Below are 115,343 nucleotides of genomic sequence, written 5' to 3'. Positions count from 1 at the left end.
TGACGATCTCATTGCTATAATTCGAGATAATATTTAAGTATGCATCGATCTCACGCGATATTCGAATTTTTTCTACTGAAGTTGAGCTTCTACTCCACGCTGAGACTGCATCTAATATCATGTGGTCATTCACAATAGCGATTGTAGCAATTGTAAGTGAGGCTCGTTTCAGCTCAGAGTTCATATTGTTAGATGCTAGATCCAATTGCTGAACAACTTGATCAACTGACCTTTGAATTAATGATGTTGAATAATATTTATAAAATATTGTGATAAATAAGATAAATGGAACAATGATAATCAACACAAAGGTTCCGATAAAATGCTTAGTAATCCCTTTATCTCTATGTCTGAACATGGATACCCTCCATAATGTATATGTCACTTATTATCGGGTCCGGTTATGACAAAGAAGACCACCTTCAATAGCTTACTAGAGCAAGCGATCTACTTTGTTAAAAGACTCCTATTCCATCAAGGTAACTTATCATTCCATTATCTACCACATGACATAACTTAACTACAGTTTACAGATTGAAAAAGATATTTTTAATGATATTTCTTGTTATTACATGATATTTTTTCTGTATTAACTCTAATTCCCCTTCCCAATCCGTACCCAGTATAAAAACAGGATATTCTTCTTAACACAGTCATAGGAGACATCCCTAGTGTAGAAAAAATCTACTTGAGCGATGTCTCCAGTAGGGAAGCTCTTGGATCATCCTATCCAATTCAAGCCGTATAAGGATCCACACTCATCGTTTTGGGCAAATTCAAATCTTATAAAATACTAGCAAATAAAATATGTTATTTTCATTATAGGTCAGGATAAAGACCTCATCTAGTATAATTTCGTGACCTCATTGTCCTATGTTTACTTCAGCGACGATGGCACAAAAAAACGCAAGCGGTCAGATGAAAAATTCAGAATTTTTTCTCAAGAATGCAGCAAAAACACCTGCCATTATAAATTATAGCAGGTGTCTATTTTTTCTATTTTTCAAAAATATATTATCTCGTCAACCACCCATCAATGCTCTAATTCTCAGCACCCTTCAGCCATTTCAGCTTGAACATATAGATGGGCAGATATGCCGCTAATATCATGGGGATGATTAGCTTGACTGGGAAGATCATCATCAAAATAAGCACAACAGCGATTGGCTTTTTGAGTACGGCACTGGTAAGTGCAGTCGTTATAATGCTAATGGATGTTACAGGATCGATGGGAAATAACATTGCAACTCCATATCCTATACTAACCCCTGCGAAAATAATAGGAAAAATATGTCCCCCACGCCAGCCCGTAGATAAACAAAATTCGGTCAAGAATAACTTTACAATACCTAATAACAATAATAAAAAAATGGACATCTGGGTCCAATCAGCTGCTAATTCTGTAAGCTCATGCTCCCCAGAAAATAAGGTCAGAGGAAGAACTGTTCCTATTAATCCAAGTACTAATCCACCAATAGCAGCTTTGACGATTTTATAATTATCAAGCGGTTTGAGTACCTTATGAAAAAAAGATCCAAAAAACTCGTATAATTTGGCCAGCAATACCCCGATAAGGATAAGCGGGATGATCGCCATGATTTCTTTTACACCGATGGATGCCGGACCAAAATCAGCTATAGTAAATTTTCTGTTATCGATTTTGGATAAAAATACAAATACACCAAAACCTGCAGCCGTCGTTATGGAATACACGAGTGTCTTGATCAGTTTTATAAATTTTGGATCTTTCCGATCTTCAAAGAATGTAGTCACTCCATATAGCGGTGATCTAAAAATCATGCCAATTGTAGTCTCAACACTGTACTCGATAATGATATCTTCGTATTCGTTGACAACAGGTTTTTTCTTAACTCTAGACTTCAAAGCATCTCCTGCCCATGTAGAAAGACCTCCTACAATGCCAACTAAAGCCGCCTCAGGACCAAGACTAGCTCCAAAAGAAAGAACACAAAGCGCAGTGATCGCGCTCTTAATTCCTGAACTATAATCAATTCTTTTGGTTTCCTTAAATTCTCCTAATACAGCCTCCATATTACGAGGATAATCACCAAAGTACTTCTGACATAATCCTACCAAGATCCCTCCGACTAAACACACGATGATGGTCCAATATTGAACATCAATCACACTCGGTAAAGAATCCCATAAAAAATGAGTCGTTAACGAAGTAACCGCTAAAAAGCTCCATGTCAGAAGCCCTGCAACTCCTCCGATGATGATGCTATATAAAACAAAACGACTTAATCCTAAAAATTTCCTCATCTTGTACTTATCCTCCTTCCGTCAAAACTCAACCTTGATTGCTGGATTTATTGGTTTTGAATTGAATAAGAACTTGAGTATACCATAAAATTACTGATCATCATCATGCATGGCGCACCAAAATGGCTCTCCCGGTGATACTAACGGAGCATCCCAAGTCGTCAACTGCACATGCCCGTCAGGTCTTTGATATCTTCCCCCTTCGTTTACAGCATGCATATTGCGGTTACCATTCTTCATGACGAACAGCGGAGATACCCATTGCCCCATCTTCCCAAGCTCCCAACGGTTTGGATTATCTACAACCAAGTTGATCGACATCCAACCCGCTTCCGGTAATCTGAAAGCTTGTTTGTCCTTCCACAGCAGGGTGACATCCATCAGGTCGCATGATGTCCAATTGAGAAAGTGTTAAACAGCCAATTAAATATTTCGTCCCCATTTCGTCCCCAACGCATTTTTTTCCAATCAACTTAATAACAATTGAAGTAACGATAAAAGCCAACTATAAGGGTATTTCTGACGTTTAAGTTGGCTTTTATCCACTTCATTTATCAATTCAGTATTTGATTCCAAAATCATCGGGAAACTGATCAAAAGTCGCATAAACAGCAAAAAAAACGGCATTTCTGCCGTTTCTTTAGGATGGACTCTCAGGGGCTCGAACCCTGGACAAATAGATTAAGAGTCTACTGCTCTACCAACTGAGCTAAGAGTCCATATGAAGTTTGGTGGAGCCAAGGGGGATCGAACCCCTGACCTCATCGCTGCCAGCGATGCGCTCTCCCAGCTGAGCTATGGCCCCAAACTTAAATTTTCAGATGTATGTAATCACACATTCTAAAATTTAGTTCGGTGTATTTAAATGATTCTGAAAAACTCAAGCGCCGTAGGCGACTCCTATATAATATAAAAAATCGCCTTCGCTGTCAACACTTTTTTTCAGTCATTAGACTAGCCACAACCCTACAATCTGTCCAGATCCCCAGTGCTCTTAGATAACAGACCCTTCAGTTCCTTCATAAACATGTTAATGTCCTTGAACTGGCGGTATACGGACGCAAAGCGAACGTAGGCGACTTCATCTACTGGATAGAGCTGTTCCATAACCAATTCACCGATCTGTTGGCTCTCTACCTCAGCTACGGCGATGCCGCGTAAGGATTTCTCCACCTCAGAGACGATCTTCTCTAGACGTTCTACAGAGACGGGGCGTTTCTCGCAAGCACGAATAAGACCACGCAGAATTTTATCACGGCTGAATTCCTCACGGCTGCCGTCTTTTTTGATCACGATTAACGGTGTTTCCTCGATCATTTCAAAGGTTGTAAACCGTTTGCTGCAACGCTCACATTCACGCCTGCGGCGGATGGACTTATTCTCATTCGCTGGTCGCGAGTCGAGTACTTTAGTATTTGTGTGATCGCAGTAAGGGCATTTCATAAGCTTCATCACTTCCTATTACATAATGTTTTTTGTCCCGGTATGTTAAACATCCGGCTTTTAAAAGGCTATTTCATTTTTTCCAGAAATCACCGTTTTTTTATTGTAATGATTATGGCAAGTCCGGCACATAATACAGTTACCAACAGAGGAGGTGAACAGCAATGAGCCAAAACAACAGCTCCAATAACCTTGTAGCTCCAAATTCCCGCGGTGCTTTGGAACAACTTAAATATGAAGTTGCCCAAGAACTCGGAATCACGCTTTCCCCAGATGGTTACAATGGCAATAAAACTTCTTATGAAAATGGTTCGATCGGTGGTTACATCACTAAACGTCTTGTAACCCTGGCAGAACAACAATTGGCAGGTCAATTCAAATAACCTGTCCACATAAGCTTACTGAAAGAAGTATTAAACGACTCACAGGTCGTTTAATGCTTCTTTTTATTCATAACACGGTTTTAGAATTCATTGTAAATATCCGTGTACTGATCATAGTAATAGTTGACGCGCTGTACATAATGACGGGTTTCACCAAATGGAATATCCTTAATCGTGGCATCCGTTCCATCCCAGATCCCCTCATCCAGCCATTTTTGAACTTTACCCGGTCCAGCATTATATGCAGCGATAATCGCTGTACGTTTACCTTCGAATTGACGGGATAATGTTGAAAGATACCAGGTACCTAGTTCAATATTTGCTGATGGTTCATGCTTTAGCTCCTCCATAGATACATCAGGAAGCTTGGCCTTTTCAAGGGCCCATTTGGCGGTATCCGGCATAAGCTGCATTAAACCTATAGCACCTTTTTTGGATTCTCGTCCAGTTTTGAAGTTCGTTTCCACTCGGATAATCGAAGCAACTAGAAATGGGTCCATATCGTACGTAATGCTGTGCTTACGGATCTCATCTTTATAATGGATCGGATAAAACCAGGACATCCAGTTCGTACTCAGAAACAATATCGCAGTAAAACCAATGAATAACAGAAGAAGGACTCTTTTTTTACGTAACCATTTCATGATAAGCCCAGCCTGTCCCAAAGAACAGCAACCTGTTGCTCAGTGTGCGCAAGTTCGCCACTGTTGTCAATGATATAGTCCGCTTTGTTACGCTTCGCTTCAATATCCATCTGTGCATTTAAGCGTGCTTCTGCTTGTTCTAAAGAAAGTCCGTTACGTTCCATTAATCGAGCGATTTGCACTTCACGAGGCACGTAGACCACCAGTATTTCATGGAACATGTTCTCGAGTCCTGATTCGAAAAGAAGAGGGATATCCACAATTGTTAACTTCTTTGGATCTTCTTCCTCCATGCTGTTCATACGTTCTTTAATCTCCCGCCGGATTGCGGGATGCGTCAGATTGTTCAGGGCTTGCAGGGCCGCCGGGTCTTGAAATACAATGTCCCCCAGCTTGCCCCTATTCAGTGTGCCATCCGAAGAGAGGATCTCGCTTCCGAATTGTTTCACAGCCGCAGCCAGCACCTCATGACCGGGGAGCATAACTTCTCTGGCGATCACATCCGCGTCAACCAGTCTCGCTCCCTTGCTCACAAGCAGTGCGGACACTGTGCTTTTTCCGGATGCAATGCCTCCGGTTAAGCCAATAATCATGTACTCACCTCATAATAGCTTCAGTATTCCCATTGTAATTAATAATAACGCGGGTAGTGCAGCAGCATGCTTCATCCAGTAGTTCCCGGCGAACCTTAATCCAGTCTTCATGCCCAGCAATAAAAATGTACCACTAAACAGAGCAATTGTAAGTGATGTCCATATCGGATTGAACCCAAGTAGTGCCGCGCCAAGTCCAGCTCCAAAAGCATCTAGAGAGAGGGCAATCCCGAGCAGCATAGCCTCCATCGAAGAAATACTCCCGGAATCATCCATATCTGCAGATGACGGAGTACGTAAGATCTGTACAACAATCCCCAACCGTCGTAACTCAAGGGAAAAGACAGCCGACTTTACCTGCTCAGGAGCCATGGCAACCTGTTCTGCAACATCTTCAGTATTAACAGCTACCTCTGCCCAAGCTTCTGTGGATAGCGCATTTTCTTCACTACCTACTTTACGCTCACCTGTCTGTTCCTTCTCTTTCTGCATTAGCATCTGGACGAGCGACCAGCACCCCATGAGCACGAGTATAACAGCACCAACCTCAGAAGCTGCATGTGTAGACACTACCTTGGCAAGCAGAACACCCACTTGCATAGATACACAGATAACTACCCCCGAACAAAGCGAGATAATCAGAATGGAGAGCAATGGTATTTTCATTTTACGCAGTCCATATGTAATACCAACGCCAAAACCATCCAAACTCAAAGCAAAAGCTAGTAATATTAGTGAAAAAAATGGGCTGAGCACCCGCAATCCCTCCTGTGAAGAACCGGAACACTGAAGAATACACTTCATTCAGCTTCCGTTCTCTATTAAGCATTCTTCACACAGTATATGGGCGGGACAAGTAGTGGGTGCCAACCTAATTACTTCTTCAGTTTTCGACCTTACGCTGACAGCTTGGACAATAATGCGTGCCGCGGCCACCTACAACCGTTTTCTCAATCATCGTTCCACAGTGGTTACACGGCTGATCTTTACGACCGTAAATCAACAGCTGTTGCTGATAAGTGCCGCTCTCACCTTGACCGTTCACATATGATTTTACAGACGAACCACCAGCGTTTACCGCTTCCGTCAGCGTACTGACAATAGCGTGATGCAGCTGATCAAGTTGCTCATCCGAAAGATCTTTGGCGCTGACTTCAGGATGTATCCCTGCACGATGTAACGACTCATCTACATAAATATTACCTATGCCAACGATATATTCCTGATTCAGCAGCAGCGATTTAATTTTTGTGCTTTTGCCTGATACAATCTGCTTAAACCTCTCCGGCGTAAAGGATGGCTCCAGCGGCTCCTGTCCTAGCTTATTAAGAGGAGGCAGCTGGAGGTCTTCACCAATCTGAAAAAGATGCATTGTACCAAACTGACGAACATCCGTGTAACGCAGCTCAGTGCCATCGGTAAAATGGAATATCACATGCGTATGCTTGTCCAGTGGATCTTCGTTCGAAAAAAGTCCATAACGGCCCTCCATCCGTAAATGAGATACCAGCACCAGACCGTCTAACACGATGCGCAAAAATTTCCCTCTTCGTTCAACATTAACAATGCTATGACCTGCGAGCAGGTTGGCAAAAGCCTGAATATCATCCGGCCGCTGAATAATCCGGGCCAACCGGACGGTTACACTCTCTATCTGCTTTCCATTAACTAAATCATTCAGTGTTCTCTTGACTGTCTCTACTTCCGGTAATTCCGGCATGATGTCTTCACCTCAACTACATTATAGCTGATATGCACACCTTAAAGGGAGCCTATTTCGCTTCGTACCAGTTGCTGCCAAAACTTACCTCTGCTTTAAGCGGCACCGATAACTGCAATGCTCCACCCATTACTTCCGGCAAAAGCGTCTTCATGAGCTCCATTTCATCCTCTGGCACCTCGAATACAAGCTCATCGTGTACCTGAAGCAACATACGGCTCTTTAGCCCACGCTCAAATAGCGCCTTGTCCATATGCACCATCGCCAGCTTAATAATATCAGCGGCAGTTCCTTGTATAGGTGTGTTCATTGCTGTACGTTCCGCAAAAGAACGTAGATTAAAGTTCTTCGCATTAATCTCAGGCAAGTAACGACGGCGTTCCAGCAGCGTGGTTACATAACCATGTTTCCTTGCATCAACTACGATATCATCCATATATCGACGTACACCTTGGTATACCTCGAAATACTGCTCAATAAATTGAGCGGCTTCTTTGCGAGGAATATTCAAGTTCTGCGACAGACCATAATCACTGATTCCGTACACGATACCAAAGTTAACGGCTTTTGCAGCACGACGCATATTGCTATCAACCTGATCGGCGGTAACTCCAAATACATCCATCGCTGTCTTCGTGTGAATATCCATATCATGGAGAAAAGCTTCCTTCATCCGCTCATCACCGGAGATGTGCGCAAGTACCCGTAGTTCAATCTGCGAATAGTCCGCCGCCAGAATGGACCAGCCCGGTTCGGATGGAACAAACACTTTACGGATTTTACGTCCTTCTTCTAAGCGGATTGGAATGTTCTGCAGGTTCGGAAATTGGCTGCTAAGACGTCCTGTCGCAGCAATCGTCTGCCGATAGAAGGTATGCACCTTTCCTGTTTTCGGAGAGATTTCTTTAAGAAGTCCTTCTACGTATGTAGACTGGAGCTTCGCAATCGTGCGATATTGCAAAATCAAACGTACCACGTCATGATAAGGCGCTAGTTTCTCAAGCACCTCAGCATCGGTGGAATAGCCTGTCTTCGTCTTCTTAACAACAGGCAAACCTAGCTTAACGAATAAAATTTCACCCAACTGCTTAGGTGAATTCAAATTAAACTCTGTGCCACAAATTTCATAAATTTCGGTGACCAGCTTGGAAATCTGAGCTTCGAATTCTTTTCCTAATTCTTTAAGATCCCCTTCGTTGACTGCAATCCCCTGTTTCTCCATATCCGCAAGAATACGTGATAATGGCATTTCGAGATCCTCGAACAGTCCGGTCATCGCCGTTTCGATCAATTCCTGCTGTTGTTTCTGGGCGATACCAAGTACCGCAGCACTCTTACGTGCGACGTGATTTCCTAAGATTTCAAGCTCAGGAATCTTATATTTGGCGCCTTTACCAAATACATCTTCATCAGGTGACAATCTTGGCAAGCCGTATTTCGTAGCGAGATCGTTTAGGTTCTGATTAGCTTCCGTCGGATCCAGCAAATAAGCCGCCAGCTGCACATCATGGGCTGCACCTGCAAAAGCAATCCCCTGCCAATGCAGTGCCAAATCAGCACGGTGAAGATCATATCCGCTCTTCGGAGCCTTCTCATCTCCTAACCAGTCGCGTAGCTTCGCAGCCGCTGGTTTCTGTAGTAATTCAAACGGCACATAATAATGTCGCTCCAGAGTAGATAGCCCTACCCCGATCACCTCGGCACGATGCGGATTATCCCCATTGGATTCCACATGCAGCGCCGAAATACTAGGGAGCGCTTCATTCAGCGCCTCAAGTTCATCTTCACTCACGATCGAAATATCAAGTGTAGCAGCTTCTACTTCCGCTGCACCCTCTTCTCCATCAGCTACTGGAGCATAGGCACTAAGTGACAACCTTTCCAGAAGTGATTTGAATTCTAATTTTGCGAGAGCGGGTCCTGCTGTATCCGCAGAAATTCCGTTAAAGATCATATCTTCCCACGAATGTTCAAGAGGCACTTCACGATAGATGGTTGCCAGTTTCTTACTCATGACAGCGTCTTCCGCGTGAGCTTCCAGCTTTTCTTTCATTTTACCTTTAAGCTCACCGGTTCCTGCTAATACACCTTCAACCGATCCAAATTGATGCAACAGCTTGAGCGCTGTTTTCTCACCAACACCCGGAACGCCCGGAATGTTATCACTCGCATCACCCATCAGTCCCTTAAGGTCGATGATCTGCTCGGGTGTTAAATCATATTTCTCACGAATTTGTTCTGGTCCATAAAGCTCAACCTCAGTAACTCCTTTGCGGATCAACGCAACGGTCGTATGTTCGGAAGCTAATTGAAGCATATCCTTATCTCCCGACACGATCATAACCTGCCGGCCAGCTTCATCTGCTTGACGAGAAATGGTTCCAATAATATCATCGGCCTCATAATTGCCAATTTCAAACTGCGGTACACCCAGATTTCTGAGCAAATCTTTCAACAGTGGAAACTGCTCGGAGAGCTCGGGAGGTGTCTTTTGCCGACCGCCTTTATAATCCTCATAACCTTCATGCCGAAATGTGACTTTCCCTGCATCGAAAGCAACAATCATATGTGTCGGCTTGTGTTCTTCAATTAAACGGAGCAGCATCGTTGTGAAACCGTACACCGCGTTCGTCTGTTGCCCTGCTGTATTCGTTAGCGGAGGCATCGCGAAGAATGCGCGGTAAATAATATTATTTCCATCTATAAGTATCAACTTGTCCATAGTGCACCTCGCCTTTTTCATGCTTACTTCTTACATCTTAACATATGGCCTGTCCAAGTAGAAACGGCTATACCAACTTAAACAATGGGATTAGCTGAAATGTTAGTAACATTTAGAGCTAATATGGGGTAATACAACAAGTAGCCGCCCTTATAAAAGGACGGCTACTTTCATTTTACTATGATAAAACAAAAGCACTATTCATTCAAATCTGGACGACTACCGGTAACCAGGTAAACTACGCTTTCACCAATGTTAGTAGCGTGATCGCCAATCCGTTCGATATAACGGCCTACCAGTGTCAATAACATAGCTTGGGATACTGTCTCCGGCTTTGTTACCATATAAGAATACAACTCATTGATCATCGCACCATACAATTGATCGACCTGATCATCATCCTGTGCCATTTTATAAGCTAGATCAGTGTTCTCATCCAGGTAAGACTGGATCGCCTCATCGATCATAATTGTCACGATTTCAGCCATACGAGGAATGTCTACAAGGGGCTTAATCAGCTGTTGGCCTTGAAGACGCATGGTCGCCTTAGCTACATCAATCGCCAGATCCCCCATGCGTTCCAAATCGCTTGATATTTTGAAGGCAACGATAATGCGGCGCAAATCCTTAGCTACAGGCTGCTGCGTAATAATTAAGCGTGAGCCAATTTCCATGATTTTATCTTCCATGGCATTCAGCTGTAAATCCGCTTCAACGACTTCCTGTGCGAGCGTTGTATCTAGATTTTGTAATGCATTAATTGCACCTTCAAGAGCATCCTTAACATGCTCACCCATCTGCTGCAGCAGACTGCGCAACTCTTCCAAGTCTTTATCAAATTCTTTTCTGCGAATCATAATAAGAGCGATCCTCCTCATTAACGTATGGTCAGCTTGCCATTTCCAGGGACGAACACCCTTTTAAATCTGATCAGCCGAAACGTCCGGAAATATAATCTTCAGTGCGGGAATCTTTAGGGTTCGAGAAAAGCACCTCTGTGTCCGCCGCCTCTACAATTACACCATTTAAGAAAAACACGGTTCGACCGGATACACGTGCGGCCTGATGCATGTTATGAGTTACCATAACAATGGTATACTCACTTCTTAGTTCCTGAACAAGCTCTTCTATCTTGAGAGTGGATACAGGGTCGAGCGCAGAGGTTGCCTCATCCATTAGCAGAATATCAGGCTGTACCGCTAACGCTCTAGCAATACAAAGCCGCTGCTGCTGTCCACCAGACAAGCTAAGGGCAGATTTCTTCAGAAAATCTTTCACTTCCTCCCATAGGGCGGAGTGACGCAAGCTTTTTTCTACGATCTCATCCAGTTCACTTTTGGAACGGATGCCGTGTAAACGGGGACCGTAAGCTACATTGTCGTAAATCGACTTAGGAAAAGGATTCGGCTGTTGAAACACCATACCGACCTGCTTACGCAGGCTTTCCACCTCTACCTCATCACTATAAATATTTTTGCCACCGATGTTTACAGTTCCTTCTATACGTGTGCCAGGAATCATATCATTCATACGATTCAATGTGCGAAGCAACGTGGATTTCCCGCAACCGGAAGGTCCAATAAAAGCGGTAACCTGTTTCTCCGGGATTTGCAGATTCACATTCTTCAGTGCGTGGAACGACTCATAGTAGAGATCAAGATTCTCTATGTCAATGATGGATTTCATTAGTGTTTACGTCTCCTTCTCATCATCTTCGATCTCCATGATAAGCTTTTAGTGTAAATACAGTTGGAGAGAAATGTTAACGCAATGTAAAATCAGTAAGATGAATGGGTCCACATCACAGTATTTCCCCAGAAGCCAACTAGTACTCCGAGCATTTCTTATTTATGAAAAGTATAGAAAAAATAGAACTCCAGTCACTCTAAATGACCGGAGCTCTTTTTTTATTAACCACTAATTTATAGCCTACGCCTCGAATCGAATCGATATGAACGGATTCTGGATCCAGCTCAAGCTTTTTACGAAGTGAACTCACATGCACGTCCACCGTACGCTGCCCACCAATATAATCAAAGCCCCATACAGCATTCATGAGATCATCTCTCGTCAACACAACCCCTGGCTTACGAGCCAAATATAATAGCACTTCGAACTCTTTAGGCCGTAAATTAATACTATGACCACCGAGGGAGACTTCATATCTCTCAGGGTAAATCTCTAATTGACCTAAAATAATGGTAGAAGCAGAGATAGGTGTTTCTGTAGGTGCTTCCTCAGCAAGTCCAGAAATCCTCCGAAGTACAGCACTTACTCTAGCGAGCAGTTCAGAGACGCCGAATGGTTTGGTTATATAATCATCAGCACCTGATTTCAGCCCTCTAACAACATCTTCTTCCGCATTTTTGGCGGTCAACACAATAATAGGTGTTCGGATACCTTGTCCACGCAATTTATCAAGGATGTCAATGCCATTCATACCTGGCAACATCAGATCTAATACGATCAAGTCAAAAGGTTCCCTCGTCGCACGATCATATCCTGCCGTACCATGATCCTCTACTGTTACCTCGTAACCTTCCTGCGTTAAGTTATAGGACAGCAGCCGGGCCAGTGTCGGTTCGTCTTCAATGACAAGCAATCGTTGAGCCATAGGTTCCCCCGTCTTCCATATAGTTTGATTTTTACAAAGCAACAACAAAACAATCATATCACCACAATGTTAACTTGGTGTAAAATCAATAAGATGAATTTACAAAAATCTAATCCACCTTTTCTTCCTGCAAGAGCGGCAACTCAATAATAAATGAACTTCCGATCCCCAGATCACTTTTAACCGAAATCACACCATGGTGCAGATCTATCAAGTGCTTCACAATAGACAGTCCCAACCCCGTTCCACCGGAACTTCTTGATCTTGCTTTATCCACTCGATAAAAACGTTCGAAAATGCGCGGCAGATCCTTTTTGGGAATTCCCATCCCTGTATCGGTAACGGTAAATTGGACATTCTCTGAACCATCTGGCTTCAGTATATTCTTAACATAGACTTTTACGCTACCCCCTTCATGCGTGTAATTAATCGCATTGGAGAGCAAATTCATAAAAATTTGACGTAGTTTATCTTCATCGGCCTCAATGAACAGCTCCTCAGGAACCTCTACGTTAAGACTAATACTTTTCTTCTCAGCCACTTTGCTAATGGTTCCCAGCACGGAATCAAAGAATTCAATGATATGAACAGGTGAGCAATCGAGCTGCACACGTTTAGATTCGATTTTAGATAATTCCAGAATATCTCCAATCAATCGATTTAAGCGTTCGTTCTCATCATAAATAATTTGCAAGAAGGAACGGGCTGTCTTCTCATCCTTAACCCCACCACCCAGCAAGGTCTCGGCAAATCCTTTTACAGCGGCAACCGGCGTCTTCAATTCATGGGATACGTTAGCGACAAATTCACTTCGCATCCGCTCCAGGCGACGAATCTCTGTTACTTCCTGCAGCAGGAAGAGCATGCCTCTATACGTCCCGTCCTGGATCATAGGTACTGCGTCCATACGTACAATCCGCTCTCTCGGATTGTAAATACTTCGTTCTTCATGGAGCGGTTCTTTATTCGATACCCCTTCTTCAAGCAGACGTGTTAACTCATAATGACGCTTTAGCTCTTTGTACGAATGACCCGCCATTTCACTGTTGCTGACATCCAGCATCCGCTCTGAAGCTCGGTTCAGCAGGGCAATTTCTTCGTCCGCATTGATCATTATGATGCCGCCAGTCATATTGTCCAGTACGCTTTGCAGCAGATCCTCATTATCACGAATGGTCTTAAGCTGAGCTTGAAGACTGTCCGCCATGGCATTTATCGCTGTCGCCAGCTGCCCAACCTCATCTTTACGCTTCAAATGGACTCTTGCATCATAATCAAGATCTGTAATACGCCGCGCGACTCTCGTGATTTGTTCAAGCGGTGAAGTCATGCTCGATGCCACTTTGTAGCTGACAATAGTTGCTGCCAGGAACAAAACAACTAACCCCCCAGCCATAATCATCCAAGCACGGTTAAGCCCCTCCGTTACTGCATCCAGTCCCATCGAGACCCGAATATAACCGTCAAAACCATGATCTGAGGTCACCCGCTCAGCTACATATAACATCTCGCGATCTAAAGTTTCGCTGTAACGAATGGCTCGTCCAGTCCCCTCTTTAGCCGCAACAATCTCCTCTTCACGATTGGCGTGATTGTCCATCTCCAGAGGATTTTTCTCTGAATCACCTAAAACTTCACCTGACTTACTGATAAAAGTAATCCGGGAATCCAGAAGCTCGGCGACATGCTCTGCCTGCTCCGTGTAATACGGAATGGCACTGGTGGCGTTCATATCTACAAATTCCAATGTGCCTGCGAGCAGATTTATTTCCCGGGACATGTTCTCTTCGAGAGCAGCTATATGGGAGCTCTTAAACAGATGAGCCATCGTAAATCCAGTACCAATCATGGAAATACCGATTAAGGCCATAAGTATAAACGTAAGCCGAGCGCGAAACGGTTTCATCTGAAGTGTGCCTCTCCCTTTTTCATTGTATCTTTTATCCTAACTTCATTTTCATCAAAAAACCAGTGCTACTATTTTCGTGACATAAATCCCTACTATAATAGATTATATAAAAATAACAGCCCAAGTTGATTATCTCTGGACTGTTACTTTGTATTACTTTTGTAAAATATCATGATTTCATTCTATACAGGTTGCAAGAAACCACTGATTACCCTGAGTATCTCTAATACCCGCTCCTCTTTCTCCATAAGGCTTATCCAATGGTTCTTCAATGATGGATGCCCCGGCATCCAAGCACTTACGAAAGGTCTCATCCACATTTCTTACATATAGATGAATAGCGAGCTGTACTGGTGAATATTTCTCATTAGCTTCGGAAACCTCGATGATCGAATCTCCTATTCTAAGTTCTGCATGTCTAATCTTGCCTTCATCATTCCGCAGCATATCATTAATTCTTGCATCAAAGCAGTTCACAACAAAATCAATCAATTGATCTGCACCAGCCACGATAAAATACGGAGTAACGTTAAGAAGACCATTTCTAATATAATGTGGTACCATTCGTAAACCTCCTTTAGACAGGCATAAACATCTTCGGCATCCCTATCTATATGGACGCTAAGTGATTATACGAGGAATATAAGGATGAATTATAGCGTGGAACATATAAATTCTTATATTTTTGATAAAACCGGAGAAAAAGCCATAGCAGCGGATGTCCCCACTTTATGACTATTTCACCGGACTGTACCCGACTTATTTAAATACAGGTTCTTTAAACTGAGTTAATTTTGCTGCGGAATCTTTCTCTACATCTGCGTGCAGACTGTTGCCATGGGCATCCATCGTTACAATAGCAGCAAAACCATCCACATCCAAATGCCACATTGCTTCAGGAATGCCAAATTCCATAAAATCAACAGCATTTACCTTCTTGATGCATTCCGCGTAATACTGTGCAGCGCCACCAATCGCATTGAGATATACGCCCCCGTGCTCCTGAAGAGCTTTTAACGTTTTAGGACCCATTCCACCTTTTCCGATGACGGCACGAATTCCAAATTTTTTGATAATATCGCCTTGATAGGGCTCTTCACGGATACTAGTAGTCGGACCCGCTGCTTTAACATGCCAGCCTTCCTCGTCCTTCATCATTACAGGACCACAGTGATAGATAACTGCACCGTTCAAATCCACCGGAGCCTCATGATCCATTAGATATTTATGAAGTGCGTCGCGGCCCGTATGCATTTCGCCGGATAAAATAACTACATCCCCAACTCGTAAACTACGGATATCCTCTTCACTTATCGGTGTGGTCAGGCGGACTTCGCGAGATCCAGTAGCTGCATTGTCTTCACCTGCATCTGCCACTTCCGTTTCCGACGCCTGGTCCCGTCCATCATCAACCGAAATCCCTGTACCACTCTCGTACAACCAGTCCTCTATATTGCCTGTTGACGGATCAACCAGCACACCTTGGCGACGGAAAGCCCAACAGTTGTAGGCAACAGATACGAAAAAGCTGGCTGGCAAACGATTCATAACGCCGACCTTACAACCAAGCAGCGAAACTTCCCCACCAAAGCCCATCGTTCCAATACCCAACTTATTGGCATTCTCCATGATGTAGTCTTCCAGTTTGCTGAGATCCTCTATTGGATTAACATCCTCCACTTTGCGGAACAGCTGCTTCTTAGCCAGCTCATAGCCAGTTGTGCGGTCGCCGCCGATACCAACACCAATAAAACCAGCGCTACAGCCTTGCCCTTGTGCCTGATAAACAGCATGTAAAATACATTTACGAATTCCGTCCAGATCACGGCCTGCCTTGCCCAATCCTTCTAATTCTGCTGGAAGGCTGTATTGAATATTCTTATTCTCGCAGCCGCCACCCTTCAGAATCAGTCTGACATCTATTTTTTCCTCTTCCCATTGTTCAAAATGAATGACCGGTGTACCTGCTCCCAAATTATCTCCGCTGTTCTCACCTGTCAATGAATCTACAGAATTTGGACGAAGCTTACCATTCTTGGTCGCCCGTACAATGGCGTTGTGAATATCTTTTTTCATCTCAATCTGATTGATTCCCACAGGTGTGTGAATGATAAATGTAGGCATTCCCGTATCCTGACAGATTGGTGATACTTGCTGCTCAGCCATTCCGATATTTTGAGCAATCGTAGTTAACGCAAGACCTGACCGGGTAGCTCTGTCCTCTAGTGCGCGACCCTTGGCGACCGCCCGGCGTACATCACCCGGCAAGTTCGTGGACGTTTCAACAATTAGATTATAAATGCTGTCTTCAAAATGCTGCATATTCATTCAAGCTCCTCTCAGCAGATCCAGATTATCAAAAGTCTGATACAATTAGTATAATAATATCATACCTAGCAGCTCATGAAAGGGGTTACTTTAAAATTGAACTACCATTTTTCCGCCTATTTATATCGGCTTCAATATATTCAGCGCTGGAGCCTAATGCGCAGCACCGCACCTGAGAACGTTGCCGAGCATTCTTTCCATGTAGCTCTGCTCACACATATGCTCTGTTCCATTGGTAATATTCATTATGGACGTTCATTAAACGCTGAAAGAGCAGCAACTATGGCCCTGTTCCATGATGCCAGCGAAGTGTTCACGGGTGACATTGCCACACCAGTGAAATACAATAATCCTCGGCTACTTACCAGCTTCCGCGAAATGGAAAGAATTGCTGCGGAACGCTTGACCGGTATGATTCCTCCCGAGCTTCAGGGCATTTACACGCAGCTCATGCAGCCAGAAGACAGTTCTCCCGATTCGGAGGACGTTCTCCTGCACAGCTACGTTAAGGCAGCCGATCGACTGGATGCTTACCTAAAATGTGTCTGGGAGGTTGCTGCGGGCAACCGTGAATTCGCAGCGGCGAAAGAGCAAACAGGTGCGAAGCTACGCGGACTCGGCTTACAGGAAGTAGATTATTTCCTCACTCATATGGCTCCGAGCTTTGAAATGTCGCTCGATGAGCTGTCTGCTGGAAACTAAATCCCAAGATCAATACAAAAAGCTCTAATTCGGCTAACCCTGAATTAGAGCTTTTTAAATAAGTATCTAGGTTTGGTTGGCTGAGCGTCTACCCGTTTACGACCTCGCCACCATTTACATGGATAACCTGTCCGGTCACATAACTCGAATCGTCGGAGGCTAGATATACATAAGCTGGGGCCAGCTCCTCCGGTTGTCCCGGTCGCTTCATAGGCTGCGTACCGCCGAACTCACTAACCTGTTTTGCATCAAAAGTAGATGGAATAAGCGGTGTCCAAATTGGACCCGGAGCAACGCCATTTACCCGAATGCCTTTCTCTGCCAGATTCGTAGATAAGGAACGCGTGAAGCTCAGAATGGCTCCTTTCGTTGAAGAGTAGTCCAGTAATTGTGGACTACCACGATAAGCGGTAATCGAAGTCGTATTAATGATAGCTGATCCTGCTTTTAGATGAGGCATAGCCGCTTTGGTCAAATAAAACATTGCAAAAATATTCGTACGGAATGTACGCTCTAGCTGCTCGGACGTAATATCCTCGATCTTAGCTTGTGGATGTTGCTCCGCCGCGTTATTGATGAGAATATCCAGTTTCCCGAGGCCCTCTACCGTCTGTTTAATGAGATCTTTACAGAAGGTTTCCACACCAATATCTCCTGGAATCAGAATGCATTTGCGACCTTCCTGCTCCACCTGGCGTTTCGTTTCCTCTGCATCAGAGTGTTCATTCAGATATGATATAACTACATCGGCGCCTTCTTTTGCAAAAAGAACAGCCACTGCCCGTCCGATCCCGCTGTCTCCTCCAGTAATAAGTGCCGCCTTGCCCTGCAATTTACCTGCCGCCTTATAATTAGCCGGTTCATATTTCGGCAACGGCTTCATTTCGCTCTCAATTCCTGGCTGATGATGCTGTTCTTGCGGGGGTAAGGTTTTCGTAGCTTGCTTGTCGTTTGACATAATCCTAGCTCCTCTCGTTAAGTAATTGATAGTTAACTGATCGTCTTAGGATGGCTCAAGCGTATACGTTTATACGCCGGCTTTATCATTTTTTTTAAAATTGCTGTATGAAAAGTTACTTACCACAATGCAGGTAGAATCAAACAATCCGAAGTTTTTTTGAACACAAAAAAACCCGCTCTCCTTTACGGAAGCGGGCTCATAGTGCTACAGATTAAATAATATCGTTAAATACCATGAAGAATACCATCAGCAGCAATGACACGGACAGTAGCGCACTAAGCGTACGCAATTTGCCTGTTTCTGCTTTGACATCACGGTTCTCACGAATTCCAGCAGCAGCAAGACGCAAAGGCTTGCTCATAATACCACCAAGCGCAAACATTGCTAGCAACAATACAACGATAATGATCATCCATGCTACAGAATAATCACCCTTGGTCATCATGTAACCACCTGTAAGTAGTTGAATCACTAAACCGTACTGTGCAAAGCGGTTAAATCCAGTAACTGCACTTAACGTACCTTCTTTTGCTGCAGGCGACAATTTTTCAGCACGACCGATGATGAAAGGCAGTACAAGGTAAAATCCTAGTGCCAGCGTCCCGATCATATGTAAGAAAAACAAAACGTTCCAATCCATATCATATCTCCTCCAATTTAACTGTGATAATAGTTACATATAATTATACCCATAATATTAGAATAAGAAAAGCAACTTAGGTGTCCATTCTTTGAAGTTGTTGATATAAAAAAAGAGAGCGCCCTTAAGCCATTTCACAGCCTTAAGGACCCTCCCCTTTCATTTGGCACAATCTACACAGATAATATTGCTGTTACACTACGTACGGACTCTGCGGACTTATCTAAAGCCGCTTTCTCCTCAGCCGTAAGCTCCAGTTCAAAGATCTTCTCAATCCCATTCGCACCAAGAAGAGCTGGAACACCCAGAAACAGATTGTCATAACCATATTCGCCTTCAAGCAAGGCAATAACCGGAATGATCCGTTTCTTATCCTTCAAGATCGCTTCCGTCATCTGAACTAAAGAGGCTGCAGGAGCATAATACGCACTACCATTTCCTAAAAGGTCAACGATTTCCCCGCCACCCACACGTGTACGCTTCACAATCTCCTCAATACGATCCGTAGGAATCAATGTATCGATTGGAATGCCTCCAACACTAGAATAACGAACGAGCGGTACCATATCATTGCCGTGTCCGCCTATTACGAAACCACGTACATCTTCAACGGATACGTTCAGCTCTTGTGCAATAAAAGTGCAGTAACGCGCTGTATCCAGCACACCGGATTGTCCAATTACGCGGTTTTTCGGAAAGCCTAACGCTTCAAATGCAGCATAAGTCATCGCATCTACCGGATTACTCAAAATAATTACGATGGATTCCGGTGCTACATCTCTTACGTTCTCGCATACCGACTTTACAATCCCTGCATTGATATTCACAAGATCGTCGCGGCTCATCCCAGGTTTACGGGCAATCCCTGCAGTGATAATTACAATATCAGAATCTACAGCATCTTCATAACTTGAGGTTCCAATAATATGACTGTCGAATCTCTGCACAGGACCTGCTTCTTGCATGTCAAGCGCCTTACCCTTGGTTGGGTTCTCCATTTGTGGAATATCGAGCAGCACAACGTCTCCAAGTTCCTTTTGAGCTAACATAAGAGCTGTAGTAGCGCCGGTAAAACCGGCACCTACCACTGTAATTTTATAACGCTTGATCGCCACAGATTCGCCTCCTAGAAATGATAAAGGTAAGGCTAATGTTATCTGGCTAATCTAACCTATAGGTGGTTAATAATTTCGTCTGCAAATGCGGAGCATTTCAGCTCAGTTGCACCTTCCATCAGACGGGCAAAGTCATAAGTCACGGTCTTATTGTTGATAGCAGTTTCCATACCTTTATAAATCAGGTCCGCTGCTTCCTGCCAGCCCAAGTGCTCCAAGAGCATTACACCGGACAGAATAACAGAACCAGGATTCACAACGTCTTTGTCTGCATATTTAGGAGCTGTACCATGGGTAGCCTCAAAAATGGCGTGGCCAGTAATGTAGTTAATGTTCGCTCCAGGAGCGATGCCGATGCCGCCGATTTGTGCAGCCAGTGCGTCGGACAGGTAATCCCCGTTCAGGTTCAACGTAGCAATAACATCGAAATCAGTTGGACGAGTCAGAACTTGTTGCAGCGCGATATCCGCAATTGCATCCTTGATAATGATTTTGCCAGCAGCTTCAGCATCCTTCTGAGCAGCATTAGCGGCAGCCTCACCGTCACGTTCCTTAATCACATCATATTGACTCCAAGTGAAGACCTTATCTCCGAACTCTTGCTCAGCTACTTCATAACCCCAGTTTTTGAAGGCACCTTCAGTGAACTTCATGATGTTTCCTTTGTGAACAAGCGTTACGCTCTTACGTCCGTGCTTGATCGCATATTCAATTGCAGCGCGCACCAAGCGCTTCGAACCTTCGGAGGATACCGGTTTGATACCAATACCAGAAGTTTCAGGGAAACGGATTTTGTTAACTCCCATCTCTTTTTGCAGGAATTCAATGACTTTCTTCACTTCAGCAGAGCCTTCTTGATATTCAATCCCTGCATAGATATCCTCTGTATTCTCACGGAAAATAACCATATCCACCAGCTCAGGACGTTTAACAGGAGAAGGAACTCCTTGGAAATAACGAACTGGACGCAGACATACGTACAAATCCAATTCTTGACGCAAAGCTACATTCAATGAACGAATACCGCCTCCGATTGGAGTAGTAAGTGGTCCCTTAATAGCTACAAAATATTCGCGGATTGCTTCCAACGTATCATTTGGCAACCATTCACCATATGTATTGAAAGCTTTTTCGCCAGCAAATACTTCGTACCAAGCGATTTGCTTAGTGCCACCATAAGCTTTAGTTACTGCTGCATCAAGTACGCGCTTGGAAGCTTTCCAAATATCACGGCCTGTGCCGTCACCCTCGATAAAAGGAATGATTGGATTATTCGGAACTTGTAGTTTTCCTTCTTTAATCGTGATTTGTTCGCCTTCTGTAGGTAGATCGAATTTTTCTAGTTTCAACATTTGAGTGTATTCCTCCTAAAGTTTTGTGGGATTTAAATAGCATTGACAAGCATCGAACAAAACTCTCATCATCATTAAAATCAAAAATTTAAAACACTATTGCTAGGGTTCATTCTACTAAACTTTAGGAGCAGCCCGCAAGGCTGCTCTTCTATCTTTCGTCTACTGGAACGTATTTCTGTTCAACCATACCCGTGTATTCTGCACGTGGACGAATAATGCGGTTATCTGTATATTGCTCCAGAATATGCGCAGTCCAACCTGAAGTCCGGCTAATTGCAAAAATAGGAGTGAACAGTTCACGATCTATGCCTAGCTGTGTATAAACAGAAGCCGAATAGAAATCAACATTCGGTCTTAATCCCTTTTGCCCGGTAATCAATTGTTCAATATTTACGGACATGTCGTAAAGGGTGGTGTCATTTTTCATCGTGCCAAGCTCCAGCGACATTTTCATCAAATGTTTTGCACGTGGATCACCATTCTTATATACTCGATGACCGAAGCCCATGATTTTCTCACGGTTATCCAGTTTCTTACGGATAAACGGTTCAACCGCTTCCAAACTTCCGATCTCCTCTAGCATCTTCATAACTGCTTCATTCGCCCCACCGTGAAGCGGGCCTTTGAGCGCACCAATAGCGGAGGTGACCCCAGAATAAATATCGGATAATGTCGCAACTGTAACCCGGCCAGCAAAAGTTGAAGCATTCAGCTCATGGTCCGCATGAAGAACAAGTGCGGTATCAAGTGCTTTGACAGATACGCTGTCCGGCTCTTTTCCCCACAGCATATACAGGAAGTTCTCAGCAATAGAAACGCCTTCTTTCGGAGCCACTGGTTCAAGCCCCTTGCGAATACGCGACAGTGCCGCCACAATTGTTGGGAGTTGTGCCTGTAGTTTTACCGCCTTAATCTCGTTCGCTTCTCTGCTCATATCGTCAGCCGCTTCATCATAGAGAGCAAGGCTTGATACAGCCGACCGCAATGCTGCCATGGTGTTGGCGTCTTTTGGATAGAGCTTCATTTGCTCGATTACCTGTTCAGGAATCTGTGCGAAGGCACTAAGATCCCGCTTGAGCGCTTCCAGCTCTGGCACCGTCGGCAGACTGCCGAACCATAACAAATAAGCTGTTTCTTCGAAGGTAGCATGTTCTGCAAGTTCATCAATATCATAACCGCGGTAAGTGAGTACACCATCCACAATAGAACTAATGGATGAAGTTGTTGCAACGATACCTTCCAAGCCTTTGGTAGCTGTCATAGCATATCTCTCCTTTGCCAACAAGGTATAAAAACAATCTTAGTTCCATGAAAACATTTCCAATTCAAAGCATTAAAAAATCTAATAAGTGCGTGTAAGAACATTTCCGTCAGGAATGCTGTATGACCAACATGCTTCGTATCTTTATTCATCATACTGGATTTTGTCGGTTATGTGAACAATGTGGAAGCTTTGGAGCGCATCAAATGATTTTATCAGAGAGATAGAAAAAAACTTCTAATCCCCTGATTCAATTTTTTCATTTCAGTTTAGAGATTCCAGCCCATTCTAATATTTATCCCGCATTCTAGTCTTTAAATCGATCCTATGAATATATATGAAGACGAGCTCTTATTCCCCTGTCTATGCAGGAATGAAGAAGGTGTGGTCTCGGTATGGATCGTTTGGTATTAAAAAGACTGCTGCGCGGCCTGTGGGTCGTTCTGGCAACTTCCATCCTCCTGCTCGCAATCTATTTATTACTTCCGCTGTTATACCCCCTGTTGCTCGCTTGGCTGCTCGCATATATCATGCATCCATTAGTACTTATTCTTAAAGGCTTTAAATTACCCAGCTGGCTTGCGGTATCACTTGCACTGCTATTTTATATAGGCGGAATCACACTAGTCTTAACCGCGATGATTACAAGACTCGTAAAAGAATTAATCGTCTTGCTGCAAACCTTTAATCTCCACACCGACCAATGGAAGGATCTTCTGATGTCCTTAAGCCAGAATGCAAGCATTCAGAACATCATCAACCAGATTAATCAATTCTACCGAGACAATCCTGACTATCATGCTACGATTGACAGCAATATCAGCAGAACAACGGAAACTGTAGGTTACGCAGTCACGCAAGTGGTCACGGGATTTTTTAATGTAATATTGAAACTGATCTCCGCACTTCCTAGTATGGGTACGATTCTTATCGTGGTTGTCCTTGCTGCCTTTTTCATTAGTACGAGTTGGGAGCGTCATAATGATAAACTTACAGGCTGGCTGCCGACAGTATTCCTGAAGCCTGTGTCAGATATCTGGAGAGATTTACGCAGAGCGCTCTTCGGTTACCTTCGCGCCCAGGTCATCCTGATCTCCATCACAGCGATCATTGTAGTAATCGGGCTTTTGCTACTGGGTGTGAAGTCTGCATTTGCTATCGGCTTAATGATTGGCTTTGTGGATCTATTGCCTTATCTCGGTGTGGGAATTGTGATGCTGCCTTGGGCGTTATATTCTTATATGACGGACAATCTGGCACTAGGGATAGGACTATCCATACTTTACGCTGTTATTCTTATTACCCGGCAGGTGCTTGAGCCAAAAGTGCTCGCCAGCAGCATCGGACTTGATCCCCTTGCCATGTTGATTGGCATGTTCGCCGGTCTGCAGTTGTTCGGTATGCTAGGGCTGATCATCGGACCCGTTGTCCTAGTAGTCCTTGTTGCCTTTAACCGAGCGGGCGTATTCCGAGCTTTGCACAGCTACATTGTTAGCGGCAGATTAAGATAGGAACCGATAATCATCAATTCGTAAAATAGCAAACAGAGCGGTCCCTTCAGCAATGACAGGGGTCCGCTCTGTTATTGTTGTAAACAGGATACTAACGACGGTAAAAGGTGAAGGTGCCATTCTTCATCTTCTTCTCAATCCACTTCAGCAAAAATATACGGTACAAAGGCCGAGTTAATGGAAATACTAACGTGAAACCGACAATATCGGTTACGAAACCCGGCAATATCAGTAGCAATCCTCCGAAAAAAATACATAAACCATCCAGCATCGTCCGACCAGGAACGCGGCCCTCCTGCATATGTGTTCTGCTGTCCTGCAGCACTTTCTTACCCTCAAATCGCATCATTAGTAGACCGATTACTGAAGTGGTCAGCATAAGCAGCAACGTTTTAAATGCTCCAAGTTGATCTGCTACGTAGATAAAACCGAATAATTCCACAGCAGGAATAATAAATAGTCCAGCCCATAACCATTTGCTTCTAATCATACTGAACCCCCTTCTTCCCGCAGCGCCTCTTTTATTGCGTGAAAGAGCTCTGGAAGGGCTCTATCCAGCCTAGCAGGCCTCCATTCCCGGTTCACCCAAACATGACTTGTCGTGCCGGTAACCAGCAGCTCCCCAGGTGGATCCATCGACCGCAACTCCCCTAGAGTAGCCAATAAATCCTCTGAAGTTCCACCTTCTTCTTCCGAAAGCCTCCGCACTTGATACTCAAATACGACTCGTAACGCTGAGAAGGTAGTCATTCGCGCATACACGGAGATAAGATCATCATATCGCGCCGGACTTTTAAATTGCAAATCTGCTGAGGTGACAGGAAGTAAGACGCCTTGTTTCTCAAGTTCACGATAAGTAAAACCAACCTGACGAAACATCTCCGTACGACCAGACTCAAACCAGTTCAAATAATTCGCATGATACACGACACCCATCTGATCACTTTCCTGATAGCGAACACGCAGGGTCGACTTATACCATCGGCTGGGCAAGCCAGCTCGTTCTAATTCCATCTATAAATACTCCTTTCAGCATAGCAGCAGGGAAGCGTTTAAGCCTGGGCCCCGCCTGAAGATAGCATCGTCGTCGATAATTTACGCCGAGAGTTTCTGGCAACATAGAACAGCAGCATTGCTCCTGCGATAGAGCTCAACATACAAGACAGATTCATTACTTCTACCCCGCCTTGATTGAGCAAGAATCCATTCAGTAAATTACCGACAATGCCAGAAAAACCTGCAAACACCATATTAAATACACTTTGGCCAGTGGCCTGCATCTCGTTAGATGTGATCTGAGATACATATTCGACTGCAGCAATATAAAAGAACCCAAATGAAAGACCATGCAGCACTTGCACTCCGATCATTACCGATGGATAAGGAAAAGCAACCTGAATACCCCACCGCAAAACATAAATAAGAGCCCCAAGGAGCAAGGTCCGCTCACGACCCAACCTCTTAATCACCTTAGAAGCAAACAGCATGGAAGGCACATTCGTCACCGATGCGAGAAAGAGCGCAATCCCTGCATAGCGCGTAGACCCTCCTACCGATTGAAAAGCGATTACAAAGTATGTACCAAAAGCAGCCATCGTCTGGTTCACAAGAAAGCTGCCACCCAAAAACGCAAGGAAGACCCGATTCCCCAGCAGTTGTCTTACCCCCTGAGTAAACGATTGCCTCATCATATGATTCTCTTCCGCCTGCTTTGGCAATGTAAACGCAATAAGGACTGCAATCAGATTAAAAAAGAGAAAAGGTAGCCATATCGTGGATACAGAGAAGGTAGATACGTACACCCCTCCTGCATAAGCTCCCAGAGCCGCTCCAATGCTCATCATAAGCCGGATGCTACCGTAAGTGGCTCCAGCTCTATTCGCCGCCGAGATCGCGTAAGAATCGGCTATAGGAGCCTGTGTAGAGGAGAAGATCGTTGAGCACGTATACACCAGAAGAAGTACAATGAAATATTCCGAACGATAAAAGACGGCTAGTAAGGCCGGAACCGCCACACTTAGGATTAGTACTAAACGCGTCTGATTATACCGATCAGAGATAATCCCCCACATCGGCTGAATGGTGATTGCAACTAGTGTGCCTGTTGCCATTAGTATACCTATCTGTCCACTATTAAGTCCATTATGGACCAGCAGCAGCGAAAGATAAGAGCCAAATGAACCGCCGGCCAATCCTAAAAATAGATAAAAGCCGCGCAGCTTCGATAATTTTTCCATTTGTACTATGAATCCTCCAACTTTATATTTTTATATTTTAACAGAACACCCGTACTTCATATGTAATCATCGCATTTAATATAGCAGTACTATAAAGGCGGTGGACAAGTTGAGCATAAAATATAACTCTCTCATGGTAAATCATCCTTGTCTAACAGACAAATCTAATGCGAGCAATAGACAAAGCTCTGCCTTTGGCTGGTCATCTAAGAACTGGAGTGGCTACACTGTTACTGGTAGAAAAGGCGCCTTCAATCGCATTTCCGGCGAATGGACCGTCCCATACGTAAGACCAACCCACAAATCCACCTATTCCTCCGCATGGATTGGCATCGACGGCTTCAAGAACAGCAGCCTTATTCAGACGGGAACAGGTCATGAATTCGTAAATGGGATTGCCCGTTATTACGCCTGGTGGGAAATACTACCTGACGTCGAGACCGTAATCCCTTTTCCAGTATACCCCGGAGATCATATGAAGGGTACTATCACAAAAATAAACCACACGAAGTGGTCTATCACACTCCGGAATTTAAGCCGAAATTGGACCTTCCGAACGCTTCAGCGATATACTGGTCCGCAGACCTCCGGCGAATGGATTATGGAGGCTCCTGAGGTCGATGGTTCCATCGCAAAGCTGGCCCGCGTTGGTACTACCTATTTCAACTGTTGTCGAATCAATGGAAAACGACCTAGGTTAACTCTTTCTAATGGAGGGATAATGGTCCAGAATAACACCACCGTTGCGGTTCCTTCCAGTCCAAGCCCTCGAGGGGACTCTTTTAGCGTCAAACGTATATACTAACAGCATATATGGATTCAGTACAAAAAAAAGAGCTGTCTCATTTGTAGATTTTCACTACATCTGAGACAGCTCTTATATTTCTCGCATAAACGCTAGCGTCCTTTAGGGAAGCCAACCGCGTTTTGGCTTGGCTAAGTAAAAACTATGAATCAGGCAAAGCACAGTCGAGTACTACTCGATTGTGCTTACTTTTACCAAGTTAGTGGAACCGGAACGTCCAAGTGGAATTCCTGCAGTAATCACAACTAGGTCGCCAGCTTGAACCAGACCGGAATCCTTACCACCTTGGATTGCTGTTTCAAGCAATTCATCTGTGGAAGTAGCTACTTTACCGAATACTGGCGTTACGCCCCAAACGAGGGACAATTGACGCATAGTTCTTTCTTGTGTCGTAACAGCAATGATTGGTGCTTTAGGACGGTATTTGGAAACAACGCGTGCAGTATGACCTGTAACAGTCGAAGAAAGAATAGCCTTAGCGTTCAGATCCAAAGCGGAAATTGCAACGGATTGGCTGATAGCTTCTGTAACTGTAGTTTCTTGTAAAGTTTGTTGTTTCGAGAAAATTTCACGGTGGTCCAGAGCGGACTCCGCTTTCTCAGCAATACGGGACATTGTAAGAACGGATTCTACTGGATATTTACCAGCAGCAGTTTCTCCGGAAAGCATGATTGCATCTGTTCCGTCGAAAATAGCGTTTGCTACGTCACTTGCTTCAGCGCGAGTAGGACGTGGGTTACGTTGCATAGAATCCAGCATTTGTGTAGCTGTGATTACTGGTTTGCCAGCAACGTTACATTTTTGAATCATCAATTTTTGAGCCAAAGGTACATCTTCAGCTGGAATTTCAACACCAAGGTCACCACGAGCAACCATCAGGCCATCGGAAGCTTCTAAAATTTCATCAAGGTTGTCAACACCTTGTTGGTTTTCGATTTTGGAAATGATTTGAATGTGAGAAGCGTTGTTTTTCGAAAGCAGCTCACGAATTTCCTGAACGTCGCTAGCTTTGCGAACGAAGGAAGCGGCGATAAAATCGATGTCCTGTTCGATACCAAAAAGAATATCGTTGGTGTCTTTTTCCGTAATACCCGGCAAGGAGATGTTTACTCCTGGTACGTTAACGCCCTTCTTGCTCTTGATCGTACCACCGTTTACAATACGGGTCTTGATTTCAGTTCCTTGAATGTCGACAACTGTCAAACCAATCAGACCGTCATCAATAAGGATGGTGGAGCCTACTTGAACATCATTAGGAAGCTCGCTGTACGTGATGGAAATACGTTCTTGGGTGCCAAGGATTTCTTCCGTAGTTAGTGTCAGGTACTCGTCCTGAACTAGTTCAATCGGTTCTACTTCCAACTTGCCTGTGCGAATCTCCGGTCCTTTTGTATCGAGCAGGATAGCAACAGTTTTGTTCAGTTCCTTAGATGCTTGACGGATCGTTTTAATCCGAGCACCATGCTCTTCAAAATCGCCGTGGGAGAAATTCAAACGGGCCACATTCATACCAGCCAAAATCAATTTTTTGATATTCTCCAACGATTCACTCGCAGGTCCGATCGTACATACAATTTTACTTTTCCGCATTAGGTTTTCCTCCGTTTTTTCGTTCTCTCTGTCTCACTTTTTCCAACTACAAAATCTACTACAAGGCTAACTAATTAAATAGGAACTTTGTCACATGTGCCTTTAACTACGCCCTTATGAATATTACTGCAACTTAGACACAAAATCAATGTTGTAGGCTCTTTTAGATGTAATTTGAGCTCGAATTATCTGAACGCACAAAAAAAATTAAAATAATCCCGGCATTGCGTCGAGATTATTTTAATTCCAATAAAATGTATAATTTACACTTAATTCAATATGGTCCACTAAGTATGGTTATATGTCTTAAAGTGCAAATGGAAAGGCACTATTCACACTTCAGATTCCACTTCTTCTTCAAGGAAAATCTGCTCCTGCTGGACTTCAGCAAACTCACCAATTTTACGGAATTTACGATAACGATCTTCTTTCAATTCCGCTCTATCCAGAGGAATTAGCTCCTGCAAGTGACGCCATAATGCATCCTTAATTGCAGCTGCCGTAGCTTCGTAATCACGATGTGCGCCGCCTTTTGGCTCAGGAACAATCTCTTCGATGACTTCCATTTCAAGCAGATCAGATGCCGTTATCTTCATGGCTTCTGCCGCTTGATCAGCCTTCGAAGCATCCTTCCATAGAATTGATGCAGCACCGTTAGGAGATATCGCCGAATAAATGGCATGTTCCAGCATAAGCACTCTATTACCAACTGCCAGTGCTAATGCGCCCCCACTTCCGCCTTCACCGATAACCACACAGATTACAGGAACACCAAACTGAGACATCTCGCGTAAATTACGGGCAATTGCTTCGGATTGTCCTCTTTCCTCAGCTGTATTGCCTGGATATGCACCTTTCGTATCTACAAAGGTTATAATGGGACGATTGAACTTGTCCGCTTGCTGCATCAGACGCAGTGACTTACGGAAGCCCTCAGGGTGTGCACTGCCGAAAAAGCGTAAAATATTCTCCTTCGTATCTTTACCGCGCTGCTGGCCAATGACCGTAACCGGGACACCGTTAAGTTTGGCGATACCGCCTACAATTGCAAGATCATCCCCAAACATTCGATCCCCGTGAAGCTCGATAAAATCTGTGAAGATCTGCCCCATAAGATCAAGAGAAGTCGGACGTCCTTGATGTCTAGCTAGATGCATTTTTTGGGAAGGGGAGATATTAGAATAAACTTCCTCCTCAAGCACACGGTACCGTTCTTCCAGTCTTGCTACCTCATCCGTAAAATCAATACTTTTCTCTTCGCCAAACTGCTTTAGCTCGGCAATTTTCTTGCGCATTTCAACCAGAGGCATTTCAAAAGGCAACTCTCCTGCCAACCTAAAATCCCCCTTTCACATCATGCAATTCCAAAATTTTGGTCAGTGTGGCGCGCATTTCTTTACGGTGCACAACCATATCAATCAAGCCATGCTGCAGATTAAATTCAGCCGTCTGGAAATCATCCGGAAGCTTCTGGCGAATTGTCTGTTCAATGACTATACGTCCTGCGAAACCGAATACCGCCCCAGGCTCAGCAATAATAATATCGCCAAGACTAGCAAAACTCGCAGATACTCCGCCAGTTGTGGGATCCGTAATTATAGAAATATAAAGGCCGCCCACTTCGTTGAAACGAGCAAGCGCTGCACTGGTCTTCGCCATTTGCATAAGACTTAGAATACTCTCCTGCATTCTCGCTCCGCCAGAAGTAGAGAAAATAAGGAGTGGAAGCTGCTTCTCCGTGGCTTCTTCAATCGCCCGGGTAATCTTCTCACCAACTACAGATCCCATACTGCCGGAGAAAAATTCGAAATTCATCACAGCTACGATCACTGGATGTCCGCCAATAGATCCCTGACCCGTAATCACGGCATCAGTTTGTCCCGATTTTAGTTGCTGTTGCTCCAGTTTAGAGGCATAACCCGGGAATTTCAGCGGATCTATAGAATACATTTCACTATCAAACTCAATAAAGCCCTCTGGGTCTAACGTCATAGCAATACGCTCTACGGCGTTCAAGCGCAAATGATGACCACAAGTAGGACATACTTTTAGGTTCTTTTCCAATTCCTTGCTATACTGGATCGTTCCGCATTTATTACATTTACTCATTAATCCTTCTGGAATTTCCCGTTTGGGGCGTTCGCCTTCTGCAGGCACGCCGCTTCGCTCCAGACGTTCTGAAGGAATAGTCGCGTACTTCCGTTTCTTCTGAAATAAATCTTTGAACACACCCGCACCTCTTCAGCCGTTTATTTGCGTTATGCAGCTTGCCGCTGTCATGACTTTTCTCTTGATAGAAATTCAGGGATGCAGAATAAGATTAAGGACTTCCTGTACTTCCTCCAGTTCACCCGAAGGAACCAATATCTCAAACTGCTGCTTGGACATATTGATTGGACGGCATTTTACTAAAAAACCTTCTTCAGTCAGCTTACTCTTAATCATATCCGCCACTTTGGCGGTCGGCGCGATATATATTACCGTCCACATGCCTTGCAAGGCCTCCCCAATCTTAATTCCCAGCCGTATCCCGTATAATGGAATTATGATAACACAGTTTTCTTTTTTCCCGCAACAGGCGTAGGGCAAAGGAAGCAAGACTGAGGAACTCGTTCAAACGAAATGAATCGGGTCATTTATTCCGTGTCCGTGACCAGAGGATATACTTTTGCCCCTTCCTGCCGATGTGCGATTCTAGCAGAAGCAGCTGCAGCGATACCCGCTACTAAGTCATCCAGGAACACGTGAATCCTCCCCTTATCATCGTTCAATTCACCAATGATTCCAAGCTTTATTTTGTCCAAGTACCCAAATCCTGTAAGTCCGATCATCCCATATACCCCTGTGATACCAAGGGCTAGAGTCTCGTCCGCTCCATAAAGTGATTCATCCGCTTCCATTACTGCCTGGAGCGGCTGCGGAAGCAGTCTTTTCTCTGCCAGTTCATCAAGTGCGATCCCCGTCATTAACGTGTACTGCACTTCTCTTTTTCCCAATACAGATTTCACACTGGAAAGGCATTCTTCCTTGGATAAACCGGGATAATAGACCGATTGTAAAATATATACGATTTCAGCAATGGAAGAAAGTGTTACGCCTCTACGTTCCAACAGATCAACTGCCATTTGATAGGACATGATGTGATTCCCCTTTCCGCCCAGGGATTCGCCCTGTGGTTTCCTAATGTATGCGGAAAAGGGTGGAATTGTTCTTATTTTATTCTTACGGTACCTGCCCCCAGCATAGACTCGATAGCCGCAATTAGCTCCTCCGTAGGCTTAATCCGATAATTATCGCTAAGGGCCAGGAGCTTCTGATCCCGTTCGTAGAACAGAATCGTCGCTACTGGGCCTGGATGATTCTGCAGCAGCTCCTTCAGGCGCGACAGCTGCGCAGCATTCTCGGCGGCCGGCGTGATCTTGATAAAGACACGCTGGCCTGAGCCCGGCGCTGGCGCAGCGGCCGGTGCAGGTGTTGCAGGCGCAGCTGCGCCGCCTGCAGGTCTGCCAGCGGGGCCAGTGGCGGCCCCGCTAGCCCGCGAAGCAGGAGCCGCGCCACGCGGCGGCGCTCCTGCTGAGGCCGAGCGTCCCGCGCTATACGGGCGGGATGCGGCGGCACTACGGCGCTGCAGCAGGCCGCGGAGTGTCTCCGCGGATAGCAGCGCCACTTCCTCGGCCAGCAGCTTGAAGCCTTCGTCCTCCTGCTGCACCTTGGCGCGCAAGGCCAGCAGCGCGCCCTTGGCAATCAAGCTGCGGCTTCGCTTCCACACCTCGGGGAAGAGCACGACTTCGCAGCGCTCGATCTGATCTTCCCATTCGATGAAGGCCATCGATTTCCCTTGCTTCGTCGTAATTTCCTTAACGGATACGACCATGCCGGCCGTAACCGTCTGGCTCTCATCTGCGGCTTCACCGAGATCCATCAGCCGCTGTATACCCGGCTCCTCAAGCAGCTCAACACTATCGTCGAGCGGATGACCGGATAGATACAGCCCCAGCAGCTCACGTTCCATCTCCAGCTGCTGTCCTACTGTGAACTTAGGGATATCCGGATAGCGAATCTCCCAATTCGGCGTCTCCACCAAATCGTCGAACAACTGAATTTGCAGTTCATCCCGCTCCTTGCGCCATTTCGTCGCGGCGTCAACGGTCTCGTCCAGCATAGCTAGCAGCTGGGCCCTATGACCCGGCAGACAGTCAAAGGCTCCTGCCTGCAGCAAAGACTCCACTACCCGCTTGTTGCAGACCCGCAGATCCACACGTCGACAGAAATCGAGCAGGCTGTCGAACGGTCGCTCCTTGCGAACCGACATAATATTCTCCACTGCTAACGTGCCGACGTTCTTAATCGCTGCGAGCCCAAATCGGATATGCCCTGTTCCCGTTTCCTCTCCTGGAACAGGAGTAAACAGTACGCCGCTCTCATTCACATCCGGCGGTAATACGCCGATGCCCGTGCGGCGACAGTCCAGTACATATTCCGCCACCTTACGGTGGGTTCCCATCACGGCGGTCAACATAGAAGCCATAAATTGTACCGGATAATGCGCTTTAAGATATGCCGTCTGAAAAGCCAACACGCCATAAGCCGCCGCATGCGCACGCGGGAAGCCATAATCCGCAAACCGTACGATCATATCATAAACGGCATTCGCATCCGTTTCGTTATATCCTTGCTGCAAGCTCCCCTGTACAAAATGACTGCGCTCCTTATCCAACGTCTCGCGCTTCTTCTTAGAGACCGCTCGACGGAGCAGATCCGCTTCACCAAGCGAGAATCCAGCCATTAGCGAAGCAATCTGCATGATCTGTTCCTGATACACAATTATCCCATAGGTATCCGCTAATATAGATTTCAAATCAGGATGCGGATACTCTACTTCGATCTGACCGTGCTTACCTGCTATATATTTCGGGATAAACTCCATCGGACCCGGACGATACAAGGCTAGAACCGATACGATATCTTCAAAACCATTAGGCTTCAAATCCTTAAGCACACGTCTTACACCCGCCGACTCCAGCTGGAAGACCCCAGTCGTCTCACCAGCACCTAGCATTTCATACGTGAGCCGATCATGATCTGGTATGATTTTAAAATCTGGAACACTGCCACTCATTTCTTTAATCGAATTCATGCAGCGTTCGATAATCGACAAAGTACGCAGGCCCAGAAAATCCATCTTCAGCAGCCCAACACTTTCCAAATGCTCCATAGAGTACTGAGTTAACGCTGTACTTTCGTTGCCCTCTTGAAGGGGTACAGCATCAGTCAGCGGACCTTTGGAAATAACAACCCCGGCAGCATGTGTCGAAGCATGACGAGGCATACCTTCCACTTTCATTGCCATATCCAGCAAGCCTTTGATCTTCGGATTACTGTCATACAGCGCTTTTAGGTCTGGAGTAGTCTCCAGCGCTCTAGCAAGGCTGATGCCTAGTTGTCCTGGGATGAGCTTGGCAGCCTTATCTACCTCGTTATAAGGTAAATTCAGTACCCTGCCCACATCACGAACTGCAGCCCGTGCAGCCATGGTTCCGAACGTAATGATCTGTGCCACATGTTCTTTGCCGTATTTCTCCACCACATAAGCGATAACCTCATCACGACGCTCATCACTAAAATCGATATCAATATCCGGCATCGTGATCCGTTCTGGATTTAAGAAACGTTCAAAGAGCAAGTTATACTTAAGCGGATCTACATCCGTGATTCGTAGGGAATAAGCGGTAAGACTCCCCGCGGAAGAACCCCGGCCCGGACCAGTAGCAATCCCCTGACGATGACAATAAGCGATAAAATCCCACACAATTAGAAAATAATCGCTAAAACCCATATTCTCGATGACGCCAAGCTCATAGGCAAGACGCTTTTCAGCGGTTTCTCTTTGCTCAGTTGATGCCCAAAGCGGTGTGTCTATATACCGTTCTTCAAGCCCTTTAAAGCACAACTCTCGCAAATATGCAGCGGAGTCCTTACCTTCTGGAATTGGTGAATAGGCAGGCAGAATATGTTGACCGAAGGTAAGCTCCAAATTACATTTTTCTGCGATCAATAGCGTGTTACTGATAGCTTCAGGCACATGCGGGAACAACGCCGCCATCTGATCACTGCTTTTGAGAAACAGCTGATCTGTTCCGATCTTGAGCCGTTCCTCATCATCCACAGTTTTACCTGTTCCAATACAGATCAGAACATCCTGTACCTCTGCATCTTCCTTGGCCAAATAATGGACGTCATTCGTAGCTACAAGTGGGATCTCACAGGCCTTGGCAAGTGCGATCAGCTTCGGATTTACTCGTTTCTGCTCGGAAATTCCGTGATCTTGAAGCTCCAGGTAGAAGTCTTCGCCAAAAATCTCCTTATATCGCAGCGCAGCTTTTCGCGCCTCGTCATCTCTTCCATGCAATAGATGCTGCGGCACTTCGCCGCCTAGACATGCACTGAGGCATATGATCCCCTCCGAATGAGCGGCCAGAACCTCCATATCAATACGAGGTTTATAATGATGACCTTCCAGATGGCCGATAGAGATCAGCTTCATCAGGTTCTTGTAGCCGGTTTCATTCTTGACGAGCAGAATCAGGTGATAAATCGGTTGATCTTTACGACTGCCTCGCTCACGGCGAGAGCCAGCGGTTAAATAAGCTTCACAGCCGATAATCGGCTTGATTCCATTCTCTTTACACGCTTTATAAAAGGGGATCGCCCCATACATCACTCCATGATCCGTAAGCGCCAGCGACTTCATGCCGTATTCGCCGGCCCGGCGCACGAGATCGGTAATGCGCGCCGCCCCGTCCAGTAAACTGTATTCGCTGTGCACATGCAAATGCACGAAAGGGCTCATCATCCCACTTCCTTCCTACTACATAAATCAAACATAAATAGTTGTTCAAAAAAGTCCGTTTTTATCACGAAGTAACCCAAGAAGCTTACTCGACATCGAAGATTGAATTCAGGCGAAACTTCCGGTGCTCACGTAGCTTCCACTACGCTCCACTCCTCATTTTCTACCTTCTTTCAATCTTCTCGGTGCTGAAAACCGTACTTTTTGAACTCGCACTATAAGATGAAACTATTTTATCATATTAAAGGGGGACCCGCCCATAGAATGGATTAAGAGCACATGGACAGGCAACGATTAGAGATGCCTCGTCCGGGAAGGGGCCTTTATGAGCATTTTTATGAGCAAAGCCATCCTCGATTTCTTTATCGCCTTCGGCATCGTACTTGGCGGAGCTATGGTCGGCGGAATCGGCGCCGTAGTATCCCTGCAACCACCGACGCAAACGATGCTAGATGTAGCAGACCGGATTAAAATATGGGCACTTGCCGCCGCTGTAGGGGGTACTATGGACCCTTTACGGGTCATTGAAAGCAATGTGATTGGAGGTAACCTCTCCCCCGCCATCAAGCAAATCATGTATATTGCCTTCGCTTTTCTCGGAGCTCATATGGGCAGCGAGCTAGTAAAATGGGTGTGCGGCAGGGGGTAACGCCAGTGAGAGTTCCACCATTCAGTCGTTTTCGTAGATTCACCCAAATTTCCGCTATATTCATGCTGGGGATCGTCGTAGGAGCCGTCATATACAACGGTATATACCATGTTGGATATAACGTGTTATGGCTGAATAATGCAGACCTGCGTGTACAGATCGAGCAATATCAAGAGGATATTAAAACACTCAAAAAATACAATAATACCTCTACGGTAATCAGAGAAATAAAAATTCGATCAGAGGAAAGCAAAGCCCAAGCAGAAGGCTCAACCTCAGTTGACCCCGTAACTTTAAAATTAATACTTAGTGAAATACGATCAGATCTGGAGCCCATGCGTGGCCGCAGCATGTTCGATATTGACACAGACAGTAAACTGGTTAGGCTGCTGCTGGATGGCAAGCTTTACATTGTGCGTGATAAGGAATACTCTGTCAAAATCCGGACGATGCTCGTCATGGAAGGTGTTCTGCAAATCTGGGTGGAAATCAGTCCTTTTAAGCGCAACTGACAACAATCGTGTGATACAATAATGGACAGACAAAAGTGGAAATCACTTCAAGGCTTTTGCACGACATGATAAAGGAGCTGGCTGTCCATGGTTTTATTTATCAAGTACTTATTGTTTATCCTGCTGGTGATCTTTGTAATCGGCGCCGCTGTGTACAGCTTATCCTCTCGCCGTGCCTTAAATCCCCAAGATAAGGGGCTAAAACGCTCCGTCATGAATGTGATGCTGGGCGCTATGCTCGTAACGCTTTCCCTGATTTCCATGTTTCTATTTCGCGGCTCCACCGTTAATATCATTGTTGAAGCTGCCTTTCTTCTAATCGGTGTGTTTAACATCTTCTCAGGAATACGCAGCTATAGTTATTACAGCCGTAGCCGTAGCCAGGAACAACACCAGTCGAAAGCCTAGACTATCCCTCTGATAGGATTACAAGAATAAAATAGACTACCCTCACTATCATCGTTGAGGGCAGTCTATTTAAGCATGTTTGTGATTCATTATCTATTAGCCGTGATCAATGGATTGCAGCATCAGAACAGCTTTCGCTACCAGGGTATCCGAATAGCTGATCTCTATTTCAAGCTTACATGTACGGCGACTAATCTCGAGCAGTCTCGGCATTACAATAATCGCGTGTTCGATCTGTACCGGCCGGATAAAATAGGTGGACATATTATCTAATACATAGTCATTTCCTGTAATATCCTTAGCTGCCTTAAACGCAGAGAGCGTCATTAGCGTAGACAATACACCTTCAGAAATGGTACCAAGGTCTGTGGCCATCTGAGGCGTAATAAAGCCGTGAAAAAACAATCGTCCCTCTTCATCCCGCTCATCCGCAAAACCGTTCCAAATGAGATGATCGAAGGTCTCCCCAAGCTGTGGAGTGTTACGGACATCACGCAGACTTTGCAGCACTTCTTTACGGGTTAGGGAGCCCACCAATTTGCGGTTACGGTCTACAATGGGGAGGAAATCGACACCTTCCCACATCATGATCTGCGCAGCTGAAGCTAGTGAGGTATGCAGCGCAGCGGTAACCGGACTCCGAACCATAGCCTTTTCAATACTTTGCCCTTCTGCCAGGTCCTCTACTTCGCGTCGGCCGATAATCCCAATCACTCGGTTCCATTCATCTGTAACGGGAAAACGTTGCTCTCCAGTTTCCTCAGAAATCTGTCGTAGCTCACCTACAGTGCTTGAAATTTTTAACGTAATCATACGCGGTTTGCTGTCGACAATATCTTCTACCAGCATAATTTTTTTCTTAATCAATCTATCAAAAATTGCTCGGTTAATCATTGATGCCACGGTAAACGTGTCATGTCTTGATGAAATGATGGGGAGATCCAGTTCGTCGGCTAATGCCTTCACTTCACGACTCGTCCCGAAGCCACCTGTAACCAGAACTCCGGCACCCTGCTCTAGCGCCAAGGAGTGAACATCATCGCGGTTACCCACAATAAGCAGACTGTCTGCGTCTATATAACGAATCATCGCGTCGACCTTCATCGCACCGATTACATATTTATGTAGATGTTTACTCAGACCGCTAGCCCCGCCGAGAACATGACCTTCCACAATATCAACCACGTCACCAAACGTCAGCTGTTCAGAAATGTTACGAGGCTTCTTTTCTACACGTACTGTACCAATCCGTTCCTTCGTAATGACAATTCCAAGATTCTCAGCTTCCTTAACGGCACGATAAGCCGTTCCCTCACTGACCAACATTTCTTTTGCAAGCTTACGAACAGATATTTTGGAGCCTACCTTAAGACTTTCAATATGCTGCAGCAGTTGCTCGTGTTTAGTAATTGCATCGCCTTGACCTTCCAACTGTTACACCCCCGTACTCCGATCTGTACTATACTGTACTCATTATACACGGAGAGAATGACACAGTACAACCGATTCATATGCATCGAATTCGAATTTAATTGCCCGTTATTTAGCAACCTTTTCCTCTTTTTTATAGTCTGAGAGTTAAAGAAAGAGGAAAGGAGCATTGTGGATATGAACAAGACCACGTTAATAATATTTACCATTACTTTGCTTTTCATAGGACTGATCGGCTGTGGAACTACGAGAACCGAAGTAAAACAATCAAGCCAAATAGAGCTGGATGCACAAAATATAGTTTCTATTAACTTAATAGAAAAAGACCAGCCGGTGACGACTATTTCTGAAGCATCATCCTTGGAACGTTTTGTTCAAGCCATAACTGCTACTGAATATGATAAAGGACAACTAGATATTGCTCCAAGCGATTACAGAACCACCGTAAACATGAAAGACGGCATAAGTTATGAGTTCTCTTTTTGGATCGTCGGAAGCAACAGTGGGTTACTCATTAAATCGGGTCAAACGGGTCACTATCGTCTTTCAGATATCAGCAAAAAAGATCTGTTGGACTTATTCCAATCGACTGTTAAAGAAGATAAGATTTCTCCAGCAGACACTACTAACCCACAGCCCCCTAACGTTCAAGTTACTGTTGGTGGTGAACAGTTTGATGCCATTCAAGGCTCTTATTGCTGGAATGACAATGGCAAAGGCGTCTGTGTAGATATGGCTACTTACGATCAATTAGTTACCAAACAGAAGGTACATCCCAAAGCTATCAGCCGTGATCAGGTAGAACTCAAATTCTCATCTGCACCCAAGGAGTTAGAGGTTGTGGCTTCATTTCCTGGTGAGGAACATCCGGACGAAGCTCTTTCCGTAGAAAATAACAGTTTTCAACTCGCAGCAGGTAGCGGAAAACATCTGTATATAATCCAAGCAAGATGGCCTCAGGGGAGCGCCAGTTATGTATTTGAAGTAGAATGCTCTGTCAGTAAAGAGTAACCCGTTTGTTAGACAAACTGGGTAGTGGGTAGGCGAATAGAGAATAGTCCCTTAAGAAAAAAAGGAAAAATATGTTATGATGGAGAGGTGAAAGGGGATGACTTTATGCAATTTCTTTTTATACTCGCGATTCTCGTTCCTGCGGTGTGGTACTACGCGGCTCTAGGTAAACGGATATCTGCAGAAGAAAAGAAAGCTGGAAAAGATCTCTCGGATGAGATCAATCCTTTTACAGGTGCAAGATAACTTTAATCCCCCTGCTTTGCGGGGCAATTTTAAAGCCCACTGGCTTAAGCTAGTGGGCTTTTCTGTGAATCTAGGGGATTTATACCCCTCTTTCAGCTAATTCGGCGCTTTTCACGATAATCTAGGGGATTTATACCCCTCTTTCAGCTAATTCGGCGCTTTTCACGGCAATCTAGGGGATTTATACCCCTCTTTTAGCTAATTCGGTGCTTTTTACGGGAATCTTGGGGATTTATACCCCTCTTTTCGCCATTTCAGCGTTTTTCACGGGAATATTTAAATCTAGTTACTTAAGGAAGCTACCCCAATCCTATGATCTTTGTGTAACTCTAGTTTCTTCTTTCCATTTGGACTGCCATTGCTCCAATTTTGCTTTTCGCACAGCTTCCAAACGCTTGGTCTTCTCCTCATCAACACCGATAATAAAATGCAGATGTGCCGCAATGACCATAAAGGCAAAAAGTGACCAGACCACCCCAAAACCAAATACCCAGCTAGGCCCATTCGCAAGCGATAACTTCGGCAGAGCATACAAAAGCATGGCCAACGCCAGCAACAGATAGACACCATGTTTAAACTTGTTTCTTTTTCTCATAACCAACAGCTCCTCGTAGACAAGATATTCGATTGAATCTATATCTCTACTCTATGAACATGAAGCCCGTAATATGAGACAAGTCCATAAAAATATACTTCTATTCAAAAAATTATATAAAATAATACGCATTTATATAGCTAGCAAAGCTTATATATGAGATGATAATTTCATTTAGGGGGCGATTTAGAATTGAATGCAACTTATACTCATACCGAATACATAATTCGAAAAAAGGTATTTTCGATCATGGGTGCGAAGCTTCATATTTATGATAACGCCGAGCAGCTTGTACTCTATTCACAAATGAAAGCATTCAAGTTGAAAGAGGATATTGCACTGTACACGGATGAGTCTATGCAAAAGGAGCTTCTGCGTATAAAAGCCCGCAATGCCATCGACTTTAGTGCCGTTTATGATGTGCATGATTCGGAGACTGGCGAGCACGTTGGTGCTCTTCGGCGTAAGGGACTCAAATCGATTTTGAAAGATGAATGGACGATTCTCGATCGTCATGATCAGGAAATCGGAAAAATCAAGGAAGATAGCACCGCAATGGCTATACTCCGCCGCTTTATCTCTATTATCCCTCAAAAATATAATATCGAGATGAATGATGCAACGATCCCGACTTTCAAACAAAATTTTAATCCATTCGTTACAAAAATCATCGCTGACTTCTCTGAGGATCCCAAGGGAATGCTTGATCGCCGCCTAGGTTTGGCTGCTGGTATTCTTCTCTGCGCAATCGAAGGAAAACAAGATTAGCGAGTTTACTCATGTGCTAGTCACAAGAATAAATAGGGTGTTCCCAATGCCAAACGGCTTCGGGAACACCCTATTTAGATTGCACTGATCAAACTTTTCAGGTGAATACCCGCTTACTAAAAGCGTTTATTCGCCATACAATTGCGACAAGCTCTCGGTAATGATCTTGTTTACATCCTCGATTACAACACTCAGACGGCGTTCTGCATCGAACAGACGGCGAATCCCAAGATTCATGTTAAGCACCTCGAATAATTTCTCCATCTTCTCCATTTCTTCCTGTGGAGGCATATCTCCGCTCATCATCCGTTGTTGAAGCTCCAATTGGCCATTACGGAAGTTGTCGAGCATCGCCTTGGCTTCAGGATCTGTTTCTACCAGTTTCATCGCGTTGGTGATATCCGTTACCTCAGTGCTTTCTTTAATGGCTTTCGCCAGTTCATGTGCTTTGTCGTGAATACTCATTATGATTCCTCCTAAAAGTTTTGTTAGCGTTCGCTTCCTAGAGTTACTTCGTACAAAACTCGCACCGGAAGCATACGCTTAAGTTTCCAAATATTGATTCATCCCATGCTTGTTTCGCTTCTTGGGTCAGACTTATGAAATGATGCGGCAAGGTTTTTAAAGAGTAGGTCAATCACCAAGGGTCATATGTCTCCATATGATGAATGATATGTAACCCTTAGCTACCAAATTGCCGGCATCATGCTGCCTACCGGAAGGAGATCCACGATGTCCCAATTCAAGATCCCGGTCCATACGGTCCACACGGGCATCCTGCAGGAAAACGCTATAATGCTTGGCGAACGATCCATGAAAAGACTCAAAATCCCGGCTCACGGAACGCTCCAGCTGGCTTTCGGCTCTTTCCGGCAGGAGGTTACCATTATCCCGGCTCCCAAATCCGAAAGCCTGCGTGTAAGCGAAGGACTGGCGCGGCGGACCGGATGGAAACATCGGCAAACCCTCAACGCCTCTTACAGCTCCGTAAGTCGTACCTTGCGACTTGGACCGTTGATCGGTGTACTCGTCAGCCGTGACCATCCAGATAATCTCGACAGGCTGTTTGGACCCATTACCATGTTCTGTCGAGAATTAACAAATGCCTGCCACTCACAAGGCGCCTATGTATATTTCTTTACCCCGGAAGCGCTGGAAACAAGCAGCTCTTCCATCCAGGGCTGGGTATACAACGAGGGTTGGAGGAAAATGAGTCTGCCCATCGCCGATGTAATCAACAATCGGCTAACGACGCGAAAGGTGGAGAATAAACCTAGCGTACAGCATTTTTTGGCGGATGTAAAATCACGGTATGGAACGCATTTCTTCAACGAAAAATTTCTTGACAAGACAGAAGTATTTGAAGCTTTAGCGCAAGACCCTTCATTGAAGCGGTATTTACCTGAATCGCATGCTTTAAACGGTTTTGCCGTTGTAAAGAAGATGTGCAGCCAATATCCAAGCGTGTTTCTAAAGCCTGTACGAGGCAGTCTCGGCAAAGGCATTCTCCGAATCTCCAAAGATGAAGGCGGAGGATACCGTTTGTTATCTACTACCTCAATAGGTACACGCAAGCAAAGCTACCCAACTTTAGCTAAACTGTACCAGTCCATTGCTCCCAAGATGAAGACAACGCGCTACCAGATTCAACAAGGATTGCCCTTAATGGAGCTCGGTAAGCGTCCTGTAGATTTCCGAGCACTTGTACAGAAGAATGGTACCGGAAAATGGGGCGTTACCTCCATTGTCGCTCGCACCGCTGGAAGCAATCATTTCGTCTCCAATCTAGCAAGAGGTGGCAGTCTCAGTACTGTCCGTGAAGCCGTAAGCAAGAGCAGCCTTCCTCCAGGTACCAAGGATAGCGTACAGCTTCAGCTTCCAAGAGCAGCACTAGCCATTGCAAGAGGAGTAGAAACCTTTATCCCTGCTCATTTCGGAGAGCTCGGAATCGATCTGGCACTGGATCAATCCGGACGAATATGGCTCTTGGAGGTTAACTCCAAACCTTCCAAGAACGATAATACACCGCTAAACGATCAAAAAATCAGACCGTCCGTCAAGCAAATGATTCTGTATTGCCGCTATTTGGCCGGTTTATAAGGAGGACACAATGACTGAAACAGCTATGGGGTTCCTCGGCATTATGACGGGCCGTCGCCATGGGAATCCTCCGATTGCCGAGCCAGAATTTTGCAGTCATTTATGCCGTGCAGCTCCGCGATACAACCTTAAAGTCCTCGTGTTTCATCCGGACGGAGTAGCGGCAGACGGGTCATCTATAACCGGTTATACATGGAAAGACGGAAGCTGGCACAATACGACCTCTACACCACCAGATATCATTTATAATCGTTGTTTTTACAATAGTCCAAAAGAAAGAAAAGAAGCCTCGTCTGCACTCTCTTTCCTTCACCGCTCACTACCTTGGTCAAGAGGTTTACCTGATAAATGGGGCGTATACGAGATCTTGAAGCGCAACCGAAGAGCCGCTATTTTACTGCCGGAAACTGTTCTCTATACCGGTACACGCAAGTTAAGCAATATGCTCGCTGAAAGAGAATACGGGGTCTTCCTAAAACCCAAAGCAGGCTCTCATGGCAAACGTACATTGCATGCCATACTGCAGAACAGACGCTCTGGAGGAGGCATAAGAGTACGAGGGCGTGATGGGACAAATACACCCTTTCAATATGTATTCAGCTCGCAGGATGAAGGACTGAACTGGATTCATGAATTTATCGGCACACGCCGCTATATTATACAGCCTTATCTGCACCTAACTAATCGTAAGGGGCAACCGTTCGATGTGCGTGTATTGATGCAAAAGAATGGCCTCGGTCGCTGGGATCTTACTGGCATGGCCGTTCGGCTGGGTAATCATGGTTCACTGACTTCGAACCTGCATGGCGGTGGAACTGCGGTTCCTCCTTTGCCCTTTTTGCTTGCAGAATATGGTCAGGACGGAAAAGACATCATGCAGGAGCTTGCTGCAGAAGCTGCATACTTGCCTCCTCTTCTGGAGGCCGCATGCGGTAGGCTTGGAGAACTCGGCCTAGATTTCGGTATTGATTCGAGCGGTCGGATTCATTTACTTGAAGCAAATTCCAAGCCAGGGCGCACGGTATTCCGGCTGACGGGCGACCGCCGGGCTGCTAAGCTCGCCGCCGAGAATCCACTGTCTTATGCGCGCCATCTGCTACTCACACAGCGACGGATACCATCCCTATCTACGGACAGCTCCGTTATAAACGGGAGAATGATAACAATGGTTCCTAAGGAGGATTCATAAATGAGTCTCACTTTTTGCAATGTGCATTTTACTAAGCAGCCCCAAAGAGTTGTATATGTATCAGGTGCACTGATGAAAAGCTTGAAATTAACCGGGAAGAAGAACATTCGCCTTAGACTCGGTAAAGATGCCATCCCGACCATGATCAAGCCCATCAAGCGCGCCGGAAATCATCTATTCCTCGCCACTGGTGTAAAGAGTGCTATCAAGGTTCCGAAATCTGGTGGTATCTATTTACGCAATCTGCAAAACGACGAGGTACAGCTTGGACCTTTGGTCGGTGTTTTGACCGATGGACCAGCATCTTCAAATCAACCCTTCGGTTCTCGCACTGGCTTTATAAAGCAATTACTGCGGGAAGGCAGTAATAAATGTTATATATTTGCCTTTATGCCGCGTGATATCAACTGGCAACAGGAGCAGGTCTATGGTTATTTCTTAACCGCAGGCGGCAAATTCGAACGTAAAATGGTTCCTCTGCCTGATGTCGTCTACAATCGGCTACCCAGTCGGAGAGCGGAGACTTCACCTTATATCAACCAGCTTCGCGAACGCTTTATGCGCAAGAAAATCCCTTACTTCAACTGGAGCTTCTTCAATAAGTCCGATATTTATCGGTTGCTAGAGAATGACGGAGCTGCAAACCGTTACGTACCTGAGACACACAGCAATCCCTCCTCCGAAAAAATGAGAGAAATGCTGGATCACCACCATTTTGTATATTACAAACCTTCCGCAGGCAGCCTGGGTCACGGGATTTACCGACTTACCTATCTGCCGAAAAAAGGATATTTTGCCCGCTACCGCAAAGGTGGAAAAAACGTACTTCTGCGCTTCACTACCTTTGAAAGCCTCATGCGTATGCTTCGGTCACGACACGGTCAAGGCCTGCAAAATTATATCGTCCAACAAGGAATACGTTTGATTGAAATTGATGGCTGCCCCATTGACTTCCGATTCCATATGCATAAAAACGGCAGTAATCAATGGATTGTAGTCGGTATTGGCGCTAAGAAAGCCGGCCGGGGCAGTGTCACCACTCACCTCAAAAACGGGGGGGCATTGCTTACACCTGGGCAGGCGCTCGGGCGTGTATTCGGCAGCCGAGCAGATGAAGTATTACAGCGTGCGAAGAGTACAGCCATTAAGCTGGCAGAATCCTTAGAAATCCAGCATCGTCATTTGCTCGGTGAAATTGGCTTTGATCTCGGCATTGATCAGGATGAAGACATCTGGATGTTCGAGGCCAACGCCAAACCAGGACGTTCCATCTTCCGTCATCCTTCCCTGCGCGCTGAGGGCAAAGCTTCCATCGAGCACATTCTGGAGCATTGTCTATACCTCAGCAAATTCCGCAGGAGGGATGAGATGTGAACACCCATATTCCGGATGAAACAAAACCCGTTATTGCCATACTGACAACCAGCGATAAAGTAAGGCATTTTAATGGCAACCGTAATAATTTCCGGGACATCATTCGCACAGGCAAGGAACTGGGATTTCTTGTCTACGTCGTCACTGTCCGTGACTTGAAGCTTGAGGAACGGATGGTGAACGGTTATGTCCCATCATCCAGCGGAAGAATATGGTACAGCATTCCGGTACCTCTTCCACAAATCATATATAACCGAATTCCTACCCGTGAGGATGAGGAAAAACCTGCTGTCGTACGCAAAATAGCTCAATGCCTGGAACATCCAGGCATTAAGCTATATAATCCATATTTTTTCAATAAATGGAGTCTATTTGAATGGTTGAAAGGCTCGTATGCTACCTCGAAGCATGTTCCAAAAACCAGACGTTTACGCAGTGCAAACACGCTTATTGCCATGCTAAATAATCATACCAGTCTCTATCTTAAACCTGAGAATGGCAAAGCAGGTAAAGGAATTATGCGTTTAAAATACCGTGCAGATACCACCTTACCCTATCGGCTGCAAATTCAAAGCGGCAAAAAAAATGTGACCTACAAAGCTGCCTCAGTAGAACGCCTCTGGGCACGGATAGGCAAAGAAAAGGGAAGCTCACGCTATATCGTACAGCAAGCTATTGAACTAGCAACTCACCGAGGACGACCATTTGATCTACGTGTACTTCTGCAGAAAAACGGCAGAGGCGGCTGGGCAATGACCGGCATAGGTGCGCGTCTAGCTGGTGCCCGCAGCATCACTACGCATGTACCTCGTGGCGGAAGTATCGAGGAGCCCTCCACCATGCTGGAAAGCACATTTGGAACCGAAAGAGCAGCCTCTATCTTAAAAAGTGTACCTACAACTGCTCTGTTAATTGCCAGACAAATTGAAAGAGCCTCTGATTCTATGCTCGGGGAGATGTCGATGGATCTCGGTGTCGATGAGAACGGCGGACTCTGGTTCTTTGAGGCAAACTCCCGGCCGATGAAATTTGATGAGCCTGCGATTCGCAAGCTTTCTTTGGAGCGAATCTTTCAATATGGCCAGCACTTAGCACGCCATATCAAATAGAATCCATTAAAGGATGTGACACAGCATGCAGATATCCTCTATCTACGACACTGATGCTAAAAAGTGGAAATCGCGGCTAACCGGACTGCTTGAGTTTATAAGAGAGCATGGGGAGCGTCGGATTACAAATCAAGCTTGCAAGGTAATGGCCCGATTAACTCCAGAACAGTTGTCAGAGCCGGGTGTCTCGCTGCTTGTCGCCACCGTACGCGGTCAGAATGGGCGCCAGCTAGCAGGAGTAAGCTTCGTATCCGGTTTCGGTGAAGAAGCCTGTCTCGTTGCCGTGCATCCCTTATACCGAAATAGGCATACCGGCACCGCCCTTATGGCCGCCCAGTTAAAGCGTTTAGGCCGTCTGGAATGCAGTGTTGCCAGCGATAATACAGCCAGTCTGAAAATGTGTTTCAATGTTGGTCTTGCCGCAGTGGCGCTTACTAGTGGCCCTACTGGCAAGCCAACTTTATTGATCCGGTCACCACAGAATACCGTCAGTACTACAAACTCTCCACAAGAAGGTGAACTCCTGTGCCAGAGCCCGTCTTAGGCATTCTTACTTTGTATATAAATGAAGCCAAGCAGCTTGAAGAAAAGGCCGTGTACCGGAGAATGATCATTGAGGGCAATCGAATGGGCTTGGATGTTTTTGTGTTTACCCCCATGGATGTCCATCCCAGCAAAGAGCAGATCCATGCCCTTGTCTTTGATTCAAAGAGCGGGAAATGGTCACGCAAATGGCGTTCCTTCCCGAACATGATTTATGACCGTTGCCGTATCCAGCGCAGCACGCGCTTTCAACAATTGCTTCGTTTCCGTGAACGCTATAAACATCTGCTGTTTCTGAATCGTCCACTGCGCAACAAATGGACCATACACCAAACGTTCTCACAAAAGAGTCGCTTCCGGCAGCATATGCCAGAAACATTACTGTATCATTCCTCTGCCGATCTGCACCGAATGTTGAAGCAGAGCCCGGTACTCTATATCAAGCCAGCAAACGGCACAGGTGGACGCGGTATCCTTAGAATTGAGCGGGTAAAGGACCGTAAAGGGGGATTTGATATTCAAGGCCGTCGCCAAGATCGCCGGATTATTCCACCCCGAAAGGTCTCTGCCTCCCGATTGGATTCCATCGTTCGACAATGGTGTATTGGTGGACGTTTCCTCGTCCAACAGGGGATTCCACTACGTCTGCCTGGTGGACGTTTCCATGATTATCGCATGCTCGTTCAAAAGAATGGGCAAGGCGTCTGGGAGCTGACAGGTATGGCAGCAAGGGTCGGTGCGGCCCGAAGCGTAACCTCCAATCTTCATGGCGGTGGGCACGCCGTTCGAGCTGAAACGCTGCTGAAGGAATGGCTGGGTAGTCAAGATAAGACCGATAAGGTTATGAAAACTGCCGAAAGGTTAGGTCTTGATGCCGCTGCCTTCTTGGAAGAAAGTTTCGGGGCCTTATGTGAACTTGCACTGGATCTTGCCATTGATCGAGAAGGAAAAATCTATGTGCTGGAGGTTAATCCAAAGCCTGCACGTGAAGTATTTGCCAGATCAGGGGACGGCAACACCTATCGCAAAGCACTAGTGCGACCTTTAGAATACGCGTTATGGCTATATAATAACAAAGGTGCCCCAACCACAGCTAAGACTACTGAGGAATAAAATGATACTCAACAACAAAACGACCGCCTCTCTGCAATATGCAGAAAGTGCGGTTGTTGTATGACTTCTGATGTTCTGAGGAACTTATATTAGAAAAACTCGTTGTATTGAAGATTTTGATTAGCTGAGCCAAGGCGTTAGAAAAATGAAGAGTATAGTGGTACCCACACAAATATGGAGCAAGAGCTGTAAGTCCTTCTCTAATAGATGTTTTATAAACAAAAGATAGCTCACGATACACAACAAAAAAACAGCAATATAAAAAAATAAGGAATCATAATGAGTAACTATAAATAAGTCTCCGCCACCAATAGAAAAGACTATACCTATTACTAAAAATCACATGCCCACTCCAAGTGCAGCGCTTAAAGCAATAAAAAGGAAGCTCATTATCATTTTTTATACTCCTTTAACATGCTTCTCGATTCCTTATCATCACATAGGAATAACCCCGTTCCATGATCTATCGGATCATCCCCTTTGTTTATGTATATCTTTTTAGCTTTGAGCTATTCCTGCATCTGCATTTAGAACCTTAACATTAAAAAAGGCAACCCTCTGCTTAGATGAGGTTTGCCTTTTATTCGTTTACCAAATATAAATCGCGATATTCCTATTCGCTAACCAATGCGTTGTCGTACAAGTCTATCAACTCATCGAAGGAAGTGATAATTACATCGGAGCCCTTCAGCTCATCCTGACGGCCAAAACCTGCATACGCACAGCCGATGACGGTTTGAGCATTTCCCTTACCTGCCTCCACATCGGACGAGCGATCGCCTACCATCCAGGCACTCTTGATTCCATGATTGTCCAGCAAAATGCGTAGCAATTCTGTCTTCGTCGCAGTGCCTTGACCACCCGCACTATACAATCCTTCAAATAACTCTTTAAGCTCATGCACCACAACTATACTGTGAATGTATTCCTCCAGCCCATTACTAGCCACAAACAATCGTACTCCACGCTCTTTTAGGGCAGTCAGTGTTTCGACCACCTGAGGATACAGTAACGTCCCACCTGCTTCAAGTCCTTCGACCTCTAGCTGCAATAGCAGCTCATCTGCACGGCGGTGCACCGCCTCATCGGCATCAGGCATAACCTTCTTCCAAATATCTGCCAGCAGCATCCCTAAGCCGCTTAGAATAAGCTCTTCCGGCGGTGTTGGTCCTGAGTATAATCCCTCTTCCCGCAAAATATCGAACATTTTATGATATGCAGGTAATAAAAGACTTTCAGTCTGGAACAGTGTTCCATCCATATCAAAAACAATCGCTTCCGGCTTGTTCAACTCCGAGTGAACCGCGTTCAGTTCTGTTCCTTGTACCTCTTTACTCATCTGTTGTTCCTCCCCATTCTCTTTTGCTTCAGGTAAGCACATTCATCTGCACGAAATTTCCAGTACAAGCCCTATGATATATGATATCACTTCGGAATGTCCATGCTCTCCACTTTTCTTGTTGCAGTTTATATTTCAACATGTTATATTACAAACTGTAATATAACATGTTGAAATATAAAGGAGAGATAACCATGTCACGTCCATTAATCATGCGCTTCCTCAAGCAGCCTGCTACCATCGTCGGGATTATAACTGCACTGTTGTTCCAAGTCTTTTTCAGCTTAATCTGGATTACAGGGTATGACCATGTAACTGATCGGGTAGATCGGTTGCCCATTGCTATTGTGAATGAGGATGGTGCGAATGCTCAGCCTGTAGTCGATGGTATTACCCAGTCCCTTCAGTTCGTAACCAGACAGGACCTTCCACTAAAAGCTGCCAAGGAAGCCCTTGAGCATAGAGAAATCCGCATGATTATCAATATTCCACAAGGGTTCACCGGAGCGATTAGCAATCCTTCCGCAAAGGCTGAACTCCGGTACCTCGTAAATGAATCCAATCCGCAAATGGTTAGCAATGTTATGCAGACTGTAGCCCTTAAAGTCACGGCTGCCATGAACACTCAAAGCAGTGATACAGCACTAAACCAAACCCTTGAAGCTATGAAGCTGCCGAAGGCACAAGCAGAGATCATCAAAAGTGCGGCAAGCAGCCGAATCTCCGCAAACGTTGAAGTCATCCATCCCACAACTAATTTTGCACAAACTATGGTTCCGTTAATGATTGTTACCGCCTCCTTTACCGGAGCTATGTTACTCGCCATGAATCTCCAAAAAGCATCTTCCAATTTATCGGGTCAATTTGGTAAATGGGATCGCCTTGCAGCCCGTTTTGCCATTATGAGTGCAACGGCTGTATTAACCTCTCTAGTGGGGACTATCATGGTTAACTCGCTCGGGATCCACTCCAGCCATGGCTTTCTGCTCATGTGGCTGTTCGAGTTCACTGTGATTCTCTCCTGCATGATTCTTGCACAGTTCAGTCTGCTGCTACTCGGCGACGCTGGCGCCTGGCTAAATATCGCACTTCTCTCCATACAAATGTTGGCTTCCGGAGCAACGATTCCTCGTGATGTGCTTTCTCCTTTTTATAGCTGGATCGGTCCCTTCTCACCTGCTTACTACGCGGTAAATGGTATGCTCGACCTAGTTATCGGAGGCAATGGTGTATGGAAAGATATGTTCTATCTACTCTGCATTGGTGCAGCAATAGCTGGATTAAGCATTATCCTAACCTTCATTCGCAAGGAAACTCAGTTATCACAAGAACAAGAGCCCGTACCAGCAAATGCGTAATTATTTAGTTTGCCTCCTTGGTTATGCCTTTTCAAATTGAGAGCGAAATGCAGTTGTGATATGGTAGGAGGTGAAAGAGAGGAGCGACAATGATTCATGAATATACAAGATGTCATTCTAGGGATATTAAGTGAAAAACCTCATTCGGGTTATGAGATAAAACGGCATTTCGAGGAATACTTTTCTTTTTTCTTTGATGCCAGCTACGGCACCATCTACCCAACCCTAAGCAAGATGGAGAAGCTGGACCTAATCACCAAAGAATCCATACGGCAGGAAGGCAAACCTGACAAAAATGTATTTACCATTACCCGTGCTGGCTTGGATCAGTTCCATGCTTACTTGCAAACACCGGCTGAAAAGGAAGTTCTGCGTTCAGACTTTTTTATGCATCTGTATTTCGGAGATAAGACCGATAAAGAGAACATAGATAATCTACTTCGGCAAGCATTGATAGAAAAGCAGGCAATGTACGATGATCTTGATCAGAAATTAAAGCAACTAGATTGCAAACTGTCCCCTTACCAAAAGCTGTGTATGGAATTGGGCCTTGTGCAATATGAAGCCTTTATCAAAAAAATTCAAAGTGTGCTGGAGTCTGAATAAGGATCATGTGGGCAGTAGGTTTCCTATTATTCTAGGGGATTTGCTGCTTTTTTTTGTTGTGCTATCATAAAAAAGAACCGGCAGCATGCACAAATTGTGCTTGCTGTACCGGTTCTTTTTTAGCAAAAATGTGTAACCTATCGATTATACTCTGTCAAAGCTAGAAATCAGCTCATCGAGAACATCTTTGCTTACCATTTTACCTTTGAAATTGATGAGGTTCTCTGCGCTTCCGGAGAAGATACAAGTTGGCTCATATTTTCTAAGAATAATTTTCTCTCCATCTACAAAAATCTCGAGCGGGTCTTTTATGTCAATTCCCATCGTTCTACGTAGTTCAATAGGAATTACGATACGTCCCAATTCATCTACTTTTCTTACTATGCCTGTCGCTTTCATCATCGTACATCCTCCCTTAAATTCACATTAATAATCATTTTTGCTAAAAGCTATGTAGGCTTCTATATGATAGTAATGATTACGCTATACTCTAATATTAAAGTGCTATTCATTCCCTGTCAATTTTATTTCTACAAAATATGATATTTATCGACAATTATTCGACAAAAATATGTACAGTTTCGACAAAATGCTGTAAAGCGACCCAATTTATTCGTCTTGAAATTAATAAATATCCAACATTGCGATTACAAATCAGCTTGCAGAGTATCCCAATTGATACCATCATTTACCCAATACATCAAGTCTGGAAACACTCCGACGTATATCAGAGCAAAGAAACGTTTAGTAGAATTAATACAGACTATTTATGCTTTATGCATCTACTTTTTTCGACAATCCAGCTTTCTACTATGTACTGATTTAATATAAGTATTACATATTATTAATAGAAAGATCAAATATTGGATAAACTTAGCATAATTAATTGAATTTAATTACAAAAAAAACCGACCAGTGATCTCTGGTCGATCTATTCTATCGTTATAATGCCTTCTCCGTAACCCTGCCATTCGCATCAATAATTGCATTATAAGAAAGGTTATTCATTAGCTTGATCGTCTTCCTATTGTAAGAATCATCCATAAAGTTGGGCTGTCCCCCAATAATCTTGACTGGCGTAATCTTACTCGTCACCTGGGCATCATTAATCTCAAAATTCACTAGCATCGAGTGAAGGGTTTTTTCCCCACCACGTGTTGAACGATTAAACACAAAGTTTCCAAGTGAATAATAAATCGGTTTATTTTTGTAGTATTCGATGCCCATCAAGCAATGGCTGTGTGCGCCGAGTATGATATCTGCTCCACTATCAATCATCTGTTTGGCTAGCGTGCGGGCGTATTGTTCAGGATAATCCTTAAACTCTTCATTCCAGTGAATGTACACAATCGTGTAATCATTCTCCTTAGACATCTTCTGAATAGCCGTAAGCATTGGCTGCGAGGTGTACGCTGAGGCAGCTCCCGGTTTATTGTTGCCGGCATACCAAGAAGGCCCTGAAAGCACTCGACTTACACCTAAGATAGCGATCTTCTTCCCCTTTACCGTCCTTGTATACGGTTTGAACGCTTCCTCTACATCTTTGCCTGCTCCTGTATGGCCAATCTTGTTTCGATCCAGATGCACCAGTGTATCGAGCATAGCGTCTGTTCCGAAATCTAAAATGTGATTATTAGCCAATGAAACGCCGTCAATCCCAGCATAGGTTAAGCCACTAAGCACTGCTGGTTTGGACCTAAAGGCAAAGGTTTTCTCTGCTGCCTTCCCTCGAATAGACACTGGCGTTTCCAGATTCGCGAAGGCGATATCTGCCTTTTGCAAGGTAGGTGCGACTTTCACAAACGGAAAGTTCACTCCGTATTTCGCGATCTGATCACCCACAAAACCGTCCAAGAGAATATCACCAGCAAAAGCAAGTCTGATAGGTTCTGAAGATGGCGAAGCTGCACTAGATGCAATCGTCGAAGGGAGGATCAATGATAATAGAAGTGTAGTAAGTAGCATGCTGCGCAGTACATTCGACCCTAATCTCAAAAAATACAACCTCCTATCCTCATTATGGAATCTATATTAGCTATTATTCTAGCTTACTGGAAATAGATTACTAATTTAAGGGTAAGAAGACCTGTTATGCCTTTGATTTTTTCAAAACAGCCCGGAAGCATTGTAACCCACCCCACAAATCTGTGGACACAGGATCTGCAGGCAACTCAAAATCCGTCTCCCCCCAATATTGAAAACCAGCCTGCAGCAGCAAATCATTCATAAGATTTAAGTTTACCGTTGGGTAATCAAACGTTAGCACGAGCAGCCCCTCTTCATTCAACGTTCGGTGAAATTCCCGTAAAGTGCCGACCGTATCCTCTAAGGTCAAATGCTCCAGCACTGATATGCAAAAAATAGTGTCAAAGCTCTCATCCTCATATGGAAGAGCCGCAAGATTGGCCTGAGCAAGATGCAAGTTGTTCGTTCTTCTAGCTATAACCTGCTTTGCCGCTTTTTCCCCGATCTCATCAGTAATCGCATCTAGGATGTCCTCCCGGTAAATAACCCTGCTGTCCATATCGCAAGCATAAACCTCTGCACATACCCCAGCTAAATAAAATTTCAAGGGATGAGGAATTCCACAAGCAGCATCCAGCACCACACCATGTGGAGAAATAAAGTTAATACACCACTCATATTCAAAGGGACGGCTCCACCAGGATTCTGGCAAATCATAAATTAACTTCTCACGGCTTGCATCTGAGTTTACAAAAAAACGCGAGACAAAGGGATGTGTTGGCATGGCCAGGACTCCTTTTTAACGGAATTTAAGGTAGTGAGAGTATATTCATGATTTGCTGATTCATTCCATAACCTTACATTGAGCTAGACAAACCAAAAAAAAAACGGCTGCTCCCTTAGGAACAGACCGTCTTTAAATATTAACCGTACAAATCTTATGAGTAAAAGGATAGAGGCTTGGCCTCAACTCCATGTTTCTCGATCAAATGATCTAGTAAGGCAGACCATTCCGCATCAACCGTGCATTGATCTGGATGAGCCTCGAACCAAGCAATTGACTGCTTTATCCCTTCAGAGAAAGGAACGGCAGCCTGGAAGTCAGGCACGAGACGTTTGATTTTACGATTGTCAAAAACACTGCTGACCGCTTGATCGCCGATCAAGCCATCCGCCGTCCCTGGAGGGGAGAAGGCTGTGATAAAGTCTGTAGAGATATGAACCACTTTCGGCTCCACACCTGCCGCTTGCCCAATGGCCGCATAGATCTGATTCCAGTTCAACACCTCATCAGAAGTAATATGAATGGCCTCCCCAATCGCTTCCGGATGCCCAAGCAATCCGACGAACCCTTTGGCAAAATCTGAGTTATGCGTCAGTGTCCACAAAGATGTTCCATCTCCATGGATGACTAAAGGCAAGCCACGACGGATACGATCAATCAAGGACCAAGGATGCTGTCCGCTCGTGAGTGCCGCAGGGATGGCTGTATTTCCGTAAGTATGGGAAGGACGAACAATCGTAACCGGGAATCCGCTGTTGTTGTGTGCTTCCATCAATAGCTGCTCACAAGCAATTTTATTTCTCGAGTATTCCCAATAAGGATTCTCCAGAGGTGTCTCTTCTGTGATTATATAATTACGCTGTGGCTTCTGATAAGCCGAGGCCGAGCTGATAAAAATGTACTGCTTCGTTTTACCTGTAAACAGGTCAATATCTGTCTGCACATGTTCCGGTGTAAAAGCAATCCAGTCTACCACTACGTCAAATTCATAATCTCGCAATACTTCGGCAGCCTCCGCCGGATTACGAATGTCACCTTGAATCACCTTCGCCCCATCCGGAACGAATTCGCCTCTTTGTCCTCTGTTGAACAAATACAGCTCTATTCCTTGTTCTACGGCGAGCGGGGATACAGCCTGACTAATCAGTCCCGTACCTCCGATAAATAATACCTTCATTTCACACGCTCCTTATAGAGGATGTTCAAAAACCGTACTTTTTTAACTCTCATTTATAGTAAAAGTAAACCTGGCTCGTCATTTATTCGTTAACGTAATCTCGCCATAAGTGCTTTGGCTGCCAATTCAGCAGCTTCTTCGCCTTCGCATTGCTGAGTAACGACTCATGGCCTTCCAGCGGCTGGCGGAAATCCGTCACCTCTGGATAACGTGCGGCCATTAACTCTCTGCTAGGAACAGCCATACTGGTCTCATCTGCGCATATATTAAGAGCAACTGCGCCCAATCCGTCCGTTTCAATCGCCAATTGGCAAGCTGTCGCTACATCCCGTGTATCAATATAGCTCCACAGAATCCGATCACGCTGCGCGGGATCATGAATGAAGGAAGGGAAACGTTCATACGTCGATGGGTCAATGACATTTCCGATTCTTAGGGAAACGACTTGTATACCCGTTCTGCGCTGGAACATCTCTGCTGTCTTTTCATTCACAACTTTAGATAGACCGTAGCTGTCTTCAGGAAGTTGTGGATGATCTTCATCCATCGGTACATACTGGGGTCCCAACGGGTTAACCGCAAAACAGATGCCATAAGAGGATTCACTGGAAGCAATAACTGCTTTGCGAATGCCTAGTCCAGCAGCAGCCTCCAGAATGTTATAGGTGGATACTACATTATTTTGAAAGGTGACTTCACTCGTCTTTATATTTGCGGCTGGGATCGCAGCCAGATGCACAACTGCATCAGCGCCTGCAAGTACGCCGTACACTTCACCTAAATTATTCAAATCAGCAATGATCGTTTGGCACAAGGAATCTGGAGATTTTTGCGTATCCACATTCACAACCTCATACCCTTGCTCAACAAAATGCCGGACCACCCATCTGCCGAGCATCCCGCTTCCGCCAGTAACAACTACTTTCGCCATGATCATATCTCCTTTTTTATGAATCTATCTCTAGTTAAGAATCTCTTCAATTTTCTTCAAAATATCCTCGGAAAGTTCTATTCCCGAAGCCTTAACATTCTCTTCGACCTGCTGCGGACGACTGGCACCCACTAGCGCACTTGCTACATTAGGCTGACGCAGAATCCAAGCCAAAGCCAGATTTCCCACAGAAATATTCAGCTCCGCAGCTACCCCGCTTAGTTGGCGAACCTTTTCAATCTTCTCTTCTGTAATCGCCTTTTTCAACCGATCCAGCTTAGCCGCACGGCTATCTTCAGGGATGTCCGCGTTATACTTACCAGTTAACAGCCCTTGAGCCAGTGGAGAAAAAACAACCTGTCCAATGCCACGTCGCTCGCCTAGCGGAATAATTTCTTTCTCAATATAACGTTCGAACATATTATAAATCGGTTGGTTAACCACAATATGATCCAGTAAATAGCGGTCTGCTACAGCTAGCGCATCTGTCATTTGCGCCGCAGTCCACTCACTTACACCGACATAATATACCTTGCCTTGACGAACCAGATCATCCAGCGCACGTAAGGTCTCTTCAATTGGAGTTTCCGTATCGAAACGATGACAATACATAATATCCACGTATTCTACGCCGAGACGCTGCAAGCTTGCGTGACATTGTTCTGTAATATGCTTGCGGGATAGACCACGATCATTAGGCCCCGTCCCCATTTCGCCAAATACTTTAGTGGCCAGCACATAGGATTCTCTCGGATAGTTCCGCAAGGTCTCGCCTAGCACTTTCTCAGCAGCACCCTTTTCGTAAACATTTGCCGTATCAAAAAAATTTACGCCTAGGTCGTAAGCGGTTTCAATGGCTTTAACAGCATTATCTCTTTCTACATATCCTCCGTATGTCAGCCAGCTTCCCAGACTAATCTCGCTAACTTTTAGGCCTGTTCCACCTAATCTACGATATTTCATAATAACTGCTCCTTTCCATAGTTCCGTGTTATGATTTCGGCAGGTTGCCTAACGCACATATTCATTCTAGAATAGTTTGTATATAATAGGAAGAAGTGAAATTTAGTTTACTATATGATCTCTAGAGTAGTTACTATACAAGAGTATAGTGGCACCAAAACAGGAGGAGATTCCTTGAAAACAGCTAAATCTAGCAATAATTATATCCCTAAAACCCCACTTACTATTGAATGTAATGTAGAAAAAACACTTGAGGTATTGGGCGGAAAATGGGCTTTTCTCGTACTAAGAGAGTTATTCGACGGTACCCAACGCTTTGGAGCGCTTCAACGAAAAATCACTAATGTCAGCCCTCGTGCTTTGACTAGTACTCTGCGCCATTTAGAGGAACACGGTGTACTAGAACGCCATGTTTTTCCTACCGTACCGGTGACAGTGGAATATTCTTTAACTCCAAAAGGTGAGGATTTGCATCAAATTTTGAAGGAAATGAAACTATGGTCGGCCAAATGGACGTAGGTTTGGTAGGGTAGATTGCGAACTGATTTTTACTTTAACCCATGCGTTGTGCGCTAGAGAGTAATTAGGGAAAAACTCCCTGAAAATCAGGGTAATTTCTTTATTTCCCACCAAATCATCTAAATTATAGGGAGAAATCCCCTAATTATGATGGACTCAGAATGCTTGGGCAACGCAGAGCAGCGATCCTCCAATAACAGGAGAATCGCTGCTCTGTTGAACACTTATGGGACAACCTCTTCAGTATTTTTTCTATAAGCTTAATATTTATCCACAACCGCGCCGAGTACTGCCGTATTTACATACGGTTTTCCTCTAAGGCTTTGCAGCTCCTTAGCAGTGCCTGTAACAACAACTCCCAATAGCTGTACGTCACTGGCATCCGGTGCCGCTTTATCCTTTTTCAAATAGTTCGAGATTCGCTCAAATTCTCCGTAATACTTGCCCTCTTTCTGAAGCCCATATGCTAGTGATTGTAAAAAATCCTCTGGTTTCGGTTTAAATAACCCTTCCCAATTGACACCGTAACCGTATACTTGTCTCGCTGATTCCGGTAATGCATATTTATTCGGGCTGCTGTCATTCGTAATAAACTCAAGCTTCTTTTTATTGTCATACGTATCTACCCAATACCACTTCTGTGTCAGCTCTGTTGGCAGCATCTTCTCTACTTCTGCTTGTGTATAGCTTTTATCAAATGAAACTGCCATTTCTACCAGCTTACCAGGTTCCATTTGTTCAAGTGCAGGCAGGTCATTCAACACCTTTCCGTTATAATTCACCCCAGGTACATAGAACATCATTTCCCGCTGTCCATTTTGACTGTTATATCCTCGGTAATATTCATAATTTTGGCTGGTCATTACTGGATCAGGAACATTTATACTAGAGTAACCCCTATTAAGCAGAGAAAAGCGGCTGCTCATACTGAATTCCAGCTTTTTAGTATCCCACACGACAGGTACACCCTCAACAACCTTGTACGTACTCAATTCAACTTTGCCCGATAAAAAGCCTAAATCCAGCTCAGTTCTCAGCTCATGAAGATTAGGACTGCTAATTTCCATCATAATCCTCTCCTCATCCAGACCACGCATCGCTAACCAGCTTGTCAGTTGAGTGATACCGAGCATGCCGCTAAGCAATACAATAATGGTCACGATCAGAGAAATGACCGTATTACGGATCATTGTTTTTCGTTTTGCTTTCTTAATTATTTTTGAAAGGTTTTGATCATCCTTTTGTTCCCATGGAGCCGTCATTCCGCTTCACCTCTGTATTTTTTTTGAAATTGCTTGCGGGCACGAAACAATGCCGATTTGACCGTATCCGTTGTGATCCCAAGGAGCTCAGCTATCTCCTGATAGGACAGCTCCAGCTCGTACTTCATAATAATGAGCTGTTTGTGGAGAGGAAGAAGCTCATCTAGTATACGTTCGATGTCCTCTCGTTTCTCTTTTAACAGCACATGATCCTCCGGCAGTTCCATATCAGGCACATCCACATAATCAATAGGAATGACTATCCGCTTGTTGCGGCGGCACAGATCATAATAACGATTAATCGCCACTTTATATAGCCATGCACTGAATTTGTTCTCATCAATGGAATCGATATACAAAAGCGCCTTATACACCGTATCCTGTACAATATCTTCAGCATCGGCTGCAGGTGCCCCGAGACGAATCAAGTATTTTTGGATTTCTTGCATTTTCGGTTGAAGTATCTGATGTAGCTGCCCGGGCTTCATCCTGCACCTCCCTTCGTATGTATAACGGTTAAGTTCTCGAAATGTTAGCTGATAGTAGAAAAAACTTATAAAAGAAAAGTTACACAAAAAAATCCCCTTACCGCTAACAGTATATAGATACCGTATAGCGTAAGGGGGTGCTTTAAAAAAATATTATTTATTCACTTATAGATGATTCATTGATACTAGTAACATACGCCTTTTGAAATACCAAGTCCGTATCAAATTTTAGGCCAGATATGCAGATACACGTTCTTTAAAATCTGATGAAGGAACCATGCCCAGCTCCGAACGATAAGCAATCTCGAATTTCTCATAGAGCCGTGCGATCTTATCCTTATTTCCGAGCCTAGCATATATATCAATCATTTGCTGGTTCATCTCTTCATGAAGAGGATATAAACCCAAGAACTTTTCTAATCGTTGCTCCGCTTTATGCCAATCCTGAATAGCACAATCTCTGTCCACTAGCAATCGAGTCCAGGTTGTAAAATACTTGCAATAAGCTTCCTCCAGCGAAATCTTCCATAGATAAGGTTTCCCATCCAGCAGGGGCCCCTGATATAAGAAACAAAGCCGCTCCATTTGAGTAGTGTTTTGTTTCCCTTCAGCCATTTCTAAATGAAACCTTTGATAATCAAGAGCATCATAACTTTCATTTCCGGTCTCCAGCATATAGCCATCATTCATTTTACGGATTTCCATGCCGAAGCCCTTTTCTTTTAGCATTTTTTTCAAGAGGTAAATCGTATTATACAGGTTGGATGCCCCTCTCTCATCCTGCATATCTGGCCATAACAAATCAATTATTCTCCATTTACTGATATAACGACCTGCATTGCATAGAAAATACGCGAATAATTCCTCTGCTCTGCGCGTTCGAAAATGAATGGGCTTGCCTTCTGAATCACAAACTTCAAATCCACCAAAACAGCGGATCATAGGCCTCGTTTTCTTTGGCTCTAGGATCACCGCAGGTCTCATTCGTTTAATAAGTCGTTCAGTGACCCTGTTGATCGCTTCGGGTGTTATTGGCTTAAGTATATAATCTAGTGCACTAACCTCGAATGCTTCCAGTGCATAATTCTTGTAGGCCGTTGTAAATACAATTTCCGGTTGATGCATCAGCTTCTGAATTCTGCTTGCCAGCTCAATACCATTCATCTTAGGCATTTCAACATCTATAAACACGACATCCGGTTGTAAATCAGGTATGCATTCCAGTGCCTCTAATGGATTTGAGAAGGCCCCGCTAATGGTATAATCTGGATTACGACCGATCAGTACCTTCATCAAATTCAAAATTGGCTTCTCATCTTCAACAATCACTACACGAATCATCGTGTTTCTCCCTCCATGCCCCCAAGGCTTGCTGGTAAATACATTGTTACTTTGGTCCCAAACCCAAGGTCGGAATGAATGGTTAGGGTAGCTCCGGGTATAGCGCCTAGACGCTTTCGAATGTTATGGATTCCAATACTGCCATCCAGCTGCTCGTCTCCAGTTAATTGATATAGCAAGTCATCTGGCATACCCACACCATCATCTTCGATGATAACTTTCATATAGTTACTACCTGCTTGAACCGTGAGCGAAACTCTGCCCTGACCCTCTTTTTCAAACAATCCATGTCTGATCGCATTTTCAACAAATGGCTGAATACATAAGGAAGGGATTTCAACAGAACGCAGACCCTCTTCCATATAAAAAATAAAATCAAACCGTTCTCCAAAACGCGCTTTTTCGATCTCCACGTAGGCTTGAATCAGCTCTAACTCCCGGTGCAAAGGAACAACTAAAGTGGAACTTTCCATATCGAGAATATAACGGATGTATTGACTTAACATGGATAACAAATAGGCGGCTTTCTCTCCATCTGTATAACAGAAAGAGATCACACTGCTCAGTGCGTTATACAGAAAATGAGGTTTGATTTGCGCTTGATGAAAGGCATACTCATTTCGTATCGCTTCTTGTATCGATGTCTTCATTGCAATCAGCGTTTGAATTCTCGCAATCAGCGTTTCTCCATCAAATGGCTTAGTTATATAATCATTCGCCCCAGCCCTGAAGCCAAGCGCAATATCTGTTGGCGCGTCTTTTACTGTAGCAAACAAAATAGGTAAATCCAGAATGGAGTAACGCACCCGCAACGTTCGGCACAACTCAATTCCTGAAATCCCCGGCATCATGACATCTAATATAACTAGGTCCATATTAGGGTATTGCTCCATTTTGTCCATTGCTTCATTCGCTGAAAACGCCGTAATTACATTGTAATGATGCCGTCTTAAAATATTCAGCAGAATATGAATGTTAGAGGCCTCATCATCCACAATTAAGATCGTATATCCACTCTGATCCACTATATCAAGCGAGGTCTGCTCAAAATGCGCGTGCTGCCCCACCCCTGTAGCTGCTACTTCGCGGTAGCCTGGGATCCGCTCGATTTTGGGCAAGGTGAAGATCATTCGAGTGCCTTGACCAACCTCAGACCAATCCACCCGAATCTCACCGCCCATCCGCTTAATTAGCTTTCTGCTAATATACAGACCCACACCCATTCCTGTGTAACCATCTTGCGGAAGTGGTTTATCGACTTGTTCAAAATATTCAAATATGGCGGTATGCATATCAGGGGAGATCCCAGTTCCTGAATCTTCCACCGTAACAGATACTGTATTTCCCTCTACATAAGCCTTTATGGTAATAAATCCTTTATCCGTATGCTTGATCGCATTGTGAACTAAATTGTACATGACTTGTCTTAATCGACTATCATCCGCAAGCACCCACACATCGGGTTCCACCTGATTATCTAATCGCACAGATTTCCCTGCGAGCTCAAACTGCAACACATCAAATACAATTTGTGAAGCCACCCTTAGATCAACCACTGTCTGCTGTAGTCGTAATTCTCCATGCTTCAAAAGACTAACATCAATCAAATCCTGAATGAGCATTGACAGCTTTGTAGAAGTGTCCTTAATTAACCAAAGATTCTGTTTCTGTAATGGATACAGATTATCTTCGCCATCTTCTAATAAAAAGGATGTCATATTCATAATGCCATGCAGCGGAGTTTTGATCTCATGAGAAGTGTTCATCAGAAATTCATCTTTAAGCTGGTTCGAGATTAGCAACTGACGGGACAGCATTTCCGTCTTATCATAAGTATTTGAGAATCGTACAGCTAACATAATATTGAAGAAAACAATAAAACCAATGACTCCGCATTTACCCACCAAATCGGTCTGCAGAACATTTTCAGAGTAAAGACTTACATCAAAGAAAAATATCAGGAGCGAAATCGCACCGCCAATGAACAAAAATAGTTCTTTTCGATCCGTCGTCTGGCTCTGGCTGCGAACATATAAATAGATCATTCTGACTATGATTACCACCATAACGATTCCAAGATAGGTTACAAATAGATACTTCATACGAATGTGTACACCATACGGGAGCACCAAAACCGATACAAGATATAGGACAAATGGAGACAACACAATCTTCATCCTCTTACTTGACATCAACCGGGACTCGACCGAGCAGTAAAACATAATAATGATAATCGAACCGACAAACTGGCTTATTTCCAATAGCTTGTAAGTTGATTCAAAAGGGAAATGGGGTAATAACTGTTGAAATATCTTCTCTCCATATAGAGAATTGTTCAAAGAAAGAATAAGCAAATATAAACCGCTGAGCAAATAGGCCTTTTCTCTACGCCCAACGAAATAGAAGCTGAGATGATATGCTCCAAACATCCCCAGGATCAATATAATTCCAATGTCAGTACCCGTCTGAATACTGTTCAGTTTTGTAATATCCGTGTGCACGCCCAGTGGGATTGAATTTACGATTCCCCCAGTAATAAAGTTGAAGTTAGACACTTGAATTACAATTTCTATCTCTTGGGTATTAGACTGAAAAAATACCGTATACGGAGTATTCCCTGGCTTAAATGACTCACTTTCTGTTGAAGGAACCCCGTCCTCTCCTTCCTGCTTCCCATTGATAAATAACTTTTGAGACATACGGATACTTCTTATTTTCAAACCAAGAATCTCATCCGAATCTTTGACCAACACTTTAAGTCGATAGGTGCCAGCCCCTTTACGGTCCATTCCATCTTCTATGATCTTGCCTTTCCATGTGCCTGGGACAGATAGATATGTAGATTTCTTATCTATACTTTGCTGAATCTCAGATGGACTCAGTAATTTATTTTCATAAAACTCCCATTCTCCGTCTAGATCAACTAATCCCTGTTTCTCAAAGTCCCATCTCGACAAATCCAGTACGCCCTGCTTGGCCACCGGGGTATCTTGGTCCTGAATCGTTGGGGAAATAATACTTACTAATAGGGAAAAGGCAAGGATAAAAAACAACCCCATCCCAACTATTCCACGATATTTCATCGTCCTCAACCTTCAGGCTCCTCTCACCAGCGAGTAATTCTACCATTCTACCCCGCTGCTCTCACAAAAATCTCTCAAATTCCCGCCTGTAAGTTACTTCCAGACGCTGTTTACCTATCCACCCCAAGCATCTCCAGCCCAAGCCGTACACGAATATCTTCTGCATTCTCAGTTAAATAAAGAGCGTAAGCTTTTATAATCGGCGTGTCTAACTCACATTGAAGTTGAAATAGCTTCTGTTGATCGAGATAAGGTTGTGCTATAGATCGTGGTAAAAATCCAAAGCCCGCCCCTAGTAGCAGCATGTCCAGCATAATCATCGAGTGATCAGTCTGAAGTATAGGCACATAGCCGGCTCCAACGATACTAGTAAACCATTCCGGAAACGGACCTCCCCACTCTAAATGACAATACTGCCGCTGAAAAAAATCCTCCCTGCTTACAGGCGTTTCTCTTAATTGTGTGGAGACCAGAATAATCTCATCTTCAAACAGGAGATGTCTGGTCACCTTAGGATGTTCCGGCGGGTCATATTTAATAGCAACATGGACTATTCCATCCAGTAAAAGATCACGTATCATATAGCTAGAATCAATATAACTTAGGAATTTGATAGCTACCTTGGGATGATCACGTCTAAATGAAAGAATGTGCTGCAGGTAATAATAATGCCATACAGACCCAGGTCCACTCAAAATGATATAGTTCTCCAGTTCTTCGGATAGAGTCACCTTACTCTCTTCAAACAAACGAAGCATCCGCTCGGCATATGGAACAAAAGATATCCCTGCCTGCGTTAAGCTAACATTCCGGTTATCACGTGTAAGGAGCACCTTGCCCACGGAGTTTTCTAAAGCTTTTATTCTTGCGGTAACGGCGGACTGGGAGATATGTAGATGTTCTGAGGCCTTGGTGAAATTTCGAATTCTACATACCGCCAAAAAAGCTTCTAATTGAGATAAGTCCATGGATAACACCCTCTATGATTCAAAATATTAATGATTACGATCTATAAAATTCGTTATACAAATTATATGTATTCAGTTATGATTTCGCTATATTTTTAAACTTATAAGTGCTGGAGGAATTTATATGGTTAGCAAGGTCAGAATCGAACAATTATTTACGATTAAGGAATCTATTAATGAGCTTTCAAAGCTTCTAATACAGGTGGTGGAGGATGGAGCCTCCATTGGTTTTTTACCACCCTTAGATCCGTCAGACTCTACATCATATTGGCACAATGTTTTGGCGCCCGATGTGATTCTTTTTGTCGCAACAATGAATGATATTATCGTGGGAAGTGTACAACTACATTTATGTACAAAAGCAAACGGAACGCATCGAGCCGAAATCGCAAAGCTAATGACACACCCTAATTATCGTCGTAATGGTATTGCTCGTTCTCTTATGGAAAAGGCTGAAGAAAGAGCTAAACAGGAAGAACGATCGTTATTAGTGCTTGATACAAGAGAAGGCGACCCTTCCAATCTCCTTTATACTTCAATGGATTACATACAAGCTGGACGTATACCGAGCTATGCAATATCAGCAAATGGTGAATTACATGCGACGATTTTTTATTATAAGGTCATTGGCTAGACATTTTGAACTTAAAAACATTCTAAAAGGAAGAGTGGCGGAGGGGAAGCTTGGAACTGTAGGAGCGATAGCGCCCGCCTTTGTCTCCGGATTTCAACCGTGAAACACGGTATATAATCAAGAAATCTGGGGACAACAGCGGCCGGAAGTCCAAGCATTCACCGCAGTCACACAATTACCTTAATTGAAAAATCTTAAGTTCAACTAATATAGACATTTATAAAACATCAAGTTATAGTATTGATAATACTTTTAATAACCATTTTCAAAAGTCTAGAGGTGAATAAAATAAACCAAATCGCAAACAATTCTATTCGTGTTAAAAAGATAAATCAGGAGCTCATCAAGCAAGCCTTGAAATCGATGAAAGAAGGAACCAAATCAACGATTGCTACCGCCACCGGGTTAAGTATTGCCACTTGCGGAAATATTCTAAATGAGCTTATGGAGACAGGTGAAGTCATTGAGACGGAGCTGGAGGCTTCGAATGGAGGTCGGCCGGCCCGAAGATTCATCTATAATGCCGATTTCACCTACATCGCATGCATCTATGCCAAAATTGAAGATGACCAACAATCCTTAACCTATGCAGTAACGAATTCCGTTGGCGAACGTGTAGATGATGGATATATCAAGGCTGAGAGTATTGAAGCTACAACCATTGATCATTTAGTAGGCACACTAATTCAAGCCTATAACAACATCAAAGCCGTGGGCATTGGAATCCCTGGACTGGTTCACCGAGGCGTCATCAATATTTGTGATATCAACACTTTAATTCATACTCCCTTAGAGTCACTCCTCAGAGAGAAATACGAGGTTGAAGTCACAGTTGAAAATGACATGAATCTATCCGTTTACGGATTCTATAAACAGCAGGATTACGAAGAGGATAAGACCATCGTCGTGTTGACCTTTATCAAAGGTGCCTTTCCAGGTGCAGGGATGATGATCGACGGGCATATCCACAAAGGCAATACTAGATTCGCGGGCGAAGTCTCATTTTTACCGTTTGGAATCTCGCGTGACGAGCAATTCATTCGTTTGGGGCAGACAGAAACGTTTATCCCATTGGCAGCTCATACCATCGCTTCATTGACGGCAGTTATTAACCCTGAGACGATTGCGCTCACAGGTGAACAAGTTAGACAAGAGGATGTGCCACATATCTATCAAAGTTGTCTGGCATTCATTCCAGAAGAGCATATGCCTCATCTAATTGTGCTGGATCACCCTGATAATTATTACATGAACGGATTAATTGCGATCACGCTGGAAAGCTTGACCTATTCGTTGCAGCTGGTTGAGAAGCGCCGGTAAGTATTTTTTATGACCCTAACATTTGCATTGTCGATTGGATCTAAAACCAACAAGAACTTCAGGAGGAATTTCGAATGGCAACAAACAAAGAGAATATGATTGCAGGAAAGCTTTACATGGCTGGTGGAGAAGAATTAGCTAGAGATAGTAAAAGATCCAGAATGCTCACTCGTTTATTTAACAATACGACGGAAGAACAAGGCGAATATAGAGTAGAATTACTTAAGCAATTATTCGAGTCTACGGGTGAATCGTTGCATATTGAGCCACCTTTCCGCTGCGATTATGGCAGTAATATTACTGTCGGAAATAACTTTTACGCCAATTTCGACTGCATTATCCTGGACGTAGCAAAAGTAACGATAGGTGAGAATGTTCTCTTTGGACCTAGAGTAAGCGTATATACCGCTGGCCACCCTATAGATGCGGACGTTCGTATTAGTCTGCTCGAATTCGGTACACCGATTACCATTGGAAACAATGTCTGGGTTGGCGGAAATGCCGTTATCAATCCCGGGGTAAATATCGGCAACAATGTAATCATCGGCGCAGGCTCTGTCGTGACTAAAGATATACCTGACAATGTAATCGCAGTGGGGAATCCTTGCAGAGTGCTAAGAGAAATTACAGAGGACGATAAACAACACTGGGAGAAGCTTAAAGAAGAGTACTACAGAGACATCGAGCAATAAAGATACCCGATTCTGGAGGTTCTCACGTTGAAAAAGCGTTTTGGCGGATTTAATAAGGTTTATGCCATGCAATTGGCAACGATCTTTTTGGGGTTTATTGTGTTTGGGATATCGGAAAATATTAAAGGGCCAGCCATTCCAAGAATTCAGTTTGACTTCAGTCTGGACGAAAAGCAGCTGGGTACCCTTCTATCCCTAAACGCACTAGGTTATTTGATCGCTTGTTCCTTCACAGCTGTATTGGTTCGTAAGTGGGGGATCAAGGCTGTCAGTATTATTGCTTTCGCATCCATGATATTCTCTGGCGTTCTAATTTACATCTCACATAGCTATCCCCTCTTCTCGGCTTCATACTTCCTAATGTATATTGGAAACGGAATGCTTGAGATTGGACTTGCCATCCTGGGAGCACGTATCTTCGTTAAAAATACCGGGACTATGATGAACTTATCCCATTTCTTTTACGGGTTTAGTTCCACGTTAGCTCCCCTACTGGCAACAGGGCTGATGACGGTAAGTATATTCGGTCATACTCTGGATTGGCGCGGAATGTATCTAATAATGCTTAGCTTATCTTTACTGCCTATACTATTTGCCTTACGGAGTACTTTTCCAGGTGACGATCTTCCACATGAAGACCGTATTCCCTTAAAAACGCTTGTCCGTGACCCTGCTTTATGGCTAATGGTTCTTATCCTTTCCTTCGGAGTAGTGTCGGAGCTTGCTGTAGGCGGATGGCTCGTAAATTTCCTTGAAAAAGCATACCTGTGGGATACGGTTACTGCATCTGGGATGCTGTCTACCTTCTTTCTCTGCTTCTCGTTAGCAAGACTCCTGCTCGGACCCGTTACTGATAAGATTGGATTTAACCTATCGCTTATCATCTTTTCAGCCTTCTCTGCCCTGTGTACGTTTGCCGCAATTTTGGGTGGAGAAAAGCTCGCATTTCTATTTGCCGCTGCAGGAATCGGGATTGCGATGATTTATCCTACGGTTATGGCTTTTATCGCCAAAAGATATCCACATGGTAGCGACACCGCCATCACATTTACAGTCACGTTAATGGGAGTAGGTAGCGTGATTGGTAACTATGCTATAGGTGCTGTGATCGAAGGCGTGAAGCGGCTTTACGGTGCAGAGACGCAAACAGGCTTATTACGCGGACTTCAAGCCGGTTATGGTTTTATCGGATTATGTGCAGCGATATGCGCAATATCAGGTTGTATTCTATATCGTTATTTACATCGCCGCCAAGAACTTATCTAACCTCATCTATATTACTTAAAAAACCTGTCGATTTAATCGGCAGGTTTTTTGGATTCGAACTATAGTTTCCCTGTATGTGCTGCACCGTACGGCGAGCTAAGATCATCAGTTGATGGACTAAGCGACCCGCAGCCCACTCATCAGCTCCAGTATTTTTCTAACAATTTGTTCCTCTTCGTTGCTCACCTTTTCCGTTGCCAATTCACCAAGCTCTGTGTGTTCTCCAACACAAACCGAATGAGCGGAATGTCTAAACATTTCTATGTCGTTAGCATCGTTACCAAAAGCGATAAATTGCTGCATTTCTACGCCTAATTGTTGTAGTCCTGTCCATTTGTTCACACCTTGTGGACTTATATCAATAATATCTTCTTGTCCATGCTGGTAGATCACAATAGGCAGATTTTGCAGCTTATGTATAAGCTGTTCCCCGTTCAGACTGCTCAAAATAACTACTTTCACAAGCTCATCCAGCTCAGATGGACTTACATTTTTGGCGCGTTGTTCTGGATCTACATTTCTTCGAATGGGATGATCATCAGAACCCGAATATGAATAATCCCAGTGACTGTCAATCAAATAAGCTGCATTAAACTCTTCTATTAATTTCAAGAGGATGTCCGAAGTTTGCGCGTCAAAATGTATCGTCGAAATAACCTCTCCACCTTTTGCAATAAATGCACCATTCCCGCCAACCATAGAAAAATGATGCATATGAGCAGGCAACACAGGCAACAAATCACGAATAGGCCGGGCTGACGCAAAAATAACCTCATGACCTTTTTCAATTAGAGTATCCAAGGCTTGTACGATTCGTTCACTCAAAGGTTTGCCGCTAAAACATATGGTTCCATCTAAATCAAAAATAAATTTCATCATCTGTATCCTCCCCTTTTTCTCTATAATAACGAGTTCGTATATAATAGAAAGGACCGATGTCCAAAAAGGAGTACGCAATGAAAACTATTCAGGATCCAAATCTTATAGCACATTACATTACCCAATTTAATCTAAATCAAGTATTCACGATATCAAAACATGCTTTAATTCAGTTACGTGTCTATGAGCAGAATGAAATCATTTTGCATGAGGGGGATGAGCTGGACGGAATTTATTTTCAAGTGGAGGGGCGTACTAAGGTCTCTTCTAGTGTGGGAACGGGAAAATCCTTGTTATTACGGTTCTGCTCACCCTTGTCATTATTCGGGGACATTGAATACGTGCAGGAGGTTGTGGTCCAATCACAAGTGGAAGCGGTACAACAAACCTCTCTCTTATTTATCCCGAAACAAAAGATTGAGTCTGACCTAATGGATAACCATAGCTTTAAAAACTTATTGCTGAAACATCTTTCTTACAAGCTTCTAACCTGCACATCCGCATCACGAACGAACTTACTAGGCGCTGTCGAGGAACGACTTGCAAGTTATTTATTAACGATACAGCTCCAACGGGAGTTTGGAAAAGAAATTCAGACACCCTATATCCCAGATATAGCTTCGTTAATTGGGACTACTCCCCGCCACTTAAACCGTGTCATTCAGCGGCTCACCGACAAGGAAATTTTATATAAAGTTAAGCAAGAAATTGTCGTGCTCGATTGGGAACGCTTGGACGAAATGTCTAACGGAATAAGATTTGAATAACCTAAAAGCCCATCATTTAATTGAGGATAAAATGATCGATGTCATCATAACGGATATCGATCTTTTCTCCGTTTCTTTTGACAAGATTTATATACAGAGGAGCTGCATCAACACTTCCGCCACCAACTAATACATGGTAGTCATCATTGATTTCATATTTGCGGATGTACAAACCTGAACCGACGTCTTCAAAGGGATAACCTTCAAAATCCTTCCACGACAACCCCTCGCCTTGCTGAGCTAGATCCCGTACTTCATCAATGGACAATATCGCAGCTTTTTTATCATTACAGGCTGAAAGTATAATCGTCAAAGCAAACAATAACAGCATTATCAAGTTACGCTTACTTCTCATTCATAAACCTCCCAACTTTATATTTTGTTATTTATAGGAAAATATAAGGTAATAATAACATAGCTTAGACTAGATGTTAAAAAGGAGTAAAGTCCTTTTGGGGGTGCTTTACTCCTTTTGAAATCTTTAATTGGGAGGGATATTGGATTGGCACCGCAAGCTACAACACCGGAAAATGAATATAAAAAAACAGGTCAGTCATGGTGGTATCTGACCATAACCGACCTGTTTATGTAACGCTTTAGCGTAAATTAGGTTACGCTTTTCAAGCATTTTCGTACGTACAAAGGAAATCAAGAGATTCTTGCTGCGACATTACATGGGTTATACGTATTTAAGGTTGAATGATAGATTCATTCGGCACTGAATAGGGCTAATCATCAATCACGTGCTAACATGAACTAAAATAGTATTACTCTTTTAGCATTTCAAAAAATTCTGATATATTTGTGGCGACATTTTGTGTTACTGGTGAAAATTCCTCTGACTCTTCGTGAAACCAAATAACTACAGTAGGTTCTTCTATTTCTCTAAAATCCAAACAAATAAAATCCCCTGAAAAAAGTGCTGCAATAGGAACTACATTCATCCCCACTAAATCTTCATTATCCGTTAATCTATCACCTATTTGTGTAATAATAACTTCAACATCATACCATCCATTAATAGGGTCAGACTCACTATCATTCAATATACAAAGAAACTTTTCAATTATATATTCATGTTGATTAAAACTAAACATATTTGTGATTGGCACAGCTCCATTATTATCCTTAATAAAACTCCTATAAGTCCCAGGAAATGAAACTCTCAAGCTTCGCTCAACTACATCTATTAATTCATCGGTTGGCAATGGAAGGACAATCGTATTAACATCCAATCTCACTTCCTATTCTTATCTTTTAGCATGCGCCCAACCACCTGGAGCTCTCCCACCCTGATGATTTATGGAATTATGCATACCAAAAGGTACTAATTCCATTCTACCGTCAATTTCAGAATGATGCCATGTTGTGCCAGGTGGGCGTTTTCCACCTGGAAGTTGAGAATCAAGCCATTGGAACTGTTGTGGATCAGACTTCTTCCAATAGTCTTTCGGCAACAGTAAAACAATAGACCCTATGTATCAGACCATTTCTACCAAACTGGAGAGAATTCATACTTCTGGAAGGAATTAACCCGTGAAAAAACTAGGAAATCCCTGATAACTCGAACTATTTCCCGGTATCAAATCTCATATATGTTTAAGCAAATGCAAACAGACAACCTCATAAGAGGCTGCCTGATGTATTCTTTAATCCAAGCAGAATGAAATCATTTTGCATGAGGGGGATGAGCTGGACGGAATTTATTTTCAAGTGGAGGGGCGTATTAAGGTTTCTTCTAGTGTGGGAACAGGAAAACCCTTGTTATTACGGTTCTGCTCACCCTTGTCATTATTCGGGGACATTGAATAGGTACAGGAGGTTGTGGTCCAATCACAAGTGGAATCAGCTATGATAACCACTTAATCGAGGATAAAAGGATCGATGTCATCATAACAGATATCGGTCTTCTCTTCGTGGCAGGTTATGCAAAGTTAGATTAGTCGTAACAGTGTAGGTAGCCCTCAGTTGCACTTTATACATCTAAAATCTCTATTTCTGACGTCAACGCCCATTTAGTTGCACATTGTACACTTATTTAATAGAAAATGAACAAAATTGAGTGTGATCGGGACTTTTAGTTGTACGAATTACACTTATTAACCGAAAATAGTAGCCGTCCCCTCATATAGTTGTACTTTTTACAATTATACGGAGTGATTAACTTTAGCAGTGGCACCTCTTCCAGTAACAAAGCAAAGAGCCGATCCTTAAAAACAGGATCAGCCCTTTCACTTTCTAATATTAACGTGTAACCAAGGCCAACTTTTCGTTTATCTTCGCAGAAGTCCCCGCCTGATTAATGACTTCTGTTGTTTCAGTCGTATTCGTAATGATGATCGGTGTAATAATGCTGAAGCCTTCACGGCGGATGCTTTCCAGATCAACTTCCATCAAGATGTCGCCTGCCTTCACCGTGTCACCCGGCTGAACCAGAGTATTGAAGTATTTACCTTTCAATTTAACCGTATCTATACCCACATGAATTAGTACTTCTGTACCATCATGGCCAACTATGGCGATAGCATGCTTCGATTTTGCCAGGGTAGCAACTGTACCGCCAATAGGTGAAGCTACCTGACCTAATGAAGGCTCAAGCGCCAGTCCTTTGCCCATTGCCCCACTTGCGAACGCCTCATCTGGCACGGCAGAGAGCGGCAATACGCTGCCAGTCATTGGACTGAACAACAATGTAGCATTAACCTTGTCTGTTTCTACAGCACTGAAGGTTACTTCATTGTTGACCAAATCCTGCACGGGCATTTCGCCGGACTCCGAAGCTGAAGCTGATACCAGCTTATCGTCCTCAACATCTTTGAACCCGAGCATTAAGCACAGCAGAAATGCTGCAACAAAGGAAACAGCCATCATAATCACACCATATATAATGTTTGAAGTTCCCCTCTCACCGGAAAAAGCAAGCAGAGCCATAAGGTTGTTCTGAGGTACATACAAGGTAACATGTACAATCCCAGCGAAGCAGCCCGCGATGCCCGCTGAGATGGCGGCGGCAATCATCGGTTTCTTCAACTTCAAGGTTACACCATACAAGGCTGGTTCTGTGATGCCCATCATGGAAGAAATCCATGATGCCGAGGCTAGCTGCTTCATTGATTTGCTCTTAGAGCGAATGGCTACCGCCAGTGTAGCTCCACCCTGAGCAAGGTTCGCACAGACCTGAGCCACCAGAATTAGGGCTTCCTGCCCCGTGGCTGCGAAGGCAGAGATAAAAATCGGTGTGAGCGCATGGTGCATCCCGGTCATAACAATGAACGGGAATGCTGCGGCGAGAAGAGCCACCATGACAAAACCGAGCGTACCTTGCATCAATTCAATCACATAAGCCAGTCCTTGTCCGGCATAATTCCCCAGCGGTCCGACAACAATTAGGACCAAAGGTGCGCTGATCAGCAGCAGCAGCGTTGGATTCAACAGAATTTTCAGCATATTAGGAACGATTCGGTCTATATATTTCTCAATATAGGACATCATCCATACTGTCAGCAGGACAGGAATGACTGAGGCTGCATAAATGACAGATGGAACCGTCATTCCTAGGAAGGATATCGGATCCTTGGAAGCCACCCAGGAAGAGAAGTTAGGATGGAGTAGAACACCAGCGACGATAACTGCAACTGAAGTATTCACTCTGAATTTCCGGGAAGCACTAACCGCTAACAGAATCGGCATGAAATAGAATGCAGCATCTCCGATAATATCCAAGATTCGATAGGTATCTGCTTCTGGAGACATCAGATCGAAGGTGGTTAACAGTGACAGAATGACCTTGATCATCCCTGCAGCCGTTAAAGCCGGAATCATTGGTGTCATACAACCGGTAATCGTATCAATGATCCGGCCAAAAACTCCCTTGGTTTTTCCGTCCCCCGAAGGCTTGCCGGAACCGCTGTCATCAGCACTCTGCACATTAAGATCAATAATTTCTTTATAAACAGCATTTACTTCATTACCGATAATAACCTGATATTGATCGGACGTTACGTTCACTCCCGCTACCGCTTCCATCCGGTTCAACTGTTCCTTGTCGGCTTTATCATTGTCTTTTAAACGGAACCGCAAGCGAGTCATGCAATGTTCCAGATCAATAATATTTCCCTTCCCACCGACCAGATGTATGATTTGTTCAGCAATTTGTTTGTAGTCTTTTTTCATATGCTCTTCCCCTTTAACCGTTTTCATTCGAACGCTTTGAAAATAACGGAGCCGCAAGTCCTCTTCCTGAGGACGCCGCTTCCGTTTACAGACACCTCTTTAGAGGCACTCGCCGCCTGATTCAATCACCTTTTTATACCAGTGGTAACTGGCTTTTTTATACCGTTTAAAAGTACCTTTGCCGTAGTCATCAGCGTCCACATAAATATATCCGTAACGTTTGGACATTTTGCCCTCACTTACACTGACCAAGTCGATGCAACCCCATGACATATAGCCAATTAGCTCTACTCCGTCCTGCTCCACAGCATCCTTCATATTGCGTAAATGATCGGACAGGTATTCAATCCGGTAATCATCTTGAACATGAAAATCCTCATCCGGTTCATCAGCGATTCCAAGGCCATTCTCCACGATAAACAAAGGAATCCGGTAACGATCATACAATTGATTCATTGTTATGCGAAGTCCAATCGGATCTATTTGCCAGACACTTCCACTAGGTGGTAGATATGGATTTTTTACCGTCTCAAAACCATTCGTACGACGAGTCTCCAGTCCTTCCGTGGATGCTGCCGTACAAGCGCTTGAGTAATAGCTGAAAGAGACAAAGTCTACTGTATTGTTCTTCAGGATTTCAAAATCCTCCGGTTTCGTGTGAATGTTGATCTTGTGCTTAGTAAAATACGATGCGATATAATTTGGATATTTGCCGTATACCTGCACATCGGAGAAGAATAGTGTATGTTTGTCACTTTCCAGAGAAGCGAATACATCCTCCGGCTTACACGTATATGGATACGTCTTGCCAGCCGCTAGCATACAACCGAACTGGATGCCCGGAACCATTTGCTTGCCTGCTTCCACTGTCAGAGCGTTAGCCAGGAGCTGATGATGCGCAGCCTGATATTTTTTCTCCAGCTTGTTATCAGCCGCTGTAAAGGTTAAGCCCCCTCCTATAAAAGGGATATGAAGGACCATATTCATCTCATTGAATGGAATCCAATATTTCACTCTGTGTCCAAATCGGCTGAGCAGTGTCTTGGCATAATTGACGTAAAAACCAACCACTTGGCGGTTTGCCCAGCCCCCATAATGCTCAACTAAATGCATCGGCAAGTCAAAGTGACTGATGGTAATCACTGGCTCAATGTTGTGTTTCTCTAGCTCGTCCAATATGCTCTCATAAAATGCGAGGCCTGACTCCAGCGCAGTAGCTTCATCCCCATTCGGGAATAGTCGCGGCCAAGAGATGGAGAATCGGAATGCATTGATGCCCATTTCCGCCAGCATTGCGATATCCTCTTTGTAATGTTCTCGGAAATGAATCCCCGTATGGCTCGGATAATGTTGGCCCTCTTCTGTAAAAATATTATCTTCGTCCATCATTACGTCTTTCAAACGACGGTCATTCATGGGCAGAACATCGAAATTGGATAGACCTTTGCCATCCTCCAAATGCGCACCCTCGGTCTGGATAGCCGAAATAGCGCCGCCCCACAGGAAATCTCGGGATAATTTCATAATAAACCTCCAAGTTGCTAACAGTTTGTAAATGCTCTCATTTATAAGCACCAACCTGTTTTCTTTAGTTGCCTATGCCTATAATAAGGCTTGTCAGAAGAGAATGAATCCCTTGATTTCATCAAATTGTTCTCATATTTGGTCCTGTCCAAAGGCAACTTTGATGGTTGAGCTTTTATATTGCAGAGGAGCGATACCAATACTTTCCTTGAACAAACGATAGAAAGTCTTCGTGCTTCCGAAGCCTACCTTACCGGCAATCTCCGTCACAGGATCATCTTCATTGAGGAGAATCCACTTCGCCTTATCAATCCGGTATTCGTTCAAAAAGGTAACAAAGGTTTTGCCGGTATGCTTCTTGAAGAATTTTGTGAAATACGATGGGGTGAAGCCCAGAATTTTGGCAGCATCCGCAAGTTTAATAGGATGGGTATAGTTTTTCTCCACATACTGGAAGACCATGGACAACTGTTCGAGAATTTCACGGGAATAAGGCTTATTGCTGACCATACGCGGTTTAAAATGATCCAGTTCGCGATACATTACTGTGATCAGCTCACACAAGAGGCTTTTGATAGCATATGCGTAACCGATCTGTTGTTCCTTGCCTTCCTGGTATAGCTTATTCAATAACTGAACAATTTTCTTCTGAATATCCGGTCTCCAGAACGTGGAATACGGTTCAATTGAGGCAAACAGCTCCTCTAGTGTAAAAGGTGTGTTATTCAGAACCATCACGTCCTGAAAAAAACTAAGGTCAAATTGGAAGACCAGCCGCTCACTTTTAGGTGAAGCCATCACATAATGAATATCTCCACCTTTGATGAAGACGAACTCATTTTCTTTTAGCTGCATCGGCTGGTCATTTACTCCAAGGTTCACTTTCCCTTTAACAATCCAGATAATTTCCATTTCCTTATGCCAATGTGGTGTAGTTAATATACTGCCATCGTTCTCAATACAGCGGTAAGGAAAGGCTTTATCCAGTCGTGGGAATTCCAAATAAATGGCCATCTGATCATCTCTCTTACTTATTTAGTGGATTTATAATCTCATTTATAGCGGACAAAGGCGAGTTTGGCTATTGAAGCTGAAACGTAAAAAGAGCTATCCATTACCCAACCAGGGAGCATGGACAGCAAATTTTAGGGATCGTTAATGATTCAATTTCTCTCATTTCGTAATTGCTCCACCGTCCCGACGAAACTGCTTGGGGGTCAAGCCAGTGTATTTTTTAAATAACTGTGTATAGTAACTTTGGCTACAAAATTTAAACATCAAAGCGATTTCGGAAATAGACTGATTCGTGTGAATGAGGATCGACTGCGATTCCTCAATTTTACGCCGGTTGACAAATTCCGTGAGCGGCATACCCGTTTCACGCTTGAAGCGGTCGGACAAATAACTGGGATGCACACCGACATGCCGGGAGATCAGGCTAAGGTTCAAATCTTGAAACAAATGCTCGCGTATAAAATATACGGATAGATTGACAATATGTGAATAGTGAAGATTCTCCTTTTGCTGGCGCATCACTGTAATGAATTGCAGGACCATTTCATATTCGTATCGATGAAGTGCCTCCAGCTCCGTCGTAGCTTCCACCGCACGGATGAACGTATCACTCAGCTGAAAAGCGGTCTCAGGGTCAACACCGCCACGGATAATCGCACGTGTAAACAAGGTGCAGGATGCAATCATAGCGTTTTTCTTGGAGCGCAGCGGATATCGGGCTAGCGTAGCAGCTTCCATTGCGTTAATTCTATGCAGTGCTTCCAGTGCCCAGTTCTCGTCACCGAGTCGGATAGCTTCCAAAAGCTCATGTTCATAATCCAGTGGAGGATGGACAAATCCCTCTGACAGTTCCGCAGAACGTGTGGGCCAATATTCCGGCAGTTTACGTTGTCCTTTAAATTGATCCATACTTGTTAACCTCACCTAAAAATTTTGATAATATCCTAAATAATTTAGTATAATTCTAGCCCTTTCAGACTTAAAATTCAATTCATAACCATCAAGGGAGGAAACATAAGCATGAGCTGGAGCATTGCCAATCAGGGATTGTCGGCAGATACCCTACTGAATTTAGAAAGTATTTTTACGCTGGGGAATGGATATTTGGGCGTGCGTGGCAATTTTGAAGAAGGGTATTCTGATAAAGAAATCCGCAGTATCCGCGGAACATATTTGAACGCCTTTCACGATGTGATTGACATTCCCTATGGGGAGAAGCTATTCGCCTTTCCAGGTACCCAGCAAAAACTGGTTAATATTATAGATTCCCAAGGGATAAACATTTATATAGGCGAAGATATGGAGCCATTTGCACTTACAGCAGAGAGTGTCCTCGCCTATGAGCGTAACCTCCATCTGGACAAGGGATACTCGGAGCGTAAAATCCACTGGAAATCCCCCTCCGGTAAAGAACTCAAGCTGCATTTCCGTAGACTCGTTTCTTTCACTACCCGTGAACTTTTTGCCATTCATCTGACTGTTGAGCCTGTCAATTTCACCGGTCCAATCCGGGTTGTCTCTCGTGTAAATGGCGATGTTAGCAACTATACTAACCCGAATGACCCGCGTGTAGCTGCAGGACATTCCAAACGCCTGAGCGTAGTAGCGTGTGAAGCTCGCGGTGAATATGTATGCCTGGAGAACGAGACGATGGCTTCGGCCCTGCGGACCTCCTGTGTTACCCGGCATGAATGGGGAGGTGACTGGCAGGTTGAAACTCAGGCTGGAGAAACCGATGCTACAGTGACGGCAACCTCCTCCTTGTCTGGGCCACTATCGCTGACCAAATGGAATGTCTATACCGATACACTACGACATGAACAAATGCTTGTAGATACCGGTATTCAGGTACAGGAATCATTGAAGCACCACTCCTTTGAAGACATGCTGGAACAGCAGGAGCATTATTTGGCTGACTTCTGGAAGCGCTCCGATGTAGTCATTGAGAACGACTTGTCGCTTCAGGAGGGTATACGATTCAACCTTTATCAGCTACTGCAATCAGCCGGACGCGACGCGCATAGCAACATCTCCGCTAAAGGCTTATCCGGTGAAGGGTACGAAGGCCATTATTTCTGGGACACGGAGATTTATATGTTCCCTGTGTTCCTAATGACTTCGCCTGACTTGGCCCGGCAGCTCCTATTGTACCGGTATTCCAAGCTGGAGGAGGCAAGGGAACGTGCTAAAGAGATGGGCCATACCCAAGGTGCCTTGTTCCCATGGCGGACGATTTCAGGTACGGAATGTTCCTCCTTCTTCCCCTCCGGCACAGCTCAATATCATATCAGCGCCGATGTAGCCTACAGCTATATCCAATACCATCTGGCGGAAGAAGATGACGCCTTCTTGCTCCAATACGGCGCCGAGGTGCTATTTGAGACGGCGCGGCTTTGGATGGAGATCGGTCATTACTACGAAGGTAAATTTCACATCGATGAAGTGACTGGACCGGACGAATACACATGTCTTGTGAACAACAACTATTACACCAATGTAATGGCCAAACATAATTTAAAATGGGCCGCACGCAGTTTTGCGCGGCTTCAAGAATATGACGAGGCTGCATTCCAAGCTTTGTGTGTGCGCCTGCATGTAACTGGACCAGAAGCAGACAGCTGGCTGAAGGCGGCGAATGCCATGCTGCTTCCTTACGACGAGAAGCTGGGCATTAATCCGCAGGATGATACTTTTTTACGCAAAGCGGTCTGGGATTTCGACAATACACCACCGGAGAAACATCCGTTGTTGCTGCATTACCATCCGCTCACGCTGTACCGTTATCAGGTCTGCAAGCAAGCCGATACTGTACTCGCTCATTACTTGCTGGAAGACGAGCAGTCACAAGAAACTATTCGCAAGTCGTACGATTATTATGAACAAATCACTACCCATGATTCCTCTTTGTCCTCTTGCATATTCAGCATTATGGCTTCGAAGATCGGATATAAGGACAAAGCGTATAACTATTTTATAGAGACGGCGCGGCTCGATCTCGACAATACGCACGGAAACACTAAAGACGGATTACATCTCGCCAATATGGGTGGAACGTGGATGGCTATTGTGTACGGTTTTGCCGGAACACGTCTCAAGGAAAATGGCCTGTCGCTCGCTCCGTCCCTACCTGCCGGCTGGCAGAAATATAACTTCCGCCTCACCTTCCGCGGCCGCCTCATTGCTGTAACCATTCGCGAGGAAGGTGTGGAGCTTGAACTGCTAGAGGGTGAAGCCCTTGAACTTACGCTCTACGGCCAATCGGTAACTCTGGGCAACGAGAAGCCGGTAACTCAGGCGCTGCAAGCCTAATTCATAAGGAGCGAAACACAATGAATGCAACATCTCAAATTCAAGCCGTAATCTTTGATCTAGACGGCGTTATTACCGATACCGCAGAATATCATTATCAGGCTTGGGGCATGATTGCGAAAGAGCTGAGCCTCCCGTTCACCCGAGAGTTCAATGAGAACCTCAAAGGTGTATCGCGCATAGCCTCACTGGAGTTGCTACTTGGACAAGCGGCAACTCCGAACACCTACTCTCCCGAAGAGATGGAGGAGATGGCGACCCGCAAAAATGAGTTTTATCAGCAACTCATTCAGCAGGTAACCCCAGCCGATGTGCTGCCTGGTATTTCTGAATTGCTCGCCGAGCTGAAGGACCACGGAGTGAAGACTGGCATTGCCTCCGCTAGTAAAAATGCCTTTACAGTTATCCGCCTTCTAGGTATGGAGAAAGACTTCGGAGTTATTGTAGATGCAGCCAAGCTTGCTCGCAACAAACCAGACCCGGAAGTGTTCCTGACCGCCGCCGATGCGCTTGGTGTAGATCCGCAATTTTGCGTCGGGGTCGAAGACGCAGTCGCCGGGGTAGAAGCGATCAGAGCGGCAGGTATGTTCGCTGTATATATCTCCATACAGGAGAGCTTGTCCATCGCTGATATGAACTTGAACCACACCGCTGAACTTAACTACTCCGAGCTAAACCAGCAATTCGCTGCTGCAAAGAATAGAAAAAGCTAAAAAATTGAGCATCCCAGTCTCAATATATGTAAGTCACGAACTAAGCCGGCAAGCTCCTGAGGGAAGCTTGCCGGCTTATGTTTGAAATATACTTTTCAGAACAATAGCTTCTGATTCCAGTCATCAATAAGTTATTGATAATATTGTGCTTGCGCTTTCCACATCGCACTATACTCTTGTTGGTCTTTCAACAATTGATCATGTGGACCGTATTCGCGCAATTCACCATTGTTAAAAAGTGCGATCTTATCGCAGAATTTACAAGCAGATAAACGATGTGAGATATAAATAACGGTTTTATTTGCTGCCAAAAGATTGAAGTTGTTGTACATCTCAAACTCCGCATAAGGGTCTAACGCAGCTGTAGGCTCGTCCAGAATAAGAATAGGTGACCTTTTGAGTAAAGCTCTAGCAACTGCTATCTTCTGACTTTCACCACCCGAAAAGTCTGTGCCTTTTTCATCAAAGATTCTAAATACCTGTGTATCTAGGCCTTTGTCCAAACCTTTCATTTTTGCTTCCAATCCTACTTGATTAAGCATTTCTTCCATTTCTTTTTCTGATGTTTCGCCATCCTCCGAGCATAAGTTGTCTTTGATAGAAAATGAAAATAACTTATAATCTTGAAATACTACGCCTAAGATTTTCATATATTCATCATATCGATATTCTCGAATGGATCTTCCATTCAGAAGAATCTCACCTGAATCAGGTTCATACAATCTGCACAGCAGTTTAATAAAAGTCGTTTTACCCGCGCCATTTTGACCTACTACGGCTAATTTCTCACCGTTTTTTATCGTCAATGAAACATTTTTCAGCGAATAGTGCTCGTTCCCCGAGTATTTAAAAAACACATTGCGAAACTCGATCTCTACATTATTCAGCTTCCCAATATCCATCTGCCCGCTTCTCATCGTTGCTTTAAGACTCTCAAATTCTCTAAATACCTCAATGTACTTACACATTTGACGAAACTTAACATAAGCATTCATTGCCAGAGACACTTGCGTAGAAAAGCTATTGGCGGCGGAGATATACATAACAAAACCACCAATTTGAATTTTCCCCGTAACTACTTTCACAACCATGTAGGCGTAGATAATGACCATTTGCAATTGAAGATTAACACTGGTCAGTCCCTTATATCTCCCCACTTTTTCGTAAAGCCCTCCAAAACCACTAACGCTTTCATTATGATATGCATCCACTTTATTCAGCAAATAAGGAGCCATCCCAAACAAACGGACATCTTTAGCCATGGAAAAATCAACGGCCAGTTTTGAATAATAGCCAAATTTCCGATTCAGAGGAGCTAATAATTTATGAAAATTGAATTGAGCTTGTTGCGACTTCCTAAAGATAAAGGTATTAAGTACAATCATCCCTATAATTACCACGATGATTCCAACGTTTAAAGTAGAGACTAAGGCCGTTAATCCCAAAAGGGAGAGCATTGTTTGCAGAAAAGTCTTCATACTAACTAGCATTTTACGTATAACATCCTGCTGACGAATGGGAGCAAGTGCCTGTTCTTTAAGATCTAGCACTTTGGAATTCTCTAAACTCTCATAATCCAGATTCATAATATGATTTCCAATATGTAGCTCTAAACTATCCATGACCAAGAAATTGGACAGTTCAATTTGTTTATTCAGGTAACTCTGAAGTAACCCCAAGACAGCATTACCTGCCACCAAAATTCCTATCCAGAGGATAATATTCATTTCGCGGCCGGCCCCCATCAATTCATCAATCAAATATTTGGGAAAAATGATGTTTATAAACGGGAAGATTGCGCTGCATAATGAAGATACCACCATTAGCGGGATGTACGATTTAGACATGGAATGTACCAGCTTCCAAAAGTAGAGGGTCACATGCCAATCCTTTTTCAGTGCAGGGAATGGATTCATAAGCTAGGCTTCACTCCCCTTATAATATTGTGCTTGAATCTGATACATTTGATTGTATTTTCCTCTGCGTTCCATCAATTCGCTGTGAGAACCGGCTTCGGAAATCTCTCCTTGCTCCATATACAATATCTGGTCACAGAACCGTGTGCTGGACAACCGATGGGAAATATATAATGCTGTTCTCTCTCCGATCATTTCATTAAATCTTGTATACAGGTTGAATTCGGCAATTGCATCAACTGCTGCAGTCGGCTCATCCAAAATAATCAATTCTCCATTCTTATATAGCGCCCTTGCTAACATCATTCTTTGGTTTTCCCCTCCAGAGAACTCAACGCCTTGATCATCCAAAAACTTTTGCATTGGGGTGAGAATACCTGATTTCAATGAGGCGACTTTTTCGCTTAGTCCCGCTTTTTCAAGACTGTCATGAATTCTTAAAGCGTCAGACTCTCTGTGTTCTTTTAGAGAAATATTCTCTGCTAATGAGAAAGCGAGTACGCGAATTTCTTGAAATACCGTAGAAAATAATCTCCAGTAATCCGTTTTAGCAAAATGTTTGATATTGATTCCATTCAGCGTAATCTCTCCACTATCGGGTTCATACAACCTGCATAACAATTTGATAAGCGTTGTCTTGCCAGCACCATTATGACCCACAATAGCAAGTCGTTGATGCGGAGGGATGATGAAGGATATTTTATTAAACACAGGCTGGCTAGTACCAGGATAAGTAAAGGAAACTTCTTTAAATTCTATCGAATAAGGGCCAGTTGGGAGTGTATGCATAGCTCCTTCCCCCTGCTTATCTTGCGGTATCTCTAAAAAGTTACGGAGTTCCTCTATGTATAAATTCTGTGTGCGCAGATGGGCTAAATCTTTCATAAATCCCTGAAGAACGCCAGAAAATCCAGCGACAGCAGTTGTGTACATCACAAAATCACCTATAGTTATCCTCTGATGAAGGTAAAGATACGCCAAATAACCATATACAATCCCCTCACGGAATAACCGGATCAAAATATCTAATATTTCACTTTGAAAATAAGAGCTGCTGATTGAGGACTGAATTTTCTGTCTATTTTGAACACTTGAATGGTATAGGGAGACCAATGTATTGTTAAAGGAATTAATCCGAATTTCCTTACCAAAAGTAAAATCTTGCATAATATCCGAATAATACTTTCTCTTCCTCTCCAATTCCGAAAGCTGTTGTTCATGTTCATACTCATAACGTTTAGCACGAAAGGAAAACACATAAGAACACCCAATACTTACAATTAAAAAAATAATAACAGCAAAATTTAATCCTCCAATTACAGTGATATAACCCGCAAAAGCAAGAAATCCAGCCAGACATGAAAAAAATGTATGAAAAAGTCCCTGAAACCCATTCTGCACACTTTGTAGAGAACGCTTGGCCTGCTCCATCTGATTAAGATAACCGGGATCTTCTGTATTTTTGAAATCAACATTCATATTTTGTGCAGTGTGGGCGTGGATCTGTTTAAATACAACTTTCATTAATTGGGTTAAACCCAAATTTTGTAGATATCCTGTAAAATAGCTAGTGATAGTCAGTATTAAAAACATCAGTGAAATTAGGAAGATAAAATGTTGAGGTCTTTGCTGTCCCGTCAGTTCATCTATAATAAATTTTGGGAATAGGATTAAAAGGAAGGGCTGCACAGCTAAAAGAAGCGTTACAGTAGAGTAATAAATAATGGAACGTCTACTGTTAATCCAGGATGTGGAGAGGACATAGCGAATGCTGGTCCAAGTGGAGGTTAAGGATTTTGTTCTCATTACATAAAGTTCCCCTTAGTATTTAAAATGTTTCTTGATTACATTTTATCAATACTATTATTTGGAAACAGTATGAATAAATTAGTATAAACAGTATTATTTTAGGTGGATTAACGGGTGAATTCATGCATCACAAATAAAAAGGTTCTTGCTAGCCGAAGCTAGCAAGAACCTTAATCTTTAGTTTCATCCTCAGAACACTGACTTCTATTCGCCATTGCGGGTATCCTCACAGTATTCCAGCTTTATCAGACCTATCTTTAAAAAGCTTCTTTATAGTGAGTCCAAATAAAACACAGCAAGTCAGTGCCGCACAAAAATCAGCAATAGGCTCAGCAATAATCACTGCATCTGTTTTCGGGCTAATAAATGTCGGGAGCAAAAGTACTAATGGAATAAGCAAGATAATCTTACGCAAGATCGCGATAAAAATAGAAACTCGTGCTTGTCCCAAAGCAATAAATACTTGTTGAAACGCTAATTGAATACCAAAAATACAAGTGCCAAGGAAAAATATCTTCATTAATCTAGCGGTCAGAGCCACAAGCTCAGGATTATTGGTAAAAATGATAATGGGCAGCTTCGGAACAAAAATGGCCACGCCCCACATCGACAATCCGAAAGCTGCGCAAAAAACGCTGCAATATAAAATGGTGGATTTTACACGTGCGAAATCGCGAGCTCCATAATTATAGCTAATAATAGGCTGTGCCCCTTGTGCAAAACCAGATAACAACGTCCCAAAGATTTGCATCAGCGTGCCCATAATCCCCATGGCAGCAACGTACATATCGCCTCCAAATTTAGCTAAGGACGTGTTAAATACAATTTGAATTAAACTTTCGGTCGACATCATAATAAACGGAGAAAGCCCCAATGCAAGTACACTTGCAGCTTCTTTAGGTTTAATGCGCATATTCGATAGACGCAAGCGCAGATGAGCTCGTTTAGAGATTAAGAACCCTAATACCCAAATAGCCGAAATAAATTGGGCAATTACAGTTGCCAACGCTGCACCCTTAATGCCCATATTCATCTCAAAAATAAAAATGGCGTCAAGGACGATATTCACAACCGCTCCAATGCATACCGTGAGCATGGCTGTTTTGGCGTATCCTTGTGCTGCAATGAACGGATTCAATCCCAAAGAAATGAGCACCGCCACAGTTCCTAGAAGGTAAATGCTTAAAAAATCGTTGGCTAGCGGCAATGTATCGTGGCTCGCTCCGAATAACGTTAAGAATGGCGACTTAAAGATAAGAAACAAAGTGGTTAGGATTATGGATGCCATCAGCAGCATAGTAAAACAACTTCCCAGTAATTCTTCTGCTTTTTTATGTTCTCCTTCGCCCATCTTTATGGAAGCTAGGGGTGCCCCACCAGCTCCGATTAGAGCTGCAAATGCTGAAATCAACATAATGATCGGAAAAGATATCCCTATAGCGGATAAGGCTAGCGTTCCCCCCTCTTCCATTCTTCCGAGGAACATCCGGTCAACTACACTGTACATGGCATTGATTAGCTGAGCTATAACGGCAGGAATAGCCAATAAGAAAATAAGCTTGGGTATACTTTGGTTGGCAAAACGATCCTTCATTTGATTATTCATTTATTCATTTCCAATATAGCTTCACGGAGGCTTTTAGGAAGCTTTTTGACAACCATATCGTAGGAATGGTCTATCATGTCAAAGACATCCGACGCTGACAAGGAACCATCGATCATGATTGAATTCCAGTGTTTTTTATTCATATGAAAGCCTGGTCGAACGCAATCATGTTGCTCTCTTAAGTTCTCCGCAATGATCGGGTCACATTTTAGATTTAAGCGAACAACCTTCCCTGTTTCCTCAAAAATAAGTGCGAACATTTTATTAGCCACTTTGATGACCAATGGAGTGGGGCCAAACGGATGCTCTTGAGTCGTCCCTTTCTTTTTCAAACAATATTCGATGATGTTATTCTTCAACTCTCTCTCTCCTTTGCTGATCAACAATCTGATCATTTCTGCCATTAACCATGTTTCTTAATTATATCATTTTGTTCTGCTGAGCAGTTTCTGCATAATTTCTCAGGGAGGAAATCATGAACTTATCTAGGATTGTTAATTAAGAGCTAACCAAAGGAGCTATTTCATAGTTTTGGGTAGCTCTTATTTTTTGAAGCAGACGAAAACTGCAACATCTGAACATTTATGGGCATACTACATACGTTTAAATTTAAATATAAAGGAGCTTTTTTATGACAGGAATTTTAGGTGGCAACCCCAAGGATGAACCGATGCATTATGGAGAGATCTTTAGTGTATGGCAAGCTTCGATGGTAGCAAAGGGGGCCCTTTCGTGTTACCGAGCTTACTTGTATCATGCCGGTGATAATGATCTCAAAAAAGTATTAGGCGCATTAATTGATCAAGCCGAGCTTGAGGTTAGTGAGTGTGATACGCTGCTGGCAGATAACGGGATTGCTTCAGTACCAGCGATGCCGAATAGACCCGAAGCCAAGCTTGAAGATATTCCTGTAGGTGCACGATTCACGGATCCCGAGATTGCTGCTAAAATTGCTGCTGACACTGCTACAGGATTGGTAGCTTGTAGTCAGGTTATGGGTCTTTCTATCAGAGAAGATATCGGTGCATTATTTGCAAAATATCACCTAACTAAAGCAGCGATAGGCGTTAAAATCCTCAATTTGAGCAAGAAAAAAGGTTGGTTAATTCCTCCCCCACTTCAGGTAAAAAGACCAGAGTCTGAATAAGTCTTAAATGTGTTTAGCTCCGCTCCGTTGCGGTGCGGAGCTTCTATTTTTGTTATTGAATCTGTTTTGGTTATCCTATCAACATCTTGCTTGGTACGAAACTTGGGAGCTTCACGAATTAACAGCCTTTCAGAGCAATCAGTTAATGCTATTTAAAATGGAATTGAATGACGTAAGGCAGTTTTTCATTTCATGTTGAGTGAGGATTTTATGCAGCCTATGACCTTCAAAAGCTTCTCTCTAATGATGTTGCAACAGCGAATAAAGCCATTTCTCATGATTTGATTATACCCTGAAAAGGCCTTCGATAAATCGGAGGCCTTTTTTGGTTGTCCTACAAAATGTTTCTTTTGAATAGGCTAGTACTACACACAAACATTAGAGAGGAGGGAATGCTATCAATACTTTCATAGGATATATTTTTCTTGGTCTTTCGCTATCCGCACCTATTGGTCCTATTAATGCCGCTCAACTGGACAATGGAATTCGTAAGGGCTTCTGGCATGCTTGGGTAGTGGGGCTTGGAGCCATAAGTGCTGATATCATATTCATGTTACTAGTTTACTTTGGGGTGATCCATCTGCTCGAATCCCCTTTTATTAAAGCATTCTTGTGGTTATTTGGTTTCTTTGTGCTGGTGTATACGGGCATAGAGAGCATTAAAAATGCTGGTGTGATTTCTGAACCCGGTATGAGAAGCAGTGATTCATCTTTAACTAAGTCTTATTGGTCCGGTTTACTAATGTCTTTATTCAATCCGCTTTCCATATTATTTTGGCTAGGGATATACGGGTCCATTTTGGCCAAAGCGGCCATGGAGTATCCGATGCAACAGCTGTTGATTTATAGCGGAGCTATTGTACTCGGAATTTTGATCTGGGATGTATCTATGGCGGTCGCCACAAGCATGTTTCGTAAAGTCCTGACAACCCGTGTTTTAAAATCGATCTCCGTGCTGTCAGGTCTTTCGCTTGTTGGTTTTGGGCTTTATTTTGGTATACAAGCTGCTCAGCTATTGTTTTTTCATTAAGTTTTGTTTTTTTGGGGTCTAATGATTTTTGTCGGACCCTTTGAGTAATCTATTATTCCCTGAATTTCTAACAATAAATTTCCTTTACTCGCTTCCTTATCCGTATCAACGGTATGTTTCTTACGAACACGTGTCACGATCCAATCACAAACGGCGATCAGTGTGACAAGCAACAGACTAATATATAACCCTGGGCGGCTGAGTGAATGAAAAAGAGTACCTGTGACCGCGAGCCCAATGAGCAGCAATCCTAGCCAACGTTTAATCGTGCTAAACCGACTTCCTTTTAACAGTTTTCCAGAAGACAGCAGGATAAACGACCAATTATACAGCAGCATTAACCCAGCCGCAGTAGTGATATACTCATACACTTTTCCTGGTAACAATAGTGACATCACCACTGCCGCCGTAATCCCAACGGTGATCAAAGTAAGGGCATAAAAAGGATATTTATCCTTCCACTTCCGAGAAAATAACTTCGGCGCATCTCCTTCTTGAGACAGGGTAATCATCATTGAAGTTACAGCGTAGAGTGACGCAGTCATTGTAGAGAAGCCAGCGACAATCAACACTCCGTTAAATAAATGAGGCACGAAAGCCAAATGATCACTACTTAGCGCTAGAACAAACGGACTTTCTTTCGAGTTAAACGCACTAAACGGCACCATGATTACAGCTAGACCAATAGACAAGATGTATACAATAACCAAGGCGATCAGCATAACCTTTCCTGCCTTTGGTGCATCCTCCGGCTTTTGAAGTCTATTGGACATAATTCCGAGTACCTCAATCCCTCCGTAAGCATAAAAAGCGAACAGAAAGGCAGACCACAACCCCACCCCTCCTTTAGGAAATAGCGCGGTGTAGTTTAATGGAACCTTCGGTGTATACTTCCCTCCGCCTATCCAACCAGCCAATAGAGAAGCCGCAATGATTAAGAACATGAGAATAGCAGCTATTTTTATTACAGCCAACACATTCTCAACCCGGTCAAATCCCTTATTCCCAAAAAAGACAATGACAAGGCCCAATAAAGCAAACCCAGCAGCAAAAATCCACATAGGTACCGCTGGGAACCAAAAGCGCGAAAAAATAGATAAAGCAGTTAGTTGACTACCCATGATTAATAACTCCGAGAACCAATAAACCCAGCCACTGCAGAAACCCGCCCAGCTGCCGAATGCATTTTTTGCATAGGAACGAAAAGATCCTTGCTCTGGTTGTTCTGCTGTCATACGCGAAAGAGCATCAAATACTATATACGTTCCAATAGCAGCCAAGATGTAAGCAATCAGTACTGCAGGCCCGCCAATAGAAACCGCTAAGCCTGAACCTAAGAAATACCCGGTTCCAATTGTACCTGCAACGCCTAATAAGCTTAACTGCCACCACTTCAATTTCTTTTCATCATTTTTTGAATTACGAGAAGCTTGGTTCAAAGAATTCAGTCCTTTTGTAAAGAAGATATAAGCTCACCTTCTGGATTTTACTCACACTCCAATAGGCTGTCCTTATCCTCTTAACTACATGCAGACTCTTTTCATTCTATATAATGCAAAGGGATTGAGACCTGTATAAATTTAAAAAGAGTAAAGTGACCTATTGGCCGCTTTACTCTTTTTTAGTATCTCTCAGAACACCCGCTTCTGATCCCGATCATCAATAATAATCTGCACGGCTTCTTTAAACCGAATCGCATGAATGATCTCCCGCTCCCGCAGGAACTTGAGACTATCCTGCAAATCCACATCATCCGTCATATCAATCAGCCACTGGTATGTAGCCCGAGCCTTTTCCTCCGCTGCAATGTCCTCATACAAATCTGCCAGCGGGTCACCCTTAGCTTGAATATAAGCAGTTGTAAACGGTACGCCTGAGGCATTATTGTAGAACAAGGCATGATCATGTGCTGCAAAATGCGGTCCTAATCCAGCTTCCTCTAATTCGCAAACCGACGCATCCTTTGTCAGCTTGTAGATCATCGTGGCAATCATTTCGAGGTGGGCGAATTCTTCTGTAGAAATATCGTTCAAAACGCCAATAACTTTATCCGGAATCGTGTATCTTTGATTCATATAGCGCAGGGCTGCGGCGAGCTCACCGTCGGCTCCTCCGTATTGCTCACTTAAATAACGCGCCATCCGGATATCACATTTACCGACCCGTACCGGATATTGCAGCTTCTTCTCATATATCCACATTCGGGAACTTCCCCTCCTCTAGAAACTTAGTTCCTTACAGTACACACTTCTTACACCTGCCAAGGCCAAGGAGCCTGATTCCATTCCCACGGACATTTCGAATAAGCGCGACCAAAATTCTGCAGCGGACCATATAATTCCTGAAATTGATTCGCTAGCTTGGTACGTTCCTGAGTCAGCTGATTAAATTGTTCAATACTTCTTAAATCATCTGGATGAGTGTTCAGATATAAGTTTAACTCCACCAAGGCAAAATCAAGAGTCTGCAGCTGTTCAAGCATTTCATAATATCGTTGATCGCAAGGGTTTGCCTCCATAGTCTACTTTCCTCCTCCTTTGCACTTAGATTCATACGGGCTGAACAGTGCTGGCCAGAGCGTGCCATACTTCAAAGCTTCCTGTAAACTAAACTGCGGAAGATCGGGTGGCTGAAAGTTAATGAACTGATTCGGTGGAACTACATATGTCTTGAATGGCACCGGTGGGCAAGGATCAAACGGGCCCCTAAACGGGGTATACCTCCGTAGCTGTGATTCCATTTTTCGTACCTCCTTTGTTCCTGTTCCTTGTTTATTACTCCCTTAGCTAACTTATGACAGCAGGACACATTATAAAACGTTATTTATAAAAAAAGCACTGGAGCAAGATTTGTCATACAATTGCACAACAAATAAGCTGCCTTCGGAAAAGTACCGAAAACAGCTTATAACTTGGATCTTATTGAATATTAAGATCTAGACTTCACTTTTTTGACGAATCTTCGTGGGTAATCTCAAGGATATCCAACATAAAAACAAAGATGGGAATGCCAAGAAGAAGTCCCCAGACACCTATATAATGCTCAGAAAACAACAACACGATAAAGGTGTAGAACATCGGCAAATTCATTTTTGTGGACATCAACTTGGGATTCAAGAAATAGCCTTCTATAAAATGTAATACCGCAATAATCGCCAGCACATAAGTGACTGTTGTCAGACCGCCGATGTTGTAGCCGATGATTAGGAGCGGAATGAGCGAAATCAAAAAACCAACCACCGGAATGAGACTGAGCAGAAAAATCAAGATCGATAAGGCAAATAAATATGGGAAGTTAAGCAGCCACAAACCAATAATAGTAAGACAGGTGTTGAACAGAGCAATGAGAATTTGCGCTTCAATTACTTTCCCAAAGGAAATGATGAATTTTCGGCTGAAATACTCCAGATCTATATAAAACCAGGCAATTCGGCTCTCTCTCATTCTAGAAGTGAAACTGACGACCCGGTTCTTCTCCAGAATAAACACAAAACTTAGAATGGTCGATATAACGAAAGTCGCACCCCAGTTGCTAACCTTCAGCACATAATCGATACCTCTTTTGATGTAGGACTGATAGTTAAGGTCCCTGAGCATATCATACAAATACAATGTAATCTTGTTCTGCGGGAGATCTTCTGGTTTAAGATTGGTAAGGAAGATGGTTAATTGCTTAATCTGTTCCAATACTTTAGGGAGATATTTAGCAAGGGCCAGTACAATCACTGCGATTAAAGCGAGGTATAAAATAACAATAATCACCTTACTGTTAACCTTCATAAATTTACCAATTCGTTTACTAAGCAATGTCTGAAAGCTGTTCATGACAAAAGCAATCAAAAACGTCAGTAACACCAGATTAAGCATCCCTCGAATACTGAACAACAGCAACCCGATAAGTGCGAGAATAAAAAAACGCCTGGTGGTTATATTCGCGTAGAATCGCTTCAATACATTCATAGATCTTGCTCCATTCGATTGCGATTAATATTGCTGATCATCCATTGGCTATAAAAAGGAAAACTTAGCCCCCACAAAAAAGCCGATGGAAACAAAAAGGAGTGACCAGGTTAGCGCTCCTGCAGTCGTTATGAGTATATATTTTTTGAAAGACATAGCACTGATACCAGAGATATAGCTTGATACATGCCTCAGACCGGGAATGAAATAGGCAATGAAAATCGCCCAGTTGCCGAACCGCAAAAACCATCTTTTCATACTGGCAAAACGCTTGGGTGTAAGGCCAACCCACTTGCCGAATTTTTCTACCACAGGTTGCCCTAGTCTTAAACCAATGGTATAGCTGATAAGCATTCCGGTGATAGATCCCATGAAACAAACCAATACCGAAAGTGAAAAGTCCAAAACCATAACGGAGGATAAATAGCCTACAAACAGCATTAACACCTCATCCGGTACAGGAAGTCCGATAATCCCAAGTGCCATAAGGGCAAATATGGCTATATATCCGTACTGCGAAATGATTTCAATAATCCAAGGCATGGGTGTATCACTTCCTGTTGAAGGATTTTTTAAGTGACGGAAATGGAATACGACTGACCATCATTACAGACAGTATTGCCATTAATACGATGACCAGTCCTGGTTTCATGCGTTCATCTAGTAAAGAAATCATCGACAGAATGACTCCAGCAGCAGTAATGGGCATCCCCACGAACCCTTTGGAAGGCGCCGATAGATTAAACCTGGCCAAACGAAGTGCACCACAGATCAAAAAGAAAACTGAAGCTGCAGGTCCAATCCAGTGAGCATCTTCTAACCTGTACAATAAGATAAGGAAGGTTGGCGCTAAACCAAATGATATAATATCCGCCAATGAGTCCAATTGTTTACCGAATTCACTGGTACATTGCAGTATTCTTGCCAGTAATCCATCGAGTACATCGCAAATTGCCGCAAGCAATATCATTAATAAAGCCAGGCTGTATCGTTCTTGAATCGTGAAATACAAAGATAGTGATCCGAGCCCCAAGTTTGCAAGTGTGCACATTGAAGGCAACCAATTCAATTTCATACGATTTCACCCCTTTCATTGTAGTATTTTTGTTGATCCGTTTAACCTTCAAAGGTCACAGTAAAGCTGACGCCGTTCTCCGTATTTTTCACAGTATAAAGACAAGCGTGCATATCTAATATTCGCTTCGCAATGGAAAGCCCCAGACCTGTACCGCCCGTCATTCGACTGCGAGATGGCTCAGACCGATAGAACCGTTCCCAGATTTGCTCTAGCTGATCTTCGGGGATGGATTCTCCTATATTTTGAACAGTGAATACAATAGTCTGGGCATGACTCTCAATATTGACGGTGATAGAACTTCTTTCTTCCGCATGTCTGATAGCATTGGTCATAAAATTCAGCAGAACTTGTTCGATCCAGTTCACATCAGCATATATCGGTAATTCGTTTGCAGGAATAATGATGACCTCCAAATGTTTTTCACTCAGCAAGTGAACCAGCTTGTCCGTCACCTTTTCCGTCAGTTCACTTAACATAAAGGAAGTTTTCCGAAGTTTAATCGTGCCCGACTCCAACCGCGCTAGATCTAGCATATTTTTAACAAGAAACTCCATTTTATCTGCTTCCTCAATAATCACCTTAATGTAGTGATCCTGCTTGCCGGCGCTAACGCCATCTTCTAATCCCTCGGCAAAACCTTTGATAATACTGAGCGGTGTCTTCAATTCATGGGAGGCATTGGCAAAAAAGTCCTGCTGCATGATCTCCATTCTTTGTTTCTGCTCCATATCCTCAACTAGCTGCTGATTGGCCTCTCTTAACTCTCGTAAAGCAGAATCCAGACTTAATGATAAGGTGAACATGCTATTAGAAAGACTGCCTAGCTCATCCTTCTGCCGAATCGATGTGTCCCCTGTAAAGTCCAGAGAAACCATCCGTTTGGCTATGTTGTTTAACTTAATCAGCGGTCGTGTTACCATTTTCGAAAAGAAGAGGGAAAGCACCAGAATCAGGACAATACCGCCAATCCCCAAATATAAAAAGAACCAACGCAACGCCTCATTAGAATCCTTAACTTCCTGTAACGAGGTCACTGTGAATAGTAATTCAATTTCTCCGGTACTTTGCTTAAGGGGCAGAATAATCACAGAATTGCGACTCCCACTCCAGGGAGCAATCCAGTCTTGCTTCTGTATTTTCAAATTCTTGAAGTCGTTTATCTGCGCCGGTGTCAAAGGAAACCATTCCTCTAGAGCTTCAAACAGTATTCCTTGGCGTGGATTCCATATTTTCAAATCAGGCAATACAATTTCTGTAACAGTACCTGAAGCGTGAATCATCCCAGTCTCTTCCGTATCCCCTATTGTTCCGGTCTCTTTTTTTGTAATACTTATAGGGTAGATTATAGCAGGTGAAGAACTGTCTTCATCCAGTAGTTCGCCTTCGATGCTGAGCTGATCATCTACTTTAATGTTCGCTGCTCTAAGCGCATCTCCGTACTGATTCATGAACAGGGATAAAGAGACAACCATACTCTTTCCACCATCATCGATTAACTTTATATGAAATGGATCTTCCGAATTCATCTTTCCATCCAGCTTCAAAATAACCATTTGTGTTTTATTCCGCAGCATAAACCGAACGAGCTCCTGGGAGGTTCGAGTGCTTCCCCACGGCTCGCTTATATATCTTGCAGCAAAGCTCTTAAGATGTTTCTCCACGCGGTTCTCTTTTTGCTTCTGATAGAAATTATCAAACAACAGCAATTGGCTTAGAATGACCATCCCATAAAAGCAGAGGAAAAAGATAACGGTCATCACAAACAGTTTAAAAGTAATTCCGCGTCTTCTCATGCCTCTTCCTCGAACATGTACCCTGTACCAATTACCGTACGAATAAACCGAGATTCATAACCCAATTTACTTCGCAGCTTTTTAATATGACTGTCCACAACTCTAGAATCTCCTTCAAATTCAATTCCCCAGATCCGACTAAGGATCGTATCCCTTGAAATGACAATCCCTTTGTTTCGTATTAAAAGCCATAAAAGATCATATTCCTTAGGGGTAAGCTCCACTTCCGCATCTTCTACCTCTAAGCGATGAGCTAAAGTGTTAAACATCGCGGAACCAAATTTTATTACGCTGGATTCAGGCTGATGGGAGCCTTCAACACGCTTCATAAGTGCATTTGCCCGGGCTACCAGCACCTTTGGACTAAATGGCTTTGTAACATAATCATCCGCTCCTAATTCAAAGCCGTAGATTTTGTCGTCATCTGTAGACTTGGCGGTTAACAAAATGATAGGTACCGCTGATTTTTCGCGAACTTCACGGCAGACTTCAAAGCCATTCATAGCAGGCATCATGATATCCAAAATCAGCAGATCCGGCAGCAGTGAGTCAAACCAAACCAATGCATCTATTCCATTATCGGCTTCGAGTACTTCCCAATCATTCTGTATGAAGTAATCAGACACCAGTTCACGAATACGAATTTCATCCTCAACGAGAAGAAGCTTCTTTTTCAATCTAGACCCCGCTTTCAAACCATTTATAAATATTAGCATAGTCGAGTGTTATGTCCTTTATGTGTCCACAAAAAAACTCCCCCTGTCATGAGCCATGCAGCTCTAGCAGGAGGAGTTCATTTTATCCCTGATCACTCGGAACAATACGCACAATTTTCAATAGGTTATTCTTTATTTCCGTCCGGCTCTGATGGATTTTCTTCGTTCTCAATGGGGGGTTCCCGATGGATATTAATTCGAGTGATCCGCAATCTTGTCGATTCCTCGACTTCAAATATCACATCTTCTACTTTAACCCGTTTTCCTTTGGTTGGATTCCCCTCCAGCTCCTTAAACAACCAGCCACCAATGGAATCCACTTCATCATCCTCGATCACTACACCCGTAAGATCGTTGACATCTTCAATCAGCATCCGGCCTTCAACGGAAATATAATCACCATTACGCTCCACACTCGGACGCTCATCTTCGAATTCGTCATGCAGATCGCCTACGATTTCTTCCAGAATTTCTTCTGCTGTCAGTAGCCCGGCTGTACCGCCGTATTCATCGACAACTAGCGTTAGCTGAGCTTTATTCTTCTGCATAAAACGAAGCGTATGGCTAATCTCCATCGATTCCGGCACGTTAAGAATTGGTCGAACCAGCGTCGTAAGATCATTCTGCTGCTCAGGTGGAGCAAACAGCAGGTCGGTAATATGAATAAAACCAATAATACGGTCCTTGTCTTCAAAAGCAACCGGATAACGTGAATGTCTTGTTTCTGTAATAATCTTCATATTTTCTTCGAGCGAAAGATTGCTGTACAGCACATCCATATCCGTACGAGGCAACATGACTTCACGAGCGAGAAGATCAGAGAATTCAAAGATGTTATCCATCAGCTTCATCTCATCTTTATCAATGACACCACTCTTAGCACTCTGATTCATCAGGATACGAATTTCCTCTTCCGAGTGGGCTGCCTCACTCTCATTCGCGGGCTCAACACCCACTAAACGAAGCAATGCGTTCGCCGATGCATTCAGTATCCAGATAAAAGGCATAAAGAGATTATAGAAGAACATCAGCGGTGCCGAGAGCAGTAGCGCAGATCCTTCTGTTCTTTGAATCGCAAGCGATTTCGGTGCAAGCTCACCAAGTACAATATGTAAAAATGTAATAATCGAAAATCCGATAACAACAGAAACAGTAGATATCAGAGTACCGTCGGTAATCCCCATTTTATACATTAACGGCTCAACGAGCAGCTCTGAAATGGCCGGCTCACCGACCCAGCCTAATCCCAGTGACGCGAGTGTAATCCCAAACTGGGTGGCAGATAAGTAAGAATCCAGTCTCTTATTTACCTTGAGTGCATATCCAGCCATTTTATTACCTTCACTGACAAGTTGGGTCAGACGAGACTGCCTGACCTTAACTAATGAGAACTCCGCTGCTACAAAAATACCGTTCAATAATACGAGCACCAGAACAAGCAAAAGATTAAGCATTAATCTCCCTACTTCAAATTCCGTATGCGCCACTTTAACAACGCCTCATTTCTACAGATTGATCGCTTTTCTAGTTTTGAAGTCAACTTCCGGATAATACATATCCGCTACTAACAGGTTAGGTCCGCAACAACCTGCTGCATCACAGTAACAGTTCACCTTCTGGTTCAGCGGATGCTTCGTCTGCCAATCGATAAATATATCATCCAGTTTTTGGTTGTCTATGTTACCAAAGGCTGCGATATCAGCGAAATCTGTAACGAAAACATCTCCAGTAAACATATTTACGTTCACACGATTCCGACCATCCGGATCGTTACGAAGCGTAACATTCTTCTCTGCACGCATTCTACTTAGCAATTTCTGATCTTCTTCAAGGAAGCTACAAGCAAAAAACGGAAGCGTGCCGAACAACATCCATACCTCTGGATCACGTTGGTCCAGTAACGAATGGATCGCTGTCCGCATTTCATTTAAAGATAACACTGGCAAAGCGGAAGCAAAGCTCGAATTGTACATCGGATGAACTTCATGGCGTTTTGCTCCCATGTCGAGAATCAGCTTATGAATTTCAGGCAGCTTAGTGTGGGTACGGTAATTAATCATAGTTTCCGCAGAAATTAACATACCATCCTCACTTAGTTGGCGAGAGTTCTCAATCATTGTATTATATAGCCGGTAAGCGGCTTCCTTGGCAACCGCATGACCACTGTTCGCAAAACCGACTTCATGAAAATCGTCACCGTTCACATAATTAAATGAAATATGCATAACGTCCAGATATGGAAGCAGCTTCTCATAACGGGAATACGGCATAGTCAGATTAGAATTAATTTGTGATCTGATTCCCCGCTCTTTGGCGTATTTCAACAATGGCACAATGATATTATCCACCGTTCCGGCGCGGAACATGGGCTCTCCGCCCGTAATACTAATAGTTTCTAGATGCTCAACTTCCTCTAAACGGTCTAGCATATTCTTAAGCGGTAGCATATCTCCTTCTTTGGAGGTTAGACTATCACCAACAGCACAGTGCTCACACCGCATATTGCATAAATTGGTTACAGTGAATTCCACACTCGTTAGCACATGGCGGCCATGCTTACGTAGAGAAGTGATTGGATCCCATGGATCGTAACTTGGCGACAGCTCCCTCGGTGAAGATGTTAATGGTCTTAAAACATTCATTTGCACTAGCTCCTTTAAATCTTATTCCTATTATTAACCCAAAATCATGAAGAAAGAACGATGACTTACCCTATATCATACCACGTTAGTCAAAAAAACTGCACTTATGATGCCTTTCTGACCTTCTATACTTGCGCTACATTTCAAAAAAAATAAAAGCAGCGAGACGAAAAATAGGCTTCCGACATATCTTCGGACAAGCCTAATCTTCTCTCCACGCTGCTATAAATAATCAATTTGGCGTTTCCAGAGAACCGCCTTGTTCTGCGACGTCAATAATAACAACGGAGAGGGCTTTACTAAGATCTCGTTCAAACGGTACGACTTTCTCTCCTTCAGGACCCGTAAGCACACGTACGGTGGGTCTGTGAGGCGTACTTGGATCTATTTTGACCACAACCCCGCTCTCCCCCGTACTGAGCTTCACCGTAAGCCCCAGCGGATAGATAGCTACGCGATCTCTAAACAATTCTAAATGCTTCTGCTCATATAAAGTACCGGAACCAACATAGAGGGCCTCAACGGCTTGATGTGGCAGCATAGCCTTTTTGTAGACTCTATTGGAGGTCATGGCATCGTAGGAGTCCGCCACACCCAGCCACTTGGCATATTCATGGATTTGGGGTCCTGTTAATCCGCGAGGATATCCGGAACCGTCAATGCGTTCATGATGCTGCAAGGCACAATGTGCTGCGAGCAGCGGGATATTCGGCTCCTCCTTTAGAATCTGAAACCCAATCTCGGTATGAGCCTGCATGTGGCGGAATTCTTCATCACTGAGCCTGCCGGGTTTCTGTACGATTTTTATCGGGATTTGTGTCTTCCCAATATCATGCAGCAGCGCGCCTAGCCCAATCACTCGAAGTTCCTCTTTACTATACCCGTGAGCAATACCAAGCACTAAAGTGTACAAGCAGACATTCAGGGAATGGACATATAAATAGTTATCAGCAGTGTGCATATCCATCAGCATGATCATCGGATCTTCTTGTAAAGACATATCGTCTAAAATGTTATCCATGATCTTAGAAAATTTTTTGTCCAGATGATACAGACCCTTGGTAATTCCTGAAACCCCAGACATTTGCTGAAATTGATTACGAATCACCTTTAGGGCCTGATTGCGCGTCTCATCCTGTAGAATACCAGTAATCACAATATCGTCCGTGACAGAATCCTCTATGTAGATATAGCCGATATCAATTCTTGCAAGACGCTTGATCAATGCATCCGTAAGCTCTACCCCGTCCGCGAGTAGAGTTAGACCTTCATCATTATATATTTTTTTACCTAATTTCATGCCTGCTTGAAGCTGATTCACGGATACTAAACGCACTAAACTCACTCCTGCCTTTAACGGTAAAATGCTATTCTGTATTGAAATCCTTGGGTCACACGCTTTGTCTATACCGTTTCTATGGAAATTCAGACAGGTGTACCTTAAAGAAAATCAGATGTGTCTAGGTCTATGCCAACGGGCATTAACGCATAATAAACAACCAGAATACAGCAGCAAGAATAAATCGATAGATCGCGAAATGCGTTAATCGAATCTTTTGAATCCATTTCATAAACAAAATGACCACTAAATATGCCACTACAAAAGAAATCAGAAAACCAATTACAAAATAACCAATCGTCTCACTTGTGAAGTTTTTATACGAATCCAGCAGTTCATACCCGGAAGCCGCACACATAATAGGAATGGCTATGAGGAAGGAAAAATCCGCAGAAGCCTTATAGCTGACCCCGCTTAACATCCCCCCGGAAATAGTAGATCCGGAACGGGAGAAGCCCGGCCAAAGTACCGAAATAATCTGATACAATCCAATCGCGAGCGCCTGTCCGTAAGACAAATCATCCAGTTCGTGAGCAGTAATTCGTATTTTGCGTCTGTTCACCCATTCTGCAACAATCATTAGAATCCCTCCGGCCACCAGTGCCCAGAGTACAGTCGAAGCTCCAAAAAGACTTTTGATAAAATCGCGGGCAAAAAATGCCACAGCAAGTGCTGGGGCAATCCCGAGAATCACATGAATTAAGTTCAGACGGGATGCCGGCATAACGCCTCCTCTACCTGAACTACTACGTCCAATCCCTAGCAAATTGAGTACTCGCTTACGGTAAACAAGTGCAATCGCCAAAATCGCCCCTAGTTGAATTACAATTTCATAAGTCTTCATAATCGAATCTTGCTCAGCGAAGCCTAATAGCTTCGTGGTCAAGATCATGTGTCCGGTCGAAGATACAGGAATAAATTCAGTGATTCCTTCGACAATTGCTAAAATAATAGCTGTAATCGTGTCCATAATGTCCTCCTATTTTTGGGAATCTAGCACTGTTAAATGGAGTCTATAAGTGTAGATTATGAGCTGTCGGCCTTATTCAGACTTAGCCTCCCAGCGAGTGAGCATGCATTCATCGAGGCTGTTTGGACGCTGTAACTCCATCCGCAAGAGATCGCGCAAAAAATGTGGCAATAGAAACAAAGCATCCTTCCCATTCGCGATCGTCTCATAGCCGGCCCTGAAAGTAAACATGTCCAGCGTACCAACATTATACTCTCTTTCATCCTCCAGTGGGTTTCCTTCGACAAAAACTGCAACACTCTTATCATACGGTATCATTAGTGGGTCGTACAAGATTTTTAATCCATCTACTGCCAAGCTGCCCAGATGATTCCCGCGGAAACCGTACCCGTAAATGACCTTACTATAAAACTCCTCTGTAAGGCTCTGTTCCAAAGCTGTGCGAATATCTATACCCTTCAGCTTAATGATGCAAGTATTGATGGGAGAAGGACAAAGTGCGTGCAACATCCCTGTCGTAACCTCGCCTTCCGGCAATGCTCCTAGCAGCTGACCCGTGTTAACTAATGACATACTAGTTCCTGTAAATCTACGTACTGCTTGTGCCAAAAGATTGCCAAAGGGGGACTCTCCCCGCAAGTTCAAAGGAAGCTCACGGTCAGTAATCGCAGCGATCGTCTGAAGAGATTCTTGGCCATGCTTCAAATGAATAGCGACTGCAGGACCTATAACCTCCTCCTTTAGAAGGGGGTCAATAGGAATACATTCACCCGTCACTAAGCTGAAATCAGACTGAGGATCTAGTCGCTCAAATTGTAGGCGCCCGAGATACCGACCGAATTTCCCAGCACCGCATACGGCAGTACCATTAATCATAATAGGCTCTTCTAACAGATGGTGCGTATGTCCACCAAGAATGGCATGTACGCCCTCTAACCGTTCTGCCAGAATTTTATCCGTAGGAAGTCCGAGATGAGATAGAACGATTAAAATATCCACCTGTGGCGCTAAAAGTAGGCATTGTTCCCGGAGTGCAGTCTCAGGATCTAAAGCATCCCAGCCCAAAAGGGAATAGAATGAAGTAAATGCCGCTGTTGCTCCGGTCACTCCAATTCTAATTCCATCCTTCTCCAAGACCGCATGACGCTTCATCCAGCTTGGTGGCTCTCCTGTCGAAGACTCTACAAAATTACAGCATACTACCGGACACTGTAACCCGGAAAAAATAGATGACAACATCTCCTGAGAGAACGTGAGCCCCTCATTATTGCCAATGGTTACAGCATCATATCCTGTTAAGTTTAATACGTCGATGTTAGCCTGACCCATAGTGCCTTCTGTCTCAACAGCTGCACGATCCATATGATCACCAATATCCAGCAGCAGTACAGGCTCTTCTCCCGCTGCAGCCCTTTGTGCGGCGATTTCCGCTGCCACCGGACTTACCATTTCAAAATGGCTATGTATATCATTGGTATGAAGTATGGTCAGTCTTTGTGGCACATGCCCCATAAGCAACATTCCTCCTACCCTTGAGCTGCTCTTTAATGAAGCAGTCGGTGCGTGATCTTATAGAGCCTAGCATAACATTTTCAGACACATTATGGTATATTGAAGACATCAGATCATACATCAGAGGAGAATAAAAATGCATATTACTATCCGACTATTCGCGGGTCTGGCTGAGACAATCGGCTCTTCTTCTCTGTCCTTCCAAGCGAATGAGATTCCCTTAACAGCTGGCAAGCTGAAGGAGCTTCTATCTGCCTCTTATCCGAATGCAGCATCCCAAATTGGGGCTTCTTTAATTGCCATTGACCGGGAATATGCTCCTGATGATTCTATCATCACAGCGTCTTCCGAAGTCGCACTTATTCCTCCAGTTTCCGGGGGAGAGAATGGCACTATATATGAAACTACTACTAATGGTCTCTATAGCATAACGGACCAGCCTTTAAATGCAGAGAAGCTTCTAGATGCCGTTCTTGACGTCAATCACGGAGCATCCTTATTATTTATCGGCACTACACGTGAAATGACCGGAGAACAACGTACAACCGCACTTCATTATGATGCCTATATTCCTATGGCCTTAAGTAAACTAGAGGAGATTGGTAAAGAGGTGAAGAACCGCTGGAACGCAAACTGCGCCATATCTCACCGCATAGGGCTTGTAGGTTTAAAGGAAGCAAGTGTTATCATTGCCGTCTCCACACCCCATCGCGATACCTGCTACGAAGCCAGTCGCTTTGCCATTGAACGATTGAAACAGACGGTTCCCGTTTGGAAAAAAGACATTAATGAATCGGGCCAACATTGGGTGAACTCTGATCAAAAAGCTAGCGATACAATCCACAAATAATCTTTTCTCCTTTTTGATTGAAAAATCTGAACTTTGTTGATATTCTGGATAAAATCGGATAAAAGGTGGCATAGGCATTGAGAGTACACGTCTCGGATCTAAAACCTGGTAATCACCTTAACGCGGACGCGTATAGTTCTAGGGGTTTACATGTACTACCAAAAGGATCACTGCTCCAAATAAATGATATCGCCAAGCTGATGCAGCTTGGAGTTGATTATGTTGATATCGAGACGTTAGAAGAAGAGGTATCACCCCTCAGCAGACCTTCAATTATTCAGACGGTGACCACTAGTTTTGATACCATGATTGACGGCTTCGAGTCTCTTTATATGGAAGCATTATTAAAAGGAAGCTTCAACCAATCCGTGGTAAACGACATCCTTCAGCCTTCGCTTCAAACTTTGGACAAGCATAAAGATGTAGTGTCCCTCCTGCTTTTGCTAGATCGGGAAGATAACTATACCTATAATCACTCCCTTCAGGTAGGCATGCTCTCTTATTATATTGCGATATGGCTTGGTTATTCCAAACAAGAATGCTATGAAATTGGTCGTGCAGGCTATTTGATTGATATTGGAAAATGCCGAATTTCACCCTCTCTCTTGAATAAACCAGGGAAGCTAACGCCAGATGAGTTCGAGGAAATCAAACTACATACTAAGTACGGCTACGAAATTATACGTAATTCCATGGACGATTCTTACACAGCTTTGGCTGCGCTCCAACATCATGAGCGTGAGGACGGCTCTGGCTATCCGAGCGGTCTAACCAAATCTGATATTCATCCTTATGCACAAATTGCAGCTGTAGCTGACATTTATAGTGCGATGACTTCTAAACGAGTCTATCAGTCGAAGCAAGAGCTTATTTCCGTCCTGCGTGAAATAAACAATCTAAGTTTCGGTAAACTGAACGCTAAAACCGTTCAAGCCTTTATCCAGCATTTAATGCCCAACTTCATCGGCAAGCGTGTGTTACTGAACACAGGTGATATTGGCGTAATTATTATGAACAATCTGGTCGATATTTTCCGACCACTGGTAAAGGTTGACGGAATGTTCGTGGACCTTTCCCGCGAACGGAACGTTGCCATTGTAGAAATTTACATGGACTAAGGCGCTTCGCTCCCTCCCAAACCCTTTCTTCAAAGGGAGGGCCCTTAGGGTTCCAACCTCTGTACAACCAGAAGTTTAGTGTAAACTTGTGGCGGTGGTGGATAGAAGGAACGCCTTGTGTAACCTCGCTTTGAGGCTCCTTCTTTGCTTCGCAAGAATCGGGGCCTCAAAGCTATCTTTCGAAATCCATGATCCTCCGTTTTCTTTCGGGGGATTTTTTCTGTTGTATTATATGCAACAGAATTCTTGTACGTAGAGCTGGATTGTAGTTCTGTTGTATTTTATGCAATCAAAAATAAAAAAAACGCCTTTTATAATCACATTTTCCTAATGCTGTTGCACAAAGTGCAATAGATGTTATTTTATGAGTGGATAAGGTGCTTTCTATTGTAAATACTGCAATAGAAAGCTCCGAATCCAGGTTCCTAATTCCTTACCTTCTTTAATCTGTACCTACCTAAATTCTTCCTTCCTACAAATCCCCAACAGATCCTCCCATTGCCCATAACCCTTAGTCAGTTGTACCCCTCCTATCATTAATCTCTTGATGATTGAATTACAATTTTCTTGGCGAGACTAATATGTGGTTTAAATATTTCCAGGAGGTAAAAAGTATGCTTCCAGTCCATGAACGTCTTGCCGAGCTGTTCACTCTAAGTCGTCTACGCCAGCTTACAGCCTCCGAAGAAACGGAACAACAGCAATGCCTACAGGTGAATGCCACTTACTGTTGGGAGATGGCACGACTACAGAATGAAATACTGTTAGCGGAACAAACAACGGATACACAGTGGCATCAGGATATTTGTGCCCAAATGTTTGAGCTACGTATAACGGGTAGATTACCTAAACGCCCGAAATAATTGGACGTACGATATAAAACAGCCCACTCCTCATTTGCTTTCGCAAGGGGAATGGGCTGTTGTTCTTTGCTATAGAAAGCGGAACTGCGCTTCTATTAATCCGTTATACACACCATCACGTGATGTCAGTTCTCGGTGGGTTCCTTCTTCTTTAATCTCACCATGGTCCAGAACGACTATTTTATCCGCATGGCGAATGGTAGATAGTCTATGAGCGACGATAAAGGAGGTCCGGCCCTGAAGTAAGATTTTGAGTGCCTCTTGAATCTTCAGCTCCGTCTCTGTATCAATACTTGCCGTAGCTTCATCAAGGATCAGAATCCGTGGATTCGCCAATAGTGCACGGGCAAAGGAGAGCAGCTGACGCTGTCCCATGGACAAGGCACTACCACGCTCTTCTACCTCTGTCTCATACCCTCCAGGAAGCTTCATAATAAAGTCATGGGCATCTACTGCTTTCGCGGCATTTCCCACTTCTTCATCGGTAGCATCCAGTCGACCAAATCGGATATTATCGCGAATCGTTCCTGAGAAAATGAAGGTGTCCTGCAGCACGATTCCGATCTGCCTTCTCAAACTATCTAGAGTAACTTCACGGATATCTTCACCGTCAATCGTAATTCTTCCGCTCTTAATATCATAGAACCGGCCAATCAGGTTAATAATCGTACTTTTCCCCGAGCCAGTATGACCCACCAGCGCGATCGATTGCCCAGCTTTTACATCCAGATCGATGCCCTTTAAAGCCGCCCGACCTTTTTCATATTCAAAAACAACCTTATTAAAGTTAATATCTCCACGAATCGTTCCTAGTGGTTTAGCCCCTGGATTATCTTGAACCGAAGGCTGCTCATCCAAATATTCAAAGATCCGTTCTGAGGAGGCCATCGCTACCAGCAGTTGGTTATACATCTGCCCCAGACGGTTGATCGGGTCCCAGAAGTTGCTGACATAAGAACTAAACGCTACCAGCAAACCGACAGTAAGCTCGCCAGATTGGATGAGATACGCTCCTAGCCAAAAGAGGATCATCGTTCCAAAACCACCAGTGATCTCGATCATCGGCCCGAAAGCTTGGTTCATCGCAGATGCTTTATTCCAGGACTTTTTACTATCTGTATTCATAAAATCGAAATAATTCATGTTTTCACGTTCTTGTGTATACGCTTGAGTGACTCTGATCCCCTGAATCGATTCATTCAAGTGAGAATTAATTCTAGAGTTCTTCATCCGCACATCCTGCCAAGCGATCCGAATCTTCTGACGCAGCTTAGTAGAAATAAAGAACATGATCGGAACCGTAACCATTACTGCAAGACCAAGTTTCCAGTTGATCAATAACAGAATAATGGTAATCCCCAAAAGCTGTACACAGTCAATCATCAGATTGACTACCCCGTTCGTGAACAAATCCTGCAGTGAGTTGATATCATTCGTCACACGTACTAATACCGAACCTGCTGGGCGTTTATCGAAGAAGTTAAAAGAGAGCTTCTGAATATGCTTGAACAAGTCAGAACGCAAGTCATAAATGACTCTTTGTCCAATGATGTTCGTGTACTTAATCCGGTACACGCCTGCAATCCATTGAATGAGATATAAGACAATGACACCTGCGGTAAGCGAATAAAGAAGTGTTAAGCTTGGATTCCCAACCTTAGGCGCTATAGCACGGTCGATAGCTAAACTTGTCAAGAAAGGCACGGTCAGCTTCGTAATGGTTCCCAGAATCATCATGATAGAAACCAGTGGAAGCATCTGTTTGGCGTAAGGCTTCATATAGCTGAATAATCTGGTGAACTGCTTCCAGTCAAACGCTTTGTCGATCACATCATCATCTTTGTACACGAAACGTTCATCAAGTGTCTTCTGCTCGGCTGCTTTACGCTTTGCTCCCGAAGCGGTGTTCTGTTTGGCTTCAAGTTTCATATGCCTCACTCCTCCCCTCTTCCGGTAGCTCTGGCCAGATAGTCAGCATATTGTATCCGGTATACATCTTGGTATGGACCCGGAACTTCAATTAGCTCCTGATGAGTACCACGCTGCTGAACATGACCTTCGTTCATAACAATGATCTGATCCGCATGTCGCAAGGAGGATATCCGATGGGCAATTATAAGTGTTGTACGCCCATTCATGACCTCCTGGAATCCCGCTTGAATCTCATGTTCCGTTTCCATATCGACCGCACTGGTCGCATCGTCGAGGATGAGGATACGCGGATTCTTAAGCAGGGCTCTTGCGATCGCAATCCGCTGCTTTTGTCCGCCAGAGAGACCCATCCCGCGTTCACCCACTACAGTGTCATAGCCGTCTGCCATCTCCATAATGAAATCATGCGCCTTTGCCAGCTGTGCAGCACGGATAATCTCCTCCATGCTTACATTTTTCAAGCCATATGAAATATTGTTGCGGATGGATGAGGAGAACAGGAATGTTTCCTGGAATACGGTGGCAATCTGTGACCGCAGGCTGCGCACACTGTATTCTCTAATATCAATGCCATCCAGCGTAATACTCCCTTCATTGACATCATAAGCACGCATCATCAGTTGAGTAATAGTGGATTTACCTGAACCTGTGCCTCCAAGAAATCCGATAATTTCACCTGATTTAGCTTCAAAATGGATGTCAGTAACAGCAGGCATTTTGTTCCCGTACGCAAAGGTGACATGATTAAAGGCAACGTCCCCCTTAACCTCGGAAGGTATCAGTTCACGGGCATCCTCTTTATCCTTGACATCAATTTTTTGATTAAGTACTTCAAGTACACGTTCTCCCGAAGCTTTGGACTGTGTATAGTTATTAATATGAAAGCCTAGACCCCATACCGGTCCAATGATGTACCAAATCAAACTGAAGAAGGCAACCAATTCACCTAGTGACATTTTCCCGTTAATGACGAGTGTACCACCTACGCCTAACAGGATAGCTATACTTACCGATGCTAAAAGCTCCATGACAGGAAAAAACTTACTCCAGAGCTCAGCGGCAAAAATCTGATTATTCTTATAACGTTCATTACGGTGTGAGAACTTTTCAACTTCGTGAGCCTCTCTAGCAAACGATTTGACAGTTCGCACACCCGTGATATTCTCCTGTACAGCCGTTGTCAGAGAACTCAGCGCAAGGCGCATCTCTTGGAAGGCCGGATGAATCTTGGACTCAAATCTTAAAGCTACTGCTGCCAGAAATGGCATAGTAATCAAAGTAACCAATGTTAGCTGCCAATTAATGGTGAACATCATGATAGAACCAAAGAGCACCATAAAAAACACATTTAGCAACTGAGCAAAACCAAAACCGATAAAGTTCCGAATCGCTTCCAAATCCCCGGTCAGCCGGGACATCAGATCTCCTGTTTTCGCGGTATCATAATAACGGAAAGATAGAAATTGTAATTTCTCATAACAAGCGTTACGTAGCCGATATGCTAGAAAATTACCTAACCGCCCTCCAAAAAAACCATGTGCAAATTGCAGGCATGCTTTTACGATTACTACAGCTAACACACTGAGAGCCAACACGGGCACCTCTTTAAACTTGAGTGGAACAATTACTTCATCGATCAGCTTCCTTAACAAATTGGGGGTAATTAGCCCCACTGCAGTTGCGGCGGCCAAGCATACAATCGAAAGAATCAAATAATGTAGCTTCTCTCGGTAATAGCCTCGCAGTTGCCTGAGAACATCCATATCTCTCCTCCTTAAAGCTTTACGAAGTAAAGCTGCTTCGTAAGCATAGACTTAGCTTTACAAAATAAAGCTATTTTTTAGCGCTTTCAATTTTAGTGACTTTAAGCAGTGTATCATCCCTAATTTAAAGCGGCAAAGGGTAGAATTGAGCGTTTATCCTGTTATTTCGGAAAAAAGACCCATATATAGGTGATAAACGACCATCATTGTCTTAAAATACTCGAGTTTCCTCCTTAATGCTGTTGAATTAAGAAACATCATGATCCTTGATGTGATCGCCCCCTCCAAAAAAAACTTTTATCAAGCTTTTTTGCATAAAATTTGGATTTAACCCTCTCAAATGAAACACGAAACACCCACTTCAATTTCCAATAAAAAATACGCATTCGAGTGACTTGAGCATAAAAGCATCAAGATCACTGCGAATACGTATTTTGTATTACTTATTAGAGTGAAGCCGGAACCTTAAAAATCAAGGTTAACCGATACTTCCCTCCATTTCGAATTTTATCAAACGGTTCATTTCGACCGCATATTCCATCGGCAGTTCTTTGGTGAACGGCTCGATGAAGCCCATAACGATCATTTGAGTTGCCTCAGCTTCTGTTAGACCGCGGCTCATTAGATAGAACAGCTGCTCCTCAGAAACTTTGGATACCGTTGCTTCGTGCTCAAGCACAATGTTATCGTTCATGATTTCATTGTAAGGAATCGTATCCGAAGTGGATTCGTTATCCAAAATGAGCGTATCACATTTGATGTTCGATTTCGCACCTTCTGCCTGACGGCCAAAGGAAGCAAGACCGCGATAAGTTACTTTACCGCCGTGCTTACTGATCGATTTCGATACAATGGTGGATGTTGTGTCTGGAGCCAAATGGATCATCTTGGCACCCGCATCCTGATGCTGGCCTTTACCCGCTACCGCGATGGACAGTACTGAACCTTTAGCTCCACGGCCTTTAAGAACAACCGCAGGGTATTTCATAGTCAGCTTGGAACCGATGTTGCCATCGACCCATTCCATCGTAGCATTCTCTTCTGCAACCGCACGTTTAGTAACGAGGTTGTAGATGTTTGGAGCCCAGTTCTGAATCGTAGTATAACGAACGCGTGAGTTCTTCATACACAAGATTTCAACAACTGCACTGTGCAGAGAATTCGTGCTGTAGATTGGCGCTGTACAGCCTTCTACATAATGCACGAAGCTATCTTCGTCAGCGAGGATCAAGGTACGCTCAAATTGTCCCATGTTCTCGGAGTTAATACGGAAGTAAGCCTGCAAAGGAACTTCACATTTCACACCTTTAGGAACGTAGATGAAGCTTCCGCCTGACCAAACTGCACTGTTAAGTGCTGCAAATTTATTATCGGTTGGAGGGATGATCGTCCCGAAGAACTTCTTAAGAAGTTCTGGATGTTCACGCAGTGCAGTATCGGTATCTGTAAAAATAACCCCTTGATCTTCAAGGCTCTTCTGCATGCTGTGGTATACAACCTCAGATTCATATTGTGCCGATACGCCGGCGAGGAACTTCTGTTCCGCTTCAGGAATACCCAGCTTATCAAAGGTTTCCTTGATTTCGGAAGGAACTTCTTCCCAAGTCTTCCCTTGTTTCTCGGAAGGTCTTACATAATATTGAATATCCTCAAAATCTAAATCATCCATATTGCCGCCCCATGTAGGCATCGGCATTTTACGGAACTGTTCAAGGGATTTTAAGCGGAAATCAAGCATCCACTGTGGTTCATTTTTGATTGCTGAAATTTCTTTAACAATTTCGGCCGTCAAACCTTTACCAGACTGGAATATCGACTTATGCTCATCACGGAACCCGTATTGGTACTCTTCCATATCAGGCGCTTTCTTAGCCATGGTGTCAGCCTCCTTGTTCTACTGTTATTTATGTTGCTCTTCTTCGTCAATTCCTTTACGAAGCGCGTTCCAAGCCAGTGTTGCACATTTGATCCGCGCAGGGAATTTATTCACACCCGATAGGGCTTCAATGTCTTCATAATCTCCAAAATCCACGTCTTCACCCTTCATCAGTAAGGAGAAGTTATCGGCTAGTTCGAGTGCTCGTTCAACCGTTTGTCCTTTGATCGCCTCAGTCATCATCGAAGCCGATGACATACTGATCGAGCAACCTTCACCGTTATAACGGGCATCCTTGACGATTCCATCCTCTACCTTAAGCTGAAGTGTAATACGATCACCACAAGTTGGGTTATTCAGTTCAATTTTCAGAGCATCATCTTCAAATGAACCACGATTCCTAGGACTTTTATAATGATCCATAATTACGCGTCTGTACAAGTCATCCAAGTTCATAGCCGAAGTACTCCTTTGTCTTGATTAAAGCGTCCACCAGTCGATCTACATCCTGCTCGGTGTTATACAGGTAAAAGCTCGCACGTGCTGTTGAGCTGGCTTCCAGCCAGCGCATCAGCGGCTGACAGCAGTGATGACCAGCACGGATAGCAATTCCCTCCGCATCTAGTACTGTAGCGACATCATGCGGGTGAACGTCACCCAGATTAAAAGTCACAACGCCAACTTCACGATTGCGCGGACCATAAATGGTCAAGCCATCAATTTCAGATAAACGCTGTTCTGCGTATGCGGCAAGCTGCTTCTCATGGCTGTGAATCTCATCCATGCCGATTTCTTGTAAGAAATCTACGGCTGCACCTAATCCAACAGCTCCTGCAATGATCGGCGTACCGCCCTCAAACTTCCAAGGAAGTTCTTTCCATGTCGATTCATAGAGACCCACATCATCAATCATTTCGCCACCGAACTCAATAGGTTCCATGGCTTCAAGGAGTGCTCTTTTGCCGTACAAAGCCCCAATTCCAGTCGGTGCTAGCATTTTATGTCCGGAAAGTGCATAGAAATCACAATCCAGATCCTGCATATCGACCTTCACATGAGGTGTGCTCTGTGCGCCGTCTACGACAATTACCGCACCGTTTCGATGAGCAATCGCCGCAAGCTCTTTAATCGGATGAGTTACTCCCATAACATTAGACACATAAGCGATAGCAACGATCTTGGTTTTATCCGTAATCGTCTTCTCAGCATCTTCAAGCGTAATCGTTCCGTCAGGTTGCAACGGTATATATTTTAAAGTAGCACCTGTCTTCTTAGCTAGCTGCTGCCAGGGGATCAAATTACTATGATGCTCCATCAGGGTGATGACAATTTCATCGCCTTCACCCACTGCAGATGGCCCGTAAGAAGAGGCAACAAGATTTAGGGCAGTGGTTGTGCCGCGCGTAAAGATGATTTCTTTAGTGCTGCGGGCGTTAATAAACTTAGCTAGCTTCTCCCGGGCTCCCTCGTAGGCATCTGTTGCACGGCTGCCTAGAGTATGGACGCCACGGTGTACGTTGGCGTTATCCCACTCATAATACGACTTGACCGCCTCAATCACTTGACGAGGCTTCTGTGAAGTAGCAGCACTGTCAAGATAGACCAGTGGATGGCCGTTCACATTCTGGTTCAGTATGGGAAATTGCTCCCGGATGGCGTTGCTAATCATTGACCTAACTTCCTTTCCACAAGAGATTGGAGCTGATTGCGCAGTCCCTCTAGTGGAATTTGCGACACAACAGGAGCCAAGAAGCCATAGATGATCAGAGTTTCTGCATCATGCCGTGTAATTCCGCGGGACATCAGGTAAAAGACTTGCTCGTGATTGACCTGTCCTACGGAAGCGGCATGGCCTGCTGTAACATCATCTTCATCGATCAGCAGGATCGGATTGGCGTCACCACGGGCTTTTGGACTCAGCATCAATACTTTCTCTGTTTGCTGACCGTCGGCTCTTGTAGCACCTTTCTCGATCTTGGTAATTCCGTTGATGATAGAAGTAGCATTATCACGCATAACCGCACGAGTGATCATGTCACTTGGGGTATTTTTGCCGAAATGCTGAGCTTGAGTAGTGTAATTCAGTTTCTGTGATCCCGTACCTACAGCAATTACTTTAGCATCCGAGCTAGAGCCATTACCTTTGAGCACAGATTTGGTATCACTTGCTGTATCACCATAGTTCATCTCTCCAACAATCCATTCGATCGTTCCGTCATTCTCAACAACAGCGCGGCGGTAAGTCACATCTGTTGTATCCACGCCCAGCTGATGCACTGTAGCATAACGTACTTTAGCACCTGCACCCACGAATACTTCTACAGCACCATTGTGCAAGCCAGCTTCCTCTTTATCCGACACGTAGTTGTCTACGTATGTCAGGGAGCTGTTAGTATCCGCTACAATCAGAATGTGAGGAACAAATGAAGCTTCCGCATCATCTGTTAACAGCACCGCCTGAAGTGGAGTTTCAACCACTACATTCTTAGGAACATAGAGGAATACTCCCCCGTTCCATAGTGCTGCATGAAGCGCAGCGATAGAATGCTCGTCAGGCTGAATCGCCTTATGAAGGTAACGTTGTACCAAATCTCCGTGCTCTTTAACAGCCGTTTGCAGATCGGTAAAAATAACACCTTGTGCTGCAAGTTCAGGAGCTAGTCGTGTATATACTGCACCAGAGTTACGTTGAATAATCAGACTGCCTTCTTCCTGATCCTTGATCAAGGAGGAAATGGAAGCAGGTGCATCCTTCAGTGAAGCAATGGTTTCGCTTGCTTTGTAGCTACCATAATTATTCACATTCCAACGATCAATCCGTGTCTTCTCTAATTTAGGCAGTGTCAGAGTAGCTGCCAGTTCAAGTGCTTTCAAGCGGCTTTCTTTCAGCCAACCCGGTTCGCCGCTACTATGCGATAATTCGCTCAAGCGCTCGGCATCCACCGGAAGAATGGTCTGTGTCGTCATAAGTGTTCTCCTCCTTCCTGGCGTTTCTTACGCGTCTTGCCCTACTGTTTCGTCTTCAATTCCAAGTTCTTCTTTAATCCATTCGTAGCCTTCTGCTTCCAGACGTTGTGCAAGCTCAGGACCACCGGATTTTACAATTCTGCCCTGCATCATAACATGTACAAAATCAGGCTTGATGTAGTTCAAGAGACGTTGATAGTGGGTAATAACCAGGAAACCGCGATCTTCACTCCGCATGGAGTTTACGCCTTCGGCAACAATTTTCAAAGCATCAATATCAAGACCAGAGTCAATTTCGTCAAGAATCACGATTTTTGGATCTAGCATCATCATTTGTAGAATTTCGTTACGTTTCTTCTCACCACCGGAGAAGCCTTCGTTTAGGTAACGGTGTAGGAACTCAGGATTCATGTCCAGTTCTTTCATCTTCGCTTCCATAAGACGGATAAAACGAATCAAAGAAATTTCGCTGCCCTCTTCACGACGGGCATTAATGGCAGAGCGCAAGAAATCGGAGTTTGTTACTCCGGAAATTTCACTTGGGTACTGCATAGCAAGGAAAAGACCTGCACGTGCGCGTTCATCAACCGCCATCTCCAGAAGATCTTCACCTTCAAGTGTTGCTGTTCCTTCAGTTACTTCATATTTAGGGTGACCCATAAGAGCTG

At 43.9% G+C, this 115,343-nt stretch carries 109 protein-coding genes and 2 tRNA genes (2 of these 111 only partly in view); 32 read left to right on the top strand and 79 right to left on the bottom strand.

Features of this window, described 5'->3' with window-relative positions:
- From PAENI_RS15855 to nrdR, 6 genes are all read right to left on the bottom strand, one after another.
- Nucleotides 1-358, bottom strand: partial view of a cache domain-containing sensor histidine kinase gene (locus tag PAENI_RS15855; RefSeq protein WP_149645935.1) — the start only. It extends 1,415 nt beyond the left edge of the window; only the first 358 of its 1,773 coding nucleotides appear in the window; it begins with the start codon at nucleotides 356-358; the stop codon falls past the left edge of the window.
- A 683-nt stretch (nucleotides 359-1,041) separates the two neighbouring features.
- On the bottom strand, nucleotides 1,042-2,283 hold the full coding sequence (locus tag PAENI_RS15850) for a chloride channel protein (RefSeq protein ID WP_149645934.1): 1,242 nt from the start codon (nucleotides 2,281-2,283) through the stop codon (nucleotides 1,042-1,044).
- A gap of 90 nt (nucleotides 2,284-2,373) precedes the next feature.
- Complete coding sequence (locus PAENI_RS15845; RefSeq protein ID WP_149645933.1) at nucleotides 2,374-2,604, bottom strand: hypothetical protein; 231 nt, start codon at nucleotides 2,602-2,604, stop codon at nucleotides 2,374-2,376.
- Nucleotides 2,605-2,929: 325 nt separating this feature from the next.
- Nucleotides 2,930-3,002, bottom strand: a tRNA-Lys gene (locus PAENI_RS15840).
- A gap of 10 nt (nucleotides 3,003-3,012) precedes the next feature.
- Nucleotides 3,013-3,088, bottom strand: a tRNA-Ala gene (locus PAENI_RS15835).
- A gap of 161 nt (nucleotides 3,089-3,249) precedes the next feature.
- The gene (gene nrdR, locus PAENI_RS15830) at nucleotides 3,250-3,726 is read right to left on the bottom strand and encodes a transcriptional regulator NrdR (RefSeq protein ID WP_042126015.1); all 477 of its coding nucleotides are present in this window, start codon (nucleotides 3,724-3,726) and stop codon (nucleotides 3,250-3,252) included.
- Nucleotides 3,727-3,890: 164 nt separating this feature from the next.
- On the opposite strand from nrdR, the gene PAENI_RS15825 reads away from it, so the two are divergent.
- Nucleotides 3,891-4,109, top strand: a complete 219-nt coding sequence (locus PAENI_RS15825) for an alpha/beta-type small acid-soluble spore protein (protein ID WP_060624526.1) — start codon at nucleotides 3,891-3,893, stop codon at nucleotides 4,107-4,109.
- Between the two features lie 80 nt (nucleotides 4,110-4,189).
- Here PAENI_RS15825 and PAENI_RS15820 read toward each other — a convergent pair whose 3' ends face one another.
- From PAENI_RS15820 to PAENI_RS15770, 11 genes are all read right to left on the bottom strand, one after another.
- Nucleotides 4,190-4,753 (bottom strand): lytic transglycosylase domain-containing protein, encoded by a 564-nt coding sequence (locus tag PAENI_RS15820; protein ID WP_149645932.1) that lies wholly within the window; start codon nucleotides 4,751-4,753, stop codon nucleotides 4,190-4,192.
- On the bottom strand, nucleotides 4,750-5,346 hold the full coding sequence (gene coaE, locus PAENI_RS15815; protein WP_149645931.1) for a dephospho-CoA kinase: 597 nt from the start codon (nucleotides 5,344-5,346) through the stop codon (nucleotides 4,750-4,752). Before coaE ends, PAENI_RS15820 begins: the two co-directional genes overlap by 4 nt.
- 9 nt (nucleotides 5,347-5,355) lie before the next feature.
- Nucleotides 5,356-6,102, bottom strand: coding sequence for an MntP/YtaF family protein (locus PAENI_RS15810; RefSeq protein ID WP_149645930.1), 747 nt, complete (start codon nucleotides 6,100-6,102; stop codon nucleotides 5,356-5,358).
- A gap of 127 nt (nucleotides 6,103-6,229) precedes the next feature.
- On the bottom strand, nucleotides 6,230-7,066 hold the full coding sequence (gene mutM, locus PAENI_RS15805; protein WP_042186551.1) for a DNA-formamidopyrimidine glycosylase: 837 nt from the start codon (nucleotides 7,064-7,066) through the stop codon (nucleotides 6,230-6,232).
- Between the two features lie 52 nt (nucleotides 7,067-7,118).
- On the bottom strand, nucleotides 7,119-9,788 hold the full coding sequence (polA, locus tag PAENI_RS15800; RefSeq protein WP_042186549.1) for a DNA polymerase I: 2,670 nt from the start codon (nucleotides 9,786-9,788) through the stop codon (nucleotides 7,119-7,121).
- A gap of 197 nt (nucleotides 9,789-9,985) precedes the next feature.
- A complete protein-coding gene (gene phoU, locus PAENI_RS15795; protein WP_042186547.1) occupies nucleotides 9,986-10,645 on the bottom strand; it encodes a phosphate signaling complex protein PhoU in 660 nt (219 codons plus the stop codon).
- Between the two features lie 73 nt (nucleotides 10,646-10,718).
- Nucleotides 10,719-11,474, bottom strand: coding sequence for a phosphate ABC transporter ATP-binding protein PstB (pstB, locus tag PAENI_RS15790; RefSeq protein ID WP_042186541.1), 756 nt, complete (start codon nucleotides 11,472-11,474; stop codon nucleotides 10,719-10,721).
- A 199-nt stretch (nucleotides 11,475-11,673) separates the two neighbouring features.
- Nucleotides 11,674-12,402, bottom strand: coding sequence for a response regulator transcription factor (locus tag PAENI_RS15785; RefSeq protein WP_042125998.1), 729 nt, complete (start codon nucleotides 12,400-12,402; stop codon nucleotides 11,674-11,676).
- 109 nt (nucleotides 12,403-12,511) lie between these two features.
- Nucleotides 12,512-14,308 (bottom strand): two-component system histidine kinase PnpS, encoded by a 1,797-nt coding sequence (gene pnpS, locus PAENI_RS15780; RefSeq protein WP_149645929.1) that lies wholly within the window; start codon nucleotides 14,306-14,308, stop codon nucleotides 12,512-12,514.
- Between the two features lie 180 nt (nucleotides 14,309-14,488).
- Nucleotides 14,489-14,875: a VOC family protein gene (locus tag PAENI_RS15775; protein ID WP_042186537.1), complete on the bottom strand. Its 387-nt coding sequence runs from the start codon at nucleotides 14,873-14,875 to the stop codon at nucleotides 14,489-14,491.
- Nucleotides 14,876-15,070: 195 nt separating this feature from the next.
- Entirely contained in the window at nucleotides 15,071-16,633 is a 1,563-nt protein-coding gene (locus PAENI_RS15770; RefSeq protein WP_149645928.1) for a fumarate hydratase, read from the bottom strand.
- Nucleotides 16,634-16,735: 102 nt separating this feature from the next.
- Between PAENI_RS15770 and yfbR the strand changes: the two genes are divergently transcribed.
- Complete coding sequence (gene yfbR / locus PAENI_RS15765) at nucleotides 16,736-17,341, top strand: 5'-deoxynucleotidase (protein ID WP_143764010.1); 606 nt, start codon at nucleotides 16,736-16,738, stop codon at nucleotides 17,339-17,341.
- An 88-nt stretch (nucleotides 17,342-17,429) separates the two neighbouring features.
- Here the strand turns inward: yfbR and PAENI_RS15760 are convergent, their stop codons facing one another.
- From PAENI_RS15760 to PAENI_RS15740, 5 genes are all read right to left on the bottom strand, one after another.
- Nucleotides 17,430-18,299 (bottom strand): SDR family oxidoreductase, encoded by an 870-nt coding sequence (locus PAENI_RS15760; RefSeq protein WP_042186532.1) that lies wholly within the window; start codon nucleotides 18,297-18,299, stop codon nucleotides 17,430-17,432.
- Between the two features lie 214 nt (nucleotides 18,300-18,513).
- Nucleotides 18,514-18,942, bottom strand: coding sequence for a hypothetical protein (locus tag PAENI_RS15755; protein WP_042125989.1), 429 nt, complete (start codon nucleotides 18,940-18,942; stop codon nucleotides 18,514-18,516).
- A 173-nt stretch (nucleotides 18,943-19,115) separates the two neighbouring features.
- A complete protein-coding gene (gene mdh / locus PAENI_RS15750; RefSeq protein ID WP_042186530.1) occupies nucleotides 19,116-20,057 on the bottom strand; it encodes a malate dehydrogenase in 942 nt (313 codons plus the stop codon).
- Nucleotides 20,058-20,113: 56 nt separating this feature from the next.
- A complete protein-coding gene (icd, locus tag PAENI_RS15745; RefSeq protein WP_042125986.1) occupies nucleotides 20,114-21,409 on the bottom strand; it encodes an NADP-dependent isocitrate dehydrogenase in 1,296 nt (431 codons plus the stop codon).
- A gap of 151 nt (nucleotides 21,410-21,560) precedes the next feature.
- Nucleotides 21,561-22,673 carry a citrate/2-methylcitrate synthase gene (locus tag PAENI_RS15740; protein WP_042186527.1) on the bottom strand — a complete coding sequence of 371 codons (1,113 nt, stop codon included), beginning with the start codon at nucleotides 22,671-22,673 and terminating at the stop codon, nucleotides 21,561-21,563.
- 395 nt (nucleotides 22,674-23,068) lie between these two features.
- On the opposite strand from PAENI_RS15740, the gene ytvI reads away from it, so the two are divergent.
- Nucleotides 23,069-24,184 (top strand): sporulation integral membrane protein YtvI, encoded by a 1,116-nt coding sequence (gene ytvI, locus PAENI_RS15735; protein ID WP_076283318.1) that lies wholly within the window; start codon nucleotides 23,069-23,071, stop codon nucleotides 24,182-24,184.
- Nucleotides 24,185-24,275: 91 nt separating this feature from the next.
- On the opposite strand, the gene PAENI_RS15730 is transcribed toward ytvI, so the two are convergent.
- From PAENI_RS15730 to PAENI_RS15720, 3 genes are read right to left on the bottom strand one after another with little or no spacing between them, the layout of a single operon-like run.
- Complete coding sequence (locus PAENI_RS15730; protein WP_042186523.1) at nucleotides 24,276-24,674, bottom strand: FxsA family protein; 399 nt, start codon at nucleotides 24,672-24,674, stop codon at nucleotides 24,276-24,278.
- Entirely contained in the window at nucleotides 24,671-25,198 is a 528-nt protein-coding gene (locus PAENI_RS15725; protein WP_149645927.1) for an acyl-CoA thioesterase, read from the bottom strand. Before PAENI_RS15725 ends, PAENI_RS15730 begins: the two co-directional genes overlap by 4 nt.
- Nucleotides 25,199-25,236: 38 nt before the next feature.
- The gene (locus PAENI_RS15720; RefSeq protein WP_149645926.1) at nucleotides 25,237-26,421 is read right to left on the bottom strand and encodes an MFS transporter; all 1,185 of its coding nucleotides are present in this window, start codon (nucleotides 26,419-26,421) and stop codon (nucleotides 25,237-25,239) included.
- 133 nt (nucleotides 26,422-26,554) lie between these two features.
- Between PAENI_RS15720 and PAENI_RS15715 the strand changes: the two genes are divergently transcribed.
- Nucleotides 26,555-27,226, top strand: coding sequence for a G1 family glutamic endopeptidase (locus tag PAENI_RS15715; protein WP_149645955.1), 672 nt, complete (start codon nucleotides 26,555-26,557; stop codon nucleotides 27,224-27,226).
- Nucleotides 27,227-27,397: 171 nt separating this feature from the next.
- Here the strand turns inward: PAENI_RS15715 and pyk are convergent, their stop codons facing one another.
- From pyk to PAENI_RS15685, 6 genes are all read right to left on the bottom strand, one after another.
- On the bottom strand, nucleotides 27,398-28,816 hold the full coding sequence (gene pyk / locus PAENI_RS15710) for a pyruvate kinase (RefSeq protein ID WP_042186514.1): 1,419 nt from the start codon (nucleotides 28,814-28,816) through the stop codon (nucleotides 27,398-27,400).
- A 332-nt stretch (nucleotides 28,817-29,148) separates the two neighbouring features.
- Nucleotides 29,149-30,150 (bottom strand): acetyl-CoA carboxylase carboxyltransferase subunit alpha, encoded by a 1,002-nt coding sequence (locus tag PAENI_RS15705; RefSeq protein WP_042186511.1) that lies wholly within the window; start codon nucleotides 30,148-30,150, stop codon nucleotides 29,149-29,151.
- 1 nt (nucleotide 30,151) lies between these two features.
- The gene (gene accD, locus PAENI_RS15700) at nucleotides 30,152-31,045 is read right to left on the bottom strand and encodes an acetyl-CoA carboxylase, carboxyltransferase subunit beta (RefSeq protein WP_042186509.1); all 894 of its coding nucleotides are present in this window, start codon (nucleotides 31,043-31,045) and stop codon (nucleotides 30,152-30,154) included.
- A gap of 72 nt (nucleotides 31,046-31,117) precedes the next feature.
- On the bottom strand, nucleotides 31,118-31,306 hold the full coding sequence (locus PAENI_RS15695; RefSeq protein WP_042125966.1) for a hypothetical protein: 189 nt from the start codon (nucleotides 31,304-31,306) through the stop codon (nucleotides 31,118-31,120).
- A 146-nt stretch (nucleotides 31,307-31,452) separates the two neighbouring features.
- Nucleotides 31,453-31,953: a phosphatidylglycerophosphatase A family protein gene (locus PAENI_RS15690; RefSeq protein ID WP_076300905.1), complete on the bottom strand. Its 501-nt coding sequence runs from the start codon at nucleotides 31,951-31,953 to the stop codon at nucleotides 31,453-31,455.
- 74 nt (nucleotides 31,954-32,027) lie between these two features.
- Nucleotides 32,028-35,666 carry a DNA polymerase III subunit alpha gene (locus tag PAENI_RS15685; protein ID WP_149645954.1) on the bottom strand — a complete coding sequence of 1,213 codons (3,639 nt, stop codon included), beginning with the start codon at nucleotides 35,664-35,666 and terminating at the stop codon, nucleotides 32,028-32,030.
- 325 nt (nucleotides 35,667-35,991) lie between these two features.
- Here PAENI_RS15685 and PAENI_RS15680 point away from each other — a divergent pair, with 325 nt between their 5' ends.
- From PAENI_RS15680 to PAENI_RS15670, 3 genes are all read left to right on the top strand, one after another.
- A complete protein-coding gene (locus PAENI_RS15680; RefSeq protein WP_042186502.1) occupies nucleotides 35,992-36,315 on the top strand; it encodes a YtrH family sporulation protein in 324 nt (107 codons plus the stop codon).
- 5 nt (nucleotides 36,316-36,320) lie between these two features.
- The gene (locus tag PAENI_RS15675; protein ID WP_076283323.1) at nucleotides 36,321-36,827 is read left to right on the top strand and encodes a sporulation membrane protein YtrI; all 507 of its coding nucleotides are present in this window, start codon (nucleotides 36,321-36,323) and stop codon (nucleotides 36,825-36,827) included.
- An 87-nt stretch (nucleotides 36,828-36,914) separates the two neighbouring features.
- Nucleotides 36,915-37,235: a YtpI family protein gene (locus PAENI_RS15670; protein ID WP_042186497.1), complete on the top strand. Its 321-nt coding sequence runs from the start codon at nucleotides 36,915-36,917 to the stop codon at nucleotides 37,233-37,235.
- Between the two features lie 96 nt (nucleotides 37,236-37,331).
- Here PAENI_RS15670 and PAENI_RS15665 read toward each other — a convergent pair whose 3' ends face one another.
- Nucleotides 37,332-38,666 (bottom strand): DRTGG domain-containing protein, encoded by a 1,335-nt coding sequence (locus PAENI_RS15665; protein WP_076283325.1) that lies wholly within the window; start codon nucleotides 38,664-38,666, stop codon nucleotides 37,332-37,334.
- 177 nt (nucleotides 38,667-38,843) lie between these two features.
- Between PAENI_RS15665 and PAENI_RS15660 the strand changes: the two genes are divergently transcribed.
- Nucleotides 38,844-39,677: a YhfM domain-containing protein gene (locus tag PAENI_RS15660; protein WP_149645925.1), complete on the top strand. Its 834-nt coding sequence runs from the start codon at nucleotides 38,844-38,846 to the stop codon at nucleotides 39,675-39,677.
- A gap of 105 nt (nucleotides 39,678-39,782) precedes the next feature.
- Nucleotides 39,783-39,923, top strand: a complete 141-nt coding sequence (locus tag PAENI_RS31860) for a hypothetical protein (RefSeq protein ID WP_179085720.1) — start codon at nucleotides 39,783-39,785, stop codon at nucleotides 39,921-39,923.
- Between the two features lie 310 nt (nucleotides 39,924-40,233).
- Here the strand turns inward: PAENI_RS31860 and PAENI_RS15655 are convergent, their stop codons facing one another.
- Nucleotides 40,234-40,518 (bottom strand): hypothetical protein, encoded by a 285-nt coding sequence (locus PAENI_RS15655; RefSeq protein ID WP_042186490.1) that lies wholly within the window; start codon nucleotides 40,516-40,518, stop codon nucleotides 40,234-40,236.
- Nucleotides 40,519-40,710: 192 nt separating this feature from the next.
- Here PAENI_RS15655 and PAENI_RS15650 point away from each other — a divergent pair, with 192 nt between their 5' ends.
- A complete protein-coding gene (locus PAENI_RS15650) occupies nucleotides 40,711-41,286 on the top strand; it encodes an LURP-one-related family protein (RefSeq protein ID WP_149645924.1) in 576 nt (191 codons plus the stop codon).
- Nucleotides 41,287-41,412: 126 nt separating this feature from the next.
- On the opposite strand, the gene PAENI_RS15645 is transcribed toward PAENI_RS15650, so the two are convergent.
- Nucleotides 41,413-41,751 carry a YlbF/YmcA family competence regulator gene (locus tag PAENI_RS15645; protein WP_149645923.1) on the bottom strand — a complete coding sequence of 113 codons (339 nt, stop codon included), beginning with the start codon at nucleotides 41,749-41,751 and terminating at the stop codon, nucleotides 41,413-41,415.
- 267 nt (nucleotides 41,752-42,018) lie between these two features.
- Here PAENI_RS15645 and PAENI_RS15640 point away from each other — a divergent pair, with 267 nt between their 5' ends.
- From PAENI_RS15640 to PAENI_RS15615, 6 genes are read left to right on the top strand one after another with little or no spacing between them, the layout of a single operon-like run.
- Complete coding sequence (locus PAENI_RS15640) at nucleotides 42,019-43,386, top strand: YheC/YheD family endospore coat-associated protein (protein ID WP_076283327.1); 1,368 nt, start codon at nucleotides 42,019-42,021, stop codon at nucleotides 43,384-43,386.
- A 10-nt stretch (nucleotides 43,387-43,396) separates the two neighbouring features.
- Nucleotides 43,397-44,575, top strand: coding sequence for a YheC/YheD family endospore coat-associated protein (locus PAENI_RS15635; RefSeq protein WP_052404216.1), 1,179 nt, complete (start codon nucleotides 43,397-43,399; stop codon nucleotides 44,573-44,575).
- Nucleotides 44,576-45,949, top strand: a complete 1,374-nt coding sequence (locus PAENI_RS15630; RefSeq protein ID WP_042186478.1) for a YheC/YheD family endospore coat-associated protein — start codon at nucleotides 44,576-44,578, stop codon at nucleotides 45,947-45,949. It abuts the gene before it with no gap.
- The gene (locus tag PAENI_RS15625; RefSeq protein ID WP_076283329.1) at nucleotides 45,946-47,058 is read left to right on the top strand and encodes a YheC/YheD family endospore coat-associated protein; all 1,113 of its coding nucleotides are present in this window, start codon (nucleotides 45,946-45,948) and stop codon (nucleotides 47,056-47,058) included. Before PAENI_RS15630 ends, PAENI_RS15625 begins: the two co-directional genes overlap by 4 nt.
- 25 nt (nucleotides 47,059-47,083) lie before the next feature.
- Nucleotides 47,084-47,602, top strand: a complete 519-nt coding sequence (locus PAENI_RS15620; protein WP_076283330.1) for a GNAT family N-acetyltransferase — start codon at nucleotides 47,084-47,086, stop codon at nucleotides 47,600-47,602.
- On the top strand, nucleotides 47,584-48,714 hold the full coding sequence (locus tag PAENI_RS15615; RefSeq protein ID WP_149645922.1) for a YheC/YheD family endospore coat-associated protein: 1,131 nt from the start codon (nucleotides 47,584-47,586) through the stop codon (nucleotides 48,712-48,714). The genes PAENI_RS15620 and PAENI_RS15615 overlap by 19 nt, the downstream gene beginning before the upstream one ends.
- A gap of 613 nt (nucleotides 48,715-49,327) precedes the next feature.
- Here the strand turns inward: PAENI_RS15615 and PAENI_RS15610 are convergent.
- The gene (locus PAENI_RS15610; protein WP_149645921.1) at nucleotides 49,328-50,053 is read right to left on the bottom strand and encodes an HAD family hydrolase; all 726 of its coding nucleotides are present in this window, start codon (nucleotides 50,051-50,053) and stop codon (nucleotides 49,328-49,330) included.
- A 194-nt stretch (nucleotides 50,054-50,247) separates the two neighbouring features.
- Between PAENI_RS15610 and PAENI_RS15605 the strand changes: the two genes are divergently transcribed.
- Both PAENI_RS15605 and PAENI_RS15600 read left to right on the top strand, forming a co-directional pair.
- A complete protein-coding gene (locus PAENI_RS15605; protein WP_188114586.1) occupies nucleotides 50,248-51,411 on the top strand; it encodes a YhgE/Pip domain-containing protein in 1,164 nt (387 codons plus the stop codon).
- Between the two features lie 96 nt (nucleotides 51,412-51,507).
- Nucleotides 51,508-52,017 carry a PadR family transcriptional regulator gene (locus PAENI_RS15600; RefSeq protein ID WP_042186461.1) on the top strand — a complete coding sequence of 170 codons (510 nt, stop codon included), beginning with the start codon at nucleotides 51,508-51,510 and terminating at the stop codon, nucleotides 52,015-52,017.
- Nucleotides 52,018-52,161: 144 nt separating this feature from the next.
- Here PAENI_RS15600 and PAENI_RS15595 read toward each other — a convergent pair whose 3' ends face one another.
- The 6 genes from PAENI_RS15595 to PAENI_RS15570 all read right to left on the bottom strand — a co-directional run bounded on the left by PAENI_RS15595 (nucleotide 52,162) and on the right by PAENI_RS15570 (nucleotide 57,837).
- Entirely contained in the window at nucleotides 52,162-52,419 is a 258-nt protein-coding gene (locus PAENI_RS15595) for an AbrB/MazE/SpoVT family DNA-binding domain-containing protein (protein ID WP_042125931.1), read from the bottom strand.
- Between the two features lie 540 nt (nucleotides 52,420-52,959).
- A complete protein-coding gene (locus PAENI_RS15590) occupies nucleotides 52,960-53,982 on the bottom strand; it encodes a CapA family protein (protein ID WP_076283417.1) in 1,023 nt (340 codons plus the stop codon).
- 124 nt (nucleotides 53,983-54,106) lie between these two features.
- On the bottom strand, nucleotides 54,107-54,766 hold the full coding sequence (locus PAENI_RS15585; protein ID WP_149645919.1) for a class I SAM-dependent methyltransferase: 660 nt from the start codon (nucleotides 54,764-54,766) through the stop codon (nucleotides 54,107-54,109).
- 154 nt (nucleotides 54,767-54,920) lie between these two features.
- Nucleotides 54,921-55,943, bottom strand: a complete 1,023-nt coding sequence (locus PAENI_RS15580; protein WP_149645918.1) for an SDR family oxidoreductase — start codon at nucleotides 55,941-55,943, stop codon at nucleotides 54,921-54,923.
- A gap of 82 nt (nucleotides 55,944-56,025) precedes the next feature.
- Nucleotides 56,026-56,874, bottom strand: a complete 849-nt coding sequence (locus tag PAENI_RS15575) for an NAD-dependent epimerase/dehydratase family protein (protein WP_076283337.1) — start codon at nucleotides 56,872-56,874, stop codon at nucleotides 56,026-56,028.
- 30 nt (nucleotides 56,875-56,904) lie between these two features.
- Nucleotides 56,905-57,837, bottom strand: coding sequence for an aldo/keto reductase family protein (locus PAENI_RS15570; protein WP_149645917.1), 933 nt, complete (start codon nucleotides 57,835-57,837; stop codon nucleotides 56,905-56,907).
- 174 nt (nucleotides 57,838-58,011) lie between these two features.
- Between PAENI_RS15570 and PAENI_RS15565 the strand changes: the two genes are divergently transcribed.
- Complete coding sequence (locus PAENI_RS15565; protein WP_262495623.1) at nucleotides 58,012-58,356, top strand: winged helix-turn-helix transcriptional regulator; 345 nt, start codon at nucleotides 58,012-58,014, stop codon at nucleotides 58,354-58,356.
- Between the two features lie 260 nt (nucleotides 58,357-58,616).
- Here PAENI_RS15565 and PAENI_RS15560 read toward each other — a convergent pair whose 3' ends face one another.
- The 5 genes from PAENI_RS15560 to PAENI_RS15540 form a co-directional block, all read right to left on the bottom strand.
- On the bottom strand, nucleotides 58,617-59,618 hold the full coding sequence (locus PAENI_RS15560) for an anti-sigma factor (protein ID WP_149645915.1): 1,002 nt from the start codon (nucleotides 59,616-59,618) through the stop codon (nucleotides 58,617-58,619).
- Nucleotides 59,615-60,106, bottom strand: coding sequence for an RNA polymerase sigma factor (locus PAENI_RS15555; protein ID WP_149645914.1), 492 nt, complete (start codon nucleotides 60,104-60,106; stop codon nucleotides 59,615-59,617). Before PAENI_RS15555 ends, PAENI_RS15560 begins: the two co-directional genes overlap by 4 nt.
- Before the next feature lie 228 nt (nucleotides 60,107-60,334).
- Nucleotides 60,335-61,447 (bottom strand): response regulator, encoded by a 1,113-nt coding sequence (locus tag PAENI_RS15550; RefSeq protein ID WP_149645913.1) that lies wholly within the window; start codon nucleotides 61,445-61,447, stop codon nucleotides 60,335-60,337.
- A complete protein-coding gene (locus PAENI_RS15545) occupies nucleotides 61,444-64,530 on the bottom strand; it encodes a sensor histidine kinase (protein ID WP_149645953.1) in 3,087 nt (1,028 codons plus the stop codon). The genes PAENI_RS15550 and PAENI_RS15545 overlap by 4 nt, the downstream gene beginning before the upstream one ends.
- Nucleotides 64,531-64,640: 110 nt before the next feature.
- Nucleotides 64,641-65,498 carry a LysR family transcriptional regulator gene (locus PAENI_RS15540; RefSeq protein WP_149645912.1) on the bottom strand — a complete coding sequence of 286 codons (858 nt, stop codon included), beginning with the start codon at nucleotides 65,496-65,498 and terminating at the stop codon, nucleotides 64,641-64,643.
- Nucleotides 65,499-65,622: 124 nt separating this feature from the next.
- Between PAENI_RS15540 and PAENI_RS15535 the strand changes: the two genes are divergently transcribed.
- The 4 genes from PAENI_RS15535 (at nucleotide 65,623) to PAENI_RS15520 (ending at nucleotide 69,410) form a co-directional block, all read left to right on the top strand.
- The gene (locus PAENI_RS15535; RefSeq protein WP_149645911.1) at nucleotides 65,623-66,132 is read left to right on the top strand and encodes a GNAT family N-acetyltransferase; all 510 of its coding nucleotides are present in this window, start codon (nucleotides 65,623-65,625) and stop codon (nucleotides 66,130-66,132) included.
- A gap of 363 nt (nucleotides 66,133-66,495) precedes the next feature.
- Nucleotides 66,496-67,452 carry an ROK family protein gene (locus tag PAENI_RS15530; protein WP_262495622.1) on the top strand — a complete coding sequence of 319 codons (957 nt, stop codon included), beginning with the start codon at nucleotides 66,496-66,498 and terminating at the stop codon, nucleotides 67,450-67,452.
- A 74-nt stretch (nucleotides 67,453-67,526) separates the two neighbouring features.
- Nucleotides 67,527-68,144, top strand: coding sequence for a sugar O-acetyltransferase (locus PAENI_RS15525; protein WP_042186427.1), 618 nt, complete (start codon nucleotides 67,527-67,529; stop codon nucleotides 68,142-68,144).
- Nucleotides 68,145-68,210: 66 nt separating this feature from the next.
- Entirely contained in the window at nucleotides 68,211-69,410 is a 1,200-nt protein-coding gene (locus PAENI_RS15520; protein WP_149645951.1) for an MFS transporter, read from the top strand.
- A gap of 117 nt (nucleotides 69,411-69,527) precedes the next feature.
- Here the strand turns inward: PAENI_RS15520 and PAENI_RS15515 are convergent, their stop codons facing one another.
- Nucleotides 69,528-70,286, bottom strand: coding sequence for an HAD-IIB family hydrolase (locus tag PAENI_RS15515; RefSeq protein WP_149645950.1), 759 nt, complete (start codon nucleotides 70,284-70,286; stop codon nucleotides 69,528-69,530).
- 80 nt (nucleotides 70,287-70,366) lie between these two features.
- Between PAENI_RS15515 and PAENI_RS15510 the strand changes: the two genes are divergently transcribed.
- Complete coding sequence (locus PAENI_RS15510) at nucleotides 70,367-71,056, top strand: Crp/Fnr family transcriptional regulator (protein ID WP_149645910.1); 690 nt, start codon at nucleotides 70,367-70,369, stop codon at nucleotides 71,054-71,056.
- Nucleotides 71,057-71,072: 16 nt separating this feature from the next.
- Here PAENI_RS15510 and PAENI_RS15505 read toward each other — a convergent pair whose 3' ends face one another.
- The 3 genes from PAENI_RS15505 to PAENI_RS33055 all read right to left on the bottom strand — a co-directional run bounded on the left by PAENI_RS15505 (nucleotide 71,073) and on the right by PAENI_RS33055 (nucleotide 72,513).
- Nucleotides 71,073-71,411, bottom strand: coding sequence for a hypothetical protein (locus PAENI_RS15505; RefSeq protein WP_149645909.1), 339 nt, complete (start codon nucleotides 71,409-71,411; stop codon nucleotides 71,073-71,075).
- Nucleotides 71,412-71,823: 412 nt separating this feature from the next.
- Nucleotides 71,824-72,297 (bottom strand): SMI1/KNR4 family protein, encoded by a 474-nt coding sequence (locus PAENI_RS15500; RefSeq protein ID WP_149645908.1) that lies wholly within the window; start codon nucleotides 72,295-72,297, stop codon nucleotides 71,824-71,826.
- Nucleotides 72,298-72,306: 9 nt separating this feature from the next.
- A complete protein-coding gene (locus tag PAENI_RS33055) occupies nucleotides 72,307-72,513 on the bottom strand; it encodes an HNH endonuclease signature motif containing protein (protein ID WP_223178959.1) in 207 nt (68 codons plus the stop codon).
- A gap of 211 nt (nucleotides 72,514-72,724) precedes the next feature.
- On the opposite strand from PAENI_RS33055, the gene PAENI_RS15490 reads away from it, so the two are divergent.
- Nucleotides 72,725-72,868, top strand: coding sequence for a cyclic nucleotide-binding domain-containing protein (locus tag PAENI_RS15490; RefSeq protein WP_149645948.1), 144 nt, complete (start codon nucleotides 72,725-72,727; stop codon nucleotides 72,866-72,868).
- Between the two features lie 432 nt (nucleotides 72,869-73,300).
- Here PAENI_RS15490 and PAENI_RS15485 read toward each other — a convergent pair whose 3' ends face one another.
- The 4 genes from PAENI_RS15485 to PAENI_RS15470 form a co-directional block, all read right to left on the bottom strand.
- Entirely contained in the window at nucleotides 73,301-75,256 is a 1,956-nt protein-coding gene (locus tag PAENI_RS15485) for a beta-glucoside-specific PTS transporter subunit IIABC (protein WP_223178958.1), read from the bottom strand.
- A gap of 72 nt (nucleotides 75,257-75,328) precedes the next feature.
- On the bottom strand, nucleotides 75,329-76,753 hold the full coding sequence (locus PAENI_RS15480; protein ID WP_149645906.1) for a 6-phospho-beta-glucosidase: 1,425 nt from the start codon (nucleotides 76,751-76,753) through the stop codon (nucleotides 75,329-75,331).
- A gap of 132 nt (nucleotides 76,754-76,885) precedes the next feature.
- The gene (locus PAENI_RS15475) at nucleotides 76,886-77,767 is read right to left on the bottom strand and encodes an AraC family transcriptional regulator (protein WP_149645905.1); all 882 of its coding nucleotides are present in this window, start codon (nucleotides 77,765-77,767) and stop codon (nucleotides 76,886-76,888) included.
- Between the two features lie 159 nt (nucleotides 77,768-77,926).
- Entirely contained in the window at nucleotides 77,927-78,676 is a 750-nt protein-coding gene (locus tag PAENI_RS15470) for an AraC family transcriptional regulator (protein WP_149645904.1), read from the bottom strand.
- Nucleotides 78,677-78,787: 111 nt separating this feature from the next.
- Between PAENI_RS15470 and PAENI_RS15465 the strand changes: the two genes are divergently transcribed.
- Entirely contained in the window at nucleotides 78,788-81,076 is a 2,289-nt protein-coding gene (locus PAENI_RS15465) for a glycoside hydrolase family 65 protein (RefSeq protein ID WP_149645903.1), read from the top strand.
- 20 nt (nucleotides 81,077-81,096) lie between these two features.
- Nucleotides 81,097-81,789 carry a beta-phosphoglucomutase gene (gene pgmB, locus PAENI_RS15460; RefSeq protein ID WP_149645902.1) on the top strand — a complete coding sequence of 231 codons (693 nt, stop codon included), beginning with the start codon at nucleotides 81,097-81,099 and terminating at the stop codon, nucleotides 81,787-81,789.
- A gap of 131 nt (nucleotides 81,790-81,920) precedes the next feature.
- Here the strand turns inward: pgmB and PAENI_RS15455 are convergent, their stop codons facing one another.
- The 4 genes from PAENI_RS15455 to PAENI_RS15440 form a co-directional block, all read right to left on the bottom strand.
- Nucleotides 81,921-83,612, bottom strand: coding sequence for an ABC transporter ATP-binding protein (locus PAENI_RS15455; RefSeq protein WP_223178957.1), 1,692 nt, complete (start codon nucleotides 83,610-83,612; stop codon nucleotides 81,921-81,923).
- Nucleotides 83,613-83,708: 96 nt separating this feature from the next.
- Nucleotides 83,709-85,298, bottom strand: a complete 1,590-nt coding sequence (locus PAENI_RS15450; protein WP_223178956.1) for an ABC transporter ATP-binding protein — start codon at nucleotides 85,296-85,298, stop codon at nucleotides 83,709-83,711.
- Between the two features lie 442 nt (nucleotides 85,299-85,740).
- A complete protein-coding gene (locus PAENI_RS15445) occupies nucleotides 85,741-87,120 on the bottom strand; it encodes an MATE family efflux transporter (protein ID WP_149645899.1) in 1,380 nt (459 codons plus the stop codon).
- Complete coding sequence (locus tag PAENI_RS15440) at nucleotides 87,117-87,524, bottom strand: MmcQ/YjbR family DNA-binding protein (RefSeq protein WP_410477470.1); 408 nt, start codon at nucleotides 87,522-87,524, stop codon at nucleotides 87,117-87,119. Before PAENI_RS15440 ends, PAENI_RS15445 begins: the two co-directional genes overlap by 4 nt.
- A gap of 227 nt (nucleotides 87,525-87,751) precedes the next feature.
- On the opposite strand from PAENI_RS15440, the gene PAENI_RS15435 reads away from it, so the two are divergent.
- Nucleotides 87,752-88,267, top strand: coding sequence for a DUF3231 family protein (locus tag PAENI_RS15435; RefSeq protein WP_076284173.1), 516 nt, complete (start codon nucleotides 87,752-87,754; stop codon nucleotides 88,265-88,267).
- A 397-nt stretch (nucleotides 88,268-88,664) separates the two neighbouring features.
- Nucleotides 88,665-89,297: a LysE family transporter gene (locus PAENI_RS15430; RefSeq protein WP_076284174.1), complete on the top strand. Its 633-nt coding sequence runs from the start codon at nucleotides 88,665-88,667 to the stop codon at nucleotides 89,295-89,297.
- Here the strand turns inward: PAENI_RS15430 and PAENI_RS15425 are convergent.
- The 14 genes from PAENI_RS15425 to PAENI_RS15360 form a co-directional block, all read right to left on the bottom strand.
- Nucleotides 89,294-90,736, bottom strand: coding sequence for an amino acid permease (locus PAENI_RS15425; protein WP_149645897.1), 1,443 nt, complete (start codon nucleotides 90,734-90,736; stop codon nucleotides 89,294-89,296). The genes PAENI_RS15430 and PAENI_RS15425 overlap by 4 nt on opposite strands.
- A gap of 192 nt (nucleotides 90,737-90,928) precedes the next feature.
- The gene (locus PAENI_RS15420; RefSeq protein ID WP_149645896.1) at nucleotides 90,929-91,498 is read right to left on the bottom strand and encodes a manganese catalase family protein; all 570 of its coding nucleotides are present in this window, start codon (nucleotides 91,496-91,498) and stop codon (nucleotides 90,929-90,931) included.
- Nucleotides 91,499-91,548: 50 nt separating this feature from the next.
- Nucleotides 91,549-91,815 (bottom strand): spore coat protein CotJB, encoded by a 267-nt coding sequence (locus tag PAENI_RS15415; protein ID WP_042186389.1) that lies wholly within the window; start codon nucleotides 91,813-91,815, stop codon nucleotides 91,549-91,551.
- 3 nt (nucleotides 91,816-91,818) lie between these two features.
- Nucleotides 91,819-92,037 carry a spore coat associated protein CotJA gene (locus PAENI_RS15410; RefSeq protein WP_042186387.1) on the bottom strand — a complete coding sequence of 73 codons (219 nt, stop codon included), beginning with the start codon at nucleotides 92,035-92,037 and terminating at the stop codon, nucleotides 91,819-91,821.
- Between the two features lie 202 nt (nucleotides 92,038-92,239).
- On the bottom strand, nucleotides 92,240-93,256 hold the full coding sequence (locus PAENI_RS15405; RefSeq protein ID WP_149645895.1) for an AI-2E family transporter: 1,017 nt from the start codon (nucleotides 93,254-93,256) through the stop codon (nucleotides 92,240-92,242).
- Nucleotides 93,257-93,304: 48 nt separating this feature from the next.
- Nucleotides 93,305-93,799, bottom strand: coding sequence for a DedA family protein (locus PAENI_RS15400; protein WP_149645894.1), 495 nt, complete (start codon nucleotides 93,797-93,799; stop codon nucleotides 93,305-93,307).
- Nucleotides 93,800-93,806: 7 nt separating this feature from the next.
- Nucleotides 93,807-94,331, bottom strand: a complete 525-nt coding sequence (gene pssA, locus PAENI_RS15395) for a CDP-diacylglycerol--serine O-phosphatidyltransferase (protein ID WP_149645893.1) — start codon at nucleotides 94,329-94,331, stop codon at nucleotides 93,807-93,809.
- A gap of 41 nt (nucleotides 94,332-94,372) precedes the next feature.
- Complete coding sequence (locus PAENI_RS15390; protein WP_149645892.1) at nucleotides 94,373-96,127, bottom strand: sensor histidine kinase; 1,755 nt, start codon at nucleotides 96,125-96,127, stop codon at nucleotides 94,373-94,375.
- Nucleotides 96,124-96,804, bottom strand: a complete 681-nt coding sequence (locus PAENI_RS15385) for a response regulator transcription factor (protein WP_149645891.1) — start codon at nucleotides 96,802-96,804, stop codon at nucleotides 96,124-96,126. The genes PAENI_RS15390 and PAENI_RS15385 overlap by 4 nt, the downstream gene beginning before the upstream one ends.
- Before the next feature lie 164 nt (nucleotides 96,805-96,968).
- Nucleotides 96,969-98,297 (bottom strand): hemolysin family protein, encoded by a 1,329-nt coding sequence (locus tag PAENI_RS15380; protein ID WP_042193528.1) that lies wholly within the window; start codon nucleotides 98,295-98,297, stop codon nucleotides 96,969-96,971.
- 51 nt (nucleotides 98,298-98,348) lie between these two features.
- Nucleotides 98,349-99,485, bottom strand: a complete 1,137-nt coding sequence (gene yfkAB / locus PAENI_RS15375; protein WP_149645890.1) for a radical SAM/CxCxxxxC motif protein YfkAB — start codon at nucleotides 99,483-99,485, stop codon at nucleotides 98,349-98,351.
- A gap of 232 nt (nucleotides 99,486-99,717) precedes the next feature.
- Nucleotides 99,718-100,821, bottom strand: coding sequence for an HD-GYP domain-containing protein (locus PAENI_RS15370; RefSeq protein ID WP_149645889.1), 1,104 nt, complete (start codon nucleotides 100,819-100,821; stop codon nucleotides 99,718-99,720).
- Nucleotides 100,822-100,966: 145 nt separating this feature from the next.
- On the bottom strand, nucleotides 100,967-101,794 hold the full coding sequence (locus tag PAENI_RS15365) for an undecaprenyl-diphosphate phosphatase (RefSeq protein ID WP_042186371.1): 828 nt from the start codon (nucleotides 101,792-101,794) through the stop codon (nucleotides 100,967-100,969).
- Nucleotides 101,795-101,866: 72 nt separating this feature from the next.
- On the bottom strand, nucleotides 101,867-103,306 hold the full coding sequence (locus tag PAENI_RS15360; protein WP_262495621.1) for a bifunctional metallophosphatase/5'-nucleotidase: 1,440 nt from the start codon (nucleotides 103,304-103,306) through the stop codon (nucleotides 101,867-101,869).
- Between the two features lie 136 nt (nucleotides 103,307-103,442).
- On the opposite strand from PAENI_RS15360, the gene PAENI_RS15355 reads away from it, so the two are divergent.
- The 3 genes from PAENI_RS15355 (at nucleotide 103,443) to PAENI_RS15345 (ending at nucleotide 106,137) form a co-directional block, all read left to right on the top strand.
- Nucleotides 103,443-104,156, top strand: coding sequence for a molybdenum cofactor biosynthesis protein (locus PAENI_RS15355; protein ID WP_149645887.1), 714 nt, complete (start codon nucleotides 103,443-103,445; stop codon nucleotides 104,154-104,156).
- A 77-nt stretch (nucleotides 104,157-104,233) separates the two neighbouring features.
- A complete protein-coding gene (locus tag PAENI_RS15350; protein WP_076284183.1) occupies nucleotides 104,234-105,274 on the top strand; it encodes an HD-GYP domain-containing protein in 1,041 nt (346 codons plus the stop codon).
- 614 nt (nucleotides 105,275-105,888) lie between these two features.
- Nucleotides 105,889-106,137 (top strand): DUF7667 family protein, encoded by a 249-nt coding sequence (locus PAENI_RS15345; RefSeq protein WP_042186363.1) that lies wholly within the window; start codon nucleotides 105,889-105,891, stop codon nucleotides 106,135-106,137.
- 69 nt (nucleotides 106,138-106,206) lie between these two features.
- On the opposite strand, the gene PAENI_RS15340 is transcribed toward PAENI_RS15345, so the two are convergent.
- From PAENI_RS15340 to sufC, 7 genes are all read right to left on the bottom strand, one after another.
- The gene (locus PAENI_RS15340) at nucleotides 106,207-108,066 is read right to left on the bottom strand and encodes an ABC transporter ATP-binding protein (protein ID WP_149645886.1); all 1,860 of its coding nucleotides are present in this window, start codon (nucleotides 108,064-108,066) and stop codon (nucleotides 106,207-106,209) included.
- Between the two features lie 5 nt (nucleotides 108,067-108,071).
- Complete coding sequence (locus PAENI_RS15335; RefSeq protein WP_149645885.1) at nucleotides 108,072-109,832, bottom strand: ABC transporter ATP-binding protein; 1,761 nt, start codon at nucleotides 109,830-109,832, stop codon at nucleotides 108,072-108,074.
- A gap of 478 nt (nucleotides 109,833-110,310) precedes the next feature.
- Nucleotides 110,311-111,708, bottom strand: coding sequence for a Fe-S cluster assembly protein SufB (gene sufB / locus PAENI_RS15330; protein WP_042186357.1), 1,398 nt, complete (start codon nucleotides 111,706-111,708; stop codon nucleotides 110,311-110,313).
- 24 nt (nucleotides 111,709-111,732) lie between these two features.
- Complete coding sequence (gene sufU / locus PAENI_RS15325; protein WP_036684339.1) at nucleotides 111,733-112,164, bottom strand: Fe-S cluster assembly sulfur transfer protein SufU; 432 nt, start codon at nucleotides 112,162-112,164, stop codon at nucleotides 111,733-111,735.
- Nucleotides 112,151-113,377, bottom strand: coding sequence for a cysteine desulfurase (locus PAENI_RS15320; protein ID WP_076284184.1), 1,227 nt, complete (start codon nucleotides 113,375-113,377; stop codon nucleotides 112,151-112,153). The genes sufU and PAENI_RS15320 overlap by 14 nt, the downstream gene beginning before the upstream one ends.
- On the bottom strand, nucleotides 113,374-114,675 hold the full coding sequence (sufD, locus tag PAENI_RS15315) for a Fe-S cluster assembly protein SufD (RefSeq protein ID WP_042186353.1): 1,302 nt from the start codon (nucleotides 114,673-114,675) through the stop codon (nucleotides 113,374-113,376). The genes PAENI_RS15320 and sufD overlap by 4 nt, the downstream gene beginning before the upstream one ends.
- A gap of 27 nt (nucleotides 114,676-114,702) precedes the next feature.
- A protein-coding gene (gene sufC, locus PAENI_RS15310) for a Fe-S cluster assembly ATPase SufC (protein ID WP_042186351.1) crosses the window boundary here: on the bottom strand, nucleotides 114,703-115,343 show its 3' portion. It continues 142 nt past the right edge of the window; the window shows 641 of its 783 coding nt (coding positions 143-783); its start codon lies off the right edge, out of view; the stop codon is at nucleotides 114,703-114,705.

This window comes from Paenibacillus sp. B2(2019), from assembly GCF_008370385.1.
In the GTDB taxonomy this organism is placed as follows: Bacteria; Bacillota; Bacilli; order Paenibacillales; family Paenibacillaceae; genus Paenibacillus_AQ.
The sequence above is the reverse complement of the archived record's forward strand: the minus strand, read 5'-3'. Positions and strand labels throughout refer to the sequence as shown.

Bases quoted from the DNA above. Each gene is read 5' to 3' on its own strand.
- PAENI_RS15355 (WP_149645887.1), top strand. From the start codon at position 103,443: ATGCATATTACTATCCGACTATTCGCGGGTCTGGCTGAGACAATCGGC.
- PAENI_RS15595 (WP_042125931.1), bottom strand. From the start codon at position 52,419: ATGATGAAAGCGACAGGCATAGTAAGAAAAGTAGATGAATTGGGACGT.
- polA (WP_042186549.1), bottom strand. From the start codon at position 9,788: ATGGACAAGTTGATACTTATAGATGGAAATAATATTATTTACCGCGCA.
- PAENI_RS15360 (WP_262495621.1), bottom strand. From the start codon at position 103,306: ATGGGGCATGTGCCACAAAGACTGACCATACTTCATACCAATGATATA.
- PAENI_RS15320 (WP_076284184.1), bottom strand. From the start codon at position 113,377: ATGATTAGCAACGCCATCCGGGAGCAATTTCCCATACTGAACCAGAAT.
- coaE (WP_149645931.1), bottom strand. From the start codon at position 5,346: ATGATTATTGGCTTAACCGGAGGCATTGCATCCGGAAAAAGCACAGTG.
- PAENI_RS15465 (WP_149645903.1), top strand. From the start codon at position 78,788: ATGAGCTGGAGCATTGCCAATCAGGGATTGTCGGCAGATACCCTACTG.
- PAENI_RS15785 (WP_042125998.1), bottom strand. From the start codon at position 12,402: ATGGCTCAACGATTGCTTGTCATTGAAGACGAACCGACACTGGCCCGG.
- nrdR (WP_042126015.1), bottom strand. From the start codon at position 3,726: ATGAAATGCCCTTACTGCGATCACACAAATACTAAAGTACTCGACTCG.
- PAENI_RS15690 (WP_076300905.1), bottom strand. From the start codon at position 31,953: ATGTCCTATCAAATGGCAGTTGATCTGTTGGAACGTAGAGGCGTAACA.
- PAENI_RS15545 (WP_149645953.1), bottom strand. From the start codon at position 64,530: ATGAAATATCGTGGAATAGTTGGGATGGGGTTGTTTTTTATCCTTGCC.
- pstB (WP_042186541.1), bottom strand. From the start codon at position 11,474: ATGAAATCCATCATTGACATAGAGAATCTTGATCTCTACTATGAGTCG.
- PAENI_RS15775 (WP_042186537.1), bottom strand. From the start codon at position 14,875: ATGGTACCACATTATATTAGAAATGGTCTTCTTAACGTTACTCCGTAT.
- yfkAB (WP_149645890.1), bottom strand. From the start codon at position 99,485: ATGAATGTTTTAAGACCATTAACATCTTCACCGAGGGAGCTGTCGCCA.
- PAENI_RS15575 (WP_076283337.1), bottom strand. From the start codon at position 56,874: ATGGCGAAAGTAGTTGTTACTGGCGGAAGCGGGATGCTCGGCAGATGG.
- sufU (WP_036684339.1), bottom strand. From the start codon at position 112,164: ATGAACTTGGATGACTTGTACAGACGCGTAATTATGGATCATTATAAA.
- ytvI (WP_076283318.1), top strand. From the start codon at position 23,069: ATGGATCGTTTGGTATTAAAAAGACTGCTGCGCGGCCTGTGGGTCGTT.
- pnpS (WP_149645929.1), bottom strand. From the start codon at position 14,308: ATGAAACCGTTTCGCGCTCGGCTTACGTTTATACTTATGGCCTTAATC.
- PAENI_RS15730 (WP_042186523.1), bottom strand. From the start codon at position 24,674: ATGATTAGAAGCAAATGGTTATGGGCTGGACTATTTATTATTCCTGCT.
- PAENI_RS15440 (WP_410477470.1), bottom strand. From the start codon at position 87,524: ATGGCAGAAATGATCAGATTGTTGATCAGCAAAGGAGAGAGAGAGTTG.
- PAENI_RS15555 (WP_149645914.1), bottom strand. From the start codon at position 60,106: ATGAAGCCCGGGCAGCTACATCAGATACTTCAACCGAAAATGCAAGAA.
- PAENI_RS15620 (WP_076283330.1), top strand. From the start codon at position 47,084: ATGCAGATATCCTCTATCTACGACACTGATGCTAAAAAGTGGAAATCG.
- PAENI_RS15480 (WP_149645906.1), bottom strand. From the start codon at position 76,753: ATGAAATTATCCCGAGATTTCCTGTGGGGCGGCGCTATTTCGGCTATC.
- PAENI_RS15510 (WP_149645910.1), top strand. From the start codon at position 70,367: ATGAAAACTATTCAGGATCCAAATCTTATAGCACATTACATTACCCAA.
- mutM (WP_042186551.1), bottom strand. From the start codon at position 7,066: ATGCCGGAATTACCGGAAGTAGAGACAGTCAAGAGAACACTGAATGAT.
- PAENI_RS15585 (WP_149645919.1), bottom strand. From the start codon at position 54,766: ATGCCAACACATCCCTTTGTCTCGCGTTTTTTTGTAAACTCAGATGCA.
- PAENI_RS15525 (WP_042186427.1), top strand. From the start codon at position 67,527: ATGGCAACAAACAAAGAGAATATGATTGCAGGAAAGCTTTACATGGCT.
- PAENI_RS15695 (WP_042125966.1), bottom strand. From the start codon at position 31,306: ATGTGGACGGTAATATATATCGCGCCGACCGCCAAAGTGGCGGATATG.
- PAENI_RS15660 (WP_149645925.1), top strand. From the start codon at position 38,844: ATGAACAAGACCACGTTAATAATATTTACCATTACTTTGCTTTTCATA.
- PAENI_RS15645 (WP_149645923.1), bottom strand. From the start codon at position 41,751: ATGAGTATTCACGACAAAGCACATGAACTGGCGAAAGCCATTAAAGAA.
- PAENI_RS15550 (WP_149645913.1), bottom strand. From the start codon at position 61,447: ATGATTCGTGTAGTGATTGTTGAAGATGAGAAGCCAATTTTGAATTTG.
- PAENI_RS15570 (WP_149645917.1), bottom strand. From the start codon at position 57,837: ATGAAATATCGTAGATTAGGTGGAACAGGCCTAAAAGTTAGCGAGATT.
- PAENI_RS15390 (WP_149645892.1), bottom strand. From the start codon at position 96,127: ATGAGAAGACGCGGAATTACTTTTAAACTGTTTGTGATGACCGTTATC.
- PAENI_RS15740 (WP_042186527.1), bottom strand. From the start codon at position 22,673: ATGACAGCTACCAAAGGCTTGGAAGGTATCGTTGCAACAACTTCATCC.
- phoU (WP_042186547.1), bottom strand. From the start codon at position 10,645: ATGATTCGCAGAAAAGAATTTGATAAAGACTTGGAAGAGTTGCGCAGT.
- sufD (WP_042186353.1), bottom strand. From the start codon at position 114,675: ATGACGACACAGACCATTCTTCCGGTGGATGCCGAGCGCTTGAGCGAA.
- PAENI_RS15635 (WP_052404216.1), top strand. From the start codon at position 43,397: ATGACTGAAACAGCTATGGGGTTCCTCGGCATTATGACGGGCCGTCGC.
- PAENI_RS15685 (WP_149645954.1), bottom strand. From the start codon at position 35,666: ATGAGCCCTTTCGTGCATTTGCATGTGCACAGCGAATACAGTTTACTG.
- PAENI_RS15475 (WP_149645905.1), bottom strand. From the start codon at position 77,767: ATGGCCATTTATTTGGAATTCCCACGACTGGATAAAGCCTTTCCTTAC.
- PAENI_RS15415 (WP_042186389.1), bottom strand. From the start codon at position 91,815: ATGGAGGCAAACCCTTGCGATCAACGATATTATGAAATGCTTGAACAG.
- PAENI_RS15520 (WP_149645951.1), top strand. From the start codon at position 68,211: ATGCAATTGGCAACGATCTTTTTGGGGTTTATTGTGTTTGGGATATCG.
- PAENI_RS15560 (WP_149645915.1), bottom strand. From the start codon at position 59,618: ATGACGGCTCCATGGGAACAAAAGGATGATCAAAACCTTTCAAAAATA.
- PAENI_RS15340 (WP_149645886.1), bottom strand. From the start codon at position 108,066: ATGAAACTTGAAGCCAAACAGAACACCGCTTCGGGAGCAAAGCGTAAA.
- PAENI_RS15725 (WP_149645927.1), bottom strand. From the start codon at position 25,198: ATGGAATTAGAACGAGCTGGCTTGCCCAGCCGATGGTATAAGTCGACC.
- PAENI_RS15720 (WP_149645926.1), bottom strand. From the start codon at position 26,421: ATGGAAAAATTATCGAAGCTGCGCGGCTTTTATCTATTTTTAGGATTG.
- PAENI_RS15640 (WP_076283327.1), top strand. From the start codon at position 42,019: ATGTCCCAATTCAAGATCCCGGTCCATACGGTCCACACGGGCATCCTG.
- PAENI_RS15410 (WP_042186387.1), bottom strand. From the start codon at position 92,037: ATGGAATCACAGCTACGGAGGTATACCCCGTTTAGGGGCCCGTTTGAT.
- pssA (WP_149645893.1), bottom strand. From the start codon at position 94,331: ATGAAATTGAATTGGTTGCCTTCAATGTGCACACTTGCAAACTTGGGG.
- PAENI_RS15850 (WP_149645934.1), bottom strand. From the start codon at position 2,283: ATGAGGAAATTTTTAGGATTAAGTCGTTTTGTTTTATATAGCATCATC.
- PAENI_RS15450 (WP_223178956.1), bottom strand. From the start codon at position 85,298: ATGTTTTTAATACTGACTATCACTAGCTATTTTACAGGATATCTACAA.
- pgmB (WP_149645902.1), top strand. From the start codon at position 81,097: ATGAATGCAACATCTCAAATTCAAGCCGTAATCTTTGATCTAGACGGC.
- PAENI_RS15655 (WP_042186490.1), bottom strand. From the start codon at position 40,518: ATGAGAAAAAGAAACAAGTTTAAACATGGTGTCTATCTGTTGCTGGCG.
- PAENI_RS15825 (WP_060624526.1), top strand. From the start codon at position 3,891: ATGAGCCAAAACAACAGCTCCAATAACCTTGTAGCTCCAAATTCCCGC.
- PAENI_RS15345 (WP_042186363.1), top strand. From the start codon at position 105,889: ATGCTTCCAGTCCATGAACGTCTTGCCGAGCTGTTCACTCTAAGTCGT.
- PAENI_RS15505 (WP_149645909.1), bottom strand. From the start codon at position 71,411: ATGAGAAGTAAGCGTAACTTGATAATGCTGTTATTGTTTGCTTTGACG.
- pyk (WP_042186514.1), bottom strand. From the start codon at position 28,816: ATGCGGAAAAGTAAAATTGTATGTACGATCGGACCTGCGAGTGAATCG.
- PAENI_RS15540 (WP_149645912.1), bottom strand. From the start codon at position 65,498: ATGGACTTATCTCAATTAGAAGCTTTTTTGGCGGTATGTAGAATTCGA.
- PAENI_RS15365 (WP_042186371.1), bottom strand. From the start codon at position 101,794: ATGGACACGATTACAGCTATTATTTTAGCAATTGTCGAAGGAATCACT.
- PAENI_RS31860 (WP_179085720.1), top strand. From the start codon at position 39,783: ATGCAATTTCTTTTTATACTCGCGATTCTCGTTCCTGCGGTGTGGTAC.
- PAENI_RS15845 (WP_149645933.1), bottom strand. From the start codon at position 2,604: ATGTCGATCAACTTGGTTGTAGATAATCCAAACCGTTGGGAGCTTGGG.
- PAENI_RS15335 (WP_149645885.1), bottom strand. From the start codon at position 109,832: ATGGATGTTCTCAGGCAACTGCGAGGCTATTACCGAGAGAAGCTACAT.
- PAENI_RS15470 (WP_149645904.1), bottom strand. From the start codon at position 78,676: ATGGATCAATTTAAAGGACAACGTAAACTGCCGGAATATTGGCCCACA.
- PAENI_RS15605 (WP_188114586.1), top strand. From the start codon at position 50,248: ATGTCACGTCCATTAATCATGCGCTTCCTCAAGCAGCCTGCTACCATC.
- PAENI_RS15770 (WP_149645928.1), bottom strand. From the start codon at position 16,633: ATGCAGCATTTTGAAGACAGCATTTATAATCTAATTGTTGAAACGTCC.
- PAENI_RS15405 (WP_149645895.1), bottom strand. From the start codon at position 93,256: ATGAATGTATTGAAGCGATTCTACGCGAATATAACCACCAGGCGTTTT.
- PAENI_RS15630 (WP_042186478.1), top strand. From the start codon at position 44,576: ATGAGTCTCACTTTTTGCAATGTGCATTTTACTAAGCAGCCCCAAAGA.
- PAENI_RS15760 (WP_042186532.1), bottom strand. From the start codon at position 18,299: ATGTCAAACGACAAGCAAGCTACGAAAACCTTACCCCCGCAAGAACAG.
- PAENI_RS15755 (WP_042125989.1), bottom strand. From the start codon at position 18,942: ATGGATTGGAACGTTTTGTTTTTCTTACATATGATCGGGACGCTGGCA.
- PAENI_RS15380 (WP_042193528.1), bottom strand. From the start codon at position 98,297: ATGCTTAATCTTTTGCTTGTTCTGGTGCTCGTATTATTGAACGGTATT.
- PAENI_RS15535 (WP_149645911.1), top strand. From the start codon at position 65,623: ATGGTTAGCAAGGTCAGAATCGAACAATTATTTACGATTAAGGAATCT.
- PAENI_RS15590 (WP_076283417.1), bottom strand. From the start codon at position 53,982: ATGCTACTTACTACACTTCTATTATCATTGATCCTCCCTTCGACGATT.
- PAENI_RS15600 (WP_042186461.1), top strand. From the start codon at position 51,508: ATGAATATACAAGATGTCATTCTAGGGATATTAAGTGAAAAACCTCAT.
- sufB (WP_042186357.1), bottom strand. From the start codon at position 111,708: ATGGCTAAGAAAGCGCCTGATATGGAAGAGTACCAATACGGGTTCCGT.
- icd (WP_042125986.1), bottom strand. From the start codon at position 21,409: ATGTTGAAACTAGAAAAATTCGATCTACCTACAGAAGGCGAACAAATC.
- PAENI_RS15530 (WP_262495622.1), top strand. From the start codon at position 66,496: ATGAAAGAAGGAACCAAATCAACGATTGCTACCGCCACCGGGTTAAGT.
- PAENI_RS15445 (WP_149645899.1), bottom strand. From the start codon at position 87,120: ATGAATAATCAAATGAAGGATCGTTTTGCCAACCAAAGTATACCCAAG.
- PAENI_RS15455 (WP_223178957.1), bottom strand. From the start codon at position 83,612: ATGGTGGTATCTTCATTATGCAGCGCAATCTTCCCGTTTATAAACATC.
- PAENI_RS15580 (WP_149645918.1), bottom strand. From the start codon at position 55,943: ATGAAGGTATTATTTATCGGAGGTACGGGACTGATTAGTCAGGCTGTA.
- PAENI_RS15485 (WP_223178958.1), bottom strand. From the start codon at position 75,256: ATGAAAACGGTTAAAGGGGAAGAGCATATGAAAAAAGACTACAAACAA.
- PAENI_RS15515 (WP_149645950.1), bottom strand. From the start codon at position 70,286: ATGAAATTTATTTTTGATTTAGATGGAACCATATGTTTTAGCGGCAAA.
- PAENI_RS15610 (WP_149645921.1), bottom strand. From the start codon at position 50,053: ATGAGTAAAGAGGTACAAGGAACAGAACTGAACGCGGTTCACTCGGAG.
- PAENI_RS15435 (WP_076284173.1), top strand. From the start codon at position 87,752: ATGACAGGAATTTTAGGTGGCAACCCCAAGGATGAACCGATGCATTAT.
- PAENI_RS15715 (WP_149645955.1), top strand. From the start codon at position 26,555: ATGGTAAATCATCCTTGTCTAACAGACAAATCTAATGCGAGCAATAGA.
- PAENI_RS15820 (WP_149645932.1), bottom strand. From the start codon at position 4,753: ATGAAATGGTTACGTAAAAAAAGAGTCCTTCTTCTGTTATTCATTGGT.
- PAENI_RS15670 (WP_042186497.1), top strand. From the start codon at position 36,915: ATGGTTTTATTTATCAAGTACTTATTGTTTATCCTGCTGGTGATCTTT.
- PAENI_RS15420 (WP_149645896.1), bottom strand. From the start codon at position 91,498: ATGTGGATATATGAGAAGAAGCTGCAATATCCGGTACGGGTCGGTAAA.
- PAENI_RS15680 (WP_042186502.1), top strand. From the start codon at position 35,992: ATGAGCATTTTTATGAGCAAAGCCATCCTCGATTTCTTTATCGCCTTC.
- PAENI_RS15400 (WP_149645894.1), bottom strand. From the start codon at position 93,799: ATGCCTTGGATTATTGAAATCATTTCGCAGTACGGATATATAGCCATA.